This is a genomic window from Pseudomonas sp. Larv2_ips (assembly GCF_963879675.1).
Lineage (GTDB): Bacteria > Pseudomonadota > Gammaproteobacteria > Pseudomonadales > Pseudomonadaceae > Aquipseudomonas.
The window spans coordinates 240,921-355,147 of the sequence record NZ_CAWOAW010000014.1 but is presented as its reverse complement, the minus strand read 5'-3'; the positions used below and the strand labels follow the sequence as shown (position 1 = coordinate 355,147).

105 protein-coding genes (2 of these 105 cut by a window edge) are annotated in these 114,227 nt (G+C 60.7%); 37 read left to right on the top strand and 68 right to left on the bottom strand.

What is annotated here, in order from left to right; all coding sequences use genetic code 11:
- From AACV02_RS08005 to AACV02_RS07975, 7 genes are all read right to left on the bottom strand, one after another.
- Positions 1-303: the 5' portion of a peptidoglycan DD-metalloendopeptidase family protein gene (locus AACV02_RS08005; protein ID WP_119738773.1), read on the bottom strand. It extends 534 nt beyond the left edge of the window; the window shows 303 of its 837 coding nt (coding positions 1-303); its start codon is at positions 301-303; the stop codon falls past the left edge of the window.
- Positions 304-512: 209 nt separating this feature from the next.
- Positions 513-1,148, bottom strand: coding sequence for a protein-L-isoaspartate(D-aspartate) O-methyltransferase (locus AACV02_RS08000; RefSeq protein WP_169850588.1), 636 nt, complete (start codon positions 1,146-1,148; stop codon positions 513-515).
- 41 nt (positions 1,149-1,189) lie between these two features.
- Positions 1,190-1,939: a 5'/3'-nucleotidase SurE gene (gene surE, locus AACV02_RS07995; protein WP_119738771.1), complete on the bottom strand. Its 750-nt coding sequence runs from the start codon at positions 1,937-1,939 to the stop codon at positions 1,190-1,192.
- Positions 1,927-2,985, bottom strand: coding sequence for a tRNA pseudouridine(13) synthase TruD (gene truD, locus AACV02_RS07990; protein WP_106577150.1), 1,059 nt, complete (start codon positions 2,983-2,985; stop codon positions 1,927-1,929). Before truD ends, surE begins: the two co-directional genes overlap by 13 nt.
- Positions 2,982-3,455 carry a 2-C-methyl-D-erythritol 2,4-cyclodiphosphate synthase gene (gene ispF, locus AACV02_RS07985; RefSeq protein WP_012722614.1) on the bottom strand — a complete coding sequence of 158 codons (474 nt, stop codon included), beginning with the start codon at positions 3,453-3,455 and terminating at the stop codon, positions 2,982-2,984. Before ispF ends, truD begins: the two co-directional genes overlap by 4 nt.
- 54 nt (positions 3,456-3,509) lie before the next feature.
- Positions 3,510-4,355, bottom strand: coding sequence for an S-formylglutathione hydrolase (fghA, locus tag AACV02_RS07980; protein ID WP_106577152.1), 846 nt, complete (start codon positions 4,353-4,355; stop codon positions 3,510-3,512).
- A gap of 89 nt (positions 4,356-4,444) precedes the next feature.
- Positions 4,445-5,557 carry an S-(hydroxymethyl)glutathione dehydrogenase/class III alcohol dehydrogenase gene (locus AACV02_RS07975; protein ID WP_119738769.1) on the bottom strand — a complete coding sequence of 371 codons (1,113 nt, stop codon included), beginning with the start codon at positions 5,555-5,557 and terminating at the stop codon, positions 4,445-4,447.
- Positions 5,558-5,666: 109 nt separating this feature from the next.
- On the opposite strand from AACV02_RS07975, the gene AACV02_RS07970 reads away from it, so the two are divergent.
- On the top strand, positions 5,667-6,563 hold the full coding sequence (locus tag AACV02_RS07970; protein ID WP_119738767.1) for a LysR substrate-binding domain-containing protein: 897 nt from the start codon (positions 5,667-5,669) through the stop codon (positions 6,561-6,563).
- A 111-nt stretch (positions 6,564-6,674) separates the two neighbouring features.
- Here the strand turns inward: AACV02_RS07970 and ispD are convergent, their stop codons facing one another.
- The 23 genes from ispD to rpsB all read right to left on the bottom strand — a co-directional run bounded on the left by ispD (position 6,675) and on the right by rpsB (position 32,883).
- Positions 6,675-7,382: a 2-C-methyl-D-erythritol 4-phosphate cytidylyltransferase gene (ispD, locus tag AACV02_RS07965; RefSeq protein WP_106577155.1), complete on the bottom strand. Its 708-nt coding sequence runs from the start codon at positions 7,380-7,382 to the stop codon at positions 6,675-6,677.
- Positions 7,379-7,657: a cell division protein FtsB gene (gene ftsB / locus AACV02_RS07960; protein WP_017137157.1), complete on the bottom strand. Its 279-nt coding sequence runs from the start codon at positions 7,655-7,657 to the stop codon at positions 7,379-7,381. Before ftsB ends, ispD begins: the two co-directional genes overlap by 4 nt.
- Positions 7,658-7,828: 171 nt before the next feature.
- Positions 7,829-9,118, bottom strand: a complete 1,290-nt coding sequence (eno, locus tag AACV02_RS07955; protein WP_106577156.1) for a phosphopyruvate hydratase — start codon at positions 9,116-9,118, stop codon at positions 7,829-7,831.
- Between the two features lie 157 nt (positions 9,119-9,275).
- Positions 9,276-10,121, bottom strand: coding sequence for a 3-deoxy-8-phosphooctulonate synthase (kdsA, locus tag AACV02_RS07950; protein WP_010212442.1), 846 nt, complete (start codon positions 10,119-10,121; stop codon positions 9,276-9,278).
- A gap of 5 nt (positions 10,122-10,126) precedes the next feature.
- Positions 10,127-11,758, bottom strand: a complete 1,632-nt coding sequence (locus AACV02_RS07945) for a CTP synthase (protein WP_106577157.1) — start codon at positions 11,756-11,758, stop codon at positions 10,127-10,129.
- Positions 11,759-12,031: 273 nt separating this feature from the next.
- Positions 12,032-13,351, bottom strand: a complete 1,320-nt coding sequence (tilS, locus tag AACV02_RS07940) for a tRNA lysidine(34) synthetase TilS (protein WP_119738765.1) — start codon at positions 13,349-13,351, stop codon at positions 12,032-12,034.
- Positions 13,352-13,559: 208 nt separating this feature from the next.
- A complete protein-coding gene (locus AACV02_RS07935; protein WP_106577159.1) occupies positions 13,560-14,507 on the bottom strand; it encodes an acetyl-CoA carboxylase carboxyltransferase subunit alpha in 948 nt (315 codons plus the stop codon).
- 129 nt (positions 14,508-14,636) lie between these two features.
- A complete protein-coding gene (gene dnaE / locus AACV02_RS07930) occupies positions 14,637-18,158 on the bottom strand; it encodes a DNA polymerase III subunit alpha (protein ID WP_119738763.1) in 3,522 nt (1,173 codons plus the stop codon).
- A gap of 76 nt (positions 18,159-18,234) precedes the next feature.
- Entirely contained in the window at positions 18,235-18,867 is a 633-nt protein-coding gene (rnhB, locus tag AACV02_RS07925) for a ribonuclease HII (protein WP_119738761.1), read from the bottom strand.
- Complete coding sequence (gene lpxB / locus AACV02_RS07920; protein WP_106577162.1) at positions 18,864-20,003, bottom strand: lipid-A-disaccharide synthase; 1,140 nt, start codon at positions 20,001-20,003, stop codon at positions 18,864-18,866. The genes rnhB and lpxB overlap by 4 nt, the downstream gene beginning before the upstream one ends.
- 2 nt (positions 20,004-20,005) lie before the next feature.
- Entirely contained in the window at positions 20,006-20,782 is a 777-nt protein-coding gene (gene lpxA, locus AACV02_RS07915; RefSeq protein ID WP_106577163.1) for an acyl-ACP--UDP-N-acetylglucosamine O-acyltransferase, read from the bottom strand.
- Positions 20,779-21,219: a 3-hydroxyacyl-ACP dehydratase FabZ gene (gene fabZ / locus AACV02_RS07910; protein ID WP_016976866.1), complete on the bottom strand. Its 441-nt coding sequence runs from the start codon at positions 21,217-21,219 to the stop codon at positions 20,779-20,781. The genes lpxA and fabZ overlap by 4 nt, the downstream gene beginning before the upstream one ends.
- Before the next feature lie 111 nt (positions 21,220-21,330).
- Positions 21,331-22,386, bottom strand: a complete 1,056-nt coding sequence (gene lpxD, locus AACV02_RS07905) for a UDP-3-O-(3-hydroxymyristoyl)glucosamine N-acyltransferase (RefSeq protein ID WP_119738758.1) — start codon at positions 22,384-22,386, stop codon at positions 21,331-21,333.
- Between the two features lie 3 nt (positions 22,387-22,389).
- Positions 22,390-22,893, bottom strand: coding sequence for an OmpH family outer membrane protein (locus AACV02_RS07900; protein WP_003189173.1), 504 nt, complete (start codon positions 22,891-22,893; stop codon positions 22,390-22,392).
- A 45-nt stretch (positions 22,894-22,938) separates the two neighbouring features.
- Positions 22,939-25,329, bottom strand: coding sequence for an outer membrane protein assembly factor BamA (gene bamA / locus AACV02_RS07895; protein WP_119738756.1), 2,391 nt, complete (start codon positions 25,327-25,329; stop codon positions 22,939-22,941).
- 74 nt (positions 25,330-25,403) lie between these two features.
- Positions 25,404-26,756 (bottom strand): sigma E protease regulator RseP, encoded by a 1,353-nt coding sequence (gene rseP / locus AACV02_RS07890; protein WP_119738754.1) that lies wholly within the window; start codon positions 26,754-26,756, stop codon positions 25,404-25,406.
- A 53-nt stretch (positions 26,757-26,809) separates the two neighbouring features.
- Positions 26,810-28,000, bottom strand: a complete 1,191-nt coding sequence (gene ispC, locus AACV02_RS07885; protein ID WP_119738752.1) for a 1-deoxy-D-xylulose-5-phosphate reductoisomerase — start codon at positions 27,998-28,000, stop codon at positions 26,810-26,812.
- Entirely contained in the window at positions 27,997-28,806 is an 810-nt protein-coding gene (locus AACV02_RS07880; protein WP_119738750.1) for a phosphatidate cytidylyltransferase, read from the bottom strand. Before AACV02_RS07880 ends, ispC begins: the two co-directional genes overlap by 4 nt.
- On the bottom strand, positions 28,807-29,562 hold the full coding sequence (gene uppS / locus AACV02_RS07875) for a polyprenyl diphosphate synthase (RefSeq protein ID WP_119738748.1): 756 nt from the start codon (positions 29,560-29,562) through the stop codon (positions 28,807-28,809).
- Between the two features lie 17 nt (positions 29,563-29,579).
- A complete protein-coding gene (gene frr / locus AACV02_RS07870; protein ID WP_106577169.1) occupies positions 29,580-30,137 on the bottom strand; it encodes a ribosome recycling factor in 558 nt (185 codons plus the stop codon).
- Entirely contained in the window at positions 30,134-30,877 is a 744-nt protein-coding gene (pyrH, locus tag AACV02_RS07865; protein ID WP_003172271.1) for a UMP kinase, read from the bottom strand. Before pyrH ends, frr begins: the two co-directional genes overlap by 4 nt.
- Positions 30,878-31,090: 213 nt before the next feature.
- On the bottom strand, positions 31,091-31,954 hold the full coding sequence (gene tsf, locus AACV02_RS07860; protein ID WP_083359812.1) for a translation elongation factor Ts: 864 nt from the start codon (positions 31,952-31,954) through the stop codon (positions 31,091-31,093).
- 191 nt (positions 31,955-32,145) lie between these two features.
- Positions 32,146-32,883: a 30S ribosomal protein S2 gene (rpsB, locus tag AACV02_RS07855; protein ID WP_003219330.1), complete on the bottom strand. Its 738-nt coding sequence runs from the start codon at positions 32,881-32,883 to the stop codon at positions 32,146-32,148.
- Positions 32,884-33,268: 385 nt separating this feature from the next.
- Here rpsB and map point away from each other — a divergent pair, with 385 nt between their 5' ends.
- The 3 genes from map to dapC all read left to right on the top strand — a co-directional run bounded on the left by map (position 33,269) and on the right by dapC (position 38,196).
- Entirely contained in the window at positions 33,269-34,051 is a 783-nt protein-coding gene (gene map / locus AACV02_RS07850) for a type I methionyl aminopeptidase (RefSeq protein WP_106577170.1), read from the top strand.
- A gap of 65 nt (positions 34,052-34,116) precedes the next feature.
- Positions 34,117-36,819: a [protein-PII] uridylyltransferase gene (locus tag AACV02_RS07845; RefSeq protein ID WP_106577171.1), complete on the top strand. Its 2,703-nt coding sequence runs from the start codon at positions 34,117-34,119 to the stop codon at positions 36,817-36,819.
- Positions 36,820-36,996: 177 nt separating this feature from the next.
- Positions 36,997-38,196 (top strand): succinyldiaminopimelate transaminase, encoded by a 1,200-nt coding sequence (gene dapC / locus AACV02_RS07840; protein ID WP_119738745.1) that lies wholly within the window; start codon positions 36,997-36,999, stop codon positions 38,194-38,196.
- 10 nt (positions 38,197-38,206) lie between these two features.
- Here the strand turns inward: dapC and AACV02_RS07835 are convergent, their stop codons facing one another.
- Complete coding sequence (locus AACV02_RS07835; RefSeq protein ID WP_106577173.1) at positions 38,207-39,850, bottom strand: Na+/H+ antiporter; 1,644 nt, start codon at positions 39,848-39,850, stop codon at positions 38,207-38,209.
- Positions 39,851-40,143: 293 nt separating this feature from the next.
- On the opposite strand from AACV02_RS07835, the gene AACV02_RS07830 reads away from it, so the two are divergent.
- From AACV02_RS07830 to AACV02_RS07815, 4 genes are all read left to right on the top strand, one after another.
- Complete coding sequence (locus AACV02_RS07830) at positions 40,144-40,452, top strand: arsenate reductase (RefSeq protein ID WP_231982825.1); 309 nt, start codon at positions 40,144-40,146, stop codon at positions 40,450-40,452.
- Between the two features lie 31 nt (positions 40,453-40,483).
- Entirely contained in the window at positions 40,484-41,518 is a 1,035-nt protein-coding gene (gene dapD / locus AACV02_RS07825) for a 2,3,4,5-tetrahydropyridine-2,6-dicarboxylate N-succinyltransferase (protein ID WP_106577174.1), read from the top strand.
- A 67-nt stretch (positions 41,519-41,585) separates the two neighbouring features.
- The gene (locus AACV02_RS07820; protein WP_119738743.1) at positions 41,586-42,791 is read left to right on the top strand and encodes an aminotransferase class V-fold PLP-dependent enzyme; all 1,206 of its coding nucleotides are present in this window, start codon (positions 41,586-41,588) and stop codon (positions 42,789-42,791) included.
- On the top strand, positions 42,788-43,201 hold the full coding sequence (locus AACV02_RS07815; protein ID WP_119738741.1) for a SufE family protein: 414 nt from the start codon (positions 42,788-42,790) through the stop codon (positions 43,199-43,201). Before AACV02_RS07820 ends, AACV02_RS07815 begins: the two co-directional genes overlap by 4 nt.
- Positions 43,202-43,317: 116 nt before the next feature.
- On the opposite strand, the gene tcdA is transcribed toward AACV02_RS07815, so the two are convergent.
- The gene (gene tcdA, locus AACV02_RS07810; RefSeq protein WP_372239289.1) at positions 43,318-44,127 is read right to left on the bottom strand and encodes a tRNA cyclic N6-threonylcarbamoyladenosine(37) synthase TcdA; all 810 of its coding nucleotides are present in this window, start codon (positions 44,125-44,127) and stop codon (positions 43,318-43,320) included.
- A gap of 217 nt (positions 44,128-44,344) precedes the next feature.
- On the opposite strand from tcdA, the gene AACV02_RS07805 reads away from it, so the two are divergent.
- The 4 genes from AACV02_RS07805 to AACV02_RS07790 all read left to right on the top strand — a co-directional run bounded on the left by AACV02_RS07805 (position 44,345) and on the right by AACV02_RS07790 (position 49,581).
- Positions 44,345-46,936 (top strand): glycosyltransferase, encoded by a 2,592-nt coding sequence (locus AACV02_RS07805; protein ID WP_119738737.1) that lies wholly within the window; start codon positions 44,345-44,347, stop codon positions 46,934-46,936.
- Positions 46,937-47,188: 252 nt separating this feature from the next.
- Positions 47,189-48,340, top strand: a complete 1,152-nt coding sequence (gene dapE / locus AACV02_RS07800; protein ID WP_119738734.1) for a succinyl-diaminopimelate desuccinylase — start codon at positions 47,189-47,191, stop codon at positions 48,338-48,340.
- Positions 48,340-49,149, top strand: coding sequence for a putative RNA methyltransferase (locus tag AACV02_RS07795; protein ID WP_119738732.1), 810 nt, complete (start codon positions 48,340-48,342; stop codon positions 49,147-49,149). Before dapE ends, AACV02_RS07795 begins: the two co-directional genes overlap by 1 nt.
- Before the next feature lie 54 nt (positions 49,150-49,203).
- Positions 49,204-49,581: a hypothetical protein gene (locus AACV02_RS07790; RefSeq protein WP_106577181.1), complete on the top strand. Its 378-nt coding sequence runs from the start codon at positions 49,204-49,206 to the stop codon at positions 49,579-49,581.
- 143 nt (positions 49,582-49,724) lie between these two features.
- On the opposite strand, the gene AACV02_RS07785 is transcribed toward AACV02_RS07790, so the two are convergent.
- Positions 49,725-49,934, bottom strand: a complete 210-nt coding sequence (locus AACV02_RS07785) for a cold-shock protein (protein ID WP_032891681.1) — start codon at positions 49,932-49,934, stop codon at positions 49,725-49,727.
- Positions 49,935-50,115: 181 nt separating this feature from the next.
- Between AACV02_RS07785 and plsB the strand changes: the two genes are divergently transcribed.
- Genes plsB through AACV02_RS07770 form a run of 3 tightly spaced genes read left to right on the top strand, consistent with a single transcriptional unit; the run spans position 50,116 to position 53,801 of the window.
- Positions 50,116-52,635 carry a glycerol-3-phosphate 1-O-acyltransferase PlsB gene (gene plsB, locus AACV02_RS07780; protein ID WP_106577182.1) on the top strand — a complete coding sequence of 840 codons (2,520 nt, stop codon included), beginning with the start codon at positions 50,116-50,118 and terminating at the stop codon, positions 52,633-52,635.
- A gap of 51 nt (positions 52,636-52,686) precedes the next feature.
- On the top strand, positions 52,687-53,082 hold the full coding sequence (locus AACV02_RS07775) for a YbaY family lipoprotein (protein WP_106577183.1): 396 nt from the start codon (positions 52,687-52,689) through the stop codon (positions 53,080-53,082).
- Positions 53,083-53,111: 29 nt separating this feature from the next.
- Positions 53,112-53,801 (top strand): DUF4197 domain-containing protein, encoded by a 690-nt coding sequence (locus tag AACV02_RS07770; protein WP_119738730.1) that lies wholly within the window; start codon positions 53,112-53,114, stop codon positions 53,799-53,801.
- 65 nt (positions 53,802-53,866) lie between these two features.
- Here the strand turns inward: AACV02_RS07770 and AACV02_RS07765 are convergent, their stop codons facing one another.
- The 3 genes from AACV02_RS07765 to AACV02_RS07755 are packed head-to-tail and all read right to left on the bottom strand — an operon-like array spanning position 53,867 to position 58,641.
- Positions 53,867-54,463, bottom strand: a complete 597-nt coding sequence (locus AACV02_RS07765; RefSeq protein WP_119738728.1) for a LysE family translocator — start codon at positions 54,461-54,463, stop codon at positions 53,867-53,869.
- A gap of 2 nt (positions 54,464-54,465) precedes the next feature.
- Positions 54,466-57,531 carry an efflux RND transporter permease subunit gene (locus tag AACV02_RS07760; RefSeq protein WP_119738725.1) on the bottom strand — a complete coding sequence of 1,022 codons (3,066 nt, stop codon included), beginning with the start codon at positions 57,529-57,531 and terminating at the stop codon, positions 54,466-54,468.
- A gap of 6 nt (positions 57,532-57,537) precedes the next feature.
- The gene (locus AACV02_RS07755) at positions 57,538-58,641 is read right to left on the bottom strand and encodes an efflux RND transporter periplasmic adaptor subunit (RefSeq protein WP_119738723.1); all 1,104 of its coding nucleotides are present in this window, start codon (positions 58,639-58,641) and stop codon (positions 57,538-57,540) included.
- A 93-nt stretch (positions 58,642-58,734) separates the two neighbouring features.
- Between AACV02_RS07755 and AACV02_RS07750 the strand changes: the two genes are divergently transcribed.
- On the top strand, positions 58,735-59,370 hold the full coding sequence (locus AACV02_RS07750; RefSeq protein ID WP_106577188.1) for a TetR/AcrR family transcriptional regulator: 636 nt from the start codon (positions 58,735-58,737) through the stop codon (positions 59,368-59,370).
- A gap of 114 nt (positions 59,371-59,484) precedes the next feature.
- Here AACV02_RS07750 and AACV02_RS07745 read toward each other — a convergent pair whose 3' ends face one another.
- Positions 59,485-60,267 (bottom strand): class I SAM-dependent methyltransferase, encoded by a 783-nt coding sequence (locus tag AACV02_RS07745; RefSeq protein WP_119738720.1) that lies wholly within the window; start codon positions 60,265-60,267, stop codon positions 59,485-59,487.
- A gap of 96 nt (positions 60,268-60,363) precedes the next feature.
- On the opposite strand from AACV02_RS07745, the gene AACV02_RS07740 reads away from it, so the two are divergent.
- Positions 60,364-60,984 (top strand): energy transducer TonB, encoded by a 621-nt coding sequence (locus AACV02_RS07740; RefSeq protein WP_119738718.1) that lies wholly within the window; start codon positions 60,364-60,366, stop codon positions 60,982-60,984.
- Between the two features lie 3 nt (positions 60,985-60,987).
- Here AACV02_RS07740 and AACV02_RS07735 read toward each other — a convergent pair whose 3' ends face one another.
- From AACV02_RS07735 to ppc, 7 genes are all read right to left on the bottom strand, one after another.
- Positions 60,988-61,686 carry an extensin-like domain-containing protein gene (locus tag AACV02_RS07735; RefSeq protein ID WP_119738716.1) on the bottom strand — a complete coding sequence of 233 codons (699 nt, stop codon included), beginning with the start codon at positions 61,684-61,686 and terminating at the stop codon, positions 60,988-60,990.
- A gap of 3 nt (positions 61,687-61,689) precedes the next feature.
- A complete protein-coding gene (locus AACV02_RS07730) occupies positions 61,690-62,517 on the bottom strand; it encodes an isocitrate lyase/PEP mutase family protein (protein WP_119738714.1) in 828 nt (275 codons plus the stop codon).
- A gap of 27 nt (positions 62,518-62,544) precedes the next feature.
- The gene (locus AACV02_RS07725; RefSeq protein WP_119738712.1) at positions 62,545-63,405 is read right to left on the bottom strand and encodes a DUF72 domain-containing protein; all 861 of its coding nucleotides are present in this window, start codon (positions 63,403-63,405) and stop codon (positions 62,545-62,547) included.
- The gene (locus tag AACV02_RS07720; RefSeq protein WP_119738710.1) at positions 63,405-63,719 is read right to left on the bottom strand and encodes a hypothetical protein; all 315 of its coding nucleotides are present in this window, start codon (positions 63,717-63,719) and stop codon (positions 63,405-63,407) included. The genes AACV02_RS07725 and AACV02_RS07720 overlap by 1 nt, the downstream gene beginning before the upstream one ends.
- Positions 63,720-63,879: 160 nt before the next feature.
- Entirely contained in the window at positions 63,880-64,566 is a 687-nt protein-coding gene (gene tsaB, locus AACV02_RS07715) for a tRNA (adenosine(37)-N6)-threonylcarbamoyltransferase complex dimerization subunit type 1 TsaB (protein WP_119738708.1), read from the bottom strand.
- A 90-nt stretch (positions 64,567-64,656) separates the two neighbouring features.
- Complete coding sequence (adk, locus tag AACV02_RS07710) at positions 64,657-65,304, bottom strand: adenylate kinase (protein WP_106577196.1); 648 nt, start codon at positions 65,302-65,304, stop codon at positions 64,657-64,659.
- A gap of 280 nt (positions 65,305-65,584) precedes the next feature.
- Entirely contained in the window at positions 65,585-68,230 is a 2,646-nt protein-coding gene (ppc, locus tag AACV02_RS07705; RefSeq protein ID WP_119738706.1) for a phosphoenolpyruvate carboxylase, read from the bottom strand.
- A 184-nt stretch (positions 68,231-68,414) separates the two neighbouring features.
- Between ppc and AACV02_RS07700 the strand changes: the two genes are divergently transcribed.
- From AACV02_RS07700 to AACV02_RS07690, 3 genes are all read left to right on the top strand, one after another.
- Positions 68,415-68,759, top strand: coding sequence for a pilin assembly protein (locus AACV02_RS07700; protein WP_119738704.1), 345 nt, complete (start codon positions 68,415-68,417; stop codon positions 68,757-68,759).
- Between the two features lie 283 nt (positions 68,760-69,042).
- Positions 69,043-69,468, top strand: coding sequence for a DUF4398 domain-containing protein (locus AACV02_RS07695; protein ID WP_106577199.1), 426 nt, complete (start codon positions 69,043-69,045; stop codon positions 69,466-69,468).
- Between the two features lie 54 nt (positions 69,469-69,522).
- A complete protein-coding gene (locus AACV02_RS07690; RefSeq protein WP_106577200.1) occupies positions 69,523-70,308 on the top strand; it encodes an OmpA family protein in 786 nt (261 codons plus the stop codon).
- A 50-nt stretch (positions 70,309-70,358) separates the two neighbouring features.
- Here the strand turns inward: AACV02_RS07690 and AACV02_RS07685 are convergent, their stop codons facing one another.
- The 16 genes from AACV02_RS07685 to AACV02_RS07610 form a co-directional block, all read right to left on the bottom strand.
- Entirely contained in the window at positions 70,359-70,652 is a 294-nt protein-coding gene (locus AACV02_RS07685; RefSeq protein WP_106577201.1) for a hypothetical protein, read from the bottom strand.
- 125 nt (positions 70,653-70,777) lie between these two features.
- Positions 70,778-71,104, bottom strand: a complete 327-nt coding sequence (locus AACV02_RS07680) for a hypothetical protein (RefSeq protein WP_106577202.1) — start codon at positions 71,102-71,104, stop codon at positions 70,778-70,780.
- The gene (locus AACV02_RS07675; RefSeq protein ID WP_119738702.1) at positions 71,101-72,006 is read right to left on the bottom strand and encodes an alpha/beta hydrolase; all 906 of its coding nucleotides are present in this window, start codon (positions 72,004-72,006) and stop codon (positions 71,101-71,103) included. Before AACV02_RS07675 ends, AACV02_RS07680 begins: the two co-directional genes overlap by 4 nt.
- Before the next feature lie 111 nt (positions 72,007-72,117).
- Positions 72,118-73,395 (bottom strand): flavohemoglobin expression-modulating QEGLA motif protein, encoded by a 1,278-nt coding sequence (locus AACV02_RS07670; RefSeq protein WP_106577204.1) that lies wholly within the window; start codon positions 73,393-73,395, stop codon positions 72,118-72,120.
- Between the two features lie 21 nt (positions 73,396-73,416).
- Positions 73,417-73,977, bottom strand: a complete 561-nt coding sequence (locus AACV02_RS07665) for a hypothetical protein (RefSeq protein ID WP_119738700.1) — start codon at positions 73,975-73,977, stop codon at positions 73,417-73,419.
- A gap of 128 nt (positions 73,978-74,105) precedes the next feature.
- Complete coding sequence (locus AACV02_RS07660) at positions 74,106-74,822, bottom strand: TetR/AcrR family transcriptional regulator (protein ID WP_106577206.1); 717 nt, start codon at positions 74,820-74,822, stop codon at positions 74,106-74,108.
- 152 nt (positions 74,823-74,974) lie between these two features.
- A complete protein-coding gene (lysS, locus tag AACV02_RS07655) occupies positions 74,975-76,477 on the bottom strand; it encodes a lysine--tRNA ligase (RefSeq protein WP_119738697.1) in 1,503 nt (500 codons plus the stop codon).
- 95 nt (positions 76,478-76,572) lie between these two features.
- Positions 76,573-77,668, bottom strand: a protein-coding gene (prfB, locus tag AACV02_RS07650) for a peptide chain release factor 2 (RefSeq protein ID WP_096236834.1) whose coding sequence is annotated in 2 segments (ribosomal slippage) — positions 76,573-77,595 and positions 77,597-77,668 — 1,095 coding nt in all. Because the reading frame shifts where the segments join, the coding sequence is not laid out codon by codon here.
- 236 nt (positions 77,669-77,904) lie between these two features.
- Positions 77,905-78,906, bottom strand: a complete 1,002-nt coding sequence (locus tag AACV02_RS07645) for a response regulator (RefSeq protein WP_106577208.1) — start codon at positions 78,904-78,906, stop codon at positions 77,905-77,907.
- Between the two features lie 51 nt (positions 78,907-78,957).
- The gene (locus tag AACV02_RS07640; protein WP_106577209.1) at positions 78,958-79,968 is read right to left on the bottom strand and encodes a chemotaxis response regulator protein-glutamate methylesterase; all 1,011 of its coding nucleotides are present in this window, start codon (positions 79,966-79,968) and stop codon (positions 78,958-78,960) included.
- Positions 79,965-82,244, bottom strand: a complete 2,280-nt coding sequence (locus tag AACV02_RS07635; RefSeq protein WP_119738695.1) for a hybrid sensor histidine kinase/response regulator — start codon at positions 82,242-82,244, stop codon at positions 79,965-79,967. The genes AACV02_RS07640 and AACV02_RS07635 overlap by 4 nt, the downstream gene beginning before the upstream one ends.
- Complete coding sequence (locus tag AACV02_RS07630) at positions 82,241-82,942, bottom strand: chemotaxis protein CheW (RefSeq protein WP_106577211.1); 702 nt, start codon at positions 82,940-82,942, stop codon at positions 82,241-82,243. Before AACV02_RS07630 ends, AACV02_RS07635 begins: the two co-directional genes overlap by 4 nt.
- Positions 82,939-84,198: a CheR family methyltransferase gene (locus tag AACV02_RS07625; protein WP_119738693.1), complete on the bottom strand. Its 1,260-nt coding sequence runs from the start codon at positions 84,196-84,198 to the stop codon at positions 82,939-82,941. Before AACV02_RS07625 ends, AACV02_RS07630 begins: the two co-directional genes overlap by 4 nt.
- Positions 84,195-84,707: a chemotaxis protein CheW gene (locus AACV02_RS07620; RefSeq protein ID WP_106577213.1), complete on the bottom strand. Its 513-nt coding sequence runs from the start codon at positions 84,705-84,707 to the stop codon at positions 84,195-84,197. The genes AACV02_RS07625 and AACV02_RS07620 overlap by 4 nt, the downstream gene beginning before the upstream one ends.
- A complete protein-coding gene (locus AACV02_RS07615; RefSeq protein WP_119738691.1) occupies positions 84,707-86,329 on the bottom strand; it encodes a methyl-accepting chemotaxis protein in 1,623 nt (540 codons plus the stop codon). Before AACV02_RS07615 ends, AACV02_RS07620 begins: the two co-directional genes overlap by 1 nt.
- A 217-nt stretch (positions 86,330-86,546) precedes the next feature.
- Positions 86,547-87,254, bottom strand: a complete 708-nt coding sequence (locus AACV02_RS07610; RefSeq protein WP_119738689.1) for a tellurite resistance TerB family protein — start codon at positions 87,252-87,254, stop codon at positions 86,547-86,549.
- Positions 87,255-87,422: 168 nt separating this feature from the next.
- Here AACV02_RS07610 and AACV02_RS07605 point away from each other — a divergent pair, with 168 nt between their 5' ends.
- The 9 genes from AACV02_RS07605 (at position 87,423) to AACV02_RS07565 (ending at position 99,689) form a co-directional block, all read left to right on the top strand.
- Positions 87,423-88,334: a LysR family transcriptional regulator gene (locus AACV02_RS07605; RefSeq protein WP_003209548.1), complete on the top strand. Its 912-nt coding sequence runs from the start codon at positions 87,423-87,425 to the stop codon at positions 88,332-88,334.
- Positions 88,335-88,467: 133 nt separating this feature from the next.
- Positions 88,468-89,925 carry a gamma-aminobutyraldehyde dehydrogenase gene (locus AACV02_RS07600; protein ID WP_177413689.1) on the top strand — a complete coding sequence of 486 codons (1,458 nt, stop codon included), beginning with the start codon at positions 88,468-88,470 and terminating at the stop codon, positions 89,923-89,925.
- 72 nt (positions 89,926-89,997) lie between these two features.
- A complete protein-coding gene (gene ydcS / locus AACV02_RS07595; RefSeq protein WP_119738685.1) occupies positions 89,998-91,149 on the top strand; it encodes a putative ABC transporter substrate-binding protein YdcS in 1,152 nt (383 codons plus the stop codon).
- A gap of 199 nt (positions 91,150-91,348) precedes the next feature.
- A complete protein-coding gene (locus tag AACV02_RS07590; protein WP_119738682.1) occupies positions 91,349-92,383 on the top strand; it encodes an ABC transporter ATP-binding protein in 1,035 nt (344 codons plus the stop codon).
- Position 92,384: 1 nt separating this feature from the next.
- Entirely contained in the window at positions 92,385-93,314 is a 930-nt protein-coding gene (locus tag AACV02_RS07585; RefSeq protein ID WP_119738680.1) for an ABC transporter permease, read from the top strand.
- A complete protein-coding gene (locus AACV02_RS07580; protein WP_106577220.1) occupies positions 93,304-94,113 on the top strand; it encodes an ABC transporter permease in 810 nt (269 codons plus the stop codon). The genes AACV02_RS07585 and AACV02_RS07580 overlap by 11 nt, the downstream gene beginning before the upstream one ends.
- Before the next feature lie 166 nt (positions 94,114-94,279).
- Positions 94,280-95,704 carry a gamma-aminobutyraldehyde dehydrogenase gene (locus AACV02_RS07575; RefSeq protein WP_119738678.1) on the top strand — a complete coding sequence of 475 codons (1,425 nt, stop codon included), beginning with the start codon at positions 94,280-94,282 and terminating at the stop codon, positions 95,702-95,704.
- A 141-nt stretch (positions 95,705-95,845) separates the two neighbouring features.
- Positions 95,846-97,708: an NAD(P)-binding protein gene (locus AACV02_RS07570; RefSeq protein ID WP_119738676.1), complete on the top strand. Its 1,863-nt coding sequence runs from the start codon at positions 95,846-95,848 to the stop codon at positions 97,706-97,708.
- Between the two features lie 355 nt (positions 97,709-98,063).
- On the top strand, positions 98,064-99,689 hold the full coding sequence (locus AACV02_RS07565) for a glucan biosynthesis protein D (RefSeq protein ID WP_119738674.1): 1,626 nt from the start codon (positions 98,064-98,066) through the stop codon (positions 99,687-99,689).
- 50 nt (positions 99,690-99,739) lie between these two features.
- Here AACV02_RS07565 and AACV02_RS07560 read toward each other — a convergent pair whose 3' ends face one another.
- The 3 genes from AACV02_RS07560 to AACV02_RS07550 form a co-directional block, all read right to left on the bottom strand.
- The gene (locus AACV02_RS07560) at positions 99,740-99,925 is read right to left on the bottom strand and encodes a hypothetical protein (protein WP_106577224.1); all 186 of its coding nucleotides are present in this window, start codon (positions 99,923-99,925) and stop codon (positions 99,740-99,742) included.
- A gap of 302 nt (positions 99,926-100,227) precedes the next feature.
- Entirely contained in the window at positions 100,228-101,334 is a 1,107-nt protein-coding gene (locus AACV02_RS07555; RefSeq protein ID WP_106577225.1) for an NADH:flavin oxidoreductase/NADH oxidase, read from the bottom strand.
- A 126-nt stretch (positions 101,335-101,460) separates the two neighbouring features.
- Positions 101,461-103,362, bottom strand: coding sequence for a potassium transporter Kup (locus AACV02_RS07550; RefSeq protein ID WP_106577226.1), 1,902 nt, complete (start codon positions 103,360-103,362; stop codon positions 101,461-101,463).
- Positions 103,363-103,651: 289 nt separating this feature from the next.
- Here AACV02_RS07550 and rimO point away from each other — a divergent pair, with 289 nt between their 5' ends.
- The 5 genes from rimO (at position 103,652) to tsaA (ending at position 107,775) form a co-directional block, all read left to right on the top strand.
- Positions 103,652-104,992 carry a 30S ribosomal protein S12 methylthiotransferase RimO gene (gene rimO / locus AACV02_RS07545; protein WP_106577227.1) on the top strand — a complete coding sequence of 447 codons (1,341 nt, stop codon included), beginning with the start codon at positions 103,652-103,654 and terminating at the stop codon, positions 104,990-104,992.
- Positions 104,993-105,088: 96 nt separating this feature from the next.
- Complete coding sequence (locus AACV02_RS07540) at positions 105,089-105,556, top strand: GNAT family N-acetyltransferase (RefSeq protein WP_119738672.1); 468 nt, start codon at positions 105,089-105,091, stop codon at positions 105,554-105,556.
- 212 nt (positions 105,557-105,768) lie between these two features.
- A complete protein-coding gene (locus AACV02_RS07535) occupies positions 105,769-106,479 on the top strand; it encodes an rRNA pseudouridine synthase (RefSeq protein WP_106577229.1) in 711 nt (236 codons plus the stop codon).
- A gap of 69 nt (positions 106,480-106,548) precedes the next feature.
- Complete coding sequence (locus AACV02_RS07530; RefSeq protein WP_034118394.1) at positions 106,549-107,010, top strand: YehS family protein; 462 nt, start codon at positions 106,549-106,551, stop codon at positions 107,008-107,010.
- A gap of 69 nt (positions 107,011-107,079) precedes the next feature.
- A complete protein-coding gene (tsaA, locus tag AACV02_RS07525) occupies positions 107,080-107,775 on the top strand; it encodes a tRNA (N6-threonylcarbamoyladenosine(37)-N6)-methyltransferase TrmO (RefSeq protein ID WP_119738670.1) in 696 nt (231 codons plus the stop codon).
- A 131-nt stretch (positions 107,776-107,906) separates the two neighbouring features.
- Here tsaA and fpr read toward each other — a convergent pair whose 3' ends face one another.
- The gene (gene fpr, locus AACV02_RS07520; RefSeq protein WP_003189055.1) at positions 107,907-108,686 is read right to left on the bottom strand and encodes a ferredoxin-NADP reductase; all 780 of its coding nucleotides are present in this window, start codon (positions 108,684-108,686) and stop codon (positions 107,907-107,909) included.
- Positions 108,687-108,810: 124 nt separating this feature from the next.
- On the opposite strand from fpr, the gene AACV02_RS07515 reads away from it, so the two are divergent.
- Positions 108,811-109,737, top strand: coding sequence for a LysR family transcriptional regulator (locus AACV02_RS07515; RefSeq protein WP_057012105.1), 927 nt, complete (start codon positions 108,811-108,813; stop codon positions 109,735-109,737).
- A 4-nt stretch (positions 109,738-109,741) separates the two neighbouring features.
- Here the strand turns inward: AACV02_RS07515 and AACV02_RS07510 are convergent, their stop codons facing one another.
- The 3 genes from AACV02_RS07510 to AACV02_RS07500 all read right to left on the bottom strand — a co-directional run bounded on the left by AACV02_RS07510 (position 109,742) and on the right by AACV02_RS07500 (position 111,802).
- Positions 109,742-110,104, bottom strand: a complete 363-nt coding sequence (locus tag AACV02_RS07510; RefSeq protein ID WP_094949927.1) for a diacylglycerol kinase — start codon at positions 110,102-110,104, stop codon at positions 109,742-109,744.
- 75 nt (positions 110,105-110,179) lie between these two features.
- Positions 110,180-110,830: a response regulator transcription factor ErdR gene (gene erdR, locus AACV02_RS07505; protein WP_106577231.1), complete on the bottom strand. Its 651-nt coding sequence runs from the start codon at positions 110,828-110,830 to the stop codon at positions 110,180-110,182.
- A 252-nt stretch (positions 110,831-111,082) separates the two neighbouring features.
- The gene (locus AACV02_RS07500; protein WP_119738668.1) at positions 111,083-111,802 is read right to left on the bottom strand and encodes a tRNA-uridine aminocarboxypropyltransferase; all 720 of its coding nucleotides are present in this window, start codon (positions 111,800-111,802) and stop codon (positions 111,083-111,085) included.
- A gap of 198 nt (positions 111,803-112,000) precedes the next feature.
- Between AACV02_RS07500 and AACV02_RS07495 the strand changes: the two genes are divergently transcribed.
- Together AACV02_RS07495 and AACV02_RS07490 are read left to right on the top strand one after the other, a co-directional pair.
- On the top strand, positions 112,001-112,441 hold the full coding sequence (locus tag AACV02_RS07495; RefSeq protein WP_106577233.1) for a PA3611 family quorum-sensing-regulated virulence factor: 441 nt from the start codon (positions 112,001-112,003) through the stop codon (positions 112,439-112,441).
- A gap of 378 nt (positions 112,442-112,819) precedes the next feature.
- On the top strand, positions 112,820-113,932 hold the full coding sequence (locus tag AACV02_RS07490) for an LOG family protein (RefSeq protein WP_106577234.1): 1,113 nt from the start codon (positions 112,820-112,822) through the stop codon (positions 113,930-113,932).
- A gap of 198 nt (positions 113,933-114,130) precedes the next feature.
- On the opposite strand, the gene recX is transcribed toward AACV02_RS07490, so the two are convergent.
- Positions 114,131-114,227 carry the 3' end of a recombination regulator RecX gene (gene recX, locus AACV02_RS07485; protein ID WP_017137076.1) on the bottom strand. It continues 371 nt past the right edge of the window, so 97 of the gene's 468 nt are visible here — the last part of the coding sequence; the start codon falls outside the window, past its right edge; its stop codon occupies positions 114,131-114,133.

Here is a 114,227-nt window from a genome sequence, read left to right as displayed (position 1 = left end):
GAAACGAATGGTCTGACCTGGATGTATCGTGTATGGCACAGGAATATTGTTACGAGCTGCGAGCGCCTTGTAATCCCAACCGTAACGGAAGGCGATCGAGAACATCGTGTCCCCCTTTCGCACTACATACTGACCGGTGGTGACCGTCGGTTTTTGCGGCACTGCATTATTGCGGTCAACCACCCGCGCACCGCTGGATGGCGTGCTCGAACAGGCCGCCAATAAGGAACTCAAGACAAGGCCAAGCACCAGTCGCTGAAAGCTTGTTTTACTCATACGCTGCGCAGGACCTGTGAGACTCACCCGCCGCTCCCTTTGTGGTGGCTGAACATGAACGCCTGTATCAGGCTTGAAATATGACGCAAGTATAACTGGGCATTGGATTTTTACCGGCACACGACTGAAACGAAAAATTCATCATGTTTAAACCCGGTTTCCCGTCATGTTGACTCTATGAGCCCCGCTGTAAGACACATCCCCACCCACAGAATTCACTGTTTGCGAATAAATGATCAGGCCAGCGGGCCATTGAGCAAGGGTACAAAGCGCACGGCGCCCAGTACATGCCGGGAAAAGCCTTCGTCTTCCCGGATAATGAGCATCAATTGTTGCACTTCGCCGGAACCCACCGGGATAACCAATCGCCCGCCAGGTGCCAGTTGATCCAGCAAGGCCTGCGGTACATCGGTTGCAACGGCGGTAACGATGATGCCGTTATACGGCGCCAGCGCCGGCCAGCCTTCCCAGCCATCGCCCCAGCGAAACACCACGTTACGCAGGTTGAGCTCCACCAGGCGCTCCTTGGCGCGGTCCTGCAGGACCTTGATGCGCTCCACCGAGAACACCCGCTCCACCAGTTGCGACAGCACGGCGGTCTGGTAACCCGAACCGGTGCCGATCTCCAGCACTTTGTCCAACGGCCCCGCCGCCAGCAACAGCTCACTCATGCGCGCGACCATATAAGGCTGCGAAATGGTCTGGTTGTGGCCGATGGGCAACGCGGTGTCTTCATAGGCCCGATGCGCCAGGGCTTCGTCGACAAACAGGTGGCGTGGTGTGCGCCGGATGACTTCCAGCACCTGGGCGTTCGACAGCCCTTCTTCGTACAGGCGCTGGATCAAACGCTCGCGCGTACGCTGCGAGGTCATCCCGATGCCACGGCGCAGCAGGTCGTCTTGTTCACGCGCCATCAACGCAGCCCCTCAAGCCAGCCATCGAGACTACTGAAGGCATCACTGAAGGTGCGATCAAGCTGCAACGGGGTAATCGATACATAACCTTGCATCACCGCATGAAAGTCTGTGCCCGGGCCACCGTCCTCGGCGTCGCCGGCTGCCGCAATCCAATAACCTTCCTTGCCGCGCGGATCGACCACTTTCAGAGGCGCCGCCGCACGGGCGCGATGGCCCAGGCGCGTCAGTTGGATGCCGCGAATATGGTCGAGGGGCAAATTAGGGATGTTGACGTTGAGTACTGTGCGCGGCGGCAGGTCCAGTGACCCGTGGGCCTCCACCAGCTTGCGGGCGAAATACGCCGCCGTCGCCAGGTTGTCCAACTGCCGCGAGGCAAAGGAAAAGGCGAACGAGGTGCGGCCCAGGAAACGCCCTTCAAGCGCCGCCGCCACCGTACCCGAATACAACACGTCATCGCCCAGGTTGGCGCCCAGGTTGATGCCCGACACCACCAGGTCCGGCTCCTGCTCCAACAAGCTGTTGATCGCCAGGTGCACGCAGTCGGTGGGGGTACCGTTCACGCTGATAAAGCCATTGGCCAGAACCTGCGGGTGCAACGGACGGTCGAGCGTCAGCGAACTGCTGGCGCCGCTCTTGTCCTGGTCCGGGGCAACCACCACACACTCGGCGTAATCTTCCAGCGCAGCATAAAGCGCGGCAAGGCCGGGTGCGGTGGCACCGTCATCGTTTGATATCAGAATACGCATGGGCTGTCCGTCTGCCCCACCGGCACCAGATCAACAAGCTCGCGCACCAAGACAGTGGCGAAGCATCCGGCCGGCAGGACGAATTCCAGTTGCAGAATGTCCAGCGAGGGATAATGCCACGTCAACCCGCCAATGGGCAGTCGCAGAATGCGACGCTCCTGGCTCATGCCGGCATTGACCAGCCAATCGCGCAGGTCGGCTTCACCGTCGGCGATTGCCTGTTCCAGCGCGAAGGTCGCCCCCGACGCCGGCGAATTGCCTTCGCCCCACTGCGGCCCTGTCGGGTGCAGGTCCAGAATCGCCAGGCGCGGGTCGCTGCATTCAGCCTCCCCCGCCGGGAAAAAACTGCGGCTGTCAGTAAACGCCAACAAATCGCCGACCTGGGCGCGCTGCCAGGACCCGTCTGCCACACGTGCTGCCAGGACTTTATTGAAGAGAAAACTACGCGCGGTAGACAGCAGCCGCGAGCGCACATTGCGCTGCTCCGGCAGGGCCTTGCGGGCCGCCCATTCACGCGCGTCCGCCACGTTGCCGCCGTTGTGGCCGAAGCGCTGGGCACCGAAGTAATTGGGGATACCGTGCTGGGCAATCTGCTGCAAACGCGCGTCGATGGCGGCGGTGTCGCCAGCCAATTGGGTCAGGCGCAGGGTAAAGCCGTTGGCCGAATGCGCACCCCGCTGCAGCTTGCGTTTATGACGGACGATCTTGAGGATTTTGAGGGTGTCGTTCTGCGCACCGCTCATGTCCGGGTCGGCCTTGCCCGGCAGTTGCACGCTGAACCACTGGCGCGTCAACGCCTGGCGATCCTTGAGCCCGGCATAGCTGACGGTGCGCAGCGGCACGCCGGCGGCCTTGGCAATGCGCCGCGCGGCTTCTTCGGTATTCAAACCGCGCTTTTCGACCCACAGCCACAGGTGCTCGCCGTCGCCGGTCAGCGGAATATCCAGCACTTCGTCTACCTGGAAATCTTCAGCCGTCGCTTTTAATACGGCGCTGCCCAAAGCCTCGCCGTAGGCCCGCGGGCCCAACAGTTGCAAGTCATTCATGCGCGCAGCAACAAGGCAACGGAGTGCACCGCGATGCCCTCTTCCCGTCCGGTAAACCCGAGTTTTTCGGTGGTGGTGGCTTTCACGTTGACTTGATCCAATTCAATTTGCAGATCCGCGGCAATCAGTGCGCGCATCGATTCGATATGCGGGGCCATTTTCGGCGCCTGGGCGACGATGGTGTTGTCGACATTCCCGACCTTCCAGCCCTTGGCGTGGATCAGGCCGACCACATGGCGCAGCAAGACGCGGCTGTCCGCACCCTTGAAGGTTGGGTCGGTGTCTGGAAAGTGCTTGCCGATATCGCCCAACGCCGCTGCGCCGAGCAGGGCATCGCTCAAGGCGTGCAATACAACGTCGCCGTCGGAATGAGCGAGCAACCCATGGTGGTGTGCAATGCGCACGCCGCCCAAGGTGATGAAATCGCCTTCAGCGAAACGGTGCACATCGTAGCCGTGGCCAATACGCATAAAAAAACGCCCCGATTTAATTCAGGGCGTGATTCTACCTACTTTTGCCTCACATTAACCGAGCAAAGCACGCCCATGATGTCGCAAATGATCTTCGATGAAGCTGGCGATAAAGAAGTAGCTGTGGTCGTAGCCGGGTTGCAGGCGCAGTTCGAGCGGATGGTTGGCCGCCTTGGCCGCTTGCTGCAGGGCTTCGGGCTTGAGTTGCACGGCGAGGAAATCGTCGCGGTCGCCCTGATCCACCAGCAATGGCAGCTTTTGCGTGGCCTCGCTGATCAGCGCGCAGGCGTCCCATTCACGCCATTTAGAGCGTTCATCACCCAAATAACGCGAGAAGGCCTTCTGGCCCCATGGGCAATCCATCGGGTTGTTGATCGGCGAAAATGCCGACACTGATTGGTAGCGCCCAGGGTTGCGCAAGGCACACACCAACGCACCGTGGCCACCCATGGAGTGGCCGCTGATGCCGCGCTTTGCCGATGCAGGGAAATGCGCTTCAACCAACGCAGGCAATTCCTGCACCACGTAGTCATGCATCCGATAGTGCTTGGCCCAAGGTTCCTGCGTGGCATTCAGGTAGAAGCCGGCCCCCAGACCAAAATCCCAGGCGTTGTCAGGGTCGCCCGGCACACCGGGCCCACGCGGGCTGGTGTCCGGAGCAACAATGATCAACCCCAGCTCGGCGGCCACACGCTGAGCACCAGCCTTTTGCATGAAGTTTTCGTCGGTGCAGGTCAAGCCGGACAGCCAGTACACCACCGGCAGTTTGCCGCCCTGCTCCGCCTGTGGCGGCAGGTAGACAGCAAAAGTCATGTCGCACCCGAGCACGTGGGAGCTGTGTTTGTAGCGTTTATGCCAGCCGCCAAAACTCTTTTGGCAGGAGATGTTTTCCAGGGTCATGGGAATGCTCCCAGCGGCGAGCGGCAAACTTTAGGCTGCAGGCAGACATACACCTTTTTGCAGCCTAGAGCGTGCAACTTGCAGCTGCTTTAAAAGTGAATGACGGTACGAATGCTCTTGCCTTCATGCATCAGGTCAAACGCTTTGTTGATGTCTTCCAGGCCCATGGTGTGGGTGATAAAGGTGTCCAGCGGGATTTCGCCGGACTGGGCCATTTCCACGTAGCTTGGCAATTCGGAACGGCCACGCACGCCGCCAAATGCCGAACCGCGCCAGACGCGCCCGGTCACCAGCTGGAATGGGCGGGTGGCGATTTCCTGGCCAGCACCGGCTACACCAATGATCACCGACTCGCCCCAACCCTTGTGGCAGCACTCCAGGGCCGCGCGCATCAGTTGCACGTTGCCGATGCACTCGAAGGAAAAGTCCACGCCGCCATCGGTCAAGTCGACGATCACGTCCTGGATGGGGCGGTCGTAGTCTTTCGGGTTGATGCAGTCGGTGGCGCCCAATTGCTTGGCGATTTCAAACTTGGCCGGGTTGATGTCGATGGCAATGATGCGACCGGCCTTGGCTTTCACCGCGCCGATGATGGCCGACAGGCCAATGCCGCCGAGGCCGAAGATAGCCACGGTATCGCCCGGCTTGACCTTGGCAGTGTTGATCACCGCGCCGATGCCGGTGGTAACGCCGCAGCCGAGCAGGCAGACCTTTTCCAACGGCGCTTCTTTAGGGATTTTTGCCACGGAAATTTCCGGCAGCACGGTGTACTCGGAGAACGTCGAGGTGCCCATGTAGTGGAAAATCGGCTGGCCCTTGTAGGAGAAACGTGTGGTGCCATCCGGCATCAGGCCTTTGCCCTGCGTGGACCGAATGGCCTGGCACAGGTTGGTCTTGCCCGACAGGCAGAATTTGCACTTGCCGCATTCCGGCGTGTACAGCGGGATCACGTGGTCGCCGACGGCCACCGAAGTCACGCCCTCGCCGATTGCTTCAACCACCGCGCCACCTTCATGGCCGAGGATCGACGGAAAGATCCCTTCCGGGTCGGCGCCCGACAACGTGTACGCGTCGGTATGGCACACGCCGGACGCGACCACCCGCAGCAGCACCTCGCCGGCCTTGGGCATGGCGACATCGACTTCGACGATCTCTAGGGGCTTCTTCGCTTCGAAGGCTACAGCGGCGCGGGACTTGATCATCCGGGTTTCTCCAGGAAATTAAAAACTGAAGCGCTGAGTGTAAAACATGGCCCAGTGATTAATAATCCGAGCGAAAGCAAAACTTTATTGCTGTACAGGGATAATCAACATGCTGGAAAACCGCTGGGAAGGCATCGACGAGTTTGTTGCGGTGGCTGAGTGCAGCCAATTCACAGCGGCGGCCGAGCGACTTGGCGTGTCGTCATCGCACATCAGCCGGCAGGTGGCGCGCCTGGAAGAACGGCTGCAAACCCGGTTGCTCTATCGCAGCACGCGAAAGGTCACGCTGACCGAAGCCGGCCAGACCTTCCTGCAACACTGCCAACGCTTGCAGGACGGTCGCGAAGAAGCATTGCGCGCCGTCGGCGACCTCGCCAGCGAACCCAAGGGCATGTTGCGCATGACCTGCGCGGTGGCTTACGGCGAGCGTTTTATTGTGCCACTGGTCACACGATTCATGGGGCTCTACCCGCAATTGCGCGTGGATATCGAGTTGAGCAATCGCCAGCTGGACCTGGTGCATGAAGGCCTCGACCTGGCGATCCGCCTGGGCCGCCTGCAAGACTCGCGCATGGTCGCCAGTCGCCTGGCCCCGCGGCGCATGTACCTGTGCGCATCACCTTCCTACCTGGCGCGGTATGGTCGGCCACACAGTCTGTCGGAATTAAGTCGGCATAACTGCTTGATCGGCAGCTCGGATATTTGGCAACTGGCCCAGGATGGGCGCGAATTTTCCCAACGGCTGCAGGGAAACTGGCGCTGCAACAGTGGGCAGGCGGTGCTGGATGCGGCGTTGCAAGGGGTCGGGCTGTGCCAGTTGCCGGACTATTACGTGCTGGAGCATCTGCATACGGGCGCGCTGGTGTCGTTACTGGAGGCGCATCAGCCACCGAACACGGCTGTGTGGGCGTTGTATCCACAGCAGCGGCATTTATCGCCGAAGGTCAGAAAGCTGGTGGATTTCTTGAAGGAGGGGTTGGCCGAGCGGCCGGAGTACAGCGAGTAATTTGGGGCGCCTGCCTGGGTCTCATCGCGGGCTAGCCCGGCTCCCACTGGGAGTCGCATTTCAATCGTGGGAGCTGGCTTGCCTGCGATGAAGTCAACGCGGTTTAGCTGACTACCTGCGGTTCGCCCACCGCAGCCGCAACCACTCCAGGTCTTCGGGCCGGGTCACCTTGATATTGTCCGAACGCCCTTCAATCAGGCGCGGCGCCTGGCCGGACCATTCCATCGCCGAGGCTTCGTCGGTGATGACGGCATCAGCCACCAAGCTATCAGCCAACGCTCGATGCAATGCACCGAGGCGAAACATCTGCGGCGTGTAGGCTTGCCAGATCAGGCTGCGGTCGACGGTTTCAACCACACGTGCGTGCTTGTCGACGCGCTTGAGCGTGTCGCGAGCGGGCACGGCCAGCAGCCCGCCGACAGGATCATCCGACAGTTCCAACAACAGGTTATCGAGGTCATCACGGCTGAGGTTAGGCCGCGCGGCGTCATGCACCAGCACCCAATCATCATCGCTGGCACCCAGCGCATTGAGTTGCAGCAACGCATTGAGTACCGAACCCGAGCGCTCGTCACCGCCGTCCGCACGCACGATGCGTGGGTCATTGGCGCAAGGCAGGTTCGGCCAATAAGGATCATCGACAGCCAAACTGACTACCAGCCCCTTGAGCCCTGGATGGTCGAGAAAACAGCCGAGGCTGTGTTCGAGAATTGTGCGCCCGCCCAATTGCAAGTATTGCTTGGGGCGGTCCGCAGCCATACGGGCACCAACGCCCGCGGCAGGAATCACGGCCCAGAAGGCCGGTAAAACGCTACTCATTGGGCCAGCTGATAGAGGGTTTCGCCCTCTTTCACCATGCCCAGCTCATGACGAGCCCGTTCTTCAACGGTCTCCGTACCTTTTTTCAGCTCAAGCACTTCAGCATCGAGGACACGATTGCGCTCCAGCAGACGTTCGTTCTCGGCGTGCTGGTCGGCAATTTGCTGGGTCAACTCTTTCACCTGCGCAAAGCTGCCATTACCCACCCATAGGCGGTACTGCAGGCCAGCCAGCAACAAGAGCAAGACGAGGAACAACCAATTGGGACTGCGCATCGAAATCCGGGTATCCAGTAAAAAAAGACAGCCATGCAAAACTTTTGAAGCAACTGATAGCACGAAGCCTGGATGAACCAGGCTTGTGCTTGTTAGCCATGAGATTAGCGTCGAAATTCACGCTGTCGTGATTTTTCCGACGTAATCCGCAGACCTTTTACCATTTAACAATCAGCCGCGAAACTCGCTGCGACCGTTGTACTTGGCTTTACCTGCCAATTGCTCTTCGATACGCAGCAATTGGTTGTACTTGGAAACGCGGTCGGAACGGCACAGGGAACCGGTCTTGATCTGCCCAGCCGAGGTGCCCACGGCCAGGTCGGCAATGGTCGAGTCTTCGGTTTCGCCGGAGCGGTGGGAGATCACGGCGGTGTAGCCCGCAGCCTTGGCCATCTGGATGGCTTCCAGGGTTTCGGTCAGGGTGCCGATCTGGTTGAACTTGATCAGGATCGAGTTGGCAATCTTCTTGTCGATGCCTTCTTTCAGGATCTTGGTGTTGGTCACGAACAGGTCGTCGCCGACCAGTTGGATTTTTTCGCCGATCTTGTCGGTGAGGACTTTCCAACCAGCCCAGTCGGACTCGTCCAGGCCGTCTTCGATGGAGATGATCGGGTAGCGTTCGGTCAAGCCTTTGAGGTAGTCGGCAAAACCTTCGGAGGTGAACACGTGGCCTTCGCCGGACAGGTTGTATTTACCGTCCTCGTAGAACTCGCTGGCCGCGCAGTCCAGGGCCAGGGTCACGTCGGTGCCCAGCTTGTAGCCCGCATTGGCCACGGCTTCGGAGATCACTTTCAGTGCATCTTCGTTGGACGCCAGGTTCGGCGCGAAACCACCTTCGTCACCCACGGCAGTGCTCAGGCCACGGGCCTTCAGGACAGCTTTGAGGTGGTGGAAAATCTCGGTGCCCATGCGCAGGCCTTCGGAGAAGGTCTTGGCGCCAACCGGCTGCACCATGAATTCCTGGATGTCGACGTTGTTATCAGCGTGCTCGCCACCGTTGATGATGTTCATCATCGGCACCGGCATCGAGTAAACACCCGGGGTGCCGTTCAGGTTGGCGATGTGTGCGTACAGCGGCAAGTCTTGGTCCTGTGCGGCAGCCTTGGCAGCGGCCAGGGACACGGCGAGGATGGCGTTGGCGCCCAGGCTGCCTTTGTTTTCGGTGCCGTCGAGCTTGATCATCGCGTGGTCCAGGGCTTTCTGGTCCAGCGGGTCCTTGCCCAGCAACAGGTCACGGATCGGGCCGTTGATGTTGGCTACAGCCTTGAGTACACCCTTGCCCAGGTAACGGCTCTTGTCGCCATCACGCAGTTCCAGTGCTTCGCGGGAACCTGTGGAAGCACCGGACGGCGCGCAGGCGCTGCCGATGATGCCGTTATCGAGGAGCACGTCGGCTTCGACGGTAGGGTTGCCACGGGAGTCGAGAACTTCACGACCTTTGATGTCGACGATTTTTGCCATTGTTGTAAACACTCCAAAGTTGACGAAAACGACGCAGCTGAAGGAAATCTTTTGACCGACCGCAAGGGTGGAACAACGGGGCAGGCTTGCAGGCGACAAGGCTCAGGCCCGCAGGCCTGAGCGTAAAGCGAGGGAAAGTCTACCGGAGAAATGGCGCTTACGCGGTCTCTACCGTCGGAAAACTCTTGACCAGTTCGTCCAACTGCTTGAGCTGGGCCAGGAATGGCTCCAGCTTGTCCAGGCGCAGGGCGCATGGGCCGTCGCATTTGGCGTTGTCCGGGTCCGGATGGGCTTCCAGGAACAGGCCCGCCAGCGACTGGCTGATGCCCGCCTTGGCCAGGTCCAGCACCTGCGCACGGCGCCCACCGGCGGAATCGGCGCGACCACCAGGCATTTGCAGCGCGTGGGTCACGTCGAAGAACACCGGGTATTCGAACTGTTTCATGATGCCGAAACCGAGCATGTCTACCACGAGGTTGTTGTAGCCGAAGCTCGAACCACGCTCGCAGAGAATCAACTGGTCGTTACCCGCTTCCACGCACTTGTTCAGGATGTGTTTCATTTCCTGGGGCGCGAGAAACTGGGCTTTCTTGATATTGATCACAGCGCCGGTCTTGGCCATGGCGACCACGAGGTCGGTCTGGCGCGACAGGAAGGCCGGCAACTGGATGATGTCGCACACCTCGGCGACCACGGCCGCTTGTTCCGGCTCGTGGACGTCGGTGATGATCGGCACGCCGAAGGCTTGCTTGATGTCCTGGAAGATCCGCATGCCTTCTTCAAGGCCCGGGCCGCGATAGGAGGTCACGGACGAACGGTTGGCCTTGTCGAAGCTGGCCTTGAACACGTAAGGGATACCGAGTTTCTCGGTCACCTTCACGTACTCTTCACAGACCTGCATCGCCATGTCGCGGCTTTCCAGCACGTTCATGCCGCCGAACAGCACCATGGGCTTGTCGTTGGCAATCTCGATATCGCCTACGCGAATGATCTTCTGGGCCATCAGGTTCACGCCTTCTTCTGATGTTGCGTCAGTGCTGCTTTAACGAAACCGCTGAACAACGGGTGACCGTCGCGCGGGGTCGAGGTGAACTCAGGGTGGAACTGGCAGGCCACGAACCACGGATGATCCGGCGCCTCGACCACTTCAACCAACTTGCCATCGCCAGAGCGACCGGAGATTTTCAGGCCGGCTTCTTTGATCTGCGGCAGCAGGTTGTTGTTCACTTCGTAGCGGTGGCGGTGACGCTCGACGATCACGTCCTTGCCATAGCAATCGTGAACCAGCGAGCCCGGCTCCAGCAGGCAGTCTTGCGCGCCAAGGCGCATGGTGCCGCCCAGGTCGGAGCTTTCGGTACGGGTTTCAACGGCGCCGGTCGCATCTTCCCACTCGGTGATCAGGCCCACGACCGGGTGGCCGCTGGTGTGATCGAACTCGGTGGAGTTGGCGTCTTTCCAGCCCAGCACGTTACGGGCGAACTCGATAACGGCCACTTGCATGCCCAGGCAGATACCCAGGTACGGCACTTTGTTTTCACGAGCGTACTGAACCGCAGTGATTTTGCCTTCCACGCCACGCAGGCCGAAACCGCCCGGTACGAGAATCGCATCAACACCTTCGAGCAAGGCAGTGCCCTGGTTCTCGATGTCTTCGGAATCGATGTAGCGCAGGTTGACCTTGGTACGGTTGCTGATACCGGCGTGGCTCATCGCTTCGATCAGCGACTTGTAAGCGTCCAGCAGCTCCATGTACTTGCCGACCATGGCGATGGTGACTTCATGCTCAGGGTTGAGCTTGGCATCCACCACAGCTTCCCACTCGGACAGGTCCGCGCCGTTGCACTGCAGGCCGAAACGCTCGACCACAAAATCATCCAGGCCTTGGGAGTGCAGGATGCCCGGGATCTTGTAGATGGTGTCGGCGTCTTCCAGGGCAATCACCGCACGCTCTTCAACGTTGGTGAACTGCGCAATCTTGCGACGCGAGGAAATGTCGATCGGGTGATCGGAGCGGCATACCAGCACGTCCGGCTGCAGGCCGATGGAACGCAGTTCCTTGACCGAGTGCTGGGTAGGCTTGGTTTTGGTTTCGCCGGCGGTGGCGATGTACGGCACCAGCGTCAGGTGCATCAGCATCGCGCGCTTGGCGCCGACTTCGAAACGCAGCTGGCGGATGGCTTCGAGGAACGGCTGGGATTCGATGTCACCCACGGTGCCACCGATCTCGACCATCGCCACGTCGGCATCGCCTGCACCCTTGATGATGCGGCGCTTGATTTCGTCGGTGATGTGCGGGATCACCTGGATGGTTGCACCCAGGTAATCACCACGGCGCTCCTTGCGCAGCACATGCTCGTAGACACGGCCAGTGGTGAAGTTGTTGTTCTGGGTCATGGTCGTGCGGATGAACCGCTCGTAGTGGCCCAGGTCCAGGTCGGTCTCGGCGCCGTCGTGCGTGACGAACACTTCACCGTGCTGGAACGGGCTCATGGTGCCCGGGTCAACGTTGATGTACGGGTCCAGCTTGAGCATGGTGACCTTAAGTCCCCGCGCCTCCAGGATGGCCGCCAATGAAGCGGAGGCAATGCCTTTCCCCAATGAAGAAACAACACCGCCCGTGACGAATATGTAGCGCGTCATGAAAAACCCTAGAAGTCTGCGTTAAAGCGGTCCGAGCCGCCGGGGAAAGCGAAGGAAGGCCGAAGCCCCCGATCACCTGCATTAATCACAGTGCACCTTTCAAAAAAACCGCCGCGTTGTGACAGACCAGCAATGAAACACCGGTACGTTGATCGCTACACATTTTTTGGAATCGCCCAGCAAAGACTGCTTGGTAATCGGCAACTGCTGCGATTCAGTCGAATCCACAGAAGTTGTATCAAGAAGGGAGCGTAGTCTACCGGAAAGGCTCTATCAGCTCAAACCTTGATCGCAAGTCTGTGGCATCCAATCCAATTGTCCATCACCCGGCAGCCTGGCCCACAGCCCTGCAAGGCTTGGGACAGCCAGCAATTGCTCACCCTGATAGACCAGCGGCAATCTGCCACGGACAAAGCCCGGCAGCCCGCATTCATTAAGCAAGCGCTTCAAGTCGCGCCGGCCTCGAGCGGGCACTTCGATGATTTCGCCGCCCTGACGGTAACGCACCTCAAGCGGACCTCGGGGAGCCTCACCGATAAAGTTCAGCTGGCCATTGCCGGGTAACGCGAGTGGGTTTTGCGGATGCGGCCAACTGACCACGGCGTCGGAAAACTCCAACCATGTTGCGGGCAGCCACCAGATGCGCTCGCCGCAACGATGCAACTGGCCGTCGGCCAGGCGCCACAGCGGTTGTGCGTCAGCCTTGGCGTCGCGCAGGGCCTGCCAGCTGGCCCAGTGGTCGCTGTCGGGTAAACGGGTCAGAGGCGCCAGCCAGTGGCGCAAGGCATTACGTTGGCGGGCGTCAGAAAGTTCGCGCAGTGGAGCCATAACCAACGAGGGCAGAGGCAACCAGGAAAATGGCGAAGGCTGATCGGCAGCTTGCAAGTCCATCCTCGCCAACTCGTCGAGCAGGCCCTGGGCTTCACTCAGGTGTTCGGCGGTGCGCGCCAGGCTGGAAACGGCTTGAGGCCATCGCTGCGTCAATACGGGAAGCACACGATGGCGCAAGTAATTGCGCGAGAAACGTGGGTCGGCGTTCGAAGGGTCTTCGATCCACGTCAACTGTTGCTCGTGGGCGTAGGCTTCCAATTCAGCACGCGAGGCCTCCAGCAACGGCCGCACCACGTGACCCCTTGCCAATTGGCGGTGCACAGGCATAGCCGCCAGCCCGCGTACCCCTGCACCGCGCATCAGCCGAAACAACAGGGTTTCAGCCTGATCGTCGCGATGCTGCCCAGTGAGCAACACCTCCCCCGCGCCAGTGGCCTCGGTAAACGCCTGATAACGCGCGTCACGCGCCGCACGCTCAAGGCTGGCGCCCGGTTGCACTTGCACGCGCATTACCCGCAAGGGCACGCCCAAGGCGTCACACACCGCCTGGCAATGGCTCGGCCAGGCGTCAGCAGCAGCTTGCAAGCCATGGTGGACGTGGACAGCACTGAGCGGCGGGAGGGTTTCGGTGGTTGCCAGAGTGGCCAACAGGTGCAGCAGGACGGTGGAGTCCAGACCACCCGAGAATGCGATGTGCCAGGCCGGGGCATTGCGCCAGGGCGCCAGATTTTGCAGGAGGTTGGCGGGTAGAGCCGGCTTCATAACACAGTACCGCCATCAATCTGGAATGCGATAACCCAGCATACACAAAGCAAATGTGGGAGCGGGCTTGTGTGGGAGCCGGTCTCGCCCACGATGCAGGCAACTCGGGTTATCTGATACACCGAGTTGATGCCATCGCAGGCAAGCCAGCTCCCACACAAGCCCGCTCCCACAGTGTTACTGCATTGTCTGCAAGATCAGCGCTTGATCAGAGACCGTAGCTCATCAAACGCTCGTAACGACGGGCCAGCAACGCCTCATTATCGAACTTCTTGAGCATCGCCAGTTGCGAACCCAGCTCGGCGCGCAGGGTGGCAGCAGCGGCAGCCGGGTCACGGTGGGCGCCGCCCAATGGCTCGGCGATCACTTTGTCCACGATGCCCAGGCCTTTCAGGCGATCAGCGGTGATACCCATGGCTTCAGCAGCGTCCGGTGCCTTTTCGGCGGTTTTCCACAGAATCGAAGCGCAACCTTCCGGCGAAATTACCGCGTAGGTCGAATATTGCAGCATGTTCAGCTGGTCGCACACGCCAATGGCCAGCGCCCCGCCGGAACCACCCTCACCAATCACGGTGGCGATGATCGGGGTTTTCAGGCGCGCCATGACACGCAGGTTCCAGGCGATTGCTTCGCTCTGGTTACGCTCTTCGGCGTCGATGCCCGGGTAAGCGCCCGGCGTGTCAATGAAGGTCAGGATCGGCATCTTGAAGCGCTCGGCCATTTCCATCAGGCGGCACGCCTTGCGGTAGCCTTCGGGGCGCGGCATGCCGAAGTTGCGGCGGACTTTTTCACGCACTTCACGGCCTTTCTGGTGACCGATCACCATGACCGGCTGGTCGTCCAGGCGAGCGATACCGCCCACGATGGCCGCGTCGTCGGAGAAGTGGCGGTCGCCGTGCAGCTCGTCGAACTCGGTGAAGATGTGCTGAATGTAATCCAGGGTGTACGGACGGCGCGGGTGGCGTGCCAGGCGCGCGATCTGCCAGCTGGTCAGCTTGCCGAAGATGTCCTCGGTGAGCGTGCTGCTCTTGTCTTGCAGGCGAGCGATCTCATCGCCGATATTCAGCGAATTGTCATTGCCGACCAGGCGCAATTCTTCAATCTTGGCTTGCAGGTCAGCGATCGGCTGTTCGAAATCAAGAAAATTCGGGTTCATAAGCGTCCGTCTTGGGTCGACGGCCAAGGAGTGCCTGGCCAGCCGGTTGTCTATTCGCGCCCTACCTTAAGGGAGAGGCGCGTTTAGGTCGAGATTAAATGTTCAGTCGAGATCAGACATATCTGACCGTCAACGGTATTGGAGGAAGACGTTGTCTCGCCCGAACTGGTCACGCAAAGCTTGAATCAAGCCATCGGCGGGATCAATTCGCCACGTCTCACCAAACTGCAACATCGCCTTGGCGTCACTGCCGGTGTATTCCATGGTCACCGGACATGCGCCACGGTGGCGCTTGAGCAGGTCACCCAACCAGCGTAGCTGATCGCCTTTAAGGGCTTCGGTCTTGACCTTCAAGCGCAGGCTTTCGGCGAGGTTGGTGCGCGCATCTTCCATGCTCATCACCCGCTTGATCCGCAGGCGCAGGCCGCCGGAGAAGTCGTCGTTGCTGACCTCACCTTCAACGACCACCATGGCATCGGTTTGCAGCAACGACTGCGCGGAGTGGAAAGCGTCGGCAAACAGCGACGCTTCGATCCGGCCCGAGCGGTCGTCGAGGGTGATAAAGCCCATCTTGTCGCCCTTCTTATTTTTCATCACTCGCAGAGCGATGATCATGCCGGCGACTGTCTGGGTGTCGCGCGCCGGTTTCAGGTCGATGATGCGCTGACGAGCGAAACGGCGGATTTCGCCTTCGTATTCGTCAATCGGGTGACCGGTGAGGTACAGGCCCAGGGTGTCTTTTTCGCCCTTGAGCCGTTCCTTGAGGGTCAACTCCTTGGCCTTGCGGTGGTTGGCGTAAACGTCTGCGTCCTCTTCGACGAACAAGCCGCCAAACAGGTCGGCGTGGCCGCTGTCGTGGGTGCGGGCGGTCTGTTCGGCCGCCTTGATCGCTTCTTCCATGGCGGTCAGCAGCACCGCGCGGTTGCGGTCGATATTGGCCTGATAAGCCTTGGGCTCATCATGGAAATACGGGCCAAGGCGATCGAGCGCACCGCTGCGGATCAAGCCGTCGAGGGTGCGTTTGTTGATGCGCTTGAGGTCAACCCGCGCGCAGAAGTCGAACAAGTCCTTGAACGGCCCGTCCTGGCGCGCTTCAGTGATGGCTTCGACCGGGCCTTCGCCAACACCTTTGATCGCGCCCAGGCCATAGATGATGCGGCCTTCGTCGTTCACCGTGAACTTGAACTCGGAGGCGTTCACGTCCGGCGCGTCGAGGCGCAGCTTCATGGTGCGCACTTCCTCGATCAAGGTCACGACCTTGTCGGTGTTGTGCATATCCGCCGAAAGTACCGCGGCCATGAACGGCGCCGGGTAATGGGCTTTCAGCCAGGCAGTCTGGTACGACACCAGGCCGTAGGCGGCGGAGTGGGATTTGTTGAAGCCATAACCGGCGAACTTTTCCACCAGGTCGAAGATGTTACCGGCGAGGTCGGCGTCGATATTGTTGGTGGCACACCCCTCAATGAAACCGCCGCGCTGCTTGGCCATTTCTTCGGGCTTTTTCTTACCCATGGCGCGACGCAACATGTCCGCGCCGCCGAGGGTGTAACCGGCCATCACCTGGGCAATCTGCATCACCTGTTCTTGATACAGGATGATGCCGTAGGTTGGCGCCAGTACCGGCTTGAGGCCTTCGTACTGATAATCCGAATGCGGGTACGCCAGCTCGGCACGGCCGTGCTTACGGTTGATGAAGTCATCCACCATGCCCGACTGCAGCGGGCCGGGACGGAACAGTGCCACCAGTGCGATCAAGTCTTCCAGGCAGTCGGGCTTGAGCTTTTTGATCAGCTCTTTCATGCCGCGCGACTCAAGCTGGAACACCGCCGTGGTTTCGGCTTTTTGCAGCAAGGTGTAAGTCGGTTTGTCGTCCAGCGGGATAAAGGCGATATCCAGCGGCGCTTCGTTGACCTTGGCGCGGTCACGGTTGATCGTCTTCAGCGCCCAGTCGATGATCGTCAGGGTCCGCAGACCCAGGAAGTCGAACTTCACCAGGCCGGCGGCTTCAACGTCGTCCTTGTCGAACTGGGTTACCAGGCCGTCGCCTTCTTCATCGCAATAGATCGGCGAAAAGTCGGTCAACTTGGTCGGCGCGATCACCACACCACCGGCGTGTTTACCGACGTTACGCACCACACCTTCGAGCTTGCGCGCCATGTCCCAGATTTCGGCGGCCTCTTCATCGACCTTGATGAAGTCGCGCAGGATTTCTTCCTGCTCGTAGGCTTTTTCCAGGGTCATGCCGACTTCGAACGGGATCATCTTCGACAGGCGGTCCGCCAGGCCGTAGGACTTGCCCTGCACCCGCGCCACGTCACGGATTACAGCCTTGGCCGCCATCGAACCGAAGGTGATGATCTGGCTTACCGCATTGCGGCCGTATTTCTCGGCCACGTACTCGATCACGCGGTCGCGGCCATCCATGCAGAAGTCGACGTCGAAGTCGGGCATGGAGACCCGTTCCGGGTTCAGGAACCGTTCGAACAGCAGGTCATATTCCAGCGGGTCAAGGTCGGTAATCTTCTGAACGTAAGCCACCAGCGAACCGGCACCTGATCCACGGCCAGGACCTACCGGTACGCCGTTGTTCTTGGCCCACTGGATAAAGTCCATCACGATCAGGAAGTAACCGGGGAACCCCATCTGGATGATGATATCCAGCTCGAAATTCAGCCGGTCAACGTAGACCTGGCGCTTGGCCTCGTAGTCCTCGGTGGTGTCCTTGGGCAGCAGCACGCTGAGGCGCTCTTCGAGGCCATCGAAGGACACTTTGCGGAAATACTCATCGATGGTCATGCCATCAGGAATCGGGAAGTTGGGCAGGAAGTGCTTGCCCAGCTTCACTTCGATATTGCAGCGCTTGGCGATTTCGACGGAGTTTTCCAGGGCCTCGGGCAGGTCGCTGAACAGCTCGGCCATCTCCTCGGCGCTTTTGAGGTACTGCTCTTCGCTGTAGTTCTTGGAACGACGCGGGTCGTCCAGAGCCCGGCCTTCGCCGATGCACACGCGGGTTTCGTGGGCTTCGAAATCTTCCTTCTTGATAAAGCGCACATCGTTGGTCGCGACCAGCGGCGCGCCCAGCTTGTCGGCCAGGGCCACGGCGGCGTGCAGATGCTCTTCATCATTGGGGCGATTGGTGCGCTGAACTTCCAGGTAGAAACGGTCGGGGAAGACCTGCATCCACTCGCGCGCCAGTACTTCGGCTTCCTGCGGGTTGCCGCCGAGCAGCGCGATGCCGATCTCACCCTCTTTGGCGGCCGACAGCATGATCACGCCCTCGCTCGCCTCGGCCACCCACTCGCGTTCGATGATGATCGAACCGTTGCGCTGGCCGTCGATAAAGCCACGGGAAATCAATTCGGTAAGGTTGCGATAACCGACGCCGTTCATCGCCAACAGGCTGATGCGGCTCAGGGGGTTATCCGGGTCTTTGTTGGACAGCCACAGGTCGGCGCCGCAAATCGGCTTGATACCGGCGCCCATGGCGTTTTTGTAGAACTTGACCAGAGAACACATGTTGTTCTGATCGGTCACCGCTACCGCAGGCATGTTCATGCCCACCAGGGTTTTGACCAGCGGTTTGATCCGTACCAGGCCGTCGACCAGGGAGTATTCAGTGTGCAGGCGCAGGTGAACGAATGAAGCCGGCATAGTGATCCTGTTCTAATACGTGGAGACAACAAGGCCCGGATTGTACCGGGCCTTGAGCAAAACATCAGCCTCGCGACTAAACCTCGATGAGGCTCTCGCGCAGCTCGTAAGCCTGGCGGACCGGGGCGAACGAGCGGCGATGGATCGGCGTGGGGCCGAGGCGAACGAGGGCTTCCAGATGAACGGGCGTCGGATAGCCTTTATGGCCACCCATGCCGTAGCCGGGGTAGATCAACTCAAACGCGGCCATCTCACGGTCACGGCTGACTTTGGCCAGGATCGAGGCGGCAGCGATGGCCGGAACCTTGCTGTCACCCTTGACCACCGCTTCGGCAGGCATCGCCAGTTTCGGGCAACGGTTACCGTCGATCATCGCCATTTTGGGCGTGATATGCAGGCCTTCCACTGCGCGCTGCATGGCCAGCATGGTCGCGTGAAGGATGTTCAGCTCGTCGATTTCTTCGACTTCAGCCCGGGCGATATGCCAGCTCAGAGCTTTTTCACAGATCTCGTCGTAAAGCTTTTCGCGACGCGCTTCGGTGAGTTTTTTCGAGTCGTTGAGGCCCAGGATAGGGCGGTTCGGATCGAGAATCACCGCCGCCGTGACGACGGCGCCACACAGCGGGCCGCGCCCTACTTCGTCAACCCCGGCGACCAGCTCGTGCACTTGCGCGACCAGGCTGAAGTCCAGGCCCATTTGCGTCGTCATAGGGCTTCCTGTTTGTGGCCAATCAAGGTCAGCACGGCGTCTGCAGCCTGGTTCGACGCATCACGGCGCAAGGTCCGATGGATGTCGTCGAAACCGCGGGTCTGTTCTTCGCCGCCGTCGATCAAGGGTAGTAGCGTTTGCGCCAGAGCCTGGGGCGTTGCATCGTCCTGCAACAACTCCGGGACCAGCAGACGCTGGGCCAACAGGTTGGGCAAGGAGATGTAAGGACTTTTGACCATGCGCTTGAGAATCCAGAACGTCAGCGGCGCGAGGCGATAGGCCACGACCATCGGACGCTTGTACAACAACGCTTCCAGGGTGGCGGTGCCTGAGGCGATCAGTACCGCATCACATGCCGCCAGGGCCAGGTGCGACTGACCGTCCAGCAAGGTCACCGGCAGCGTGCGCCCTTCCAGCAGCGTTTCAATTTGTGCACGACGTTGCGGGCTGGCACATGGCAACACAAAACGAATGCCGGGCTTCAAGGCCTGCAGACGTTCGGCGGCGTCAAAAAACAGCGCCCCCAGGCGACCGACTTCACCGCCGCGACTGCCCGGCATCAACGCTACCAGCGGGCCGTCGGGCAGACCCAGCTCGGCACGCGCAGCCGCGCGATCAGCTTGCAACGGAATGGTATCGGCCAGGGTGTGCCCGACAAACCGCACCGGCACGCCCTTCTCTTCGTAGAACCTGGCTTCGAACGGCAGCAGTGTCAGCATCAAATCGCAGCCTTCACGAATCTTGAGCACGCGCTTCTGCCGCCACGCCCATACCGAAGGGCTGACGTAGTGCACGGTCTTGATCCCGGCCTGACGCAACTTGAGCTCGATATTGAGGGTGAAGTCCGGCGCATCGATTCCGATAAAGACGTCAGGCTTTTCTTCAATCAAGGTCTGAATCAGCAGCTTGCGGCGAGCCAGTAGCTCGCGCAGACGGCCCAGCACTTCCACCAGACCCATGACGGATAGACGCTCCATGGGAAAGTAGGACGTCAGCCCTTCGGCCTGCATGAGCGGGCCGCCCACACCGATAAATTCCACCGCGGGATGCTGGGCCTTGAGGGCCCGCATCAAGCCTGCGCCGAGAATATCGCCGGAAGCTTCTCCGGCCACCAACGCGATACGCAGATTAGCCATGATCAGCGGGTGATGCCGCGAGTCGATGCCTGGATAGAGTCACGGAACACCGCGACTTCCGGGTACAACGCTGCCGGCTCGGTCAGTTCGGTCAAGGCTTGGTCAACTGTCAGACCCTGACGGTAAACCACCTTATAGGCGCGGCGCAGGGCGTGAATCGCATCTTCACTGAACCCGCGACGGCGCATGCCTTCGAAGTTCATGCTGCGCGCTTCAGCCGGGTTGCCGAATACCGTGACGAAGGCCGGAACGTCCTTGCCGATCGCAGTGCCCATGCCGGAAAAGCTGTGGGCGCCAATATGGCAATACTGATGCACCAGGGTAAAGCCAGACAGAATCGCCCAGTCATCAACATGCACATGGCCCGCCAACGCAGTGTTGTTGACCAGAATGCAATGGTTGCCGATGACGCTGTCGTGGCCGATGTGGGCATAGGCCATGATCAGGTTGTGATCCCCCAGAGTGGTCTCGGCACGATCCTGCACGGTACCGCGGTGAATCGTCACGCCTTCACGGATGATGTTGTGATCACCGATTACCAGGCGTGTTTCCTCACCCTTGTACTTCATGTCCGGGGTGTCTTCGCCTACCGAGGAAAACTGGTAGATACGATTGTGTTTGCCAATGCGGGTCGGACCTTTAAGGATCACGTGTGGCCCGATGACAGTCCCCTCGCCGATTTCAACACCTGCGCCGACGATCGACCATGGGCCGACCTCAACGTCGGCGGCCAGAACGGCCGACGGATCGATGATTGCGCGAGGGTCAATCAAACTCATAGTTTGCGTTCCGCGCAGATGATCTCAGCAGAGCACACCGGCTTGCCGTCCACCGAAGCCTGGCATTCGAACTTCCAGATCTGGCGCTTGCAGCTGATGAACTTGGCTTCCAGGATCAACTGGTCACCCGGTGTGACCGGGTTGCGAAAACGCAGCTTGTCGGAGCCCACGAAATAATACAGCGTGCCATCGGCAGGCTTGAGGTCGAGCATTTTGAAACCAAGGATACCGGCAGCCTGGGCCATCGCTTCGATGATCAATACGCCCGGCATGATTGGATGCGCGGGGAAGTGGCCATTGAAGAACGGTTCGTTGATGCTGACATTCTTGTAGGCACGAATGCGCTTTTCCTCGATGTTGAGGTCCACTACACGGTCCACCAGCAGGAACGGGTAACGGTGAGGCAGGTATTCGCGAATCTCGTTGATGTCCATCATTTCGGGGGGAAGCCTGTAATAAAGATTGGGGGCGGGCGGACAAAACGCACGCCCCGCTAGCAAATCAAGGAGGCAGTCTAGCGGCTGTGCACACTTGATATGGAAATGGTATCAGCCTTCTGATGAAGCATTACCGCCAGGGGTCACGTCCCCAACACGCTTTTCCAGCTGTTTGAGGCGTCGAGCCATGTCGTCGATCTGCCGCAAACGTGCTGCACTCTTGCGCCATTCAGCCGCGGGCTGCATGGCGGTACCGGAAGAATAGGCACCAGGCTCGGTAATCGAGTGCGTCACCATGGTCATGCCGGTAATGTAGACGTTGTCGCAAATCTCGATGTGCCCCACCAACCCGACGCCACCAGCGAGCATGCAATGCTTGCCGATTTTGGTGCTGCCGGAAATCCCCACGCACGCGGCCATGGCGGTGTGATCGCCAATCTGTACGTTGTGGGCAATCTGGATCTGGTTGTCGAGCTTCACACCGTTACCGATGACGGTATCCGCCAAGGCGCCACGGTCCACTGCGGTATTGACGCCGATTTCCACGTCGTCGCCGATCAGCACACCGCCCACCTGGGCAATCTTGTGCCAGATGCCTTTGGATTCGGCAAAGCCGAAGCCTTCACCCCCGATCACGGCGCCCGACTGAATGACCACACGTTCACCGATACGCACGTCGTGGTACAGGGTGACACGCGGAGCCAGCCAGCCATCGGCACCGATCTCGCAGCGTGCGCCGATAAAGCAATGCGCACCCACTGTGACGCCGGCGGCAATGCGCGCGCCGCTCTCGATCACGGCAAACGCACCAATGCTTGCCGCAGGGTCAACCCAGGCATCATCAGCAATGACCGCAGACGGATGAATACCGCCAGCAGCCGTTGGCTTTGGATCGAACAGGTGCGAGGCCCGGGCATAAGCCAGGTAAGGATCGGCCACCACCAGCGCATCCCCGGCAAACCCTTCGGCATCAGCGGCCTTCAGCAACACGGCTGCGGCTTGGCTGTCGACCAGGTATTTACGGTATTTGGGACTTGAGAGGAAGCTCAACTGAGCTGGGCCAGCCCCCTGCAAGGTGGCTAGCCCAGTGATTTCTTTCTCCGGGGAGCCGCGCAAGGTGGCCCCCAGGAACTCGGCCAACTCGCCGAGTTTGATAGTCGCGGTCATGGCTTACTTCAGCTGGTTCATGCGCTCGATCACCTGGCGGGTGATGTCGTATTGAGGCTTGACGTCGATCACGGCGCCGCGTTCGAACACTAGGTCAAAGGCACCTTTCTTGATGACTTCTTCCACAGCGCTGTCGAGTTTCGGCTTGAGCTGCTTGAGCATTTCACGGTCGGCAACAGCTTTGGCTTCGTTCAGCTCCTTGGACTGGAACTGGTAGTCACGGGCCTTTTGCTTGAATTCAAGCTCCAGACGCTCGCGCTCGCCTTGCTGCATCTTGTCGCCACCGGCTACCAGACGATCCTGGATGCCTTTGGCACTGCTTTCCAGAGTTTTCAGCTTGGTCAGTTGCGGACCGAATTTTTTCTCGGCATCCACTGCGTAACGCTTGGCCGCGTCGGATTCCAGCAGAGCCATCTGATAGTTCAGGACGGCGATTTTCATTTCGGCGAAGGCCGGGGTGGTCACCAGCACGGTGGCCAGCAGAACCAATTGAGTCAACTTGCGCACGATGTACTCCTACAGAATCCGTTGTCGTTATCTTGGGTCAGACGCTTAGAACGTCTGGCCGAGGGAGAATTGGAAAATCTGGGTTTCAGCGTTATCCGGTTTCTTGATCGGCATGGCCAGAGCAAAGCTCAATGGGCCAAGCGCGGTCACCCATGTCACACCCACACCCACGGAGCTCGCCAGGTTGCTGAGGCTCACGTCGTTGCACTGGGTGTTCGACACAGAACCAGGTTTAGGGTTTTGAACTTGTTCGCACTTGGAGTCGAACACGTTACCCACATCCCAGAAGACCGAAGTACGCAGGGATCGCTGGTCCTTGACGAATGGCAGCGGGAACAGAATCTCCGCACCACCTTGAATCAGAACGTTACCACCGAATGGCAGGGGATCGTCGTCCGAGTCAAGCAGGGTACCCTGGTTACCGGTTTTGTCGAAGCCACGGCTCGGCGTACCGCGAGGGCCCAGGGTGCTGTCCTTGAAGCCACGCACCGAGTTGAAACCACCAGCATAGTAGTTCTCGTAGAACGGCAAGCCATTGGTCGAACCATAACCGTCGCCATAACCCAGCTCAGTGTGCAGACGCATGGTGTAGTTATCGCTCAACGGCTGGAACAACTGACCACGGTAGTCGAGCTTGAAGAACGACAGGTCGCTGCCCGGCGTAGTCACTTCTGCTGTGAGGCTCTGGGAGTGACCACGGGTCGCCAGCACGCCTTTGTTCAGGGTCGATTCCGACCAACCGGCCGAAGCCTTGAAGTTCAGGAACTGGTCACCCTCTTTACGCACGAAGTCGAAGATTTCGTCCACGGTGTACACACCGGTCTTGATCTTGTCTTGTTGCGCGGTCAGGCCGAAGGTCAGACGCGACGTCTCGCTGATCGGGTAACCGATGTTGACACCGGCGCCGAGGCTGTCGATCGCATAGCTTGCAACGTCAACGTCGAGGTCTTTGTAGTCCGTGGTGCGGTAGAAGGCGTTGTAGCCCAGGCTCACACCGTCAGCAGTCCAGTAGGGGTCGACATAACCGAAGTTATAGCGGCTCTGGTATTCGCTTCGGGTCAGGCCGATGGAAACCTTGTTACCGGTACCGAGGAAGTTGTTCTGAGTGATCGAGCCGCCGAGGATCAGACCGGCGCTCTGTGCGAAACCAACGCTGGCGGTGATCGAACCCGACGCTTGTTCTTCAACGGCGTAGTTCACATCAACCTGGTCATCAACGCCCGGTACGGCCGGGGTTTCGACGTTGACTTCTTTGAAGAAGCCCAGGCGCTCAAGACGAGTCTTGGACTGGTCGATCAGGTAAGTCGACGCCCAGCCACCTTCCATTTGACGCATCTCACGACGCAGCACTTCGTCCGCAGACTTGGTGTTGCCACGGAAGTTGATGCGGTTCACGTAGGCGCGCTTGCCCGGGTCAACGACGAAGGTGATGTCCACAGTGTGGTCATCATCGTGCGGAGTCGGTACGCCGTTGACGTTGGCGAAGGTATAGCCTTCGTTACCCAGACGACGGGTGATCAGCTCGGACGTGGTGGTCATCAGCTTGCGCGAGAACACCTGGTTTTTCTGTACCAGCAACAGCGCCTTGACCTGGTCTTCAGGTACTTTCAGGTCGCCGCTGAGTTTCACGTCACGAACGGTGTACTTCTCGCCTTCGTTGACGTTGACAGTAATGTAGACGTGCTTCTTGTCCGGGGTGATGGACACCTGGGTCGAAGCGATATCCATGTTGATGTAGCCACGGTCCAGGTAGTAGGAGCGCAGACGTTCCAGGTCACCCGACAGTTTTTCACGGGCGTACTTGTCATCGTTCTTGAAGAACGACAACCAGTTGGTGGTCTTGAGTTCGAACAGGTCGATCAGGTCGTCATCAGCAAACTTGGTGTTACCCACCACGTTGATGTGCTGAATTGCCGCCACGGTGCCTTCGTTGATCTTGACCTTGAGGCCAACACGGTTACGAGGCTGCGGGATCACTTCTGTTTCCACGGTCGCGGAGTAGCGGCCCTGGGCAACGTACTGACGTTGCAATTCGTTACGCACACCTTCAAGGGTGGCGCGCTGGAAGATCTCGCCCTCGGCAAGGCCGGATTGCTTGAGACCCTTCATCAAGTCCTCAGTGGAGATCGCCTTGTTACCTTCGATCTCGATACTGGCGACAGAAGGTCGCTCGACGACAGTGATGACCAGGACGTTGCCTTCGCGACCCAGTTGGATATCTTGAAAGAACCCGGTTTTGAACAGCGCACGAGTGGATTCCACCAGGCGACGATCATCCGCCTGTTCCCCGACGTTCAACGGCAAGGCACCAAAGACGCTACCCGCGGAAACCCGCTGGAGGCCGTTGACGCGAATATCGGAGATAGTGAAGGACTCGGCGTGAACTTCGGCGATCATCAATACGGTGAGAACCGCAGTTAGCAGCAGACGTTTCATGAAGTCCTTTCTTATTCCAACTGGCAATAAACAAACTGCCGCAAAATGCGGCAGATTCGCAATTCAGCGAAGCGTTACAGTCGTCCCAGATCGTTGACCAGAGCTAACAACATCACTCCGACCACCAAACTGATACCGATCTGTATCCCCCAACCCTGCACCCGATCCGACAAGGGGCGACCACGCACCCACTCGACCAGATAAAACAACAGATGCCCCCCATCCAATACTGGAATGGGCAGCAAATTCAGAACTCCAAGGCTAATACTCAGATAAGCCAGGAAATTCAGGAAATCCGCGACACCCGACTGGGCAGAAGCGCCCGCCACTTTAGCAATGGTTATCGGTCCACTCAAGTTTTTTACCGAGAGCTCGCCGAACAACATTTTCTTGAGCGATTCGAGCGTCAGCACACTCATGGTCCAAGTGCGTTTTGCACCCTCGCCAATTGCCGCCAAAGGCCCGAAGCTCACCTCGCGCACCATCGATGGCGGCCACTCGACACCTTTTACCCCCGCACCGAGGTAACCTCCGGCCGCCTTGGCTTCCCCGCGAACAGCCAGGGTCACAGGGACGTCGATTTGAGCACCATCGCGCTCAACTTTCAGCACAATTTTGGTATCAGGCCGTACACGCACCAGATCCACCACTTGCTGCCAGTCGCCCAGCGCCTGACCATCCAGCGCCAACAGGCGATCGCCGGTTTTCAGACCTGCGGCCTGCGCCGGGCCTTTCGGGTCCAGCTCGGCGAGCACCGGCGGCAGGGCCGGACGCCACGGACGAATGCCCAGAGACTTGATCGGATCAGGCTCTTCTGCGCCTTTGAGCCAATGGTCCAGGGACAATTCACGCGGCGTCTCGGCGGTGGAATCCTGCTCGCGCACCACCACATTAATAGTGCCGCTTTCGCCCATGCGGCGAACCAACTGCAAATTGACAGCGCCCCAGCCGGTGGTGGGCTCGCCATCAATGGAAACAATTTCCTGCCCAGCGATCAGCCCGGCCTTGGCCGCCATGCTGTCTGCTTCAACCGCGCCGATGACCGGGCGCACCTGCTGGCTGCCCATCATGGCCAGGACCCAGAAGAACACGATTGCCAAGAGGAAATTGGCGATCGGGCCGGCTGCGACAATGGCGATACGCTGACGAACGGTCTTACGGTTGAAGGATTGGTCCAGCTGATCTACAGGTACCTCGCCTTCACGCTCGTCGAGCATCTTGACGTAGCCGCCCAGCGGAATGGCCGCAATCACGAATTCAGTGCCCCGACGGTCGTGCCAACGCAACAGCGGCATGCCGAAACCGACGGAAAAGCGCAGCACCTTGACGCCGCAACGACGCGCGACCCAAAAGTGGCCGAATTCGTGAAAGGTTACCAGCACACCCAGAGCAACCAGGGTGCCGACAATCATGTAGAGCGCACTCATCTAATTTCTCCGCATTCCAATCCAGTGCCTGAAGACTCAAACCTGCCCACAGACTAACGCGCGTTGCGGTTCAACCACTGCTGGGCCAGGGCCCGGGCCTTTGTATCGGCCTCGAACACTGCACCCAAATCATCCACTGCCACAACGGGCTCAAGGCTCAAAACGTCCTCGATGATACTCGCGATCTGCGGAAAGCGAATACGCCCGTCAAGAAACGCCGCCACCGCCACCTCGTTGGCCGCATTGAGCACGGCCGGCGCACTGTTGCCCGCCTCTGCCGCTTGCCGGGCCAGACGCAGGCACGGGAAGCGCTGCTCGTCGGGCGCTTCGAAGTCCAGGCGCGCAATGGCAAACAGGTCCAACGGCGCAACGCCGGAATCAATCCGCTCCGGCCAGGCCAGCGCATTGGCAATCGGCGTACGCATATCGGGGTTGCCCAGCTGGGCCAGAACCGAACCATCGACATAGTCGACCAGGGAATGAATCACACTTTGCGGGTGAATCACCACCTCGACCTGATCAGGCCGCGCATCGAACAACCAGCACGCCTCGATCAACTCAAGGCCTTTGTTCATCATGCTCGCCGAATCCACGGAGATTTTTCGCCCCATCGACCAGTTTGGGTGTGCACACGCCTGATCAGGCGAGACATGCTCAAGATCAGCCAGCGGAGTTTGTCGGAAAGGGCCACCGGAAGCCGTCAGGAGAATCCGCCGCACACCAACCTGGCTCAGGCCTCGGGCAAAATCACCGGGCATGCACTGGAAAATCGCATTGTGTTCACTGTCCAGAGGCAGCAGCACGGCGCCACTCTTGCGCACAGCCTGCATAAAGAGCGTGCCCGACATCACCAGCGCCTCTTTATTGGCCAGCAGGATCTTTTTGCCGGCATCGACCGCGGCCAGTGTCGGGCGCAACCCTGCCGCGCCAACAATGGCGGCCACCACAGTGTCGACTTCGGCATCAGCCGAGACCTGGCACAAGCCCTCCTCGCCCACCAATACGTGGGTCGCAAGGCCTGCAGACCTCAACTGGTCCTGCAAGCCGCGCGCTACCGACACCTCTGGCACAACGGCGAATCTAGGCGTATGACGCACGCACAAGGCCAGCAACTCATTCAAGCGAGAGAAGCCGGTCAGCGCAAATACCTGATAACGATCTGGATGGCGAGCGATCACATCCAGCGTACTGAGCCCGACCGAGCCGGTCGCGCCCAGCACGGTCACCTGTTGCAGGCGGCTCACGAAGCCGCCATCCACAACAGCACGGCGAAGATGGGAATGGCAGCGGTAAGGCTGTCGATTCGATCCAGCACGCCGCCATGACCCGGCAGCAGGTTGCTGCTGTCCTTGATTCCGGCCTGGCGCTTGAACATGCTTTCGGTGAGATCACCCACCACGGAGATGAACACCACAACGGCAGTGCCCAGCAAAGCCAGGAGGATTTCCTTGACCGACCAGTCGCGCACCACGCCGACAACCAGCGTAATCACCAACGTCAATGCCAAGCCACCGTAAACACCTTCCCAGCTCTTGCCCGGGCTGACGGCTGGCGCCAACTTGCGCTTGCCGAACGCCCGGCCGGAGAAGTAGGCACCAATGTCAGCCCCCCACACCAGCACCATCACCGCCATGATCAGCCAGTTGCCCATCGGCGAATTCTTGATTTCCACCAGCCCTTGCCAGGCCGGCAGCAAAATCAGAAGACCAATCACCAACTTGCTGGCCACGCTGGACCATTGGCCGCTGGTGCGCGGGTAGGTCAGCACCAGGAAGGTCGCGAGCGCCCACCACAGCACCGCTGCCCCCAACACCCAAGGCACGATAATGCTCGAAAGCGTGTGCATGAGAAACAGCAACAGCGCCACCACAGCGGCGTAAACCACGCGCGGCAACTGCTCGTTGAAGCCAGCCAGGCGTGCCCATTCCCAAGCACCCAGGGTAACGACCAGGCCGATAAACAGCGCAAAGCCGGAACCGTCGAGCAGAAAAAAACCACACAAGGCAATCGGCAGCAGGATCAGTGCTGTGATGATTCGTTGTTTAAGCATTTAAACCCGGGCTCCAGCTTCGATCTGCTCGCTCGTTTTACCGAAGCGACGCTGACGGGAAGCGAAATCGGCCAGCGCATTGCGCATGGCATCGTGTTTGAAGTCCGGCCAGAACAGGTCGGAGAAGTACAGCTCGGTGTAGGCCAGCTGCCACAGCAGGAAATTGCTGATGCGGTGCTCACCACCGGTACGGATGCACAAGTCCGGCAACGGCAGATCACCGGTTACCAGGCAGGTTTGCAACAATTGGGGCGTAATGTCGTCGGGCCGCAGATGCCCGGCCTGCACTTCGCGGGCAAGCCGCTGTGCAGCCTGGGCAATATCCCACTGACCACCGTAGTTGGCCGCAATCTGCAGCACAAAACGGTTGGAGCCGGCGGTGATAGCCTCAGCTTCGCGCATGGCCGCTTGCAGTTCCGGATGGAACCGCGAGCGATCACCAATGATGCGCAGGCTGATGTTGTTGTCGTTGAGGCGCTTGGCCTCACGACGCAACGCCTTGAAGAACAGGTCCATCAAGGCGCTGACTTCTTCGGCGGGCCGTTGCCAGTTCTCGCTGGAGAAGGCAAACAGAGTCAACACCTCGACCTTGGCCTCGGCACACACTTCAATAACAGCGCGCACCGCATCGACACCCGCCTTATGCCCGGCGACACCCGGCATAAAGCGTTTTTTCGCCCAGCGATTATTCCCATCCATGATGATCGCGACATGGCGCGGCACCACGGAGGGCACAGTCTGCTTGGTCTTTTCCATGAAGGCGTCCTGACCCCTTATACGGCCATCAGGTCCTTTTCTTTCTCTTCCGTGGCCTTGGTGATCTGGGCCTCGGCGTCTTTGGTCAGTTTGTCGATATCAGCAACGGCGCGACGCTCTTCGTCCTCGCTGATTTCTTTGTCCTTGACCAGTTTCTTGAGGTCGCCCAACGCATCACGACGAATGTTGCGCACGGCAACACGCGCATCTTCAGCAGCGCTGCGCGCCTGCTTGGTGAAGCCCTTGCGGGTTTCTTCAGTCAGGGCAGGCATGGAGATCAGCAACAACTCGCCCAGGTTGGTCGGGTTGAGGTTCAGGCCGGCGCTCTGGATGGCTTTGTCGACGGCTGCGAGCATGTTGCGCTCGAAGGCCACGACTTGCAGGGTGCGCGAGTCTTTTACAGTGATGTTGGCGACCTGGGTAATGGAGGTGTCAGTGCCGTAGTACGGCACCATCACGCTGCCCAGGATGCTTGGGTGTGCCTTACCGGTACGAATCTGGCCAAAAGCATGGGCCAGAGACTCCAGGGATTTGTGCATACGCTCTTGAGCGTCTTTCTTGATTTCGTTGATCATTGTTGGCCTTCCTCGATCAGAGTCCCTTCCGCGCCGCCGTGTACGATGTTCAGCAGGGCGCCGGGCTTGTTCATGTTAAATACGCGCAGTGGCATCTTGTGGTCACGGCACAGGCAAATAGCCGTCAGGTCCATCACGCCCAGCTTGCGATCCAGTACTTCATCGTAGGTCAGATGATCGAACTTCTCGGCATGCGGGTCCTTGAATGGGTCTGCGGTGTAGACACCATCCACCTTGGTGGCCTTGAGCACTACGTCGGCATCGATTTCGATGGCGCGCAGGCAGGCAGCCGAATCCGTGGTGAAGAACGGGTTGCCGGTACCGGCAGCAAAGATCACTACTTCTTTGGCGTTCAGGTGACGCATGGCTTTGCGACGATCATAGTGATCGGTCACGCCAACCATGGAAATAGCCGACATCACGATCGCCGAGATATTGGCACGCTCCAGGGCGTCACGCATTGCCAGGGCGTTCATCACAGTGGCCAGCATGCCCATGTGGTCGCCAGTCACCCGGTCCATGCCGGCCGCACTCAGCGCCGCACCACGGAACAGGTTACCACCGCCAATCACCAGGCCGACCTGAACACCGATACCGACCAATTGGCCGACTTCCAGCGCCATGCGGTCGAGCACCTTGGGATCGATCCCGAACTCTTCCGAGCCCATCAGGGCCTCGCCGCTAAGCTTGAGTAGAATGCGTTTATAGCGAGCCTGATAACCACTGCCCTGCTGAGCCATTGCGAATCTCTCCTGCGGCGTATTTTTTTAAAAATTCGTGGCGAGCCGTTTACGGCTTGCGTTCACTCTAGCTGGACGCTGTCTCAGCGCCATCGGAACACGGCTTTGTAAGCCAGTTCCGAGAGGAAACCAAATAAAAATTGGCCTTCCCATTTGAAAAGAGGCTGCGCGCGTGAGCGGGCAGCCTCTTTCGGGCGACAGTTGAAAACCGTCTTATTGCTTGGCGGCAGCCAGCTGGGCAGCAACTTCTTCAGCGAAGTTGTCGACCGGCTTCTCGATGCCTTCGCCTACTTTGTAGTAAGTGAAGGAAACGATTTCAGCACCGGCTTTCTTGGCCAGTTCGCCAACCTTGATTTCAGGGTTCTTGACGAACGCCTGCTCAACCAGGCTCGCTTCAGCCAGGAACTTGCTGATACGGCCTTTGATCATGTTTTCAACGATGTTTTCTGGCTTGCCGGCGATCTTGTCAGCGTTCAGGCTCAGGAACACAGCTTTTTCGCGCTCGATTGCGTCAGCAGACACTTCCGATGGCAGCAGGAACTCTGGGTTGCTGGCCGCTACGTGCATAGCGATGTCTTTGGCCAGCTCAACGTCGCCGCCTTTAAGGGCAACCACAACGCCGATTTTGTTACCGTGCAGGTAACCGCCAACCACATCACCTTCGATACGCGCCAGACGACGGATGTTGACGTTTTCGCCAACCTTGCCGACCAGTACCAGGCGAGCAGCTTCTTGAGCTTCGATCAACGGCTCAACAGTGGTCAGTTTGTCGGCGAACGCTTTTTCAACGCTAGCAGCAACAAATGCCTTGAAGTCGTCTTGCAGAGCCAGGAAGTCGGTCTGCGAGTTCACTTCCAGCAGAACAGCGGACTTACCGTCTTCTTTCAGAGCGATAGCGCCTTCAGCAGCTACGTTGCCTGCTTTCTTGGCAGCCTTGATGGCGCCGGAAGCACGCATGTCATCAATGGCTTTTTCGATGTCGCCGCCGGCCTTGGTCAAGGCCTTTTTGCAATCCATCATGCCTTCGCCGGTGCGCTCACGCAGTTCTTTAACCAACGCTGCAGTAATCTCTGCCATTTCAAAATCCTCTTGGATAGGTTTTCAACCATTCCACCCGATCAAACGGGCGATCAATTCTTCCCGAATCACCCTTGTAGGCCGCTGCACGTTACAGAAGGTGTAGCTGCGCTGCCGACAAATGGTTTTCGAGGTGGCAAAAAGGGGGCCAAGCCCCCTTTTTGCTTACTGAGTCAACGCCAGGGCGTCAGTTACTCAGCGGCAGCTACCGGAGCTTCTTCAACGAACTGCTCGGTACCACCAGCAACGTGGTTGCGACCACGGATTACAGCGTCAGCCATCGAACCCATGTACAGCTGGATAGCGCGGATTGCGTCATCGTTGCCTGGGATGATGTAGTCAACGCCTTCCGGGCTGCTGTTGGTATCGACTACGCCGATAACAGGGATGCCCAGCTTGTTGGCTTCGGTGATCGCGATGCGCTCGTGATCAACGTCGATAACGAACAGTGCGTCAGGCAGACCGCCCATGTCCTTGATACCACCCAGGGAACGATCGAGCTTTTCCAGGTCGCGAGTGCGCATCAGCGCCTCTTTCTTGGTCAGCTTGGCGAAAGTACCGTCTTCGGCTTGCACTTCAAGGTCACGCAGACGCTTGATGGAAGCACGGATGGTTTTGAAGTTGGTCAGCATGCCGCCCAACCAGCGGTGATCGACGTACGGCGAACCGCAACGTGCTGCTTCTTCAGCAACGATCTTGCCAGCGGAACGCTTGGTGCCGACGAACAGAATCTTGTTTTTGCCCTGGGCCAGACGCTCTACGAAAGTCAGCGCTTCGTTGAACATTGGCAGGGTTTTTTCAAGGTTGATAATGTGGATCTTGTTACGCGCGCCGAAAATGTATTTACCCATTTTCGGGTTCCAGTAACGGGTCTGGTGACCGAAGTGCACACCGGCCTTCAGCATATCGCGCATGTTGACTTGGGACATGATAGTTCCTTAATAAGTCGGGTTTGGCCTCCACGTATCCCAATGACCAACCAGCGGCATTCGCCTCCGGCACCCAGGTCATCGTGTCGACACGTGTGTGGATTTAAGCTTTGCGGGGTATCCCCGGAAAGCGGCGCATTTTATACCACACGAAGGACAAAAACGAAACCCGCAATCACATTTGCCGTGATCGGCTTTTGCGTAAGCCTTTGAATAGAGCCAACATGCCCCTACCTTATAGAGAGAAGCGATCGTCAGACGCTCATGGTTTGCCGCCCGCGTCTGGTAGAATCGCGTTTTTTGGGGCTTGTGCGAATTCTGCAACCTTTTGTCGCACGCCCGTAAACCGTATTGATTTCAGCGCGTCGCGCTAGAGAGAGCCTGTATGACCGTTACCTTGAAAACCGCCGAAGACATCGCAGGCATGCGCGTTGCTGGCAAACTGGCTGCCGACGTGCTGGAAATGATTGCCGAGCACGTCAAGCCCGGCGTAACCACCGAAGCCCTGGACCGCATCTGCCACGACTATATTGTCAACGTGCAAAAAGCCATCCCTGCGCCGCTGAACTACAAGGGCTTCCCCAAGTCCATCTGCACCTCGATCAACCACGTGGTCTGCCATGGCATTCCAGGCGACAAGCCGTTGAAAGACGGCGACACCCTGAACATCGACGTGACCGTGATCAAAGACGGCTACCACGGCGACACCAGCCGCATGTTCCACGTCGGCACCGTGCCGGTCTGGGCCGAGCGCCTGTCGCAGGTCACCCAGGAATGCATGTACAAGGCCATCGAAATCGTCAAACCCGGCTGCCGCCTGGGCGATATCGGTGAAGTGATCCAGAAGCACGCTGAAAAGAACGGCTTCTCGGTGGTCCGCGAATTCTGTGGCCATGGCATCGGCAAAGTATTCCACGAAGAACCGCAGATCCTGCATTACGGTCGCGCCGGCACCGGCATGGAACTCAAGGCGGGCATGACCTTCACCATCGAGCCGATGATCAACCAGGGCAAGGCCGACACCAAGGTGCTGGGCGACGGCTGGACCGCCATCACCAAGGACCGCAAGCTCTCGGCACAGTGGGAACACACCCTGCTGGTCACCGAAACCGGCTACGAGATCTTCACCTTGCGCGCAGACGACACGATTCCACGCGTTTCGGCGTAAAGGTTGCTTTGGTTTTCCCCCAACGGTGTTGTGACTGACTGATAGATAGAAAGGAAAGCCGATCGATGCCCCAGGTGGATCCCGAACTCTTCGACCGTGGCCAGTTCCAGGCTGAACTGGCCTTGAAGGCAAGCCCCATCTTCGCCTTCAAGAAGGCTATTCGCCAGGCCCGCGAAGTGCTGGATGCGCGCTTTCGCAGTGGCCGGGACATTCGTCGACTGATCGAGGACCGCGCCTGGTTCGTCGACAACATCCTGCAAAAGGCCTGGGAACAGTTCAACTGGAGTGAAGACGCCGATATCGCCCTGGTGGCCGTCGGCGGCTACGGTCGCGGTGAGCTGCACCCCTACTCCGACATCGACCTGCTGATCCTGCTGGACAGCGCCGATCATGAGATCTTTCGCGATTCCATCGAGCGCTTTCTGACGCTGTTGTGGGACATCGGCCTGGAAGTCGGCCAGAGCGTTCGTTCTGTAGACGAATGCGCCGAAGAGGCGCGCGCCGACCTCACCGTCATTACCAACTTGATGGAAAGCCGCACCATTGCCGGCCCCGAGCGCCTGCGCAAGCGCATGCTGGAAGTCACCAGCACCGCGCATATGTGGCCGAGCAAGGAGTTCTTCCTGGCCAAGCGTGCCGAGCAGAAGGCCCGGCACCACAAGTACAACGACACCGAATACAACCTGGAACCCAACGTCAAAGGCTCACCGGGCGGACTGCGCGATATCCAGACCATTTTGTGGGTCGCGCGTCGCCAATACGGCACCCTGAACCTGCGCGCCCTGGCCGGCGAAGGCTTTCTGGTCGAGAGCGAAAACGCCCTACTGGCCTCGTCCCAGGAGTTCCTGTGGAAAGTGCGCTATGCCCTGCACATGCTCGCCGGCCGCTCCGAAGACCGCCTGCTGTTCGACCACCAGCGCTCCATCGCCACCCTCCTGGGGTTCGAGGGCGAGGACGCGAAGACCAGCATCGAAAGCTTCATGCAGCAGTACTACCGGGTGGTCATGAGCATCGCCCAGCTCAGCGACCTGATCATCCAGCACTTCGAAGAAGTGATCCTGGCGCCTGAAGACGAAGCACCGCCGCAGCCGATCAACTCGCGCTTCCAACTGCACGACGGCTACATCGAGGCGCGCAACGACAACGTGTTCCGCCGCACCCCGTTCGCCATGCTGGAAATCTTCGTGCTGATGGCCCAGCAGCCGGAAATCAAAGGCGTGCGCGCCGACACCATCCGCCTGCTACGCGAAAACCGTCATCTGATCGATGATGACTTTCGCAATGACATCCGCAACACCAGCCTGTTTATCGAGCTGTTCAAGTGCAAAATCGGCATCCACCGCAACCTGCGGCGCATGAACCGGTACGGCATCCTTGGGCGTTACCTGCCGGAGTTCGGCTTTATCGTCGGGCAGATGCAGCACGACCTGTTCCACATCTACACCGTAGACGCCCACACCCTGAACCTGATCAAGCACCTGCGTAAGTTGCAGTACACCCAGGTGTCAGAGAAATTCCCGCTGGCCAGCAAGCTCATGGCCAAGCTGCCCAAGCCGGAACTGATCTACCTGGCCGGCCTGTACCACGACATCGGCAAGGGCCGGCATGGCGACCACTCGGAGATCGGCGCAGTCGATGCCGAGGCGTTCTGCCAGCGCCATCAACTGCCGCTGTGGGACAGCCGCCTGATCGTCTGGCTGGTACAGAACCACCTGGTGATGTCGACCACCGCCCAGCGCAAGGATTTGTCCGACCCACAGGTGATCCACGACTTCGCCGGCATCGTCGGTGATGAAACCCGTCTCGACTATCTCTATGTGCTGACCGTCTCCGACATCAATGCCACCAACCCGACATTGTGGAACTCCTGGCGTGCCAGCCTGCTGCGCCAGCTCTACACCGAGACCAAGCGCGCGCTGCGCCGCGGCCTGGAAAACCCGGTAGACCGCGAAGAGCAGATCCGCCGCACCCAAAGCGCGGCCCTGGATATCCTGGTGCGCGGCGGCAATGACCCGGACGACGTCGAACAGCTGTGGTCGCAACTGGGTGACGATTACTTCCTGCGCCACACCGCCGGCGACGTGGCCTGGCACAGTGACGCGATCCTGCAGCAGCCCGCCGATGGTGGCCCGCTGGTACTGATCAAAGAAACCACCCAGCGCGAATTCGAAGGCGGCACGCAGATCTTCATCTATGCGCCCGACCAGCACGACTTCTTCGCCGTGACCGTGGCGGCCATGGACCAGTTGAACCTGAACATTCATGACGCGCGGGTCATCACCTCGAGCAGCCAGTTCACCCTCGACACCTACATCGTGCTCGACACCGACGGCGACTCCATCGGCGATAACCCGGTGCGCGTGAAAAAGATCCGCGAAGGCCTGACCGAAGCACTGCGTAACCCGGACGATTACCCGACGATCATCCAGCGTCGGGTACCGCGTCAGCTCAAGCACTTCGCCTTTGCGCCTCAGGTGACCATTTCCAACGACGCCCAGCGCCCGGTGACCGTGCTGGAACTCAGCGCGCCGGATCGCCCCGGCTTGCTGGCGCGCATCGGCGGGATTTTCCTGGAGTTCGACCTGTCGTTGCAGAACGCCAAGATTGCGACCCTCGGCGAGCGCGTGGAGGACGTGTTCTTCATTACCGACGCCGACAACCAGCCGCTGTCCGACCCTGAACTGTGCAGACGCTTGCAGGCTGCGATCGTGCAGCAATTGAGCGTGACCCAGGAACCCGGTGTCGAGCTGACACGCCTGACTATTTGAACACCTGTTATCACTGTGTGGGCGCACTGGTGTGGGAACGGGCTTGCTCGCGAATTCAGTGTGTCAGGTACACATGGATTGACTGATGCACCGCATTCGCGAGCAAGCCCGCTCCCACATTTGAATGGCTTTGCCCGGCAGAACGCACGCTTACAACCGAATTGAATGAGACTTGCGATGAACAACGCCCTGAACCAGCTGCAGCCCTACCCGTTCGAGAAACTGCGCGCCCTGCTCGGCAGCGTCACGCCGAACCCGGACAAACGCCCGATTGCGCTGTCCATCGGTGAGCCCAAGCACACATCGCCGGAATTCGTTGCCAAGGCGCTGGCTGACAACCTCGACCAGATGGCCGTGTACCCGACGACGCTGGGCATTCCGGCATTGCGCGAGGCCATCGGCGCCTGGTGCGAACGCCGCTTCAACGTGCCCAAGGGTTGGCTGGACCCGGCGCGCAATATCCTGCCGGTCAACGGCACCCGTGAAGCGCTGTTTGCCTTCACCCAGACCGTGGTCAACCGCGCTGACGACGCATTGGTAGTGAGCCCGAACCCGTTCTACCAGATCTACGAAGGCGCCGCGTTCCTGGCCGGCGCTAAGCCGCATTACTTGCCGTGCCTGGACGCCAACGGTTTCAACCCGGATTTTGACGCCGTGTCGCCGGACATCTGGAAACGCTGCCAGATCCTGTTCCTGTGCTCGCCGGGCAACCCCACCGGAGCCCTGATTCCGGTCGACATCCTGAAAAAGCTCATCGCCCTGGCCGACGAGTACGACTTCGTCATCGCCGCCGACGAGTGCTACAGCGAGTTGTACTTCGACGAACACACCCCGCCGCCCGGCCTGCTCAGTGCCTGCGTCGAGCTCGGCCGTCAGGACTTCAAACGCTGCGTGGTCTTTCACAGCCTGTCCAAGCGCTCCAACCTGCCGGGCCTGCGCTCGGGCTTTGTGGCCGGCGATGCCGACATCCTCAAGGCCTTCCTGCTGTACCGCACCTACCATGGCTGCGCGATGCCGGTGCAAACCCAACGGGCGAGCATCGCGGCCTGGCAGGATGAAGCCCACGTGCTGGCCAACCGTGACCTGTACCGCGAGAAGTTTGACGCCGTGCTGGCCATTCTCAAGCCGGTGCTGGACGTACAAAGCCCGGACGGCGGGTTTTACCTGTGGCCGAACGTGAATGGCGACGACGCTGCGTTCTGCCGTGACCTGTTCGTGGAAGAACACGTGACCGTGGTGCCAGGTTCGTACCTGTCCCGGGACGTGGACGGCGTCAACCCAGGCGCAGGGCGCGTGCGCATGGCGCTGGTTGCACCGTTGGCGGAGTGTGTTGAAGCGGCGGAGCGCATTCGCGACTTCATTCAGCGCCGCCGCTGACACTCATGGGTCATTTCACATGACCCAGGTTCGCCTCGCTCATGTCCAGATCCGCCAGCACTTCGCGCAAAACGTCATCACCAATCTGGTGATGACGGCTCAAGCTGTACAACTCCAATCGCTGCGCTCGCAGGGCCTTGAGGCGTAATTTACGCTCCAGCTGGTCCATCTGCAGCGCCAGCGCCTGGGCGTCGGCGGAGTCATTGAACACTTCCAACTGATGGCGATATTCCGACATCAGCCGCGCCTTGAGCTCAGCCGCCAGTGCGGCCTGAGCGGCGTCCGAGGTTTCGGTTTCGGCGGGTTCTTCCGCTTCAAGGGCATGGATCGCCGCCACGGCGGTCTTTTTCCACGCCTCGCGCACTTCGTTATGACGCTTTTCATCGGGACTTTGCTCGATGCCGCGCAACAGCAACGGCAGCGCGATGCAAGCGGCGATCAGCGATAGCAGAATCACCCCGGCAGCGATGAAAATCAGCAGGTCGCGCTCGGGGAAGGCCGCGCCCGGTGCCAGCAGCAGGGGCACCGACATCACACCGGCCAGGGTCACCGCACCGCGTACGCCGCCAACCGTCAATAGCCAGCAGGAGCGCGCGGTCGGCACCATGGTCAGTTCGCTTTTGCCCCGCAGGCGTCGCAGTAAACCCGACAGGCGCCAGATGCTCTGCACCCAGATAAAGCGCAACACCACCAGCACCACAAAGATTGCAATCACGTCCAGGCAGCGATACAGCAGGGTGGGCCACAACGTTGTCTCGTGGCTGACCACCGCCTTGATGATGTCCGGCAGTTGCAGGCCCAACAGCAGGAAGATCAGGCCATTGAAGGCAAACTCCAGCAGCGACCAGACACTGCGGTTAAGCAAGCGCGTGCTGGTCTGGCGCGGCAACAGGTCGAGCCAGCTTTGCATCATGCCCGCCGCCACCGCCGAGAGAATGCCCGATGCGCCCAGGCGCTCCGCCAATACATAGGCCGCAAACGGCAACAGCAACATGAACACCACATGCGTGGCCGGGTCATCCCAACCGCGCGCGATCATCCAGGCGCGCAAGCGGCCCACCAGCCAGCTCAGCGCCACGCCAACCGCCAATCCACCCACGGCGACCAGCACAAAAGTCAGGCTGGCATCCGCCAGGGAGAACACGCCGGTCAGCGCCGCCGCCAGGGCAAACTTGAAGGTCACCAGACCCGAGGCATCATTCATCAACGCTTCGCCCTGAAGCATGTGCATCAGCGGCTTGGGCAGACGATTCTGGGCAATGGCCGACACCGCCACGGCATCCGTCGGCGATAAAACCGCCGCCAGGGCGAAGGCCACCGGCAATGGGATCGTAGGCAATATCCAATGAATGAAATACCCGGCGCCCACCACGGTGAACAGCACCAGCCCCACCGCCAACGTCAGAATCGGGCCACGCAATCGCCAGAACTCGCGCTTGGGCATGCGCCAGCCATCAGAGAACAACAGCGGTGGCAGGAACAGAAACAGAAACAACTCAGGGTCCAGCGCCACATGCAGCCCGAGGGTGGGCCAGGCCAGCAAGGCGCCGGCGGCGATCTGCACCAGGGGCAACGGCAGAGGAATGATGCGCCCGACCAGGCGCGAAACGCTGACCAGCATCAGCAGGATAAGAACGGTGTAGGCGGTTTGCATAAAGCGGGTTTCCCGGACAATCGACTTGCAACGACACCCATCAGGCAACAACCGGCCGTTGAAGTGCCATATTACTCGGCTATGTTAACCAGCCATGTTACGCGGCCATGGCGCGCCGTGGCTTCTGCACAAAAGTCGCACTGCGCCATCAGCAAGCATGACGAGCGGCACCCAAACCTGCTGGTCATGGCATAATCCGTGACCTTTCGTTTCTACTTGGTCCAAAGGGGGGCAATTCCTTGACCGCTTCAAGCAAAACGTTGCACCTTTTCGGCATCAAAGCCTGCGACACCATGAAAAAAGCGCGCACCTGGCTCGATGAGCACGCTGTGAGCTATGAGTTTCACGACTACAAAACGGCCGGTATCGACCGCGAACACTTGACCCAATGGTGCAACGAGCACGGTTGGCAGGTGGTTTTGAACCGTGCGGGCACCACCTTTCGCAAACTCGAAGACGAACGCAAAGCCGATCTCGATCAGTCGAAAGCCATTGAATTGATGCTCGCACAACCCTCGATGATCAAGCGCCCGGTGCTCGATCTCGGTGACAGAACCCTGATTGGCTTCAAGCCAGATAGTTATTCGGCGGCCCTCAAGTAGGCCAGCCTTCCATTTTTGTAGAGGTAACAGCATGTCCAATTCCCTGTTCAGCCTGGGCTTCGGCGTCGGCACTCAGAACCGCCAAGGTGCTTGGCTGGAAGTGTTTTACGCACAACCGTTGCTCAATCCATCGGCCGAGATCGTCGCAGCCATTGCGCCGATCCTGGGCTACACCGAAGGCAACCAGGCCATCACCTTCACCGTCTCCCAGGCGTTGCAACTGGCTGACGCGCTCAAAGGCGTCGACGCTGCTCAAGCCGCCCTGCTGAGCCGTCTGGCTGAAAGCCACACTCCGCTGGTCGCGACCCTGCTGGCCGAAGACGCTGCACTGACCTCCACGCCTGAGGCTTACCTCAAGCTGCACCTGCTGTCGCACCGCCTGGTCAAGCCGCACGGCCTGAGCCTGGCCGGCGTGTTCCCGCAACTGCCGAACGTGGCATGGACCAGCCAGGGCGCCATCGACATCAGCGAGCTGGCCGAACGCCAACTGGAAGCACGCCTGCGTGGCGACCTGCTGGAAGTGTTCTCGGTGGACAAATTCCCGAAAATGACCGACTACGTGGTCCCGGCCGGCGTGCGTATCGCTGATGCCGCGCGTATCCGCCTGGGCGCCTATGTGGGCGAAGGCACCACCGTGATGCACGAAGGTTTCGTCAACTTCAACGCCGGCACCGAAGGCCCGGGCATGATCGAAGGCCGCGTCTCCGCTGGCGTGTTCGTCGGCAAGGGTTCGGACCTGGGCGGCGGTTGCTCCACCATGGGCACCCTGTCGGGCGGCGGCAACATCGTGATCAAGGTTGGCGAAGGCTGCCTGATCGGCGCCAACGCTGGTATCGGCATCCCGTTGGGCGACCGCAATACCGTGGAGTCGGGCCTGTACGTCACCGCCGGCACCAAAGTCGCGCTGCTGGACGAGCAGAACCAACTGGTCAAAGTGGTCAAGGCGCGCGAGCTGGCCGGCCAACCGGACCTGCTGTTCCGCCGTAACTCCGAGACCGGTGCCGTGGAGTGCAAAACCCACAAATCGGCCATCGAACTGAACGAAGCGCTGCACGCTCACAACTAAGCAGCCACTCGATGCCACTAGCGGGTCGCGCCTCCGGGTCGGCCCGCTTATACGAGTCTTGAACACCATGCTTGTGCCCTCTCCCTGGCGCGCCGACTTTCCGGCCATCGCCACCCTGCAACGGCAAGACCAGACCTACCTGGACAACGCCGCCACCACGCAAAAACCCCAGGCCCTGTTGGATGCCATCAGCCATTACTATGCCAATGGCGCAGCCAATGTGCACCGAGCCCAACATTTGCCGGGCGCCCATGCGACCCAGGCGTTTGAAGACAGTCGCAGCAAGGTCGCGCAGTGGCTTAACGCAGGTGACAGCGGGCAAATCATCTTTACCCACGGCGCAACCTCTGCGCTGAACCTCCTGGCCTATGGCCTTGAGCACTTATTCAATGCGGGCGATGAAATTGTTATCAGCGCCCTCGAACACCACGCCAACCTGCTGCCCTGGCAGCAACTGGCCAAACGTCGCGCGCTCACGCTGGTGGTGTTGCCACTGGGTGACGACGGCGTGATTGACCTGCACGCTGCCGCCGAATTGATCGGCCCGCGCACGCGCGTGCTGGCGGTGAGCCAGCTTTCCAATGTACTTGGCACCTGGCAGCCCTTGGACGCCTTGCTGGCGATGGCGCGGGCACACGGCGCGCTGACCGTGGTCGATGGTGCCCAGGGCATCGTGCATGGCCGCCATGACGTGCAGGCGCTGGGGTGCGACTTCTACGTGTTTTCCAGCCACAAACTGTATGGCCCGGACGGCGTCGGCGTGCTGTTTGGCCGCCACGAAGCCCTGCATCACTTGCGCCACTGGCAGTTCGGCGGCGAGATGGTGCAACAGGCGGACTACCACAGCGCCAGTTTCCGCCCTGCCCCGCTGGGTTTTGAAGCGGGTACGCCACCGATCGCCAGCGTGATCGGCCTGGGTGCCAGCCTGGATTACCTGAGCTCGCTGGACCCGCACGCCGTGGTCGCCCATGAAGCGGCGCTGCACGACTACCTGCTGCGCGGCCTCAAGGCACGCAATGGCATCCGCGTATTGGGATCGCCCCAAGCAGCCTTGGCCAGCTTTGTGGTGGAAGGCATACACAACGCCGACCTCGCCCACCTGCTGACCGAACAGGGCATCGCCGTGCGCGCCGGCCACCATTGCGCGATGCCGTTGCTCAAGGCAATGCACTTGTCGGGCGCGATCCGCGTGTCCCTGGCGCTGTACAACGACTCCGATGACCTGGAGCGCTTCTTTGAAGCGCTCGACCAGGCGCTGGATATGTTGCGATGAGCTTGCCGGCCGAAGCCGCCGCAGCCCTGCACGCCTTTCAGGCGGTCGGCAGTTGGGAGCAGCGCGCGCGGATGCTGATGCAATGGGGCGAGCGCCTGCCAGCCTTGGCGGATGAGGACAAAGTCGACGCCAACCTGGTGCAGGGCTGCGAAAGCCTGGTGTGGTTGGTGGGGCGCATTGAGAATGGTCATTGGCAGTTCGCCGCCAGCAGCGATGCGCGCATGATTCGTGGGTTGGTGGCGTTGCTGCTGGCGCGGGTCAATGGCTTATCTGCGGCGCAGTTGCAGGCCGTTGACCTGCCCGACTGGTTTGCCCAGCTTGGCCTGTCACGGCAGTTGTCGCCGTCGCGCAGTAACGGCCTCAACTCAGTCCTGCTGCGCATGCGTGACCTGAGCCTTACACAAAACTGAATGTGGGAGCGGGCTTGCTCGCGAAGGCGGTGGTTCAGTCATTGATGGATTGACTGACACTCTGCCTTCGCGAGCAAGCCCGCTCCCACATTTCGGTCTATGTTCGGCTGTAGGATCTAGCTGGCTTTAACCCGCTCCGAAGGCCTGCGCACCCCCGCCACAATTTTGTCCACCGCCTTGGTGGCCGCGACCATGCCAAAGGTCGCCGTCACCATCATCACCGCGCCAAACCCGCCCGCGCAGTCCAGCTTCACCCCATCACCAACAAAACTTTTTTGCAGACAAATGCTGCCGTCCGGCTTGGGATAGCGCAGCTGCTCGGTAGAAAACACGCACGGCACGCTGTAATGGCGGGTCACGGTGCGGGAGAAACCGTAATCGCGGCGCAACGTGGAGCGCACCTTCGAGGCCAGTGGGTCATTAAAGGTGCGGTTCAGGTCGCACACCTGGATCAGCGTCGGGTCGATCTGCCCGCCGGCGCCGCCGGTGGTGATGATCTGGATCTTGCGGCGCTTGCACCAGGCAATCAGCGCTGCCTTGGCGTTGACGGCGTCGATGCAGTCGATCACGCAATCGATAGTCGGCGTGATGTACTCGGCCATGGTGTCGCGGGTCACGAAGTCCGCCACCGCATGCACGGTGCAATCGGGGTTGATAGCGCGCAGGCGCTCGGCCATGACTTCGACCTTGGGCTTGCCCACGGTGCTGTCCAGCGCGTGCAACTGGCGGTTGCTGTTGCTGACGCAGACGTCGTCCAGGTCAAACAGCGAAATCTCGCCCACCCCGCAACGGGCCATGGCTTCCGCCGCCCACGAGCCTACGCCGCCGACGCCGACGATCGCCACATGGGCCGCTTTCAAGCGTTCCAGGCCTTCAATGCCATACAAGCGGGCGACGCCTGCAAACCGCGGATCTTCTGTGCTCATGACCATTACCCCAAAAACCGGCGCGCATTATGGACTACGCAGCGACAAGTTCGAAGCTTCCAGCTACAAGTAAAGAACTTAGGTGAACATTCGCGGACTAACGTCCGGCTTTTCTCTGTCTGCTGTACGCTCGGGGAAAGGCCAGTGTAGGATGCGCGCCGTTCGGCGTAAGCCGACACCTCTTTTCGTTCCACACCCTTTGGAACCCGAAATAGCCATGTCATCGCGTAAATTTGGACTCAACCTGGTGGTGGTGCTGGCAATTGCCGCGCTGTTCACCGGTTTCTGGGCGCTGATCAACCGCCCGGTCACCACACCCAACTGGCCTGAACAGATCTCCGGGTTCTCCTACTCGCCGTTCCAGCAAGGCCAGTTCCCGCAGAAAGACCAGTACCCAAGCGACGAAGAAATGCGTCGTGACCTCGAGATCATGAGCAAGCTGACGGACAACATCCGTACCTACTCGGTCGACGGCACCCTGGGCGACATCCCCAAGCTGGCAGAAGAGTTCGGCCTGCGCGTGACGCTGGGCATCTGGATCAGCCCGGACCTTGCGCGTAACGAACGCGAGATCCAGCGGGCCATCGAACTGGCCAACAGCTCACGCAGCGTCGTGCGCGTGGTGGTCGGTAACGAAGCGTTGTTCCGTGAAGAAATCACCCCGGAGGCGCTGATTGCGCTGCTCGACCGCGTGCGCGCCGCCGTGAAAGTGCCGGTGACGACGTCCGAGCAATGGCACATTTGGGAAAAGAACCCGCAACTGGCCAAGCACGTCGACCTGATCGCCGCGCACATCCTGCCGTTCTGGGAATTTATTCCGATGGACAAGGCCGGCCAATACGTACTCGACCGCGCCCGGGATCTGAAGAAACTGTTCCCGAAAAAGCCGCTGCTGCTGTCGGAGGTTGGCTGGCCGAGTAACGGCCGTATGCGCGGGGGTAACGAAACCTCCCCGGCTGACCAGGCGATTTACCTGCGTACGCTGGTCAACAAGCTTAACCGCCAGGGCTACAACTACTTCGTGATCGAGGCGTTCGATCAGCCGTGGAAAGTCAGCGATGAAGGCTCGGCCGGCGCCTATTGGGGCGTGTACAACGCCGCGCGCCAGCAGAAATTCAACTTTGAAGGCCCGGTGGTCGCGATCCCGCAATGGCGCGTGCTGGCCATCGGCTCGGTGGTGCTTGCGCTGCTGTCGCTGACCTTGCTGATGATCGACGGCTCGGCCCTGCGCCAGCGTGGCCGTACGTTCCTGACCTTTATCGCGTTCCTGTGCGGCTCGGTCCTGGTGTGGATCGGCTACGACTACAGCCAGCAATACAGCACCTGGTTCAGCGTGACCGTGGGGATCTTGTTGGCACTGGGCGCCCTCGGGGTGTTTATCGTGTTGCTGACCGAGGCCCACGAACTGGCGGAAGCGGTGTGGACCCACAAGCGCCGGCGTGAATTCCTGCCGGTGGAAGGCGATTCGGACTACCGCCCGAAAGTGTCGATCCATGTGCCGTGCTACAACGAGCCGCCGGAGATGGTCAAACAGACCCTCGACGCCCTCGCCGCCCTCGATTACCCGGACTATGAAGTCCTGATCATCGACAACAACACCAAGGACCCGGCTGTATGGGAACCGGTGCGCGACTACTGCGAAACCCTCGGGCCGCGCTTCAAGTTCTTCCACGTCTCGCCCCTGGCCGGTTTCAAGGGCGGCGCGCTGAACTACCTGATCCCGCACACCGCCAAGGACGCCGAAGTGATTGCGGTGATCGACTCGGACTACTGCGTGTCGCCGAACTGGCTCAAGCACATGGTGCCGCACTTCGCCGACCCGAAAATCGCCGTGGTGCAGTCGCCGCAGGATTACCGCGACCAGAACGAAAGCACCTTCAAGAAGCTTTGCTACGCGGAATACAAAGGCTTCTTCCATATCGGCATGGTCACCCGTAACGACCGCGACGCGATCATCCAGCACGGCACCATGACCATGACCCGTCGCTCGGTGCTCGAAGAACTCGGCTGGGCTGACTGGTGCATCTGCGAAGACGCCGAACTGGGCCTGCGCGTATTCGAGAAAGGCCTGTCGGCGGCGTATTACCACGACAGCTACGGCAAAGGCTTGATGCCCGATACCTTTATCGACTTCAAGAAGCAGCGTTTCCGCTGGGCCTACGGCGCGATCCAGATCATCAAGCGCCACACCGCCAGCCTGCTGCGCGGCAAGGGCACCGAGCTGACCCGTGGCCAGCGCTACCACTTCCTTGCAGGCTGGTTGCCGTGGGTAGCGGACGGCATGAACATCTTCTTCACCGTTGGCGCCTTGTTGTGGTCGGCGGCGATGATCATCGTGCCAACGCGGGTTGATCCGCCACTGCTGATTTTCGCGATTCCGCCATTGGCGCTGTTCGTGTTCAAAGTGGGCAAGATCATTTTCCTCTACCGCCGTGCGGTGGGTGTGAACTTGAAAGATGCGTTCTGCGCGGCGCTGGCCGGTCTGGCGTTGTCGCACACCATCGCCAAGGCGGTGTTGTACGGCTTCTTCACCACCAGTATTCCGTTCTTTCGTACCCCGAAAAACGCGGATAACCACGGCTTCTGGGTGGCAATTTCCGAAGCCCGCGAAGAAATGTTCATCATGTTGCTGTTGTGGGGCGCGGCGCTGGGGATCTACCTGGTGCAGGGCCTGCCGAGCAATGACATACGCTTCTGGGTGGTGATGCTGCTGGTACAGTCGCTGCCGTATGTGGCGGCGCTGATCATGGCGTTCCTCTCGTCGCTGCCAAAACCTGCGCCGAAGGTTGAGCCGGCAACGGCTGAGTAAAAACTTGCGCAATGCACTAAACGGCGGCCCTTGGCCGCCGTTTTGCTATAAGATAACGGCCGTTTTGTGAGACTTGGCCACGCCCTGCTTTCTGTGGGAGCTGGCTTGCCTGCTATGCACACGCCGCGGTCTGTCAGGTACACCGCGGCGAAGCTATCGCAGGCAAGCCAGCTCCCACATTAGATTTGCGCCGATTCAGGTTGTGTATTCCACATTCGTCCTGCGCCCATAACACGCTTTCGGAGTTCCCCCATGACGGCCCATGCCGACCTTTCGCCGACCCTTCAACTCGCTATCGACCTGATCCGTCGCCCCTCCGTGACGCCGATCGACGCCGATTGCCAGAAGCTGATGATGCAGCGCCTGGGCGACGCCGGCTTTGCGCTGGAGCCGATGCGTATCGAAGATGTGGACAACTTCTGGGCCACCCACGGCAAGCACGACGGCCCGGTGCTGTGCTTTGCCGGCCACACCGACGTGGTACCGACCGGCCCGGTGGGCGCCTGGCAGAACGACCCGTTCGACGCGCTGATCGACGAAAACGGCATGCTCTGCGGCCGTGGCGCGGCAGACATGAAAGGCAGCCTGGCCGCCATGCTGGTGGCCTCCGAGCGTTTTGTCAGCGACTACCCCGACCACAGAGGCTCGGTCGCCTTCCTGATCACCAGCGATGAAGAAGGCCCGGCGCACCACGGCACCAAAGCCGTGATCGAACGCCTGGCAGCACGCAAGGAACGCCTGGACTGGTGCATCGTCGGCGAACCGTCGAGCACCACGCTGGTGGGCGATGTGGTCAAGAACGGTCGTCGTGGCTCCCTCGGCGCCACCCTGACCGTGCGCGGCGTGCAAGGCCACGTGGCGTACCCGCACCTGGCGAAGAACCCGATCCACCTCGCCGCACCGGCCTTGGCCGAATTGGCCGCCGAGCACTGGGACGACGGCAACGCCTTCTTCCCGCCGACCAGCTTCCAGATTTCCAACCTCAACTCCGGCACCGGCGCCACCAACGTGATCCCCGGTGACCTGACGGCGGTGTTCAACTTCCGCTTCTCCACCGAGTCCACCGTCGAGGGCCTGCAACAGCGCGTTGCGGCGATTCTCGACAAGCATGGCCTGGACTGGCACGTGGAGTGGGCGCTGTCGGGCCTGCCGTTCCTCACCGAGCCCGGCGCGTTGCTGGATGCGGTGTCGGCCAGCATCAAGGCGATCACCGGTCGCGAAACCAAAGCCTCCACCAGCGGCGGCACCTCCGATGGGCGTTTCATTGCCACCCTCGGCACTCAGGTCGTTGAACTGGGCCCGGTCAACGCGACAATTCATCAGGTCAACGAGCGCATTCTGGCCAGCGACCTCGATGTGCTGACCGAAATCTATTACCAGACCCTGATCAAGTTGCTCGCCTGATGCTCGCCTGCCCCATTTGCAGCGCACCGCTCAACGCGGTGGACAATGGCGTGGCGTGCCCGGTCGGGCACCGTTTCGACCGCGCGCGCCAGGGTTACCTGAACCTGTTGCCGGTGCAGCACAAAAACAGCCGCGACCCGGGCGATAACCTCGCCATGGTCGAGGCACGCCGCGACTTCCTTAACGCCGGGCATTACGCGCCGGTGGCCAAGCGCCTGGCTGAACTGGCCGCGGAACGTGCGCCGCAGCGTTGGGTGGACATAGGCTGTGGCGAGGGTTACTACACCGCGCAAATCGCCGAGGCCCTGCCCCATGCTGACGGCTACGCGCTGGACATTTCCAAGGAAGCGGTCAAACGTGCGTGCAAGCGCAACCCGGCGCTGACCTGGTTGATTGCCAGCATGGCGCGCGTGCCGCTGGCCTCGGGCAGTTGCCAATTTCTCGCCAGCGTTTTCAGCCCATTGGATTGGCAGGAGGCCAAGCGTCTGCTCAGCCCTGGCGGCGGTCTGATGAAAGTCGGCCCGACGGCCGGCCACCTGATGGAACTGCGCGAACGTCTGTACGACGAAGTGCGCGAGTACACCGACGACAAACATCTGGCCCTGGTGCCGGATGGCATGAGCCTGGCGCACAGCGAAACCCTGGAATTCACCTTGAGCCTGGCCGAGCCCAACGACCGCGCCAACCTGCTGGCGATGACGCCGCACGGCTGGCGCGCGAGTGCCGAGCGCCGCGCCGAGGTGATCGAGGCCGCCGAGCCGCTGCAGGTCACGGTGTCGATGCGCTACGATTATTTCGTGCTTCAATAACCGACTTTTAAGCATCCGCGAATGGATTTTCGAATCCCGCAACGAGGAACATCCATGCGCCAACCTGATATCGAGATTTACCTGAAGGACGCCGACGTCGACCACAAAGCCATCGCCGCCTGGCTGGGCGCCGCGCTGGGCCCGTGCACCGACTGGGTTCAGAAGGGCCAGACCTACAAGTGCAAGGCCGGCAATGTGCCGGTCACCTGGCTGCCAAAAGCGGTAGGCAAATGGAACAGCCTGTACCTGGAAAGTGACCAGACCCCGTGGGAAGACGACATCGCCTGCGCCCGCGCTGCGTTTGCTGCGCTGAACGTCGAAGTGCGTTGCGCACCGGGTACGTGGGTTGAGGAAGAAGGTGAGGAAAGTGCCGACACCTGGATTCGTATCAGCGCAGACGGTGAAGAGCAGATCACCTGGAAAACGGCCTGAACCTGAAGTGTGAACCCAATCAAAATGTGGGAGCGGGCTTGCTCGCGAAAGCAGTGGGTCAGTCGCCTTTATTGTGACTGACACACCGCCTTCGCGAGCAAGCCCGCTCCCACAGGGGTTCAGCTGTGTAGCAAAAACTCAGGTTACAACCCCACCACATCCTCCGCCTGCAACCCCTTCTCGCCGGTCACCACGGCGTATTCCACCTGCTGGCCCTCGGCCAGTGAGCGGTGGCCGTCACCGCGAATGGCGCGGTAGTGCACAAACACATCCTTGCCGTCCTCGCGTTGAATAAAGCCATAGCCCTTTGCATCGTTGAACCACTTCACATTGCCGGTTTCGCGCGTTGCCATCAGTTTTGCTCCCACATGCTTTTTATTGTTGAGTCAGTCGCATTGAACTGCCGAGTATAAGACAGGCTCAAAAACGTTCAACTCAAGTTTACATCGCTGCTTTTTTGCCGATTTTCGGCGAATACGGCACACTACCCGCCCGAGCGCCTGCTCGGTTTTTTCCACTTGAAGCAGCACGCCTATGACCCGCTCTCCGTTCCGCCGTCTGGTGTTTGGCACCTTGCGCCGACTGTTGTACCTCTGGGTTCGCTCGGAGACGATCAACCAGTCGTCCCTAACCCTTAACCTCGACCGCAGCCGGCCGGTGTTTTACGTCCTGCAATCGCCCTCCCTCACCGAATTGGCCGTGGTCGATACCGAATGCACCAAGGCCGGCTTGCCGCGCCCGGTGCTGCCGGTCTCGGTAGGCCCGCAGATCGAACCCGCCGCGTTCTTCTACCTCACGCCCGAACCGGATTGGCTCGGCCGTCAGGACAAGCGCGGCGCACCGCCGACCCTGACCCGGCTGGTCAACACCCTGACCGAACACGCCGAAGAGAATGCACAAATCATTCCGGTCAGCGTGTTCTGGGGCCAGTCGCCCGAGAGCGAGTCCAGCCCGTGGAAATTGCTGTTTGCCGACAGCTGGGCCGTCACCGGGCGCCTGCGCCGTTTGCTGAGCATCCTGATCCTGGGTCGCAAGACCCGCGTGCAATTCTCCGCGCCTATCAACCTGCGTGAATTGATCGAGCACAATAAAGGTCACGAACGCACCGTGCGCATGGCCCAGCGCATCCTGCGGGTGCACTTCCGTAACCTGAAGACCGCCGTGATCGGCCCCGACCTGTCGCACAGGCGCAACCTGGTCAAAGGCCTGGTGAACATGCCGTTGGTGCGCCAAGCCATCAGCGAAGAGGCCGAACGCGAGAAAATCTCCCCGGAAAAAGCCAAGGCCCAAGCCTTGCGCTACGGCAACGAGATCGCTTCGGACTACACCTACACCGCGATTCGCTTCCTGGAAGTGGTGCTCAGCTGGTTCTGGAACAAGATCTACGACGGCATCAAGGTCAACAACATCGAAGGTGTGCAAAAGGTTGCCCAGGGTTACGAGGTGATCTACGTACCGTGTCACCGCAGCCATATCGACTACTTGCTGCTGTCCTACCTGCTGTTCAAAAACGGCCTGACACCACCGCACATCGCCGCCGGTATCAACCTGAACATGCCGGTGATCGGCAGCCTGCTGCGCCGTGGCGGTGCGTTTTTCATGCGCCGCACCTTCAAGGGCAACCCGCTGTACACCTCGGTGTTCAACGAATACCTGCACACCCTGTTCACCAAGGGCTTTCCGGTGGAGTACTTCGTCGAAGGCGGACGCTCGCGCACCGGGCGCATGCTGCAACCGAAGACCGGGATGCTGGCGATTACCCTGCGCAGCTTTTTGCGCTCCTCACGCATGCCGATCGTCTTCGTGCCGGTGTACATCGGCTATGAACGCGTGCTGGAAGGCCGCACCTACCTCGGCGAGCTGCGCGGCGCGAGCAAGAAAAAAGAGTCGATCTTCGATATTTTCAAGGTGGTCGGCGCGCTCAAGCAGCGCTTTGGCCAAGTCGCGGTCAACTTTGGCGAGCCGATCAAGCTGGCCGAGTTCCTCGACGCCGAGCAACCCGACTGGCGCGCCCAGGAGCTGGGCCCGAACTACAAGCCGGCGTGGCTCAACGAAACCACCAACCGCCTTGGCGAGCAGGTGGCCCGCCATTTGAACGAAGCCGCCGCGGTCAACCCGGTGAACCTGGTGGCCTTGGCGTTGCTTTCCACCACCCGCCTGGCCCTGGATGAACAGGCCATGGCGCGCCAGTTGGACCTGTACCTGGCGCTGCTGCGCCGCGTGCCCTACTCACCGCACACCACCTTGCCGGAGGGTGATGGCCTGGCGCTGATCAAGCACGTCAAGGACATGGACCTGCTGTCGGAGCAAAGCGACGCCCTGGGTAAGATTTTGTACCTGGACGAGCAAAATGCCGTCCTGATGACCTACTACCGCAACAACGTGCTGCACATCTTCGCCCTGCCGGCGTTGCTGGCGAGTTTCTTCCAGAGCAGCTCGCGCATGAGCCGCGAACAAATCCTGCGCTACACCCGTGCGCTGTACCCGTACCTGCAATCGGAGCTGTTTATCCGCTGGTCGCTGGATGAGCTGGACGCGGTGGTCGACCACTGGCTGGAGGCGTTTGTCGAACAAGGCCTGCTGCGCTTCGAGAATGAGGTGTACCTGCGCCCGGCACCGAGCTCGCGGCATTTTGTGCTGCTGACGCTGCTGTCCAAGAGCATCGCCCAGACCCTGCAACGCTTCTACATGGCGATCTCGCTGCTGCTCAACAGCGGCCAGAACACCATCAGCGCCGAAGAGCTGGAAGACCTGTGCACGATCATGGCTCAGCGCCTGTCGATCCTGCATGGCCTCAATGCCCCGGAGTTCTTCGACAAGAGCCTTTTCCGACATTTTATCCAGACGTTGCTCGAGCAAGATGTGCTGCGTCGCGATGAGGCCGGCAAGTTGAGTTATCACGACCTGCTCGGTGAGTTGGCCGAAGGTGCAGCCAAACGCGTGCTGCCCGCCGATATTCGTTTGTCGATCCGCCAAGTGGCGTTGCACCGCGTCGATGGCGCAGCCGAAACGCCGACCGAACCCGAGCCGGTAAACGCTGAAGAAAGCCGCTAGAGTGAACGAGGCGCCGGGCGGTTTCCGGCGCCGTTGAAAAGGAGCTGTACCATGAAAAAGATCATCCTCCTGGGCCTGACCGCCCTGCTCGGAGCCTGCCAATCCATGACCCCCAAGGCCAGCCTCGACGGCGAAGTGTTCTACCTGCAACGCATCGCGCTGCCGCCCGCCGCCACCTTGAGCGTCAGCCTGCAGGACGTGTCCTTGATGGACGCTCCGGCCGTGACCCTCGCCGAACAGAAAGGCCCGGTCAAAGGCCAGGTGCCGCTGCCGTTTCACCTGAGCTACGACCCGGCCCAGATCAAGCCGGGGCACACGTACTCGGTCAGCGCTCGCATCGAGCTGGATGGCAAGCTACTGTTTATCACCACCGAGCGGCACGCCGTGCAACTCAACGGCCAAGACCCACAGCCCCTGCGTCTGCGGGTTGATGCGGTCGCACACTGAATATTCCCAGCTTAAAAAAGGAAGCGTCCATGCTCCGTAATTCTCTTCGCCTCACTGCCCTGTGCGCCGGCCTGCTGCTTGGCGCCAACGCCATGGCGGTGTCACTTGGCAGCCTGTCCCAGGGCGACGCCAGCGGCGGCCTCAAGGATGCACTGACCCAAGGCGCACAGATCGCCGTGAAACAACTGGGCGCACCCGGTGGCTTCAGCAACAACCCGCAAGTGAAAATCGGCCTGCCCGGCAAACTCGGCAAAGTCGCCGACAAGCTGAAAATGTTCGGCATGGGTGATCAGGTCACGCAGCTCGAAACCAGCATGAACAAAGCGGCAGAAACCGCCGTGACCCAGGCTCAGCCGATCCTGGTCAATGCGGTGAAGAACATGAGCGTGACCGACGCCAAGGGCATCCTCACCGGTGGCCAGGACTCGGCCACTCAATACCTGAACAAAAGCAGCCGCGAAGAGATTCGTGCCAAGTTCCTGCCGATCGTCAAGGCCGCCACCGACAAGGTCGGCGTCGCCCAGCAATACAACGCCCTGGCCGGCAAGGCCGCAGCATTCGGCGCGGTTGATGCCAAAAGTGCCAACGTCGAAAGCTACGTGACCGAACAGGCGCTGGACGGCCTGTTCAAGATGATCGCGCAGCAGGAAGAAACCATCCGCAAGAACCCCGCTGCGGCTGCCACCAGCCTGGCGAAGAAGGTATTCGGCGCGCTGTAACCGCTCGCAGTAAACCTTCGACACCTGCGCCAAGGCCGCTGTTCACGGGCCTTGGCGCCGTTGTTTCAGCCCTGGATAACCGCCTGCGCCAACCGCCCAAGCATGAGCGTGGCAAAACAACAAATCGCCACGGATGCCGCGCGGTTGATCTTCAGTGGCGTGAGCCACGTCTTCTGAACCCCTTCAAAGCGGCTGCCCAGCACGATCCAGGCAGACCCCACCGGCACCACCACCAATGCCAGCGTGGCCATGAACCCGGCATAGCCTTGCAACGATGCAAATGCGCTGATCGGGGCGATGAACGAAACGATCAACAGGCCTTTGGGATTCATCACAGTGAGCCAGAAAAAATACAGGCCAGAGAAGCGGTCACGGATCGAATCGATGGCGCTGTGTTTGCGTTGCCACAGCTTGAATGAGACATACAGCAGGTAGCAGCCCGCCGCCAGTTGCGTGGTTTTCAACGCCCACGGCGAATGCGCCGCCAGATACAGCCACGCCACGCCCCACACCGAGACCTGCAACAGGTACGCCAGGCACTCGACCAGCGCCAGCGTCCACGACGCCCGGTACCCGAACAACACCCCGGCACGAAACAACAGGGTGTTGGTCGGGCCAGGGGCAAGCAGCAACAACATTAAGGCTGAAACAGTGGCCAGCATAATTACGCGACGTCCTTCCTCACTCGGAACCACGCAGCATACAGGGCCGGCAGGAACAACAGGGTCAACGCCGTCGCCACAATCAACCCGCCCATGATCGCCACGGCCATTGGCCCGAAGAACACGCTGCGTGACAGTGGAATCATGGCCAACACCGCCGCGAGCGCCGTCAGCACAATCGGGCGGAAGCGTCGCACGGTCGCTTCAATGATCGCTTGCCAGGGTGTCAGGCCAGCCTTGATGTCTTGCTCGATCTGATCAACCAGGATCACCGAGTTGCGCATGATCATGCCCGACAAGGCGATGGTCCCGAGCATGGCGACAAACCCGAACGGCTGGCGGAACACCAGCAGAAACAAGGTCACGCCGATAAGGCCCAGCGGTGCCGTCAGAAACACCATCGCAGTGCGTGAGAAGCTGCGCAGTTGCAGCATCAGCAAGGTCAGGACCACCACGATAAACAGCGGTACCCCGGCCTTGACCGAATTCTGGCCACGCGCGGAGTCTTCAACCGTGCCGCCAACCTCCAGCAAGTAACCTTCCGGCAGTTCGGCGCGCACACCTTCAAGGGTCGGCAGGATCTGCTGGACCAGGGTCGCCGGTTGTTCCTTGCCATAGATGTCGGCGCGCACAGTCACCGTCGGCAGGCGGTTACGGTGCCAGATAATGCCCTCTTCGAAGCCATATTCGAGGGTGGCTATCTGCGACAGCGCAACGCTTTTGCCGTTGTCGGTCGGCACGGCCAGGCTTGGCAACAACGCCAACTCGGTGCGCTCGTGCACGGTGCCGCGCAGGAGGATTTCGATCAACTCGTTGTCCTCGCGGTACTGACTGACGCTTGCACCGGTCAGCGAACTCTGCAGGAATTTCGACACGTTGGCGGTGCTCACACCAAGGGCGCGGGCGCGGTCCTGATCGATATTGAGGTAGACGATTTTGCTCGGCTCTTCCCAGTCCAGGTGCACATTGACCACGTGGGTATTTTCACGAACCTTGGCCGCTACTTTGCGGGCCAGGGCACGGACCTCTTCGATGTGTTCGCCAGTCACGCGAAACTGCACCGGGTAACCCACCGGCGGACCGTTCTCCAGGCGTGTGACCCGCGAACGCAGTTCGGGGAATTGCTCGTCGAGGGTTTCGATCAGCCAGGTGCGCAGGCTTTCACGCTCTTCGATGGTCTTTGCCAGCACCACAAATTGCGCGAAGCTCGCGGCCGGCAATTGCTGGTCCAGCGGCAGGTAGAAGCGTGGCGAACCGGTGCCGACATAGGCCACATAGTTGTCGATGCCAGCGTGTTCCTTGAGCAGCGCCTCCAGGCGTTTGACCTGCTCGGCGGTGTTGCTCAGGGAAGCCCCTTCAGCCAGCTTGAGATCGACCATCAGCTCCAGGCGGCCAGAGGCCGGGAAGAACTGTTGCGGCACAAAGCGGAACAGCGCGACCGAGCCGATAAACAACAGCAACGTCAGCACAATCACGGTTTTACGCCGACGCACACACCATTCAACCAAACGTCGTACACGCTGATAGAACGGTGTGCCGTAGGGATCAGGCCCATCGGTGCCGTGCTTGGCAGCATGAATTTTCGCCAGGTCCGGCAGGAGTTTTTCCCCCAGGTACGGCACAAACACCACGGCGGCCACCCATGAGGCCAGCAGTGCGATGGTCACGACCTGGAAAATCGAGCGGGTGTATTCACCGGTGCTCGATTGCGCGGTGGCAATCGGCAGAAAGCCTGCAGCGGTGATCAACGTACCGGTGAGCATCGGGAACGCAGTGCTGGTCCAGGCAAAGCTCGCGGCCTTGAGCCGGTCGTAGCCCTGCTCCATTTTGATCGCCATCATTTCCACGGCGATGATCGCGTCGTCGACCAGCAGGCCCAGGGCCAGGACCAATGCGCCGAGGGAAATCTTGTGCAAGCCGATGCCCAGGTAATACATGGTGGCAAAGGTCATCGCCAACACCAGCGGAATCGCCAGGGCCACCACCATGCCGGTGCGCACACCGAGGGAGAAGAAGCTCACCAGCAACACGATCGCCAGTGCTTCGGCGAGTACCTGGACGAATTCGCCGACGCTGGTTTTCACCGCGGCCGGTTGGTCCGACACCTTGCGCAGCTCCATGCCTGCCGGAAGGTTCTTCTGCAGGCGTGCGAATTCACCTTCGAGGGCCTTGCCCAATACCAGAATGTCGCCGCCGTCACGCATGGCCACGGCCAGCCCGATGGCGTCCGCGCCCATGTAGCGCATGCGCGGTGCCGGTGGGTCATTGAAACCCCGGTGGATATCGGCCCCGTCGCCAATGCGAAAGGTGCGGTCACCGACGCGAATCGGGAAATTGCGGATCTCCTCCACCGTCTTGAAGTTGCCGGACACACGCAACTGCACACGCTCGGTCGGGGTTTCGAAGAAGCCGGCGGTAGAGACGGCGTTCTGCTCCTGCAACGCCTGCTGCACGGCGGCCAATGGCAGGCCGAGGGTGGCGAGCTTGAGGTTGGATAATTCAATCCAGATTTTTTCGTCCTGCAGGCCGAGCAGCTCGACCTTGCCTACATCCGGCACACGTTGCAGTTGAATCTGGATGCGGTCGGCGTAGTCCTTGAGCACGGCGTAGTCGAAACCGTCACCGGTCAACGCGTAGATATTGCCGAAGGTGGTGCCGAATTCATCGTTGAAAAACGGCCCCTGAATATCCGGCGGCAAGGTCTGGCGAATGTCGCTGATCTTTTTGCGCACCTGGTACCACAAGTCCGGAATCTGCGCCGAGTGCATCGCGTCGCGCGCTATAAAAGTGACTTGGGATTCACCGGGGCGCGAGAAAGAAACGATGCGCTCATAGTCGCCGGTCTCCATGAGCTTTTTCTCGATACGCTCGGTGACTTGGCGCGAGACTTCCTGGGCCGTGGCTCCAGGCCAGTTGGTCTTGATCACCATGGCCTTGAAGGTAAACGGCGGGTCCTCGCTTTGCCCCAGCTTGGTGTAGGACAGCGTACCGACGACCGCCAGCAGGATCATCAGGAACAGTACGATCTGGCGATTACGCAACGCCCATTCGGAAAGATTGAAACCCATCGGGGACTACTCCTTGTTGGCCGCCAGATTCACCACGCGGTTGGAGCGATCCACCGGGCGCACCTGCTGGCCCTCATGGAGCACATGCACGCCGGCCGCAATCACCCAGTCGGTGGGGGCCAGGCCTTCCAGTACCGGCACGGTTTTTTCCCCAAAGGCGCCGATCCGCACCGGCGTGCGCTTGACCGTGTTGTCTGGTTGCACCAACCAGACGTAGGACGCGCCATTCTCTGCACTCAGCGCTGACAGCGGCACCGCCAGCGCAATTACGCCGTCGGCCTGTATGAATACGCGGGCACTCTGGCCCAGTTCGGCCGGGACTTTGCCGCCAGTGAAGGCAACGCGGGCGGCAAAGGTGCGCGATTTTGGATCGGCAGCGGGCGACAGTTCACGGATACGCCCGGCAAAACGTTGGTCGGGCTGGCTCCACAATTCAACCGACACCGGCTGGCCGATCTTGAACCGGCCGAAACCTTGCTCCGGCAGGCTGATCAGCACTTCGCGCTCGCCATCGGTGGCCAGCGTGAAGACGGTTTGGCCGGCAGACACCACTTGGCCAACCTCCACGGCGCGCTTGGCGACCACACCGTCCTGAGGGGCGCGCAGCACGGCGTAACCGGCCTGATTGCTGGACACGTCGAACTCGGCCTTGATCTGCTTGAGGCGTGCTTCACCGGATCGGTAGAGGTTTTCGGAATTGTCGTACTGAGAACGGCTGACCATCTGACGGTCCATCAAGGTCTTGTAGCGATCTCGCTCGGCGCGCACCAGGCTCAGGTTGGCTTCGGCGGCGGCCACTTGGGCGCGCGTGGCTTCCAGTTGCAGGCGTACGTCCTGCGGATCGAGTTCGGCCAGCGGTTGGTTGGCCTTGACCCGCTCGCCCTCCTCCACCAGGCGCTTACTGACTTTGCCGCCAATGCGAAAGGCCAGGTCCGGCTCATAACGGGCACGTACCTCGCCTGGAAAGCTGTCCATCGCCTGCGCCGAGGGCTGCGGTTGCACCACCATGGCTGGACGGGGGGTGGTTTGGGCCGCTTCTTCATGGCCGCAGGCGGCCAACAGGAAGATCAGGCTGACAGGCAACGCAAGGGGCAGGAAAGTGCTGCGCATGCTGAAGGACCTTTCGCAAATGGAGCTTGGAATAATTATACTGGCCGGTATGTTATTAATACCAAACTCACCAGTCCAGTATTAAAGGTGAAAATGTCCGACAATCCTGTAAACACCAATAGCCCCGGGCGTCCCAAGGACATGGCAAAACGCCAGGCAATCCTCGACGCGGCGAAAAATCTGTTCTTGAGCAATGGCTACGCCAGCACCAGCATGGATGCCGTGGCAATGGAGGCCGGCGTGTCGAAACTGACGGTCTACAGCCACTTCACCGACAAAGAGACGCTGTTCACCGCCGCCGTCGTGGCCAAATGCGAAGAGCAGCTGCCGGTGATGTATTTCGAGCTGCCCGCCGGCATGCCGGTGGACACCGTGCTGCTGAACATCGCACGGGGCTTTCATCGGCTGATCAACAGCGAGGAGTCGGTGAACCTGCATCGCCTGATGATGACCACCGGCAATCAGGACGTGAAACTGTCACAGATCTTCTTTGAAGCCGGGCCCATGCGCATGCTGCAGGGCATGGAGCGCCTGCTCAGCCGCATCCACCAGAGCGGCGCCCTGAGCATCGACAAACCGTTTACGGCGGCCGAGCACTTCTTTTGCCTGCTCAAGGGCACGGCGAATTTCTGCTTGCTGTATGGCTGCGGCGGGCAACTGAGCGAAGAAGCCGCCGAGGCGCATGTGCAGGAGGTAGTGGGGTTGTTTATGCGGGCTTATCGGCCCTGAGCCTTGCAGCACGTTGAAAGACCTCTTCGCGAGCAAGCCCGCTCCCACCTTGGAATGCATGCCAAATGTGGGAGCGGGCTGGCTCGCGAAGAGGCCCGGCAAACCAATGAAAATTTAGGGCTTGAGCGCTTTCTTGGGATAAATGTCATACCGGCTCGACTTGCCATCCAGCGCATGGCTAGGCTTTGGCCCTTCAATGCACGGCGCCTTGCGGGGACGCTTGACCACCACGCGGTGACTGGCCAATGCCAACGCCGCGGCGAGTAAAGCCGGCGCATCCGGATCATCGCCCACCAACGGCCGGAACAGGCGCATTTCCTTCTTTACCAGCGCGGTTTTCTCACGGTGAGGGAACATCGGGTCCAAGTAGATCACCTGCGGCGGCTCACCTTCCCAATTGCGCATCACGTCGATGGAGTTGCCCTTGAGCAACTTCATGCGCGCCATAATCGGCGCCACTTCAAAGTCATCCGCGCCACGGGCCAGGCCGTCTTCGAGCAAGGCGCCGATCAGCGGCTGGCGCTCGATCAGGCTCATCTCGCAACCCAGGCTGGCCAGCACGAACGCGTCCTTGCCCAGCCCCGCCGTGGCATCCAGCACGCGTGGGCGCACGCCTTGAGCGATGCCCACAGCCTTGGCGATCATCTGCCCGCTGCCACCGCCGTAGAGACGCCGGTGCGCCGCGCCACCTTCGACAAAATCCACGCGCACCGGCCCCGGCGCATCAGGCCCGAGCTGTTGCAGTTGCAAGCCGTGCTCGCCCACTTGCAGGGCAAAATCCGCCTCCTCCAGCTGCACAGGCAGGCCGAGCTGCGACGCCCACTGCTCGGCACGCGCCTGAAAACCTTCGGCCAAAGCCTCGACCCGAATGCGGCTGGCCGCTGGTTGTTCGCTCATCAATCGCTACGCTCAAAAATATTAAGGATCGGCAAACAGCGGCCGATAAAAACAATAGTCAGGTATTTTGCCAGAGCTGAGCGTCGACCGAGAAAAATGTCAGACATTCTTCCCCTAACCATCGGTGTACTGCCGACCCACAACCACTACGGCCTGCGCAATACTCAAGCGCTGGCCGGGGTGAGTCATGTGTGGCAGGACTTCTTCGCCCGGGCGCTGGCCGAGCAGCTCGGCGACACGCCGGACGCGCGCGCCGCCAAGGCATCGGCTCCCAGAGACCCGGCGGTGGAACCCAGCGAAGGCGCCGACCTGCTGTCGCAGATCCTCACCCAGCGTGAATGCGAGGTGAAAGACACCGAGATCGCCCCGCCAGAACCGCTGTTCCTGCCGATCGCCGAATTCGAAACCGAGTTGCTGCCGCCACCCGCTACGCCGTTCCCGGCGCAAGAAATCGTTGCCCAACAGCGCCAGCAGAACTTCGAAAGTGGTTGGGTACGCCCGCTCGTGCTGAGTGCCGGCCAGCCGCTGCCTGAGCCTGGCCCGGCGCCGGCACCCCAGCCGCTGCACCTGCCCATCGCCGAGTTCGAACTAGACTTGCTGCCGCCGCCCGCCGCGCCTTATCCAATGGAAGAGCTGGTGGCGCAACAGAAAGCGCTCGACTTTGACTCCCACTGGGCACGCCCACTGATCCTCAACAACCTGCGCCTGGCCGCCTGACGCTCAGCGACACACTCCCCACCGCCCCATGTCCAGATGGAAATGGTTGCGATGAGCAGCGTTGTAGTCCGGGCTCAACACAACATTGAAATCATCGCAGGCGCCATCGCGCACCTGGCGCAAAAACCGCGCGCTGTCGCCCGTCCCCGGCCAATCCTTGAGCACATTGATGCTGCGCCCATCTGCCAGGCGAAAGCCGGCGATATCCAGTGCATTGGCCGAGGCGTGCTGACTGAGCCGCCCCTCTGCGCGGTTATACAGGTTGCGACAGGCGAAGCTGCCCAAGTGATCGACCCGCGTCACCGCCTGGCCAAACACCGCCTGCGCCGCAGGTTGCAGGCTGTGGCGTTCGAACAGGGCAAAGGCCACCGCCAGTGGGCAACTGGCCAGAAAGCTGCTGCTCAGGGCCACGTCAGCGCCTTGTACGCGCAAGACATTGCGCAACGGGCACGCGGCATCAGCCGGGCTGTCAGCCTGATGGCTGACGCGCAAGCCCGAGGTTTTCAGCACCTGATCGCACAGCGCTGGATCATCCTGCAGGCGGCCGAGCTTGAAGCGCGTGAGCAGGTTCGGCTTGGCACGCACGTCCAGCGGCGCCCAGGGGTTCCACTCGGCAGGCAACGGCACCCAGCCACGCCACACGCCCGCTGCAAACACACCCGCCAGCAACAGCAGCGCACCGCACACGTTGAGAAAACGCATGGCTCAGCCCTTGAAGAATTGGTTGGCCTGGCTGAATGGCATCTTGCGCTCGGTGAAGGTAAAGGTGCCCAACTGGTAGACCTCCTGCGCGGCGCGGTAGAACTCGCCATACGCCGCCAGCGCCATGGCCGAGCCGACACTGATGCGGCGCACGCCCATCTCGCTCAACTGCGCAACGCTGAGGTTCAAGCCACCGGACATCAACACATTCACCGGTTTGGGCGCGACCGCCCTGACCACCGCCAACACGTCTTCGGCACTGCGCAGCGCCGGCGCATAGAGCACGTCGGCGCCCGCCTCGGCGTAGGCCTGTAAGCGGCGAATGGTGTCAGGCAAATCCAGGCGACCATGCAGGAGGTTTTCTGCGCGGGCCGTCAGGGTGAACGCAAACGGCAGGCTACGGGCAGCCGCAACCGCCGCTTCGACGCGCTCAACAGACAAATCAAAAGGATAGATCGGGTCGACGGCAATGCCTGTGGCGTCTTCGATGGAGCCACCGACGATGCCCGTGGCGGCCGCGCGCAGGATGGTCTGGGCGCAGCCTTCGGGGGTATGGCTGAAACCGTTTTCCAGATCGGCCGCCACCGGCAGTGCCGTCGCCCGAACGATGGCTGACGCATTGCCCAGCGTGTCCTCCAGCGACAACGCACCTTCCGCATCCGGCCGCCCCAGGCTGAATGCGTAACCCGCGCTGGTGGTGGCCAGGGCTTCAAAACCCAGGCTGGCGAGCATGATGGCCGAGCCGGCATCCCACGGGTTGGGCATCACGAACGCGCGGTCACGCTCGTGCAAGGCTTTGAAGGTTTCGGCGCGAAGGGTTTGGGCATCCATGTCTGACTCCTGGCGGAAAAAGGAGCCTTAGAGTAACCCCAGTTGCTCCGCTGCGGGTTCTCGATGCAAGGTCGGCAGCGGCGGCAGGCCCGGCAAACGCACCATCAGCTGTTGATGAAAACGCAGCGCCAGTTGCGCGGCGAGGCGGTTATCCGAGGTGTGCAGAAACACATACGGCGTGCGCCCTTCCTCGATCCAAGTGGCGACTTTTTCCACCCACGGCACCAGGAACGGGTCGTTGGCTTCCAGCTCCGGATGACCAATGAAGCGTACTTGGGGAAACAGCGTCAGCGCCGCCGGGCGCGGCGGCACCTTGGGTTTCTTCGACTGGGCGTGCAGCACGGCGGCTGAGGTAGAGGTGCAACTGAACAAAGCACGCGGGTCGAGGCAGATCCGCTCGACGCCACGGTCACGCAGCAGACGGTTGAGGCTGCGCTCGTCATCGCCCTTGGCGAAGAACGCCTGATGGCGCACTTCCACCGCCAGCGGGCGTTCCAGTCCATCAATAAAGCCGGCCAGTTCACCGAGGCGATGTGGCGAAAAGCTCGCCGGCAGTTGCAACCACAGCGGCGCAACACGCTCACCCAATGGGCTCATCAAGCCGACAAAACTTTGCGCTGCCGGCAACTGTTCAAGCAGGTCGCCACTGTGGCTGATGTCGCCGGGGAATTTGGCGGTGAAGCGAAAATCCGCGGGCATGACTTCAGCCCAGCGCTGCACGGTGGCGGCCGAGGGTCGGGCATAAAACGTGGTGTTGCCTTCAACGGCGTTGAAGACTTGGGTATACAGCGAAAGGTAATCGCTGGCGCGGGCGTCGGCTGGGTACAGGTACTCGCGCCAGGCGTTTTCACTCCAGGACGGGCAACCGATAAAGTAAGGCAGACGCATCAGATATGGATGTCGAGACCCAGCACTTCCATATCCCATTCGACAAAGCCGGCAGTGGTCAGGTAGCTGGCCAGGGCGGTAGCAACACTTTTGCTCATGGAGCGAGGGAAGACCATGTCTTGCTGACGCGCGGGAAGACCGATGATACGCGCGCCGGCTGAACCTTGGGCGCTGGAATGAGAACTGGCATGCGACTCGGATTGGACCTCGATGAAGTCCGGCGAATCCTCGACGGAATCGTCTACCGTCACGTTCGCCTTGCGCGGCTTACGTTTGAGGGGGTAGGACTGTGAGGAGAAGCCGTCTATACGCATACATGCAGACTCGGTATCAATGATGGCAATTTAGCGGCACTTTCCGTGGTGCGCAAATGCTCTGGTGATAACTAGAACACATAATTTGTAAAAGGTTTAAAAACGCGGGCAAATTCTGACGATTGGCGAAATTTGCCCCACATCTCCATCATTTTTGACGTCAAATAATCCCGCGTTCAGCCTTGGTCTGCGCGACCTTATCGCGCAGGTAGACCGGCGCCGCCTGATCAGCTGGAATCGCTTCGCCACGCTCGAAAGCGAAGCGTGCCAGCGTCAGCAAGTCCTGGGCATGAGGCAACATCCCAGCGTCCTGGCCCGCCAGTTTCACGCCAATGCGCTCGCCATAACCCCAGCCAGTGCCGGCACCGAACCATTCACCGCTGGCATCGGCCGGCAACACAGAGGACTGCGGCGATTGCACTGCTTCCACGCCCACCAGGCGCATTTCACCAGTGTGCTCGCGGTAGCAGCCCCAATAGACTTCGTCCATGCGCGCGTCGATGGCCGCGGCGACTTGCGACGCGCCGTGTTCACGCAAGGCGCGCTGGGCCAGCACTGCCAGGTTGGAGACCGGCAATACCGGACGCTCCAACGCAAAGGCCAGGCCCTGGACCACGCCGATGGCAATCCGCACACCGGTGAACGCACCCGGGCCACGGCCAAAGGCAATGGCGTCGACGGCAGAGAGCGTGGTGCCCGCGTCCTCAAGCAGCTGCTTGATCATCGGCAACAGCTTCTGCGCATGCAGGCGCGGGATCACCTCGTAGTGGCTCGTTACCTTGCCATCGTGCAGCAAGGCAACGGAGCAAGCTTCAGTCGCGGTGTCCAGGGCCAGCAGGGTGCTCATGGGTGTAGGTGTCCAAGTCGAAAAAAAGTGCGCCAGTATAAACAACAACGGCCCGCAAGCGGGCCGTTGTCAGTGAAGCCGATCGATGGATCAGCTCAACGCTTGCAGCACCTTGGCGGTGATGGCTTCTACGGAGCCGACGCCAGGGATATGGCTGTACTTCGGCTTGCCGTGGGCGGCAGACAACTTCTGGTAGAAATCCACCAGCGGCTTGGTCTGCGAATGGTAGACCGACAGGCGATGACGCACGGTTTCTTCAGTGTCGTCTTTACGCTGCACCAGGTCGTCGCCGGTGACATCGTCCTTGCCAGCCACTTTAGGCGGGTTGTAGACGATGTGGTAAACGCGGCCCGAGGCCTCGTGAACACGACGACCAGCGATGCGCTGGACGATTTCTTCGTCTTCAACTGCGATTTCAACCACGGCATCCAGCTCTACGCCGGCTTTCACCAAGGCTTCGGCCTGGGGAATGGTGCGTGGGAAACCGTCGAACAGGAAGCCGTTCTTGCAGTCTTCCTGGCTGATGCGTTCCTTGACCAGGTTGATGATCAGGTCATCGGAAACCAGGCCGCCGCTGTCCATCACGCTTTTTGCGATCAGGCCCAACTCGGTGCCGGCCTTGACGGCCGCGCGCAGCATGTCGCCGGTGGAGATTTGTGGAATGCCGAATTTTTCAGTGATGAACTTTGCCTGAGTACCTTTACCGGCCCCGGGAGCTCCCAGCAGAATGACGCGCATCGATGTGCTCCTCAATTTTTTATAGAGATGACGCTCGGATTCGCCGCGTGGGGCCAATCTCGTAAAAATATGGGTCTAGGCCGATGAAACGGCCAAAGGCTGATCAAGATACACAGCGGGCTCTATCCATACAAGCCGCCGAAAGTCGCAGGAACCCACGCCCGGCATGCGTCACAGGTCGGGTGTGCCTGAGTGCAACCTTGCCCCGCAAACGCCGACCGCCCTTTTCGGGGCGGTCGTCATGGTTTATCTGCAAGCCGTTGAGAACACGCAGAAAACCTTAACCGGTGTTGCGCAAACCGGCGGCAATACCGGCCACAGACACCAGCAGCGCCTGTTCCAGAGGGCTGTCCTGTGCGGCCTCCTGCTCACGCGAGCGCGCCAGCAACTCGGCCTGCAACAAGTGCAACGGGTCGAGGTAGGTGTTGCGCAGACGGATGAACTCAAGTGTGTCCGGGCTATGGGCCAGCAGTTGCGACTGGCCAGTCAGGCCAAGCACCACGCTGCACGCCTGCGACAATAGGTCGCGTAAGTGCGCACCCAGCGGCAGCAGGTCCGGTTGCACCAGACGCTCGTCATACAGGCGGGCAATATCGGCATCGGCTTTGGCCAGCACCATTTCCAGCATGTCGATGCGCGTGCGGAAGAACGGCCATTGCTCGCGCATCTGCCCCAGCAGCTCGCCTTCACCACGCTCCAGGGCCTTGCTCAGTGCTGCTTCCCAGCCGAGCCACGCAGGCAGCATCAGGCGGGTTTGGGTCCAGCCGAAGATCCATGGAATGGCCCGCAGGCTTTCGATCCCGCCCGCGCGTCGCTTGGCCGGGCGACTGCCGAGCGGCAAGCGGCCGAGCTCCTGCTCTGGCGTGGACTGGCGAAAGTACTCGACGAACTGCGGATTTTCCCGCACCACGGCGCGGTAGGCGCTGACACCGTCTGCTGCCAATTCATCCATCAAATGGCGCCAGGCAGGCTCCGGTGGTGGCGGTGGCAACAGCGTGGCTTCCAATACGGCGGCCAGGTAGAGGTTGAGGTTCTGCTCAGCGATGTCCGGCAAGCCGAACTTGAAGCGGATCATTTCGCCTTGCTCGGTGGTACGGAAACGCCCCGCCACCGAGCCCGGCGGCTGCGACAGGATCGCCGCATGCGCCGGGCCGCCGCCACGGCCGACGGTGCCGCCGCGACCGTGGAACAACAGCAACTCCACCTGTTGTTCGCGGCAGATATCCACCAAACGTTCCTGTGCCCGGTACTGTGCCCAGGCGGCGGCAGTGGTGCCGGCATCCTTGGCGGAGTCCGAGTAGCCAATCATGACTTCCTGCGGGCCTTGCAACCGCGCGCGATAGCCCGGCAATTGCAGCAGGGTTTCCATCACCGGCCCGGCGTTATCCAGGTCGGCCAGGGTTTCGAACAGCGGCACCACTCGCATCGGCCGCTGCACGCCCGACTCTTTAAGCAGCAGCTGCACCGCCAGCACATCGGAGGCGGCGCCTGCCATCGAGATGACATACGAGCCCAGCGACGCAGCCGGCGCGGCGGCGATTTCCTTGCAGGTGTTCAACACCTCGGCCGTGTCCGCCGACGGTTTGAAGTAGCCCGGCAGCAGCGGTCGGCGATTGGTCAGCTCCTGGGTCAGGAAACTGATGCGCGCCTCTTCGTCCCAGTCTTCATAACGACCCAGGCCCAGGTAATCGGTGATTTCGGTCATGGCCGACGAATGCCGGCTGGAATCCTGGCGCACGTCCAGGCGTACCAAAAACAGGCCAAAGGTCACCGCACGGCGCAGGCAGTCGAGCAACGGGCCATCGGCGATCACGCCCATGCCGCACTCGTGCAGCGACTGATAACACAACTCCAGCGGGTCCAGCAGGTCACGGTTGTTCTGCAACACTTCGGCCGGCGCCGGGGTGTTGGCGGTCAGCGAGGTGTGCGCCCATTGGCGCGTGGCGCGCAGACGTTCGCGCAGTTGCTTGAGCAAGGCGCGATAAGGCTCGACGCTGTCGCCCACCTTGGCCTGCAGCGCCGGGCTGGCCTGTTGCATCGACAGCTCGGACGCCAGGTGATCAATGTCGCGCAGGTACAGGTCCGCCGCCATCCAGCGCGCCAGCAACAGCACTTCACGGGTCACCGGCGCGGTGACATTCGGGTTGCCGTCACGGTCGCCGCCCATCCACGAAGCAAAGCGAATCGGCGCCGCCTCCAGCGGCAGGTGCAGGCCGGTGGCGGCGTGCAAGGCATGGTCGGCTTTGCGCAAGTAGTTGGGGATGGCGTGCCACAGCGAATGCTCGATCACCGCAAAGCCCCATTTTGCTTCGTCCACCGGGGTGGGCCGTACGCGACGGATTTCTTCGGTGTGCCAGGCTTCGGCGATCAGTCGTTGCAGGCGTTCACGGATCTGTTCGCGCTCGGCACTGGTGAGGTCGCGGTGGTCCTGCAGCGCCAGTTGCGCGGCAATCGCATCGTATTTCTGAATGAGGGTGCGCCGCGCCACTTCGGTCGGGTGGGCAGTGAGGACCAGTTCAATCTCCAGCCGCGCCAACTGGCGGGCCAGCGACTCGTTGCTGTGACCTTCGCTTTGCAGGCGGGCCAGCAGCTCGGGCAACACACGGGATTCGAACGGTGCCGGTTGCGACTCATCGCGCCGGTGGATCAGTTGGTATTGCTCGGCAATGTTGGCCAGGTTGAGGAACTGGTTGAAGGCCCGCGCCACGGGCAGCAGTTCGTTTTCCTGCAATTGGTTCAAGCTGGCGCTCAATTCCTCGCCGGCGGCTTGTTCGGCGACGGCTCCACGGCGGTCGGCCTTGGCGCCTTTGCGGATCTGCTCGATCTTGTCGAGAAAGTCGTCGCCGTACTGCTCTCGAATGGTGTTGCCCAACAGCTCACCCAGCAGGTGAACATCCTCACGCAAGCGTGCATCGATATCACTCATCAGCCAATCTCCAGCCAGAAATCCGGGACGCGCAGGTGTTCCAGAGTGCCGCCCGCGTCGGTTTCTGACAAGACACTTTAAACCTTGTGCGTTGCAGCTAGTCTCAACAGTGAGTCGCCGCGTTATCCGCGCTGGCGGCCGGACACTCATCACCGCCTGCTACTGCGGGCTCATTGAGGTTGCCATGAAGATTCGAGAACTGGCCCAGCATTGGGAAGAGAACGCCACGGGTCGCTTGACCAAGACCGAATACGCGATTCATCTGGATGTGGAGTCTGCTGCACGGCTGGCCGCCATTGCCGAGATGTACCCCAAGCGCCACACCGAAGAACTGCTCGGCGAGCTGATCGGCGCCGCCCTTGAAGAGCTGGAAGCGAGCTTCCCCTACGTCAAGGGCCAGCACGTGATTGCCACCGACGAAGAGGGTGACCCTCTGTACGAAGACGTTGGCCCGACGCCACGCTTTCTCACGTTGTCCCGGCGCTATCTGCATGATTTGTCAGACACTGCTGAAGAAAAAAAGCACTGATACACGCCCGCCAAACCTTATTTAACCCAAGTATTCCGGGCCTTTCACGGGCTCGGAGTACCTCTGTGCGTTGCAAAAGTTCCAACTTTTAAACGCTGACCATTCAGTCAGATATTTTTTTAGGCAATTCGCCATCTTCTCTGAACTTTTGAAAAAAGCCTCCGGTCACAGCCAGTAAGCCATCACTTGGAACGGCCGTTTGAAAGCGTGTTTCGAGCTTAACCGCCGAGACCCGAACCGCTGACCAGTGCCATGGATTTTGATGTTTTTCAGGAGTTACCCAATGGAGTTGAAGACGATGAAGACCAGCACTGCCAAAACCTCGTTTAACCACCTGCGCGGGCTTAAATTGGCCGCGCTGGCAATCGGCACCAGCTTCCTTCTGGCGGGCTGCGCCGGCAACCCACCGACTGAGCAATATGCCGTGACCCAATCTGCGGTCAACAGCGCTGTGAGCGCCGGCGGCACCGAGTACGCAGCCGTGGAAATGAAGTCGGCTCAGGACAAGCTCAAAGAAGCCGAAATCGCCATGCATGACAAGAACTACGACAAGGCTCGTCAGCTGGCCGAACAAGCCGAGTGGGACGCTCGCGTTGCAGAGCGCAAAGCCCAGGCCGCCAAAGCCCAACAGGCTGTGAAGGACTCCCAGAAGGCTGTTCAGGAGCTGCGTCAGGAAGGCATGCGCCCAGCTGTTATCCAACAGCAATAAGCCAACGCCCTGATTGCATTGCACCCGAAATCGAATTGAAAGGACGACACGACTATGCGTAAACAATTGATGATCCCTGCCCTGCTGGCGATGAGCGTTGCCCTGGCGGCCTGCTCCACCCCGCCGAACGCGAACCTGGAAAACGCACGGACCAACTTCTCGGCCCTGCAGACCAACCCACAAGCCACCAAGCTTGCGGCGCTGGAAACCAAGGACGCCAGCGACTGGCTGGACAAGGCTGACAAGGCCTACCGCGACAAGGAAGACGAGAAGAAGGTCGACCAACTGGCCTACCTGACCAACCAGCGCGTTGAAGTGGCCAAAGACACCATCGTGCTGCGTGAATCCGAAGCCAAGCTGAAAAACGCTGGTGACGAACGTGCTCGCGCCCTGCTGCAAGCCCGTGATGCCCAGATCAAGCAACTGCAAGACAGCTTGAACGCCAAGCAAACTGATCGCGGCACCCTGGTGACCTTCGGTGACGTGCTGTTCGCCACCAACAAGTCCGACCTCAAGTCCAGCGGCCTGGTCAACATCACCAAGCTGGCGCAGTTCCTGCGCGACAACCCGGACCGTAAAGTGATCGTCGAAGGCTACACCGACAGCACCGGCTCCGACTCGTACAACCAGAGCCTGTCCGAGCGTCGTGCCGCTTCCGTGCAGCGCGCACTGGCTCAACAAGGCGTGGATATCTCGCGCATCGTTACCCAGGGTTACGGCAAGGAATACCCGGTTGCCGACAACGGCAGCGCCTCGGGCCGTGCCATGAACCGTCGCGTTGAAGTGACCATCTCCAACGATAACCAACCGGTCAAGCCACGTTCGTCCGTCGCTAATTGATCGATTGAAGCAGTAAAAAAAACCCACCTTTCGGTGGGTTTTTTTATGCCTCAGACTTCGATTTTACGGCTGCTGTCATCGGCGGGCATCATGGCCTCCATGCCTTGTCGGCCCGCCATCAGTTTCTCCAGCTCCTGCGGACCTTTCTGGTCCTCGGCGCCACTGCCCTGAGCCCCACCCGCGGCCTTCGACAGCATGTCCATGAGCATCTTCATCGGGTCTTGTTTCTCTTGCTTCTGGGCGTCCTGCCCGCCCTGGGCGCCGTCTTCACCGCCCTGCCCCAGCTTTGCTGCGCCCTGGGCCATTTCCAACATCTTACTGATCGCGCCAATTCCACCAACCATGATCACTCTCCCGGATTCGATATACGCAAATTAACTATCAGCAACACTGACACGTCATTCAGTGGCTTCTTACGCGATACGGTTCCAGATATTTCCGTGATCATGTGGCGGGGATGAAGCGCAGGTCACTCCTGCAGTTGCGGCGTCTCCTGGCCCATGCAGCGCACGGCCTGCTTCTTGTTGTTCACCAGCACGCCGCTCAAGCCTTTTTGTTCGGTATCAAACATCACCAACACACCGTCGACGCACTGCGCCACTTGCGCAGCCGGCGTGAGGGAGATTTTGTAATCCTCGCCCGGCACCGTCTTGAGCAGGGTGAAGTCGCTGAGCAGCAACGCATCTTCCGGCTTGGCGAAGTGCAGGTAGCCGTAGTACCACAGGCAACCGACGGTGCCGATGATGGTGCCGACGCCGGTGAGGATCAGCGGGATCATGTTGCGTTCTTCGCTCATTGCGGGCTCTCTGACCTATCAACGTTAGGGTTCGGGTAATTGGGGATTTCCCCCAGGCGGCGCAGGCCGTTGAAGTGCTGCGGGTCGTCCAGATAACGCAGCATCACGGTTTGCCAGGTCTTGTCGGCAAATGTCTGCACATGGCCGCCACGCGTCAACTGCAACACCCTGGGCGGCGGCGCGGCCTGATACAGGCGAATGCCATTGGCCATCGGCACGATCGGATCATCCAGGCTATGGAACAGCAGCTTGGGCACGCCGGTCAGTTGCGGCATGGCGTTGATCGCACTGTCAGCGTCGGGCACCAGCCACGACAGGGGCACTTGAAACGGCCATGTTATCCAGGACGTACTCAGGGCGAATTGTCCTACGTCACGATAACTGGCGGGCACACCGTCCAATACCAGCGCCTTGAGCTGCGGCTGGCGCTGCGGGTGCGCCGCCAGGTAATGCACGGCGAGTGCGCCACCCAGGCTTTGGCCCAACACAATCAACGGCCGTCCCTGGGTTTCAGGCGCCTTGTCGATCCAGTTGAACGCCGCATCAATGTCCTGGTAGATCGCCGGCAACGACGGCTTGCCTTCCGACAAACCATACCCGCGATAGTCCAGCAGCAGCACTTGATAGCCCTGCTCCGGCAGCCACCAACTGCCCCCCAGGTGCCACGCCAGGTTGCCGCCGTTGCCGTGCAAGTGCAGCACCGTGCCTTTGACTGGCACGCCGGATTTGGCTGGCAGCCACCAGGCGTGAAGTTTTACCCCGTCGGCGGTGGTCAGGGTGACATCGCGGTACTGCAGATGGGCTTTTTCCGGCGTGAACGGCAGACCGGGCTCGGGGTAGAACAGCAGCGAGCTGCAGCCGTTCAATGTGAGTAGCAGGCAAAGAATGCCGAGGATTCTCATCCGTTGAAGCCTCGCAAGTGGGTTGGAATCAATCTTGAGATCAATAGGGATCAAAGGTGGAAGCTGGCTTGCCTGCTCCCACCTTTTGATCCGGTTTTTTCAGGACTTCGCCTACAGGATATTCGAGTAATCGGCCTCGATCCGGTCCAGGCTCAAATGATTGAGGAAGTTGGAGAAGCACATCCACGCCGCCAGCGCGTTCATGTCGCGAAACTGCTCGGGCAGGTACTTGGGCGGCACCACCAGGCCTTCATCGACCAACTGGCGCAGGGTGCGCATGTCTTCCAGCGTGGTCTTGCCGCAGAACAGCAGCGGCACTTGTTCCAGCTTGCCTTTGCGCACGGCCAGCTGGATGTAGTTGTAGACCATGATAAAGCCCTTGAGGTAGGACAAATCCTTGGTAAACGGCAGACCGGTCGGCGTCGAGCCGCGGAAAACCCGGCTGGCATTGCCGTAGCTTTCGGCCATCTCAAAGCCTTGCTCACGGAAGAATTCGAACACCTGCAGGAAGTCGGCGCCCTCCTCCACCATATGGATGGCACGGGTGCGGTTGGTCAACTTGCGCAAGCGGCTCGGGTAAGAGGCGAAGGTGATGATCTCCATTAGAATCGCCAGGCCTTCCTGGGTCACGGTGGACGACGGCGGGCCCTTGGACAGGAAGGTGCAGATCGGCTGGTTCTGGCCGTTGAGCGTGGTGCCGACGTGCACCAGGCCTTCATGCACTTCCAGGGCGCGCACGTCGCGGTCGTTGAACATCGCATCGGCGCGGATCTTGATGTAGTCGGCGCCAGCCGCCGCGTCCGCGACAATCCCGTCGGACTCAAACACGCGGATGGTTTCCTCCGCTTCGCCAAACACCTTGTTCAGGCGGGTTTGCAGCAACGCCACTGCATCCTTGGCGGTGAGGGTCTTGGCTTCGTCCTTGAGGTCGCCACGGCCGTCGATGTTGTTCAGGTAGTCAGACAGCATCAAGCCCAGGTCCGCCAGGGTCGGGTCGCCGGCGTGGAACGCATCGGAGGCGGCGCCATACAGCTCCTGGGAGATCAGGCCGAAATCCTCGGTGCCGCGCGCCTCGAGCATGCGCACCACCATGCGGTATTCACGGCACATGCGCCGCATGATCTGCCCCACCGGGCTGAACTGGCCGAGGCGGCGGGTGATGTCGCGCTCGATGTTCTGGAACTCCAGCTTGACTGCGCTGGAATCGAACGACAGTGGCCGGTTCAGGTAGTAATCGCGGTCCACGGCCGGCATCGCCTTGCCCTTGGCCTTGAGGAAACCCTGGCGAATGTTCTCGTCCCACTTCACGGCGTCGAGGACGCGAATCGGTGTTTGCGCCAGCACAATGCGATCAGACAAGGTGCGTATCGTCTGCTGGTAATCGTCCACCCGGTGCTTCCTCTTTAAACGTTATTTGCCCGCGCGCTGGTAGCGCACGGCTTCAACGAACACATCGGCATTGGCCGGGTCATCCAGGTAGGCAAACACCTGGTCCATGGAGCTGTCCACCAGCACGCCGGCGCCTTCGACCGTGTCGACGGTGCTGCCGTGCAACACGTTTTGGCCGATGGCTTGGTGGATCTGCTCAAGGTCGAGGTTGTAGACCACCAACTCAGGCTTTTTGTCGCCCTCACGTTCAAAGTCAAAGCCGGCGAGGATGAAATGCCCACCCAGTTTGCCCGGCAAGGGCGCCGACAAATACCAGCGGTTGCCATGGCGCGCCACGGTAAACAGGTACTCATCGCGCTGGGCCGGCTTGGCTTTAGGGTAGCTCACGGCTTTGTAGCGGTGCTCACCAACACGAGTGATCTGCAGGTTAAGCGGCTCGCCCCAGGCATTTTTGCTCGACCAATGGCCGAGCAAGGCAGCCGGCGCGGCTTCACGGGCTGGCAGCGGGTCCTTGAAGGTCACCAGGCAACCGCTGAGCAACAGGAATGACAAAGCGATTAGCGCGACATGCCAGGCTTTCATTGCGTACTCCATCAAGTGTGGGCGCTGGCTTGCCTGCGATACAGGCGCCTCGGTGCATCAGGTCATCCAAGGCGATGCTGTCGCAGGCAAGCCGGCGCCCACATAAAGCGGATAGCGCACAGGGTGTGCTAGACCGAGGCCAACACCAAATGCATGTAACGCTTGAGGATTTCAAGCATCTCGTCAGCGGTGAGAGGCTCTGGCCCGCCAAGCAGGCCCTGATATTCCATCCGACCGATTATCGCCGTCAACACTTTGGCATCCTGTTGCGGCTCGCGGGAACCCAATACCTGGAAAAACTGCCCGGTGCCCTGCAACAGAATCTGCTGATGAGACCGCACCAGTTGCGCCAGCCGCGGGTTGAGCAAGGCTTCCTGGCGAAAGGCCTGCTCGGCCATCAGGTGTTCGCGGCGATTGGTCAGTTGGCGCATCACGTAGTCGGCGGTGAGCCGCGCAATGTCATCGGCCAACTGCGAGCGCGACTGCGGGCTGCCATCGCCATAGGCGACCATCTCGCGCAGCAGGCCTTCGTTGCGCACCCACAGCTTGCCCATGAAAGCGGCGCTGCGTTCCACGTATTGGGCGAAGGTATCGGTGAGCAGGTCATCGATGTCCTTGAAATAGTAGGTGGTGGCCGACAACGGCACACCGGCCTCTGCCGCCACGGCGCGATGGCGTACGCCTCGTACACCATCGCGCACAACGATGCGCATGGCCGCATCGAGAATATCCTGCCTGCGCTGCTCGCTGCCCCGCCGGCTGGCCTTGCGGCCCTGATACTGAACGCTTTCAGCCACGGCAGCAGCAATGCCGGCGGCACCTTCTTGAGCCATTACGCGGTTCACGACAGATCTTCCTTTAAAAGGTGACGCGCTGCGTCACGGGCTGCATTCCCACGCAGAGCATGGGAACGATCACCTGGCGCCGTTCTCTTGACGGCTGAATGTGCCACACAAAAAAGCCGCCTTATAAAAGGCGGCTTCGGATTTCGCTACGGTTACGCTTGTGGCCGCATGTGCGGGAACAAGATCACATCGCGGATCGACGGCGAGTTGGTCAACAACATCACCAACCGGTCGATGCCGATACCTTCACCGGCGGTTGGCGGCATGCCGTATTCCAGGGCGCGGACGAAGTCGGCGTCGTAGTGCATCGCCTCGTCGTCGCCAGCGTCCTTGTCGGCCACCTGGGCCATGAAGCGCTCGGCCTGGTCTTCCGCGTCGTTAAGCTCGGAGTAGGCGTTGGCGATTTCGCGCCCGCCAATGAACAGCTCGAAACGGTCGGTGACGTTCGGGTTGTCGTCGTTGCGACGGGCCAGCGGCGACACTTCGAACGGGTACTGGGTAATGAAGTGCGGCTGTTCCAGCTTGTGCTCCACCAGTTCTTCGAAAATCATCACCTGCAGTTTGCCCAGGCCTTCAAAACCCAGCACCTTGGCGCCGGCTTTCTTGGCGATGGCGCGGGCCTTGTCGATGTCGGTCAGGTCGTCAGCGGTCAACTCAGGGTTGTACTTGAGGATCGAATCGAACACCGACAGGCGCACGAATGGCTCACCGAAGTGGAACACCTTGTCGCCGTACGGCACGTCGGTGCTGCCCAGAACCAGCTGCGCCAACTCGCGGAACAACTCTTCGGTCAGGTCCATGTTGTCTTCGTAGTCGGCGTACGCCTGGTAGAACTCCAACATGGTGAATTCAGGGTTGTGACGGGTCGAGACACCTTCGTTACGGAAGTTGCGGTTGATCTCGAAGACTTTTTCGAAGCCGCCAACAACAAGCCGCTTGAGGTACAGCTCAGGCGCAATGCGCAGGAACATTTCCATGTCCAGCGCGTTGTGGTGGGTTTCGAACGGTTTGGCTGCGGCACCACCGGGGATGGTTTGCAACATCGGCGTTTCCACTTCCAGGAAGTCGCGCTTCATCAGGAAGCTGCGGATGTGCGCAATCACCTGCGAACGCACGCGGAAAGTCTGGCGCACGTCTTCGTTGACGATAAGGTCAACGTAGCGCTGGCGGTAGCGCTGTTCGGTGTCGGTCAGGCCGTGGTGCTTGTCCGGCAGCGGGCGCAGGGATTTGGTCAGCAGGCGTACGCTGGTCATTTCAACGTACAGGTCGCCCTTGCCGGAACGGGCCAGGGTGCCTTCGGCTGCAATGATGTCGCCCATGTCCCAGGTTTTCACCGAGGCCAGGGTTTCTTCCGGCAGGGTTTTACGGTTGACGTAGACCTGGATGCGCCCGGTCATGTCCTGGATCACCATGAACGAGCCACGGTTGAGCATGATGCGACCTGCCACCTTGACCGGGATTGCAGCCTCTGCCAGCTCTTCCTTGGTCTTGTCCGCGTATTGCTTCTGCAAGGCATCGCAGTAGTTGTCGCGGCGGAAGTCGTTCGGGAAGGCATTGCCCTTGGCGCGCTCGGCAGCAAGCTTTTCCTTGCGCAGGGCGATCAGGGAGTTTTCTTCCTGTTGCAGGGCTTGCGGGTCGAGTTGTTGGTCGCTCATGTCTTTTGAAATTCCATCACAGGTACGTTTTCCCCAACCTTCGGCTGGGGATCGCCGGGCAAGGACTGGGCGTCCCGCCGGCTCCTACAGTCTTTTTACAGGCCCGATTTCAGGCTGGCTTCCAGGTATTCGTCAATGTCGCCGTCGAGCACCTTGTCGCAGTCACTGCGTTCGATGTTAGTGCGCAGATCCTTGATCCGCGAAGCATCGAGCACATACGAACGGATCTGGTGACCCCAGCCGATATCCGACTTGGTGTCTTCCAGCGCCTGGGAAGCGGCGTTGCGCTTCTGCATTTCCTGCTCGTACAACTTGGCCCGCAGCATTTTCATGGCGGTGTCCTTGTTCGCGTGCTGGGAACGTTCGTTCTGGCAGCTGACCACGGTATTGGTCGGTACGTGGGTAATACGTACGGCCGAGTCGGTGGTGTTTACGTGCTGACCACCGGCACCGGAGGAGCGATAGGTGTCGATCCGCAGGTCGGCCGGGTTGATCTCGATTTCGACCTTATCGTCGATCTCTGGCGAGACAAACACCGCAGAGAACGAGGTGTGACGACGGTTGCCGGAGTCGAACGGGCTCTTGCGCACCAGGCGGTGCACGCCGATTTCGGTGCGCAGCCAGCCAAAGGCGTATTCACCCTTGATGTGCACGGTCGCACCTTTGATGCCAGCAACTTCACCGGCCGACAGCTCCATGATGGTCGCGTCGAAACCGCGTTTGTCAGCCCAGCGCAGGTACATGCGCAACAGGATGTTGGCCCAGTCCTGGGCTTCGGTGCCGCCGGAACCGGCCTGGATGTCCAGGTAGGCGTTGTTCGGGTCCATTTCGTGGCTGAACATGCGGCGGAATTCAAGCTTGGCGAGGTTTTCCTCGAGACGGGCCAGCTCGGCGACGACATCGCCCACTGCGCCTTCGTCGTTTTCTTCGACGGCCATGTCCAGCAGGTCGCGGCAATCGCCCAGACCGGTGTTCAGTTCGTCGAGCGTGTCGACGATCTGTGCCAGCGCAGCGCGCTCGCGGCCCAGTTCCTGGGCGTATTCAGGTTTGTTCCAGACAGCCGGATCTTCAAGCTCGCGATTGACTTCGGTCAGACGCTCATGCTTTTGATCGTAGTCAAAGATACCCCCGAATAGTTTCGGAGCGCTCGGACAGGTCCTTGATGGTGTTAAGGATCGGGTTGATTTCCATGGCGGGCAGCACTCGTTGGCGAACTTTTGAAAGCCGACGAGTATAACGACAAACCAGCGGAAACGGCAGCCCGCTTGGCGAAAAGGCCGGATTTGTACACAATCCAAGCCCCATGAAGTTCCAAATATGGAAGGGAGCTTGCCCCCGATGGCAGCCTGTCACTCAATGATGTTGTGACTGACCCGCCGCTATCAGGGGCAAGCCCCCTCTCAAATTGAATGGGGCACGACCTCAGGTCACTCGATACCCACCTGATTGCGCCCATTATGCTTGGCCGTATACAGGCCTTTATCCGCCGCCATGATCAGCTGCCGGCAATCCGTGCCCTGCACCGGCGTCAGGGTCGACAGGCCGATGCTGATGGTCAGGCTCGCGCCTTCGGCCGGAGCAATGTGCGGGATTTTCAGCGCCGCCACGGCCATGCGCAGCTTTTCTGCCACCAGACGTGCGCCGCCCGGCGAGGTGTTCGGCAACACCAGCGCAAACTCCTCACCGCCATAACGTGCCGGCAGATCGGAAGGACGACTGCTGGCTTCGCGGATCGTCGCAGCGACTTTGCGCAACGCTTCGTCACCTTCGACATGGCCAAAGCTGTCGTTGTAGGTCTTGAAGAAATCCACATCGATCATCAACAACGACAACTGAGTCTGGTCACGCATGGCGCGACGCCATTCCAGCTCAAGGTACTCATCGAAGTGCCGGCGATTGGACAGCCCGGTAAGGCCGTCGGAGTTCATCAAGCGTTGCAGCACCAGGTTGGTGTCCAGCAACTGCTGCTGGCTCACCCGCAGCGCCCGATACGCCGCATCCCGCTGCAGCAGCGTCATGTACGAGCGCGAGTGATAGCGAATGCGCGCCACCAGTTCGATGTTGTCCGGCAGCTTGACCAAATAGTCGTTGGCCCCGGCCGAGAAGGCCGCGCTCTTGATCAGCGGATCTTCCTTGGTCGACAGCACGATGATCGGGATATTCGCGGTGGCCGGGTGGTTGCGGTATTCACGCACCAGCGTCAGGCCGTCGAGACCGGGCATGACCAGATCCTGCAGGATCACCGTGGGCTTGATGCGAATCGCCTGGGCAATCGCCTGATGCGGGTCGGCGCAAAAGTGGAAGTCGATGTTTTCCTCATGGGCCAGGCCACGCCGCACCGCTTCGCCGATCATGGCCTGGTCGTCGACCAGCAACACCATGGCGGCATTTTCGTCGGTCTTGATGTCGTCGATCTGTAAATCATTCATGTGCAGTCACCTGAATTACTTTCCTGCAAGCCGGCACCGCGGAGGGTTTGATCATTTTGCAAAGACCTCCAGCAATCGGGGCGCAATTCTGTCCAGTGGGCGAATTTCAACAGCGGCATCAATGGCCGCCGCCGCTTTGGGCATGCCATACACCGCCGAACTCTGTTGATCCTGGGCGATGGTCAAATATCCTTGTTCACGCAGCAATTTGAGCCCCTGGGCGCCGTCGCGCCCCATGCCGGTCAGCAACACGCCGACGGCGTCGCCGTTCCAATGGCTGGCGACGCTTTCAAAAAACACGTCGATGGAAGGCCGGTAAATCTCGTTAACCGGCTCTGCGGTATAGGCTAGCGTGCCGTTTTTCAACAGGCGAATGTGGTGGTTGGTGCCGGCCAGCAGGACCACGCCGCTTTGTGGCGGCTCGCCCTCACGCGCCAGGCGCACCGGCAGGCCGGACGCGCTGCTCAGCCACTCGGCCATGCCGGCGGCAAACACCTGGTCCACATGCTGCACCAGCACGATGGCCGCAGAAAAGTCGCGTGGCAAACCCTTGAGCAGGATTTCCAGGGCAGCCGGCCCGCCTGCCGACGAACCAATCGCCACCAGGCTTTGACGTTTGCCGGTGCCGCGCTGGGGCGCCGTTTCGGTGCGCACCCGGCTCCCGCGCTGGCCGACCAGCCAGCCAATATTGAGGATTTTGCGCAGCAACGGCGCCGCCGCATCCTTGGCGTTGCCAACGCCCAGCGCCGGCGTATCCACCACATCCAGGGCGCCATGGCCCATGGCTTCGAACACGCGGCTGACATTGGCCTGGCGGTCTACGGTGACGATCACGATCGGGCACGGGGTCTCGGCCATAATCCGCCGAGTGGCCTCCACGCCATCCATCACCGGCATGATCAGGTCCATCAGGATCAGGTCCGGGATCACCTCGGCGCAGTGCTGCACGGCTTCCAGCCCGTTGCTGGCGACCCACACCACCTGGTGCGCGGGTTCGAAACTCAAGGCGCGGCGCAAGGCCTCTACTGCCATGGGCATGTCATTGACGATCGCAATCCTCATGCCCGGGCGCCTCCGATCAGTTCCATCACGGCGTCCAGCAAGGCATCGTCATGGAAACTGGCTTTAGCTAGATAATAGTCGGCGCCGGCATCCAGTCCACGACGCCGGTCTTCTTCGCGATCCTTGTACGACACCACCATCACCGGCAACGATTGCAGGCGACTGTCACGGCGCAAGAGTGTGACCAATTCAATACCGTCCATGCGAGGCATATCAATGTCAGTGATGAGCAGGTCGAAGTCTTCGGAACGCAACGCGTTCCAGCCATCCATGCCATCGACCGCGACAGCCACTTCATAACCGCGATTAAGTAACAATTTGCGTTGCAGTTCACGCACGGTGAGCGAGTCGTCCACCACCAGCACGCGTTTACGCGGCGCCTCGGTAGCCTGCTGGCTACGCCGGGCGATGCGTTCCAGCCGGCCGGTATTAAGCAACTTGTCCACCGAACGCAGCATGTCTTCAACGTCAACGATCAACACCACCGAGCCGTCGTCCAGCAAGGCACCGGCTGAAATATCCTGAACCTTGCCGAGGCGATCATCCAGCGGCAACACTACCAGCGTGCGCTCGCCGATAAAGCGCTCCACCGCGATGCCATACACCGCATCGCGCTCGCGGATCACCACGACTTTGAGCGTCTCCTCGTTGCTCTGCCCCGGCGGGCGCTGCAGCAACTGGCTGGCGGCGACCAGGCCGACGTGGCGGCCCTCGTGCCAGAAATGCTGGCGGCCTTCCAGTTGCACGATGTCATCGGGGGCCAGGTCGCACATGCGTTCGATGTGCGCCAGCGGGAACGCATAGGCTTCCTCGCCGACTTCCACCACCAGGCTGCGCACCACCGACAGGGTCAGCGGCACCTCAAGGTGGAAGCGGCTGCCGCGCCCCGCCGTCTGCTCCAGCACCACCGCGCCGCGCAGTTGGCGCACCATATGCTGCACCGCATCCAGGCCGACGCCGCGCCCGGACACTTCGGTGACCTTGTCACGCAGGCTGAACCCGGGCAGGAACAGAAACGTCAGCAGTTCTTCTTCACTCAGGCGCTGAGCGGTTTCCAGTGGCGACAGGTGCCGGTCGACGATGGTGCCGCGCAGGCGCTCAAGGTCGACGCCGTTGCCGTCGTCGCTCAACTCCAGCACCAGCAAACCTGCCTGGTGCGAGGCGCGCAGGCGGATCAGGCCCTCGGCCGGTTTACCGGCCAGCATGCGCTGCTCGGGCATTTCGATACCGTGATCGACGGCATTGCGTAACAGGTGCGTGAGCGGTGCTTCGAGCTTTTCCAGCACGTCGCGGTCAACCTGGGTTTTTTCGCCTTCGATTTCCAGGCGCACTTGCTTGCCAAGGCTGCGGCCCAGGTCGCGGACCATACGCACCTGCCCGGCCAGTACATCGGCAAACGGGCGCATGCGGCAGGCCAGTGCGGTGTCGTAAAGCACCTGGGCACGCTGCCCGGCCTGCCAGCCGAACTCGTCCAGCTCGGCGGTTTTTTCCGCCAGCAAGGCTTGGGCTTCGCTCAACAGGCGCCGGGTGTCGGCCAGCGCTTCCTGGGCTTCGAGGGTCAAATCCAGGGCCTTGAGCTGGCCGTCCAACGTGTCCAGGGCGCGGGCGCTGTTGCTTTGAATGCGTTTGAGGCGCTGCATGCTCGCCAGATAGGGCTTGAGCCGCTGGGTTTCCACCAGGGATTTACTCGACAGGTCGAGCAGGCTGTTCAAGCGCTCGGCGGTGACCCGCAGCACACGCTCGCCGCCTTCGGTCATGCGTTTGTTCTGGCGTGGCGGCTCGCTGGTTACGGGCGGCGCAGGCTCGGGTTCCAGCGGCAGTTCTTCGACAATCGGCGCCGGTGCAGATTGCGCAGGCGGCGGTGGCGCGATGCTGGCGGTCGGCTGCGACGGATCGAGCAAGCGCTCCATCAACGCCACGTAAGCCTCGATGTCCGCCGGGCCAACGTCGTTGCCGGGCGTGGCGATGCGCATCAGCAGGTCGGTGCCTTGCAGCAGCGCGTCGATATGTTCGGGTTGCAAGTACAGGCGGCTTTCCTGGGCGCTGACCAGGCAATCCTCCATGACGTGGGCCACGCTGACCCCAGCGTCCACGCCGACAATCCGCGCCGCGCCCTTGAGCGAATGCGCGGCGCGCATGCACGCCTCCAGCTGGTCGGCCTGGGTCGGGTTGCGCTCAAGCGCCAGCAGACCGGCGCTCAGTACCTGGGTTTGCGCATCGGCTTCCAGGCTGAACAGCTCCAGCAGCGAGGCATCGCGCATCTGGTCGGGGGTCATGTGAGGCTCCGGGTCACGGCGGACAACAATTGCGCCTCGTCCAGCCAACGCAGGCTGCGGCCTTTCCACTGCAACACGCCCTGGGTGAAGCGCGCACTGGCCTGGGTGCCAGAGGCCGATGCGGCCTTCAAGGTGCGCTCATCGATGGCGTGGATGCCGTCGACTTCATCGACCGGCACCACGACCGGGCCGTCCTGCGCGGCGATGATCAACATGCGCGGCATGATGCGCCCGCCGCTGGCACCGTTGCTGGTCGCATCCAACCCCAGCAGCTCCACCAACGACAGGCACGCCACCAAGGCGCCACGCACATTGGCCACGCCGAGCAGCGCCCGGGAACGCTGGTGCGGCAGCGAATGAATCGGTTGCAGCGGCGCCACTTCGACCAGGCACCGGGTGGCGATGCCCAGCCATTCCTCGCCAAGACGGAACATCAACAGGGAACGGGTAACAATGTCTTCGTCGAGTTCGGCCACGGCATAGGCGCGCTCATCGCCCTGCTGCAAGGCATAACGGTCGAGCAAACGGGTGGCGGCGGCGGAATACACCGAGCAGTTGCGGCAGTGAATATGCTCCGCCAGCAGCGGGCAGGACTTGTCGCCATGGATGCCGATGCGGTTCCAGCAGTCGTCAATGGCTTGGGTGTCGGCCAGGGTCAGGTCCAGGCCCGCGGTGTTGAGCGCGTCGGTGCTACTCATCGTTTGGACTCACTGTCAGCTCGCTCGCTACGCGCGGCCCGCGCCTGCAAACGGCGCGCCCCCGCACTGTCGCCCTGAGACTCGAGCAACGCCGCCAGGTGCATCAAGGCCTGCGGGTGCTGCGGCTCCAGGTACAACGCTTTTCGATAATGGCCCTGGGCTTCCAGGGCGCTGCCGGCCACATCGCTGAGCAACCCCAGCCAATAAAACACCTGGGCGGCCGGCGGATGGTTACTCAAATACTGCTCGCAGGCGGCGCGGGCTTCGGCGCTTTTGCCTTCATTGGCCAGCGTGGCGATACGGCTGAGCAAGTCGCCGGCATCCGTGTGCGGCGCCTTGACCGGCAGCCCCTGCGCGCTGACCGTGCTGAACGGCCGTGGCTTGACCGGAATCGGTGCGGCACTGCGTTGTGGAACCGGCGCAGGCACGGGCACAAACACCGGCTCAGGCTTGACCGGCTCGACGTGCCGACTGAAGGCAAAAGATTGCGGTACGCCAATCGAGCGCATGCCATGGCGGCCCAACAGGCTGCCTTCGGCCGGGCCGATAAACAGCACGCCGTCCAGGTGGGTCAGGCCCTTGAGCACATCAAAGACTTGCTTTTGGGTCGGCTGGTCAAAGTAGATCAGCAAGTTGCGGCAAAACACGAAGTCGTAGCTCGGCTCATTGGCCAGCAGGCCCGGATCGAGCAGGTTGCCGACTTGCAGGCGCACTTGTTCGCGCACCCGGTCGGCGATGTGGAAGCCGTCGGCCTCTTCGGTGAAATGGCGCTCGCGAAAGTCGATATCGCTGCCGCGAAACGAATTCTTGCCATACACGCCACGCTTGGCGCGCTCCACCGACAGCGGGCTGACATCCAGGCCCAACACCTTGAACTGATGCGGCGCCAGGCCCGCGTCGAGCAGGGCCATGGCAATCGAATACGGCTCCTCGCCGGTGGAACACGGCAAGCTCAGAATACGCAGCGCGCGCATCTGCTTGATCTCGGCCAGACGTGCCTTGGCCAGCCGCGCCAGGGTGGCAAACGACTCGGGGTAACGGAAAAACCAGGTCTCGGGCACGATCACGGCTTCGATCAGCGCCTGCTGCTCATCATGCGAGCTCTGCAGATGCCTCCAGTAAGCCTCTGGCGTCTGCGCCTGCACAGCCTGGCTGCGCTGGCGCACCGCGCGCTCGATGATTGCCTCGCCCACTGACGCGACGTCCAGGCCGATGCGTTCCTTCAAGAAGGCAAAGAAGCGCGGGTCGTTGCTCATAGACTCAGCTCGGCAGAAAACAGCAAGGTGCGCACGGGCTCGGTGAGCAGTTCGTTGACACCAATCCATTGCATCAAGCCCAAGGCGTCCTCACGCACCAGCCCCAGGTAGGGTGCCTCGCGATTGTCCAGGCCATAGGGCTTGAACTCCCCGAGGCCGCAGCGCAGGGTGTCGGTGGCCTGTTCCAGGATCAGCCCCAGCCAGCGCGCTTCAATCCACGGTTGCGGCTGGTAGTTGACCAGCACCAACCGCGTACTGGTGCGGGCTTGGGCCGGCGTACCGAAGGTCAGCGCACACAGGTCGATCACCGGCACCAGCGCGCCACGGTGGGCAAAAATCCCCGCCACCCAGACCGGCGCATGCGCGATAGGTTTGAGCGGCAGGCGCGGCAGCACCTCGGCCACTTCCGTGGCTTTGAGGGCATAACGTTCGCCGCCGATGTGAAACACCAGAAACAACGCCTTTTTCGCTGCCGGGACGGCGCCGCGTTTAGCCGCGAGGTCGCTCATCAGACTTTGAAACGCGACACGCCGCTGCGCAGACCGACCGCAACCTGGCTCAATTCATCAATGGCAAAGCTGGCCTGGCGCAGGGATTCGACGGTCTGGCTGCTGGCATCGCCCAATTGCACCAGCGCGTGGTTGATCTGCTCGGCACCGGTGGCCTGCGCCTGCATGCCCTCGTTGACCATCAACACGCGTGGCGCCAACGCCTGCACCTGATGAATGATCTGCGACAGTTGCTCGCCCACTTGCTGCACCTCGAACATGCCGCGGCGCACTTCCTCGGAGAACTTGTCCATGCCCATCACACCGGCGGATACCGCCGACTGAATCTCGCGCACCATCTGCTCGATGTCGTAGGTGGCCACGGCGGTCTGGTCGGCCAGGCGCCGCACTTCGGTGGCGACCACGGCGAAACCGCGGCCATATTCACCGGCCTTCTCGGCCTCGATGGCGGCGTTGAGCGACAACAGGTTGGTCTGGTCGGCGACCTTGACGATGGTCACCACCACTTGGTTGATGTTGCCGGCTTTCTCATTGAGGATCGCCAATTTGGCATTGACCAGGTCGGCGGCGCCCATCACCGAGTGCATGGTTTCTTCCATGCGCGCCAGGCCCTGCTGGCCGGAACCGGCGGCGACCGAGGCCTGGTCGGCGGCGGTGGACACTTCGGTCATGGTACGCACCAGGTCTTTGGACGTGGCGGCGATCTCCCGCGACGTTGCGCCGATCTCGGTGGTCGTTGCCGCGGTTTCGGTGGCGGTAGCCTGTTGCTGCTTGGAGGTGGCGGCAATCTCGGTGACCGAGGTGGTCACCTGCACCGATGAGCGCTGGGCCTGGGACACCAGGGCCGTCAGCTCGGTCATCATGTCGTTGAAGCCGGTTTCGACGGCGCCGAATTCGTCTTTGCGCTCCAGGTTCAGGCGCTTGCTCAAATCGCCATCGCGCATGGTGCCGAGGATCGAGACGATGCGCTGCATCGGCGCCATGATCGCGCGCATCAGCAGCAAACCACACAGGCCGGCGGCGAGGATGGCCAGGGCCAGCGACACGAACATGCTGACCTTGGCTGCGGATACCGCCTCATCGATGGCGGTGGTTGCACGGTCGGCGACGGTTTTGTTTTCGGTGATGATGTCGTTGAGCTTCATGCGCCCTGCCGTCCAGGCGGGCGTCAGGTTGGCGTTGAATTCCTTGCGTGCAGCAACCAGGTCATTGCGCTGCAGGGCGTCGAGCACTGTGGCCAGGCTCTTGTTATAGGCCTGGTGCAAGGCTTCGAATTTGTCGAACTCGGCCTGGTCATCGCGACCGTTGATGGTTTGCTGGTAGTTGGCCATCTGTGCCTGGATGCGCCCTTCAAATGACTTGAAGTCAGCCCTGTCGGCGTCGGTCATGCCCTTGTCGTCACGCAGACCGAGCAATTCCAGGGTTTGCAGGTAGCTGTCGACCCAGGCACTGCGGATCATCGAGCTGAGATAAACCCCCGGCACCGCGTCATCGCGGACAGCCGTCTCGCTGACCTCAATCTTCAGCAACCGTGAATAAGAGACCACAACCATCAACAGCATGATCGCGATAATGACCGCAAAGCTCGCCAAAATCCGTTGGCGCAAGGTCCAGTTCTTCACAGTAATTCCTCGAAGGGCCATTCAAATGGAGGGGAGTATAGCTGAGCCTTTGCCCTCATTTATCAATGGGTTTTGATGGAGCGTGCACAGAATGCGAATAAATGTGGGAAGGGGCTTGCCCCCGATGACAGTCGCTCAGTTGAAATATCTGCAACTGATGGACCGCCATCGGGCGCAAGCCCCCTCTCACCTTTTTTGATGTGTGAACAGCCTGGGTTTATGGGGTGAGCCGCACCTGTTTTTCCAGCTCGGCCTTTAAGCCGGGTTCCAGTTTCAGCTGGCGCGCCAATTCATCCAGATAGGCCTTTTCCATAAAATTCTCTTCGTCTACCAGCATCACACTGGCGATGTACATCTCGGCGGCCATTTCCGGGGTGCTTGCCGCGCGCGCCACATCGGCCGGGTCCAGGGGTTTGTTCAACTCCGCGTGCAGCCAGCTTTGCAGCTCACGGTCGTCGTCCAGCTTGGTGAACTCGCCTTCGATCAGTGCGCGCTCACGCTCATCCACATGCCCGTCGGCCTTGGCCGCTGCAACCAGCGCTTTAAGAATGCCCTGGCTGTGCTGCTCGACCTGGGCCGGAGGCAGGCGGTCGATGGTCTGCGGCTCACCCTGGGGCGCATTGGCCTGTTGCGCCTGCCAATTACCGTAGGCCTTATAGGCAATCACGCCCAAGGCCGCCAAGCCGCCATAGGTCAGGGCCTTGCCGCCGAAATTGCGCGCTTTCTTGTTACCCAGCAGCAAGCCCATGGCCCCCGCCGCCAGGGCCCCGCCACCTGCGCCACCGAGCAGGCTGCCCAGGCCACCACTGCCGAGCAGCCCGCCGAGAGCGCCCTTGTCGTCGGACTTGGGCTGGCCGCCGGCTTTCTTCTGCAACATGTCCTGGCCAGATTTGAGCAACTGATCGAGCAATCCACGGGTATTCATTCGCAGCCTCCAGGCACTTGGGTTTGTAGGAGTAATAGGTCGCCAGCGTAAAACTAAGTGCCAAAAAGCCGTGATCTAGAGTGCTTCCAGATGTAACGCCACTGCCCTTCGATTAAAACGATATACACTCGGGCAAATCTATAAAAATACCCCACTGGTAATTCCAGCATGATGACCTTGCGTCAAATCCGGCACTTCATCGCCGTGGCCGAGACCGGCTCGATCTCTGCCGCCGCGCAAACGGCGTTTATTTCCCAGTCGACCCTGACCCTGGCGATCCAGCAACTGGAACAGGAAATCGGCGTCAACCTGTTCAACCGCCACGCCAAGGGCATGACCCTGACCCATCAGGGCCATCAGTTTCTGCGCCAGGCGCACCTGATCCTCGCCACCGTCGACAACGCCAAGCGCAGCCTGCAACAGAGCACCGACCAAGTGGCCGGCCAGTTGATCATCGGCGTGACCAGCCTGGTGGCCGGCTATTACCTCGCCGACTTGCTCACGCGCTTTCAACGCGCTTACCCGAATGTGGAAATCCGCGTGATGGAGGATGAACGTCCGTACATCGAGCACCTGCTGGTCAGCGGCGAAATCGATGTCGGCGTGTTGATCCTCTCCAACCTTGAAGACCGCCACGCCCTGCAGACTGAAGTGCTCACCCATTCGCCCCACCGTTTATGGCTGCCGGCCCAGCACCCGCTGCTGGAACACGACAGCATCAACCTCGCCGATGTGGCGCGCGAACCGCTGATTCAGCTGAACGTCGATGAAATGGGCCACAACGCCCAACGGATGTGGACCGGCGCCGGCCTGCAACCGCGCGTGACCTTGCGCACCGCCTCCACTGAGGCCGTGCGAAGCCTCGTGGCCGCCGGCCTCGGCGTGTCGATCCAGCCGGACATGACGTACCGCCCCTGGTCGCTTGAGGGCGACATTATTGAAGCGCGGCCGATTGCCGACCTTAGCCAGACCCTCGACGTGGGCCTGGCCTGGCGCCGCGGCACCGCGCGGCCGGCGCTGGTTGATCCATTCCTGACGGTGGCCCGCGAACAGCCACATCCGCGCAAGCCATCTATTTAATCGAATGCTGCTTTCAGTATTTAGTATTTGTTGACCTCGCGCCTGACCTCTAGTCTCTGCCTATCCCATAAGAGAAGGTCAGGCGCCTTGTAAGAGAACGCCCATGGCCACACAAGAAAAGAGATCGCGAAAAATGTCCGGCGCGCCCACCCCGCTGCTCACTGCGTTGCTGATCGACGGCGAACTGGTCCAGGGCCAGGGGCTTGGCGAGCCGATCATCAACCCGGCCAGCGGTGAAGTCCTCACCCAGATTGCCGAAGCCAGCAGCGAGCAAGTCGAAAGCGCCATCCTCGCCGCTCATCGCGCCTTTGCCGGTTGGTCGCGGACCACGCCGCAGCAACGCTCGAACATCCTGCTGGGGATTGCCGACGCCATTGAAAAACAAGCCGACTACCTCGCCCGCCTGGAATCGCTGAACTGCGGCAAGCCGTTGCACCTGGCGCGCCAGGATGATTTGAGCGCCACCGTGGATGTATTCCGCTTTTTCGCCGGTGCCGTGCGTTGCCAGACCGGCCAACTCAGCGGCGAATACCTGCCCGGCTACACCAGCATGGTGCGCCGCGACCCGATTGGCGTCGTCGCCTCGATTGCGCCGTGGAACTACCCGCTGATGATGGCCGCCTGGAAAATCGCCCCGGCACTGGCCGCCGGTAACACGCTGGTGTTCAAACCGTCAGAACATACGCCGCTGTCGATCCTGGCCCTGGCCCCCGTCCTCAAGGACCTGCTGCCGCGCGGGGTGATCAACATCCTGTGTGGCGGCGGTGAAGGCGTTGGCAGTCACTTGGTCAGCCATCCCAAAGTGCGCATGGTTTCGCTGACCGGCGATATCGTCACCGGGCAGAAGATTCTGCAGGCCGCCTCCAAAACCCTCAAACGCACGCACCTGGAACTGGGCGGCAAGGCGCCGGTGATCGTGTGCAACGACGCCGACCTGCAGGCCGTGGTCGAGGGCGTGCGCGCCTACGGTTACTACAATGCCGGCCAGGATTGCACCGCTGCCTGCCGCATCTACGCCCAGGCCGGCATTCACGACAAATTGGTCGCCGACCTCGGCGCTGCCGTCAGCAGCCTGCGCTTTGCCGGCAAGCGCGATGCCGACAACGAACTCGGCCCGCTGATCAGCACGCGCCAGCGCGACCGCGTCGCCAGTTTTGTCGAGCGCGCCCTTGGCCAGCCGCATATCGAGCGCGTCACCGGTGCGGCCGTGCACTCAGGCGCCGGCTTCTATTACCAGCCAACCCTGCTGGCCGGTTGCAAACAGACCGATGAAATCGTGCAGCGCGAAGTGTTTGGCCCGGTGGTTACCGTGACCCGCTTCGACGAACTGGAACAGGCGGTGGATTGGGCCAACGACTCCGAATACGGCCTGGCCTCTTCCGTCTGGACCCAGAACCTGGACAAGGCCATGCAAGTGGCGTCGCGCCTGCAATACGGCTGCACCTGGATCAACAGTCATTTCATGCTGGTCAGCGAAATGCCCCACGGCGGTTTGAAGCGCTCGGGGTATGGCAAAGACTTGTCCAGCGATTCGCTGCAGGACTACAGCGTGGTGCGCCACATCATGGCTCGCCACGGCCAGCACCTTTAAAACAACAACGACGCTCACGCATTACCTGCTGCACAAACTGCCCCGACCATAATTAAAGAAGAGGGAACCCCCATGTCTGCGCACAAGACCGCACTGCTCAGTGCCCTGACCACCGCGCTGCTGGCCAGCGCCAGCCTGCAGGCCGCCGAACCGCTCAAGGCGGTGGGCGCCGGTGAAGGCCAGTTGGATATCGTCGCCTGGCCCGGCTACATCGAACGTGGCGAAAGCGACAAGGCCTACGACTGGGTCACCGGTTTCGAGAAGGAAACCGGCTGCAAGGTCAATGTGAAAACCGCCGCCACCTCCGACGAAATGGTCAGCCTGATGGCCAAGGGCGGTTATGACCTGGTCACCGCTTCCGGCGACGCGTCGCTGCGCTTGATCGGCGGCAAACGCGTGCAGCCGATCAATACGGCGCTGATCCCGAACTGGAAAAACATCGACCCGCGTCTCAAGGATGCCCCGTGGTACGTGGTCGGCCAGCAAACGTACGGCACGCCGTACCAGTGGGGCCCGAACGTGTTGATGTACAACACCAACGTGTTCAAGACCGCGCCCACCAGTTGGAATGTGGTGTTCCAGGCGCAGGACCTGCCGGACGGCAAGCCGAACAAGGGCCGCGTGCAAGCCTATGACGGCCCGATCTACATTGCCGACGCGGCGCTGTACCTCAAGAGCACCAAGCCGGAACTGGGCATCCAGAACCCGTACGAGCTGACCGAAACCCAGTACAAGGCCGTGCTCGAATTGCTGCGCGCCCAGCAACCGTTGATCCACCGCTACTGGCACGACACCACCGTGCAGATGAGCGACTTCAAAAACGAAGGCGTGGTGGCCTCCAGCGCCTGGCCGTATCAGGTCAACGGCCTGGTCAACGAGAAGCAGCCGATTGCCTCGACCATCCCCAAAGAAGGCGCCACCGGCTGGGCGGACACCACCATGCTGCATGCCGAGGCCAAGCACCCGAACTGCGCCTACAAGTGGATGGATTGGTCGCTGCAGCCCAAAGTCCAGGGCGATGTTGCTGCCTGGTTCGGCTCGCTGCCGGCGGTGCCTGCGGCCTGTAAGGAAAGTGAACTGCTGGGCGCCGAAGGGTGCAAGACCAACGGCTTCGACCAGTTCGACAAGATCGCCTTCTGGAAAACCCCGCAGGCTGAAGGCGGCAAGTTCGTGCCGTACAGCCGCTGGACCCAGGATTACATCGCGATCATGGGCGGCAGGTAAGACCCTGCAGACGGCATAGATCCCCTGTGGAAGAGGGCTTGCCCCCGATCGCGATGTGTCAGCCAACCTATCGGTCACTGACCAACTGCCATCGGGGGCAAGCCCCCTCCCACATTGACCGCATTCACAGATGTTTTGATTTTTCAGAAGTCCAGGCCGGGCCGCTGCGACGACCCGCGCCTTTTTGGAGCACCGCACCATGACGCTTGCAGTCCAATTCACCCACGTTTCCCGTCAGTTCGGCGAAGTGAAAGCCGTTGACCGGGTTTGCATCGATATCCAGGACGGCGAGTTCTTTTCCATGCTCGGCCCTTCCGGCTCCGGCAAGACCACGTGCCTGCGCCTGATTGCCGGGTTCGAGCAGCCGAGCGCAGGCTCGATCCGTATTCATGGCGAGGAAGCCGCCGGCTTGCCGCCGTATCAGCGCGACGTGAACACCGTGTTCCAGGATTACGCGCTGTTCCCACACATGAATGTGCGCGACAACGTGGCCTACGGCCTCAAGGTCAAAGGCATCGGCAAGACCGAACGCCTCAACCGCGCCGAAGAAGCCTTGGGCATGGTCGCCCTCGGCGGCTATGGCGAGCGCAAGCCGGTGCAGCTCTCCGGTGGCCAGCGCCAACGGGTGGCCCTGGCCCGCGCGCTGGTCAACCGCCCCCGCGTGTTGCTGCTCGACGAACCGCTGGGCGCCCTCGACTTGAAGCTGCGCGAACAAATGCAAAGCGAGCTGAAAAAGCTGCAGCGCCAGCTCGGCATCACCTTCATCTTCGTCACCCATGACCAGACCGAAGCGCTGTCGATGTCTGACCGCGTGGCCGTGTTCAACAAGGGCCGCATTGAACAGGTCGATACCCCGTGCAACCTGTACATGAAACCAGCGACCACTTTCGTCGCCGAGTTTGTCGGCACCTCCAACGTGATTCGCGATGAACTGGCCCAGCGCCTCAGCGGCAGTGCGCAGCCATTCTCGATTCGCCCGGAACACGTGCGTTTTGCCGAAGGCCCGCTGGGCGTCGGCGACGTCGAAATCAGCGGTGTGCTGCACGACATTCAGTACCAGGGCAGCGCCACCCGCTATGAGTTGAAACTGGAAAACGGCCAGGCCCTCAACATCAGCCAGGCCAACACCCAATGGCTGGACATCAGCAGCGGCCATCAGGTCGGCCAGTCGATCACCGCGCGCTGGGCGCGGGAAGCCATGACCCCGCTGACCGATACCGCAGGCGAGGTGTGACATGAGCCTGGCCCTTTCCCAACCGCCGATGCGCAGGTTTTCGAACCTGCTGTATAAAAAGCCCAACCTGTACCTGGCGATGCTGTTGATACCGCCGCTGATCTGGTTCGGCGCGATCTACCTGGGCTCGCTGCTGACCCTGCTGTGGCAAGGTTTCTACACGTTTGACGACTTCACCATGGCGGTCACGCCAGACCTGACCCTGGCCAACTTCGCCGCGCTGTTCCAGCCGTCGAACTTCGACATCATCGTGCGCACCTTGAGCATGGCGATTGTGGTGTCGATCGCCAGTGCCGTGGTGGCCTTCCCCATCGCCTACTACATGGCGCGCTACACCACCGGCAAGACCAAGGCGTTTTTCTACATCGCGGTGATGATGCCGATGTGGGCCAGCTACATCGTCAAGGCGTATGCCTGGACCTTGCTGCTGGCCAAGGGCGGCGTGGCGCAGTGGTTCGTGCAGCATTTGGGCTTGGAGCCCCTGTTGCAGTTCGTGCTGGGCATTCCCGGCGTGGGCGGCAGCACCTTGAGCACCTCGCACCTGGGGCGATTCATGGTGTTCGTCTATATCTGGCTGCCGTTCATGATTCTGCCGATCCAGGCTTCGCTGGAGCGTTTGCCGCCGTCGCTGCTGCAAGCCTCGGCCGATTTGGGCGCCAAGCCGCGCCAGACCTTCATGCAGGTGATTTTGCCGCTGTCGGTGCCGGGCATTGCTGCCGGCTCGATCTTCACGTTTTCGCTGACCCTGGGCGACTTCATCGTGCCGCAACTGGTGGGCCCGCCGGGGTACTTCGTCGGCGGCATGGTCTACGCGCAGCAAGGCGCCATCGGCAACATGCCCATGGCCGCTGCATTCACCCTGGTGCCGATCGTGCTGATCGCGGTTTACCTGTCCATCGTCAAACGTCTGGGGGCCTTCGATGCACTCTGAAAAAGCCTCACTGGGTTTAAAAATCGCGGCCTGGGGCGGGTTGGTTTTCCTGCATTTCCCGATCCTGATCATCTTCCTCTACGCCTTCAACACCGAAGAAGCCGCGTTCAGCTTTCCACCCCAGGGCTTTACCCTGAAGTGGTTCAGCGTGGCCTTCGCCCGGCCGGACGTACTGGAAGCGATCAAGCTGTCGCTGCAGATCGCCGCCATCGCCACCCTGATCGCCATGGTGCTTGGCACATTGGCTTCGGCCGCGTTGTATCGCCGTGAGTTCTTCGGCAAGCAAGGCGTGTCGCTGATGCTGATCCTGCCGATTGCGCTGCCGGGGATCATCACCGGTATCGCGCTGCTGGCGACGTTCAAGACGCTGGGGATCGAGCCGGGAATGTTCACCATCATCGTCGGCCACGCGACCTTCTGTGTGGTGATTGTCTACAACAACGTCATCGCGCGCTTGCGCCGTACGTCCCACAGCCTGATCGAAGCGTCGATGGACCTGGGCGCCGACGGCTGGCAGACCTTCCGCTACATCATCATGCCCAACCTGGGCTCGGCGCTGCTGGCCGGCGGCATGCTCGCGTTTGCGCTGTCGTTCGACGAAATCATCGTCACCACCTTCACCGCCGGCCACGAGCGCACCTTGCCGCTGTGGCTGCTCAACCAGCTGAGTCGCCCTCGCGATGTGCCGGTGACCAACGTGGTGGCGATGCTGGTGATGCTGGTCACGATGTTCCCGATTCTCGGTGCCTATTACCTGACACGCGGCGGTGAAAGCGTGGCCGGGAGTGGCGGTAAATAACGGTGCCATTGAAGGAACACGGTTCAAATGTGGGGGGCCTGCCCCCGATGGCAGTGGGTCAGTTGTAGAGGGTATGACTGGAAGATTGCTATCGGGGGCAAGCCCCCTCCCACATTTAGAACCAGTTTATTCAAGGAAATAACGATAGTTGGTGGAGAGCTGAACCATGCAAACCAAATTACTGATCAATGGCCATCTGCTCGAAGGCGAGGGCCCGGCCCAAGCGGTATTCAACCCGGCACTCGGCCGCGTGCTGGTGGAAATCAAAGAAGCCAGCGAAGCCCAGGTCGACGCCGCCGTGCGCGCGGCCGATGCAGCCTTCGAAGGCTGGTCGCAAACCGCGCCGAAAGATCGCTCGCTGTTGCTGCTCAAACTCGCGGACGCAATCGAGGCCCATGGCGAAGAACTGGCCAAGCTTGAATCGGACAACTGCGGCAAACCCTACAGCGCCGCGCTGAACGACGAGATCCCGGCAGTTGCCGACGTGTTCCGTTTCTTCGCCGGCGCCAGCCGGTGCATGAGCGGTTCGGCCGGCGGTGAATACCTGCCGGGCCACACCTCGATGATCCGCCGCGACCCGGTGGGCGTGATCGCGTCCATCGCGCCGTGGAATTACCCGCTGATGATGGTCGCCTGGAAAATCGCCCCCGCACTCGCCGCCGGTAATACCGTGGTGCTCAAGCCGTCGGAACAAACCCCGCTGACAGCGCTGCGCCTGGTCGAACTGGCGTCGGAAATCTTCCCGGCCGGTGTACTCAACCTGGTGTTTGGCCGTGGGCCGACCGTGGGCAGCCCGCTGGTCAATCACCCAAAAGTGCGCATGGTCTCGCTGACCGGCTCCATCGCCACCGGTGCGAACATCATCTCCAGCACCGCCGACAGCGTGAAACGCATGCACATGGAGCTGGGCGGCAAGGCGCCGGTGATCATCTTCAACGACGCGGACATCGACGCGGCCGTCGAAGGCATTCGCACCTTCGGCTTCTATAACGCTGGCCAGGACTGCACCGCCGCCTGCCGCATCTATGCCCAGGCAGACATCTACGAGGCGTTTGTCGAGAAGCTCGGCGCGGCAGTCGCCAGCATCAAGTACGGCTTGCAGGATGACCCGGCCACCGAGCTGGGCCCACTGATCACCGCACAACACCGCGACCGCGTGGCCGGGTTTGTTGAACGCGCCGTGGCTCAGTCGCACATCCGCCTGGTCACGGGTGGCAAGGCGGTGGAAGGCAATGGGTTCTTCTTTGAGCCTACGGTGTTGGCGGATGCGCAACAGGACGATGAAATCGTGCGCCGCGAGGTATTTGGCCCGGTGGTGTCGGTGACCAGGTTCACCGATGAAGCGCAGGTATTGGGTTGGGCCAATGATTCGGACTACGGGCTGGCGTCGTCCGTATGGACTGCCGATGTAGGCCGTGCCCATCGCCTGGCCGCACGCCTGCAGTATGGCTGCACCTGGGTGAACACCCACTTCATGCTCGTCAGCGAAATGCCGCACGGCGGTCAGAAACTGTCGGGGTATGGCAAGGACATGTCCATGTACGGGTTGGAGGACTACACCACCGTCCGGCATGTGATGTTCAAGCACTGACACCCTGCCCTGTGGAAGCGGGCTTGCCCCGCGAATGCGGTCCATCAGGCACACCTGTGTGGAGTGACACACCGTATTCGCGAGCAAGCCCGTTCCCGCAAGGGATCTTCTTATAACAATAAAAATTCGCAGGTTCTTCCCATGGACATCACCCGCCGCGACTTCCTCAACGGCGTCGCTATTACCCTTGCCGCCAGCATGACCCCGCTGCAATTGCTCCAGGCCGCGCCCGATGGCCGTTACTACCCACCCGCCCTCACCGGCTTGCGCGGCAGCCATGTCGGCTCGTTCGAGGTGGCACACCAGATGGGCTGGGAAAAGAAGGTGTTCGCCACCGAGCAACTGCCGATCACCGAGGACTATGACCTGGTGGTGGTCGGCGGCGGCCTGAGTGGCTTGTCGGCCGCCTGGTTCTATCGCGAGAAGCACCCGAAGGCGAAAATCCTGATCCTGGAGAACCACGACGACTTCGGCGGCCACGCCAAGCGCAATGAATTCCAGGCCGGTGGCCGCATGATCATCGGCTACGGCGGCAGTGAGGCCTTCCAGTCGCCGAAACACCTCTACAGTCAACACGTGAATGGCTTGCTGAAAAAGCTCGGGGTGAATATCCAGCGTTTCGAAACCGCCTTCGACCGCCAGTTCTACCCTGGCCTGGGGCTGTCGCGCGGGGTGTTTTTCGACAAGGAAAACTTCGGCGAAGACAAGCTGGTGACCGGCGACCCGACGCCGATGGTGGCCGACGACATCGCCCCGGACCAATTGAACGCGCGCGCCATCAGTGACTTCATCAATGACTTTCCCTTGCCGCCGGCAGACCGTCAGGCATTGATCGAGCTGCACACGGCGCCCAAGGATTACCTGGCGGGTAAATCCGCAGAGGAAAAAGCCGCCTACCTTGCCGCCACCAGCTACCGCGATTTTCTGCTCAAGAACGTCGGGTTGTCGGAAGGCGCGGTGAAGTACTTCCAAAGCCGCACCAATGACTTCATGGCGTTGAGCATTGATGCGGTGGCGTCGGCCGATGCTTACAGCGTAGGTTTCCCAGGCTTCGGCGGGATGAACCTGGCGCCGATCAGCGAAGAAGCGGCGGCGGAAATGGAAGAGCCCTACATCTACCACTTCCCGGATGGCAACGCGTCGGTGGCACGCCTGCTGGTGCGCAGCCTGATCCCGGGCGTGGCGCCGGGGCACACCATGGACGATATCGTGTTGGCGGCGTTCGACTACGCCAAGCTCGACCAGCCCAAGGCCGCGGTACGGCTGCGACTCAATAGCACGGCGGTGAGTGTGCGCAACGTCGGCGATGGCGTGCACATCGGCTACAGCCGTGGCGGCCAACTCGCACAGGTGCGCGGTAAACGCTGCATCCTGGCCTGCTACAACATGATGATTCCGTACCTGCTCAAAGACCTGCCGGCAGCGCAGGCGCATGCGCTGAGCCAAAACGTGAAATACCCGCTGGTGTACACCAAAGTGGTGATCCGTAATTGGCAGTCGTTCCAGAAACTGGGCGTGCATGAGATTTATGCAGCGACCCAGCCTTACAGCCGCATCAAACTGGACTACCCGGTGAGCATGGGTGGCTACGATCACCCGCACGACCCGACACAGCCGATTGGCTTGCACATGGTGTACGTACCGACCAGCCCCAACAGCGGCATGAACGCCCGCGACCAGGCGCGCGCCGGGCGAGGCAAGCTGTACGGGCAGACGTTCGAGCAGTTGGAAGCGCAATTGCGGGATCAGTTGCAACGCATGCTCGGCCCGGGTGGGTTCAACCACGAGACCGACATTCTGGCGATCACTGTCAACCGCTGGTCACACGGTTATGCGACGTTCTCCAACAGCTTGTTTGATGACGCCAATGACAGTGAGGCGTGGATGAAGCTGGCGAAAAAGCCGGTGGGGCGTGTGAGCATCGCCAACTCGGATGCGGCGTGGAGCGCGTATGCGCATGCGGCGATTGATGAGGCGTATCGGGCGGTGGGTGAAGTAGCCTGAAATAAGGCCTATAGGCCAATACAGGTTCCATTGTGGGAGCGGGCGTGCTCGCGAATGCGCTGTGTCAGTCTCGGGATTTAATGACTGATTCAAACCTTTCGCGAGCAAGCCCGCTCCCACATTGGCTCTTCATCATTTTTGAGTGAGGTGTTGGACCGAGCCCCGGAAATAACTTGTTTCACATGCAAGGCCATCACGCCGCCATCAATCAATTTTCCTACGTCACCGAACCGCTTAAGCTATCCGGCGTCTGTTTATAGTCCGTTGCGTTTGGCCGAAGGCATGTCCGAACCGTTATTTCTGATCCAGCACGTGCCAGGAACGGCGCGGGATTTGCTCACGACAGGTTGTCTCTATGCATCGCAGGAATTTGCTTAAAGCGTCCATGGCCATTGCGGCTTACACCGGTTTGTCGGCCAGTGGCCTGCTGGCCGCGCAGGCCTGGGCCGGTAACCGTGCCGCCGATGGCAAGGCCGTGGCGTTTGACTTTGAAACACTCAAAGCCCAGGCCAAACAGCTCGCCGGCACCGCGTATAAAGACACCAGACAGGTGCTGCCGCCGACCCTGGCAAACATGACGCCGCAGAATTTCAATGCCATCGGCTACGACGGCAACCATTCGCTGTGGAAGGAATTGAACGGCCAGCTCGACGTGCAGTTTTTCCACGTCGGCATGGGTTTCAAGACGCCGGTGCGCATGCACAGCGTCGACCCCAAGACCCGTGAAGCCCGCGAGGTGCATTTCCGCCCGTCGTTGTTCAACTATGAAAAAACCACGGTGGACACCAAGCAACTGACCGGCGACTTGGGTTTCGCAGGCTTCAAGCTGTTCAAGGCGCCGGAGCTGGATCGCCATGACGTGCTGTCGTTCCTTGGCGCCAGCTACTTCCGTGCGGTGGATTCCACCGGCCAGTACGGCCTTTCCGCACGTGGCCTGGCGATTGATACCTACGCGAAAAAACGCGAAGAATTCCCCGACTTTACGCAGTTCTGGTTCGAAACCCCGGCCAAGGACGCCACGCATTTTGTGGTCTATGCCCTGCTCGACTCGCCGAGCGCCACCGGTGCCTACCGCTTCGACATCGATTGCCAGGCCAATCAGGTAGTGATGGCCATCGACGCGAACATCAATGCGCGCACCGCCATCGAACAACTGGGCATCGCGGCGATGACCAGCATGTTCAGTTGCGGCACCGTTGAGCGCCGTATGTGCGACACCATCCACCCGCAGATCCACGATTCTGACCGCCTGGCGATGTGGCGCGGCAATGGCGAGTGGATCTGCCGCCCGCTGAACAACCCGGCCACACTGCAATTCAACGCGTTCGCCGACACCGACCCGAAAGGCTTCGGCCTGGTGCAGACCGACCATGAGTTCGCCAGCTACCAGGACACCGTCGACTGGTACAGCAAGCGCCCAAGCCTGTGGGTTGAACCGACGACCGCATGGGGCGAAGGCTCCATCGACCTGTTGGAAATCCCCACCACCGGCGAAACCCTGGACAACATCGTGGCCTTCTGGACCCCTAAAAAGCCCGTGGCCGCCGGCGATTCACTCAACTATGGCTACAAGCTGTACTGGAGCGCATTGCCACCGGTGAGCACGCCGCTGGCGCAAGTCGATGCCACCCGTTCAGGCATGGGCGGCTTCACCGAAGGTTGGGCACCGGGCGAGCACTACCCCGAAGTGTGGGCGCGCCGCTTTGCCGTGGACTTCAAGGGCGGCGGCGTGGACCGGCTGCCGGCCGGCACCGGCATCGAGCCCGTGGTGACTTGCTCGCACGGTGAAGTGAAAGACTTCAGCGTGCTGGTGCTCGACAACATCAAGGGCTATCGCATTCTGTTCGATTGGTACCCGACCAGCGACAGCGTCGAGCCGGTGGAATTGCGGCTGTTTATCCGCACCCAGGACCGCACCTTGAGTGAAACCTGGTTGTACCAGTACTTCCCGCCTGCACCGGACAAGCGCAAGTACACCTGACCCACAACGTGGGGGCTGGCTAGCCAGCGCCCACACGGTTTAAGGGTTGTCTAAAACCGCGACACACTCTTCATCGCCCCTATCAGATACCGCATCGCGACCTGATCGTTTTCGGTCAGGGCGCGATATTGCGCCAGCAATTCGGCTTCATCCGAACTCAACCTGCGGCCACGCAAGAACATCCTGCGGGTCAGAAAAGACGCCACCACACCCGCTACACCATAGGACTTGGCCATGGACTGTTTCTCCTGATATCGATCTAAGACTCCTGTCGCCCATCACCCACCTTCCCTGAGGCGCAATGCCTTCGCGGACACACCGACTGACTCCCTGGGCCAGAAATCAGACTTACCTTAAGCGTAGAAACAATCTCGTCACGTGTGGGATTTTTTTAGAGTATTAACTTAAATAATTCGCTTAGGTAACAAAGACCTACAGCCCTTTCGCACGCAGCAACCGCCAGCGCTGGAAGTTGTAAGAAACGCGCGCAAGAAAAAACCCACCGGGTCAGGGTGGGTTTCGGTGAACCAGGCGCTGATCAGTCGCGCAGATCAGACTCATGAATCGGCTGATCACGATGGGTCGCCCGTTGGTACTGCGCCGGCCACGTCGCCTGGCGCCCGCCCAAGTCATCGTCGGCATGCAGCGGCCAGTACGGGTCACGCAACAGCTCGCGGGCCAGGAAGATGATATCGGCCTGACACGTGCGCAGAATGTGCTCGGCCTGGGCCGGCTCGGTAATCATGCCGACCGTGCCGGTGGCGATGCCCGACTCTTTGCGCACCCGCTCGGCAAAGCGCGTCTGGTAGCCGGGGCCAGTGGGGATCTCGGCGTTGGCGGCGGTGCCGCCGGACGACACGTCGATCAGGTCTACGCCCAGGTCTTTGAGGCGGCGCGCCAGTTCCACGGTTTCATCCGGGTTCCAACCGTCTTCCACCCAGTCGGTGGCCGACACGCGAACAAACAGCGGCAATTCCTGTGGCCAGACCTCACGCACAGCCTGGGTTACTTCCAGCACCAGCCGTATGCGGTTTTCAAACGAGCCACCGTAGTGGTCCTGGCGCTGATTGCTGATGGGCGACAGGAATTGATGCAGCAGGTAACCGTGGGCCGCATGGATTTCCACCACCTCGAAACCCGCCGTAAGCGCGCGTTTGGCAGCGGCGACAAAATCGGCGATCACTTGCTGGATTTGCGCGTCATCCAATGGTTTGGGCTGGGTGTGGTTGGGATCAAAGGCAATCGGCGAAGGCCCAACCGGCACCCAGCCGCCCTCTTCCGGCTTGACGCTGCCGTGCTTGCCGATCCACGGCCGGTGCGTGCTGGCCTTGCGCCCAGCGTGCGCCAGTTGAATGCCTGCCACTGCGCCTTGGGCAGCAATGAAACGCGTGATGCGTTGCAACGGTTCGATTTGTGCGTCGTTCCACAGGCCCAGGTCCTGGGCAGTGATGCGGCCATCGGCGGTCACGGCGGTGGCTTCGGTGAAAATCAGCCCGGCGCCGCCCACGGCGCGGCTGCCAAGGTGCACCAAGTGCCAGTCATTGGCCAGGCCATCGTCGGATGAGTACTGGCACATCGGCGAGACGGCAATCCGGTTGAGCAGGGTCAATTGGCGGAGGGTGTAGGGTTCGAGCAGCTGACTCATGGCGCACCTCTTCTGGGTTCTGTGGGCACTATTCAAACAGTGCCTAGAGCCTAGTCGACAACGGTGGCTTGCATAGGGTTCAGATGGAAAACGGGAGCCGATTGCCGGCTCCCGTGCAGCAGCGGCTTACATTTCGACCTGGGTGCCCAGCTCGATCACCCGGTTGACCGGGAGTTTGAAGAAGCGCAGGTTGCCGTTGGCGTTCTTCAACATGAAGGCAAACAGGCTTTCACGCCAACGGGCCATGCCCTTGATGCGCGAGGCAATCACCGTTTCGCGGCTGAGGAAGTAGGTGGTGCGCATCGGGCTGAAATCCAGGTCGTCCAGATGGCACAGCTTGAGTGCTTCGGGCACGTCCGGCTCATCGGTAAACCCGAAGTGCAGGATCACCCGGAAGAACCCCTCCCCATAGGCGTCCACCTCAAAGCGCCGCGAGGCCGGCACACGCGGAATGTCTTCGTAGACCACCGTCAGCATCACCACTTGCTCATGCAGCACCTGGTTATGCAGCAGGTTGTGCAACAGCGCGTGGGGCACGGCGTCCGGGCGCGCGGTGAGGAACACCGCGGTGCCCTGCACGCGATGCGGCGGCTGCACGCGAATACTGCTGATGAAGATCGGCAACGGCAGGCCGCCCTCGTCGAGGCGGTCCATCAGCAGTTCCTTGCCGCGTTTCCACGTGGTCATCAGGATAAACAGCACAATCCCCGCCAATACCGGGAAGGCACCGCCCTGCACGATCTTCGGCACGTTGGCGGCGAAGAACAGGCCATCGACCAACAGGAAGCCGATCAACACCGGAATCGCCAGCACGGGCGGCCATTTCCACAGCAGCAGCATTACCGCCGACACCAGGATGCTGGTGATCAGCATGGTGCCCGTCACTGCCACGCCGTACGCCGAGGCCAAGGCGTTCGAAGATTCGAAGCCCAGCACCAGCAGGATCACGCCGACCATCAGCGACCAGTTCACCGCGCCGATATAGATCTGGCCCTGCTCGGCACTGGAGGTGTGCTGGATATGCATGCGCGGGATGTAACCCAACTGGATGGCCTGGCGGGTCAGCGAGAACGCGCCGGAAATCACCGCCTGGGAGGCAATTACCGTGGCCAGGGTCGACAGTGCCACGAGCGGGATCAACGCCCAGTCCGGGGCCAGCAGGTAGAACGGGTTGCGCGCAGCTTCCGGGTTTTCCAGCAGCAAGGCGCCCTGGCCGAAGTAGTTGAGCACCAGCGCCGGCAGCACCAGCGCGAACCATGCGCGCGCAATCGGCTTGCGGCCGAAGTGGCCCATGTCGGCGTACAGCGCTTCGGCACCGGTCAACGCCAGCACCACCGCGCCGAGAATCGCCACGCCCATGCCGGGGTGGACGACAAAGAAGCGCACGCCCCACACCGGGTTCAGTGCATTAAGAACTTCCGGATGTTGCGCAATGCCATGGATGCCGAGCCCGGCCAGTACCAGGAACCACACCACCATCACCGGCCCGAACAGTTTGCCGATGCGGTCGGTGCCGTGTTTCTGGATCAGGAACAGGCCCACCAGCACCACCAAAGACAGCGGCACCACCCAACGCTCCAGGCCATCAAAAGCCAGTTCCAGGCCCTCGACCGCCGACAACACCGAGATCGCCGGGGTGATCATGCTGTCGCCGTAAAACAGCGCCGCGCCGATCAGACCAAGGATCACCAGCACCGAACGCAATTTGGGGTACGGCGACGCCGCACGCCGCGCCAGCGCCGTCAGGGCCATGATGCCGCCCTCGCCCTGGTTGTCCGCGCGCAGGATAAACAGCACGTACTTGATCGAGACGACCCACACCAGCGACCAGAAAATCAGCGCCAGAATGCCGAAGACCCCGTCATGGTTGACTTGAACTCCGTAACCACCAGTAAACACTTCTTTAAGGGTATAGAGCGGGCTGGTACCGATATCGCCGTAAACCACCCCGACTGCCGCCACCAGCATGCCAATCGGCTTTGCATTGGAATGCTCGGCACCTGCCGCCTGACTATTTGCCTGACCCATCAACCACTCCTGCCCTTTGACCCAAGGTCTTTTATAAACAACGCGTCTAAGCTGACCGTAGCATGCGCTGTTTTACTTCTCGTAACAGACGTTTTATTGACCCAAGGGTTTTACCCATGTGCAACGGCGCGAAGCATAGCGCAGCACTCGTCGCATTTCCCCGTATAAAGCTGGTCAAGTGCGTTGCCCGTCGCTAGAATTGCGCACTTTTTGATCAGAGGCGCACCAAGCGCCCGTCTACCGCCGTGTCGTGCCCGACTGGCGGCGCCATTCAATACCGAGGTTAGACATGTCCACCACCATCGCAAAAGCCAACCCCAAGGTCGGCTTTGTATCCCTGGGTTGCCCGAAGGCTCTGGTCGACTCCGAGCGCATCCTTACGCAACTGCGCATGGAAGGCTATGACGTCGTGTCCACGTACCAGGACGCTGACGTGGTGGTGGTCAACACCTGCGGCTTCATCGACTCGGCCAAGGCTGAGTCGCTGGAAGTGATTGGCGAAGCCATCAAGGAAAACGGCAAGGTCATCGTCACCGGCTGCATGGGCGTGGAAGAAGGCGCTATCCGCAACGTGCACCCAAGCGTGCTGGCCGTGACCGGCCCGCAGCAGTACGAGCAGGTGGTCAACGCCGTGCACGACGTAGTGCCGCCGCGTCAGGACCACAACCCGCTGATCGACCTGGTGCCGCCGCAAGGCATCAAGCTGACCCCGCGCCACTACGCGTATTTGAAGATTTCCGAAGGCTGCAACCACAGCTGCAGCTTCTGCATCATCCCGTCGATGCGCGGCAAGCTGGTCAGCCGCCCGGTGGGTGATGTGCTGGACGAGGCCCAGCGCCTGGTCAAATCCGGCGTCAAAGAGCTGTTGGTGATTTCCCAGGACACCAGCGCCTACGGCGTCGACGTGAAATACCGCACCGGCTTCTGGAACGGCGCGCCGGTGAAAACCCGCATGACCGAACTCTGCGAAGCCTTGAGCAGCCTCGGCGTATGGGTGCGCCTGCACTACGTTTACCCGTACCCGCACGTGGACGAGCTGATCCCGTTGATGGCTGCGGGCAAGATCCTGCCGTACCTGGACATCCCGTTCCAGCACGCCAGCCCGAAAATCCTCAAGGCCATGAAACGCCCGGCCTTTGAAGACAAGACCCTGGCGCGCATCAAGAACTGGCGCGAGATCTGCCCGGAATTGATCATCCGCTCCACCTTCATCGTCGGCTTCCCCGGCGAAACCGAAGAAGACTTCCAGTACCTGCTGGACTGGCTGACCGAAGCGCAGCTGGACCGCGTCGGTTGCTTCCAGTACTCGCCGGTGGAAGGCGCTCCGGCCAATTTGCTCGACGCAGCCATCGTGCCGGATGAGGTCAAGCAAGACCGTTGGGAGCGCTTCATGGCGCACCAGCAGGCTATCAGCTCGGCACGCCTGCAACTGCGCATCGGCCGGGAGATCGAAGTGCTGATCGACGAAGTCGACGAGCAAGGCGCCGTAGGCCGTTGCTTCTTCGATGCCCCGGAAATCGACGGTAACGTGTTTATCGACGATGCCAGCGGTTTGAAGCCGGGCGACAAGGTCTGGTGCACCGTGACCGACGCCGACGAATACGACCTGTGGGCCGTCAAGCGCGACTAAAAAAAACCTTAAAAGCCCCGCCTCTGAACAAGATGCGGGGCTTTTTTAGGTCTATCGTTTGCCCATTGGCGTAGAAACAGGCAAGAGGCAGCGGGCATGCGTCAGCTTTCGGCAATTCATACACCCAAACTCAGCGACTTCGTGCACCTGGCGCAGCTCTGGGAAGATTCGGTGCGGGCGACCCACGACTTTTTGCCGGACAGCTACATCGTGTTGCTCAAGGAGCTGGTGCTGACGCGCTACCTCGACTCGGTGATGCTGATCTGCACCAAGGACGCGCGCCAACGCATCACCGGGTTCGCCGGGGTGGCGTCAGGCAAGGTCGAGATGCTGTTTATCGACCCGCAGCACCGTGGACAGGGACTTGGCCGACAACTGCTGCGTTACGCGATCGAGCACATGAACGCCGACACACTGGACGTCAACGAACAGAACCCCCAGGCCCTGGGCTTTTACTTCAAGCAGGGCTTTGAGGTGATCGGCCGCGCAGAGCATGACGGCCTGGGCCAGCCATATCCGTTGCTGCACATGCGTTTACGCCAGCAGCAACTGCGCAGAGGCTGACGCAACACAGAATAAAATGTGGGAGCGGGCTTGCCTGCGAAAGCGGCGGCCCCATCAGCACACCCTGGGCTGATACACCGCCTTCGCGAGCAAGCCCGCTCCCACAGTGTGAACCGTGTATTGACCAATAAAGCCCCTGCGCTGAAATGGAGCCGGGATTAACCCGCGCCAGGCAGGTACAATAGCCGCCCCCTTTTGCTACGGCCCTTGTCATGACTGACCCCATACGCCTCTCCAAACGCCTTATCGAACTGGTCGGTTGCTCCCGTCGGGAGGCTGAGCTGTTTATCGAAGGCGGCTGGGTCTCGGTGGACGGCGAAGTGATCGACGAACCGCAGTTCAAGATCACCACGCAGAAGGTCGAGCTGGACCCAGAGGCCAAAGCCACTGCACCGGAGCCGGTGACCATTCTGCTGCACGCGCCGGTCGGCGTGGACGCGGAAACGGCGATGGCCTCGATCAGCGCCGAAACCCTGTCCGAAGAGCATCGCTTCAGCAAACGCCCGCTCAAGGGCCACTTCCTGCGTCTGACCGCCAGTGCCGACCTGCAAGCCAAGGCCAGCGGCCTGCTGGTGTTCACCCAGGACTGGAAGATTCTGCGCAAGTTGACCGCCGATGCCGCCAAGATCGAGCAGGAATACGTGGTAGAGGTTGAAGGCGACATGGTCGCCCACGGCCTCAATCGCCTGAACCACGGCCTGACTTACAAGGGCAAAGAGCTGCCCCCCGTGAAAGCCAGCTGGCAAAACGAAAACCGCCTGCGCTTTGCGATGAAAAACCCGCAACCGGGTGTGATCGCCCTGTTCTGCGAAGCCGTTGGCTTGAAAGTCATCGCCATCCGCCGCATCCGCATTGGCGGCGTGTCCATCGGCAAAGTGCCGGTCGGCCAATGGCGTTACCTGTCCGGCAAAGAGAAGTTCTAAGCCGCTGCCCCCTTTCTCGACGCCGCCTGACCGGGCGGTGTCCTCAGTTGAATACCAGGATTGCCCACCATGATTCACAACGACGTACTGCGCAGCGTGCGCTACATGCTCGACATCAGCGACAACAAGATGGTCGAGATCATCAAGCTCGGCGGCATGGACGTGACCAAGGAAGACCTGCTGACCTACCTCAAAAAAGATGAGGAAGAAGGTTTTGTGTTCTGCCCCGACGACGTCATGGCGCACTTCCTTGACGGCCTGGTGATTTTCAAGCGCGGCAAGGACGAAAGCCGTCCGCCGCAGCCGATCGAAACTCCAGTGACCAACAACATCATCCTGAAGAAGCTGCGCGTGGCCTTCGAATTGAAGGAAGACGATATGCACGCGATCCTCAAGGCCGCCGAGTTCCCGGTGTCCAAGCCAGAGCTGAGCGCGCTGTTCCGCAAGTTCGGCCACACCAACTACCGCCCGTGTGGCGACCAGTTGCTGCGTAACTTCCTCAAGGGCCTGACGCTGCGCGTCAGAGCTTAAGGGCAGCGACGAGCCTCAAGCTGCACGTTAACGCTTGCGGCTTGCAGCTTGTAACTTGAGGCTTCAGAAATGACCTACCACGTTTCGCCCGTCGGTTTCGTGCGCTCCTGCTTCAAGGAGAAATTCGCCATCCCGCGCCAGCCGCAATTGGCGCCGGCCGCCCGTGGCGTGCTGGAGCTGGTGGCGCCGTTCGACAGCGGCGACGCGGTACAGGGCCTGGAGCAGGTCAGCCATGTGTGGCTGATGTTTCTTTTTCATCGGGCCCTGGAAGACACGCCGCGCCTCAAAGTGCGGCCGCCACGCCTGGGCGGCAACACGTCCATGGGCGTGTTCGCCACCCGTGCAACGCACCGCCCGAACGGCATTGGCCAGTCGGTGGTGAAGCTGGACAAGGTCGAGCCCGGCCGGCTGTGGATTTCCGGGATTGATCTGCTTGATGGCACGCCCGTGTTGGATATCAAGCCGTATGTGCCGTATGCCGACATTATCGAGGGCGCCACCAACAGCATCGCCAGCAGCGCACCGCCGCTGATTCCCGTGCAGTGGCTGAAGACTGCCCTGTTCCAGGCACAAGGCCATGCTGAGCGCCTTGACGAGCCCTTGGTGGCGTTGATCGAGCAGTGTTTGGCGCAGGATCCACGGCCGGCGTATCAGACGCCTGGGCCGGAGCGCGAGTATGGAGCGCAGTTCTGGGATGTGGATGTGCGCTGGCACTATCCCGAGGCGGGCCTTATCTGTGTACTGGAAGTGGTTCCAGCTGAATAAACCGGAAACAAAATGTGGGAGGGGGCTTGCCCCCGATAGCGCTGGTACATTCAACATCTCTGTTGACTGACTTGGCGCCATCGGGGGCAAGCCCCCTCCCACATTTAGATCTTCTTTGTTGCCCTGACTGTTTACTTCTCGACGAACGCACGCTCGATCAGATAATCACCCGGCTCACGCATACGCGGCGAAACCTTCAGGCCGAAGCTGTTCAGCACTTCGCTGGTTTCATCCAACATGCTTGGGCTGCCGCACAGCATGGCGCGGTCGTCTTCAGGGTTGATCGGTGGCAGGCCGATGTCGCTGAACAGCTTGCCGCTGCGCATCAGGTCGGTCAGGCGGCCTTCGTTTTCGAATGGCTCGCGGGTCACGGTCGGGTAGTAGATCAACTTGTCACGCAGGGCCTCGCCGAAGAATTCGTTCTGCGGCAGGTGCTCGGTGATGAATTCGCGGTAGGCGACTTCGTTGACGTAACGCACGCCGTGGCACAGGATCACTTTTTCGAAACGCTCGTAGGTTTCCGGGTCCTGGATCACGCTCATAAACGGCGCAAGGCCAGTACCGGTGCTGAGCAGGTACAGGTGTTTGCCCGGCTTCAAATCGTCAAGCACCAGGGTGCCTGTCGGTTTTTTGCTGATGATGATCTCGTCGCCTTCCTTCAAGTGCTGCAACTGGGAAGTCAGCGGGCCATCGGGCACCTTGATGCTGAAGAACTCCAGATGCTCTTCCCAGTTCGGGCTGGCAATGGAGTAAGCGCGCATGAGCGGGCGGCCATTTGGCTGTTGCAGGCCGATCATCACGAACTGACCGTTCTCAAAGCGCAGGCCCGGATCGCGGGTGCACTTGAAGCTGAACAGAGTGTCGTTCCAGTGATGAACACTGAGGACACGCTCGTGGTTCATGTTGCTCATGTACGGGGGACTCCTGGAAATGGGTCTGCGCCAAGATTGAGATGCGCAATTGCACAGCATTCTAATGGCGGCGACAATATCTGTTAACTGGATTATTAAGATAAGGGTTATCGGTTATATCGATATGCGATTTACTCTCCGTCAACTGCAAGTCTTCGTCGCCGTCGCCCAGCAGGAAAGCGTCTCACGCGCTGCTGGCCTTCTGGCCTTATCTCAATCCGCCGCCAGCACCTCGATCACCGAGCTGGAGCGTCAATCCAGCTGCCAATTATTCGACCGCGCCGGCAAACGCCTGAGCCTGAACGCCCTCGGCCATCAGCTGTTGCCCCAGGCAGTGGCGCTGCTGGACCAAGCCAAGGAGATCGAGGACCTGCTCAACGGCAAGTCCGGCTTCGGCTCCCTGGCGGTCGGCGCCACCCTGACCATCGGCAATTACCTGGCGACGCTGTTGATCGGCAGCTTCATGCAGCAGCACCCCGAGAGTCAGGTGAAGCTGCATGTGCAGAACACTGCGCATATCGTGCATCAGGTAGCGCACTACGAAATTGACCTGGGTCTAATCGAAGGCGACTGCAGCCACCCGGACATCGAAGTGCAAACCTGGGTGGAAGATGAGCTAGTGGTGTTTTGCGCACCGCAGCATCACTTGGCCAAACGCGGCGTGGCGAGCATGGAAGAGTTGACCCATGAAGCGTGGATCCTGCGCGAACAAGGCTCCGGCACGCGCCTGACCTTTGACCAGGCCATGCGTCACCACCGCAGCGCGCTGAATATCCGCCTGGAGCTGGAGCACACCGAGGCGATCAAACGTGCAGTGGAATCGGGCTTGGGGATTGGCTGCATTTCCCGGCTGGCGCTGCGCGATGCGTTCCGCCGCGGCAGCCTGGTGCCGGTGGAAACCCCGGACCTGGACCTGGCCCGGCAGTTTTACTTCATCTGGCATAAACAGAAGTACCAGACCTCGGCAATGCGCGAGTTTCTGGAACTGTGCCGCGCCTTCACCGCCGGGGTTCAGCGCAGCGACGAAATCGTACTGCCAAGCATCGCCTGATGCCTTAGATCAGAATCACGGCCCACACCAGGGTGATCATGGTCAGCGCCACGAATTGCGCGGCGCTGCCCATGTCCTTGGCGTTTTTCGACAGCGGGTGCAGGTCGAGGGAAATCCGGTCGATGGCCGCTTCCACCGCGGAGTTGAGCAACTCGACGATCAGGGCCAGCAGGCACACCGCGATGAGCAAGGCTCGCTCGACCCGGCTGACGTGCAGGAAAAAGCTCAGCGGAATCAGGATCACGTTGAGCAACACCAACTGACGGAATGCCGCCTCGCCAGTGAAGGCCGCACGCAAGCCATCCAGGGAATAGCCCCCTGCGTTGAAGATACGTTTGATACCGGTTTGACCCTTGAAAGGCGACATAGATGTAGGCAACTGAACCAAAGAAGTGGGGAAACTAGATCACGCAAAGTCAAAAAAGCGTGAATCGGCAATGTCTTAGTGCTGCGAAATTGACTCAAGTTGTTGCAAGAGCAGCGCCGCCTGAGTGCGCGTGCGCACGCCCAGCTTGCGGAAAATCGCCGTCACGTGGGCCTTGATGGTCGCTTCGGACACGCTCAATTCGTAAGCAATCTGCTTGTTCAGCAGACCTTCGCAGACCATGGTCAACACCCGAAATTGCTGGGGCGTCAGGCTGGCGAGGCCATCACGGGCAGCCTTGGCTTCGTCGGACACGTTGATTTCTTCAAACGCTTGCGGCGGCCAGGACACATCGCCGTCAAGCACGGTGCGCACGGCTTTCTGGATCGCTTCCATTGAACTGGACTTGGGAATGAAACCGCTGGCGCCAAACTCCTTGGAGCGCACCACCACGTCAGCTTCTTCCTGGGCCGAGACCATCACCACCGGGATCTGCGGGTATTGCCCGCGTAACAGCACAAGCCCGGAAAAACCGTAGGCACCGGGCATGTTCAGGTCGAGCAGCACCAGGTCCCAGTCGGATTTTTCGGTGAGTCGTGCTTCCAGCTCGGCAATGCTGGCCACTTCAACCAACCGCACGTCCGGGCCAAGCCCCAGGGTTACCGCCTGATGCAGCGCACTGCGAAACAGCGGGTGGTCATCGGCTATCAGGATTTCGTATGTGGCCATTGATTAAATGATCCTGTTTTTTATGGCAGCCCTGACGGGTTCAGGGTTCGCCAGTACACAAGGCAACGGCCAGGCAGCCATCGCCACGGGGCAGGCTCAGCGTCAAAAACACCTGCAACGACGCTGAAAATTCACGGTTACGCCCCAATCGGCGCCCAGCATGCCCAGCGTAGCCTGGGGGGTCAAGCACTACGCCCGTGGGCATTTTAGCGAGTTGCAGGTTTGCAGTGCCATCATGCAAACGTCGTCTGGTCATACTGCCGTGACGTGGGGCGAGAGGCGCGCATGAACGCTGTCCGCCGGGTCCAGCGGCAACAGGAACTTGGCCGCCAGGTAATGGGTGCTGAATACGTCGAGGTAAGCATCCAGCACTTCACTGGCCGCTTGATCGCTTGCCAGCTCCAGGCAGAGCGCGGCGACTTCGGCAGTGCAAAAATGATCATCCCGCTTGGAGCGACGCAGCTTGTAGCGCGACAGCTGTTCAGGCGCCAGGCTCAACACGGGCAAGTGTTCCAGGTAGGGGCTCTTGCGGAACATCTTGCGCGCTTCGCTCCAGGTGCCGTCCAGCAGGATGAACAACGGGCGCTTGCCCTCCTCCACGTTCACCTCACTGACCACCCGCTCTGGCGCGACGAATTCGCCGGGAAACACGATATAGGGTTGCCACTGCGGGTCGGCCAGCAAGGTCAGCAACGCGGGATCGACCTCGGTGCGCGACCAGGCAAACGCGGTGGTGTCGACAATCACATCAGCAATCAGCCAGCCGGTGTTGCTCGGCTTCACCGGTTCAACATCGTGCATCAGCAGGCACATCGCCGAGCGCGCTTCTACCTGCGGCCGCCAGGCACACAGGCAATATTCGGGAATCACCCGGCAGCCGGGGCAACGCTCGGCGCGCGAACCACGGTTGAGGAACGGGCGCACGGCCCGCGCCAGCCGTTGGGTACGCAAACGGGAAACGGCATGGCTCATCGGGCGTAACCCGTAGAAGGGAAAATCGACACTGGGGGAACTCGAGACAGGCTTAAGTGGCGGCAGTTTAGCAGAGCCGCCGGCACTTCTGAGCGATACGCCTGGCTGTAGTGGCAGGCGCTCACCTATAATTGCGCGCCACTGAACGCACAGCGCAGTGGCTGGTCTATGCACCAGTAACCGAATCAGGAGATTTTCATGCTGCGTTCCATGCTGCGTCTTGTTGCCCCATCCGTCGCCCTTGCGCTGGTATTGCCCATGGGCGCCCACGCGGCCTCGCTGCTGGAGGCCCAAATGAACAGGAAGCTGCAAAGCGTCGCGGCCGAAAGCAACAAGGACCTGCCCCGGGAAATCGATGAAAAAACCCTGGAAGTGGCCTATACCGTTGAAGGCATGCAGCTGATCGATCACCTCAGCGTGCAACCTGACCGGGCCGAACAGATGCGCGCCAACCCCAAGGCCGTGTATTTCCAGCTGGGTCAAAGCGTGTGCCTGAACAAGGGTTACCGCGAGTTAATGGCCAAAGGCGCTGTGATGCGCTATGACATCTCCGAGAACAAGACCAACCGCCCGGTGGCGTCGGTCAAGTTTGTCGAGGCCGATTGCCCGGCACCTGCTGCAGCGAAGAAGAAAAAGTAACGATTGCTCCACCGTCGCGCGCTGCTGTCCTGTGGCGCGCACATCCCTCGCTGTCTTTGCTTGCCAACAACTAAACTGCTTGATGTGCGGCCAATAACCGGTTGCCAGCCAAGGGTTTTTCGGCTCATGATCAAGTCATCCCGACAGCCTGCTCCGCGCATTTTCCACGCCGTTCTGTAACATTTTCAGGGCAAAAGAGGGTTGCCCTCCTGCGACTTGCAGTGCAAAGGTTTCCAAATCACAAGGAACATACAGAGCCCGCTTTGCCGCTCGGTGCACACCGTGCAATGCCCCTGGCGTGCAGCGACACATGCAGTGTCGTGGCCGCGGACGAATACCTCGCCGAGGGCCCAGGTTCTGTGAAGAAGGAGAAGTTGAATGCCTTACGAATCGAATGACCGCCTGCTCCGTCATTTTGAAGAACACGGGACCGACCTCACTCAGCAGGTCGACGCTCAACTCCAGCTGGTCGCGCCCAGCAGCCCGAACATTCCCCTTTATCGCGACATGATCCTCACCGTTCTGCGCATGGCCCAGGACGATCGCAACCGTTGGAACGCCAAAATCACCTTGCAGGCGATCCGCGAGCTGGACAATGCCTTCCGCGTGCTCGAACAGTTCAAGGACCGCCGCAAGGTGACCGTGTTCGGCTCGGCGCGCACACCGGTTGAAAGCCCTTTGTACGCCTTAGCCCGGGAAGTCGGCGCCCAGCTGGCGCAATCGGACCTGATGGTGATCACCGGCGGTGGCGGCGGCATCATGGCGGCAGCTCACGAAGGCGCCGGCCTGGAGCACAGCCTGGGGTTCAACATTACCCTGCCGTTTGAGCAGCACGCCAACCCGACCATCGATGGCACCGAGAACCTGCTGTCCTTCCACTTCTTCTTCACCCGCAAGCTGTTTTTCGTCAAGGAAGCCGATGCGCTGGTGTTGTGCCCTGGCGGGTTCGGCACCCTGGATGAAGCGCTTGAAGTGCTCACCCTGATCCAGACCGGCAAAAGTCCACTGGTGCCAGTGGTACTGCTGGATGCTCCAGGCGGCGGCTTTTGGCAAGGCGCTCTGGACTTTATCCGCAGCCAACTGGAAGCCAATCGCTATATCCTGCCCACCGACCTCAAGCTGGTCCGACTGGTACACAGTGCTGAAGCAGCAGTGGACGAAATTAACCAGTTCTATGCCAACTTCCACTCCACGCGCTGGTTGAAACGTGAGTTTGTGGTGCGCATGAACCATCCGCTCAGTGAACGGGCGCTGGCCCATTTGCAAAGCGAGTTTGCCAGCCTGCGGCTGAGTGGTGAATTCCAGCAGCTTGCCTATACCGGCGAGGAACACGATGAGCCGAGGTTCAGCCATTTAACGCGCTTGGTGTTCAACTTCAATGGCCGCGATCAAGGCCGACTACGAGAGTTGGTGGATTACATCAACTTGCCGGAAAACTGGGCACAGGCTCAGGGGAAAGCGCAGCAGCGGGTAACGCCCGAGCCAGCATGATTTTTTGGAGGCAAAAAAAAAAGGCCCACTATTTTCATAGTGGGCCTTTTTAATTTACCGAGTTCGATGAGGTACAGCAGATTCGATGTGGGAGCTGGCTTGCCTGCAATAGCATCATCGCGATCCTACTGGGAAACCGAAGTGTCCGCGTCGCAGTCAAGCCAGCGCCTACATTCTGAATTTCAGCAGCTCGAAAGCTCAGTCTTCCATGTCTCGGCCGCTTAGCAGGCGGCTGATCATGTCCATCGAAAACCCGCGATAACTCAGGAAGCGACCTTGCTTCGCACGCTCCCTG

What these genes read in the sequence shown, in the direction of transcription:
- truD (WP_106577150.1), bottom strand. Translation starts at nt 2,985, where the DNA reads ATGAATGACTTGCAACTGTTGGGCCCGCGGGCCTACGGCGAGGCTTTG.
- AACV02_RS07755 (WP_119738723.1), bottom strand. Translation starts at nt 58,641, where the DNA reads ATGCGCAGCACTTTCCTGCCCCTTGCGTTGCCTGTCAGCCTGATCTTC.
- AACV02_RS07580 (WP_106577220.1), top strand. Translation starts at nt 93,304, where the DNA reads ATGCACTCTGAAAAAGCCTCACTGGGTTTAAAAATCGCGGCCTGGGGC.
- AACV02_RS07975 (WP_119738769.1), bottom strand. Translation starts at nt 5,557, where the DNA reads ATGATCAAGTCCCGCGCCGCTGTAGCCTTCGAAGCGAAGAAGCCCCTA.
- lpxD (WP_119738758.1), bottom strand. Translation starts at nt 22,386, where the DNA reads ATGACCGCGACTATCAAACTCGGCGAGTTGGCCGAGTTCCTGGGGGCC.
- AACV02_RS07835 (WP_106577173.1), bottom strand. Translation starts at nt 39,850, where the DNA reads ATGCAAACCGCCTACACCGTTCTTATCCTGCTGATGCTGGTCAGCGTT.
- AACV02_RS07590 (WP_119738682.1), top strand. Translation starts at nt 91,349, where the DNA reads ATGACGCTTGCAGTCCAATTCACCCACGTTTCCCGTCAGTTCGGCGAA.
- AACV02_RS07490 (WP_106577234.1), top strand. Translation starts at nt 112,820, where the DNA reads ATGCCTTACGAATCGAATGACCGCCTGCTCCGTCATTTTGAAGAACAC.
- AACV02_RS07805 (WP_119738737.1), top strand. Translation starts at nt 44,345, where the DNA reads ATGTCATCGCGTAAATTTGGACTCAACCTGGTGGTGGTGCTGGCAATT.
- AACV02_RS07795 (WP_119738732.1), top strand. Translation starts at nt 48,340, where the DNA reads ATGCTCGCCTGCCCCATTTGCAGCGCACCGCTCAACGCGGTGGACAAT.
- AACV02_RS07555 (WP_106577225.1), bottom strand. Translation starts at nt 101,334, where the DNA reads ATGAGTCAGCTGCTCGAACCCTACACCCTCCGCCAATTGACCCTGCTC.
- AACV02_RS07790 (WP_106577181.1), top strand. Translation starts at nt 49,204, where the DNA reads ATGCGCCAACCTGATATCGAGATTTACCTGAAGGACGCCGACGTCGAC.
- AACV02_RS07605 (WP_003209548.1), top strand. Translation starts at nt 87,423, where the DNA reads ATGATGACCTTGCGTCAAATCCGGCACTTCATCGCCGTGGCCGAGACC.
- AACV02_RS07665 (WP_119738700.1), bottom strand. Translation starts at nt 73,977, where the DNA reads ATGAAAGCCTGGCATGTCGCGCTAATCGCTTTGTCATTCCTGTTGCTC.
- AACV02_RS07880 (WP_119738750.1), bottom strand. Translation starts at nt 28,806, where the DNA reads ATGCTTAAACAACGAATCATCACAGCACTGATCCTGCTGCCGATTGCC.
- dapD (WP_106577174.1), top strand. Translation starts at nt 40,484, where the DNA reads ATGTCCAATTCCCTGTTCAGCCTGGGCTTCGGCGTCGGCACTCAGAAC.
- AACV02_RS07690 (WP_106577200.1), top strand. Translation starts at nt 69,523, where the DNA reads ATGCGTAAACAATTGATGATCCCTGCCCTGCTGGCGATGAGCGTTGCC.
- AACV02_RS07570 (WP_119738676.1), top strand. Translation starts at nt 95,846, where the DNA reads ATGGACATCACCCGCCGCGACTTCCTCAACGGCGTCGCTATTACCCTT.
- AACV02_RS07720 (WP_119738710.1), bottom strand. Translation starts at nt 63,719, where the DNA reads ATGCGTATAGACGGCTTCTCCTCACAGTCCTACCCCCTCAAACGTAAG.
- AACV02_RS07820 (WP_119738743.1), top strand. Translation starts at nt 41,586, where the DNA reads ATGCTTGTGCCCTCTCCCTGGCGCGCCGACTTTCCGGCCATCGCCACC.
- AACV02_RS07635 (WP_119738695.1), bottom strand. Translation starts at nt 82,244, where the DNA reads ATGACCCCCGACCAGATGCGCGATGCCTCGCTGCTGGAGCTGTTCAGC.
- pyrH (WP_003172271.1), bottom strand. Translation starts at nt 30,877, where the DNA reads ATGGCTCAGCAGGGCAGTGGTTATCAGGCTCGCTATAAACGCATTCTA.
- AACV02_RS07735 (WP_119738716.1), bottom strand. Translation starts at nt 61,686, where the DNA reads ATGCGTTTTCTCAACGTGTGCGGTGCGCTGCTGTTGCTGGCGGGTGTG.
- fpr (WP_003189055.1), bottom strand. Translation starts at nt 108,686, where the DNA reads ATGAGCAACATGAACCACGAGCGTGTCCTCAGTGTTCATCACTGGAAC.
- AACV02_RS07765 (WP_119738728.1), bottom strand. Translation starts at nt 54,463, where the DNA reads ATGCTGGCCACTGTTTCAGCCTTAATGTTGTTGCTGCTTGCCCCTGGC.
- AACV02_RS07495 (WP_106577233.1), top strand. Translation starts at nt 112,001, where the DNA reads ATGCTGCGTTCCATGCTGCGTCTTGTTGCCCCATCCGTCGCCCTTGCG.
- AACV02_RS07500 (WP_119738668.1), bottom strand. Translation starts at nt 111,802, where the DNA reads ATGAGCCATGCCGTTTCCCGTTTGCGTACCCAACGGCTGGCGCGGGCC.
- tilS (WP_119738765.1), bottom strand. Translation starts at nt 13,351, where the DNA reads ATGAAGCCGGCTCTACCCGCCAACCTCCTGCAAAATCTGGCGCCCTGG.
- dnaE (WP_119738763.1), bottom strand. Translation starts at nt 18,158, where the DNA reads ATGCCGGCTTCATTCGTTCACCTGCGCCTGCACACTGAATACTCCCTG.
- fabZ (WP_016976866.1), bottom strand. Translation starts at nt 21,219, where the DNA reads ATGATGGACATCAACGAGATTCGCGAATACCTGCCTCACCGTTACCCG.
- adk (WP_106577196.1), bottom strand. Translation starts at nt 65,304, where the DNA reads ATGCGCGTCATTCTGCTGGGAGCTCCCGGGGCCGGTAAAGGTACTCAG.
- AACV02_RS07640 (WP_106577209.1), bottom strand. Translation starts at nt 79,968, where the DNA reads ATGAGGATTGCGATCGTCAATGACATGCCCATGGCAGTAGAGGCCTTG.
- AACV02_RS07630 (WP_106577211.1), bottom strand. Translation starts at nt 82,942, where the DNA reads ATGAGTAGCACCGACGCGCTCAACACCGCGGGCCTGGACCTGACCCTG.
- AACV02_RS07625 (WP_119738693.1), bottom strand. Translation starts at nt 84,198, where the DNA reads ATGAGCAACGACCCGCGCTTCTTTGCCTTCTTGAAGGAACGCATCGGC.
- AACV02_RS07750 (WP_106577188.1), top strand. Translation starts at nt 58,735, where the DNA reads ATGTCCGACAATCCTGTAAACACCAATAGCCCCGGGCGTCCCAAGGAC.
- ispD (WP_106577155.1), bottom strand. Translation starts at nt 7,382, where the DNA reads ATGAGTAGCGTTTTACCGGCCTTCTGGGCCGTGATTCCTGCCGCGGGC.
- AACV02_RS07610 (WP_119738689.1), bottom strand. Translation starts at nt 87,254, where the DNA reads ATGAATACCCGTGGATTGCTCGATCAGTTGCTCAAATCTGGCCAGGAC.
- fghA (WP_106577152.1), bottom strand. Translation starts at nt 4,355, where the DNA reads ATGACCCTGGAAAACATCTCCTGCCAAAAGAGTTTTGGCGGCTGGCAT.
- AACV02_RS07815 (WP_119738741.1), top strand. Translation starts at nt 42,788, where the DNA reads ATGAGCTTGCCGGCCGAAGCCGCCGCAGCCCTGCACGCCTTTCAGGCG.
- ppc (WP_119738706.1), bottom strand. Translation starts at nt 68,230, where the DNA reads ATGAGTGATATCGATGCACGCTTGCGTGAGGATGTTCACCTGCTGGGT.
- tsf (WP_083359812.1), bottom strand. Translation starts at nt 31,954, where the DNA reads ATGGCAGAGATTACTGCAGCGTTGGTTAAAGAACTGCGTGAGCGCACC.
- map (WP_106577170.1), top strand. Translation starts at nt 33,269, where the DNA reads ATGACCGTTACCTTGAAAACCGCCGAAGACATCGCAGGCATGCGCGTT.
- tsaA (WP_119738670.1), top strand. Translation starts at nt 107,080, where the DNA reads ATGACCTACCACGTTTCGCCCGTCGGTTTCGTGCGCTCCTGCTTCAAG.
- rseP (WP_119738754.1), bottom strand. Translation starts at nt 26,756, where the DNA reads ATGAGTGCGCTCTACATGATTGTCGGCACCCTGGTTGCTCTGGGTGTG.
- AACV02_RS07725 (WP_119738712.1), bottom strand. Translation starts at nt 63,405, where the DNA reads ATGCGTCTGCCTTACTTTATCGGTTGCCCGTCCTGGAGTGAAAACGCC.
- lysS (WP_119738697.1), bottom strand. Translation starts at nt 76,477, where the DNA reads ATGAGCGACCAACAACTCGACCCGCAAGCCCTGCAACAGGAAGAAAAC.
- AACV02_RS07530 (WP_034118394.1), top strand. Translation starts at nt 106,549, where the DNA reads ATGATTCACAACGACGTACTGCGCAGCGTGCGCTACATGCTCGACATC.
- dapE (WP_119738734.1), top strand. Translation starts at nt 47,189, where the DNA reads ATGACGGCCCATGCCGACCTTTCGCCGACCCTTCAACTCGCTATCGAC.
- AACV02_RS07645 (WP_106577208.1), bottom strand. Translation starts at nt 78,906, where the DNA reads ATGAATGATTTACAGATCGACGACATCAAGACCGACGAAAATGCCGCC.
- rpsB (WP_003219330.1), bottom strand. Translation starts at nt 32,883, where the DNA reads ATGTCCCAAGTCAACATGCGCGATATGCTGAAGGCCGGTGTGCACTTC.
- AACV02_RS07560 (WP_106577224.1), bottom strand. Translation starts at nt 99,925, where the DNA reads ATGGCCAAGTCCTATGGTGTAGCGGGTGTGGTGGCGTCTTTTCTGACC.
- frr (WP_106577169.1), bottom strand. Translation starts at nt 30,137, where the DNA reads ATGATCAACGAAATCAAGAAAGACGCTCAAGAGCGTATGCACAAATCC.
- AACV02_RS07565 (WP_119738674.1), top strand. Translation starts at nt 98,064, where the DNA reads ATGCATCGCAGGAATTTGCTTAAAGCGTCCATGGCCATTGCGGCTTAC.
- AACV02_RS07535 (WP_106577229.1), top strand. Translation starts at nt 105,769, where the DNA reads ATGACTGACCCCATACGCCTCTCCAAACGCCTTATCGAACTGGTCGGT.
- AACV02_RS07675 (WP_119738702.1), bottom strand. Translation starts at nt 72,006, where the DNA reads ATGAGAATCCTCGGCATTCTTTGCCTGCTACTCACATTGAACGGCTGC.
- dapC (WP_119738745.1), top strand. Translation starts at nt 36,997, where the DNA reads ATGAACAACGCCCTGAACCAGCTGCAGCCCTACCCGTTCGAGAAACTG.
- AACV02_RS07740 (WP_119738718.1), top strand. Translation starts at nt 60,364, where the DNA reads ATGTCAGACATTCTTCCCCTAACCATCGGTGTACTGCCGACCCACAAC.
- rnhB (WP_119738761.1), bottom strand. Translation starts at nt 18,867, where the DNA reads ATGACGACGCAAATGGGCCTGGACTTCAGCCTGGTCGCGCAAGTGCAC.
- AACV02_RS07575 (WP_119738678.1), top strand. Translation starts at nt 94,280, where the DNA reads ATGCAAACCAAATTACTGATCAATGGCCATCTGCTCGAAGGCGAGGGC.
- AACV02_RS07680 (WP_106577202.1), bottom strand. Translation starts at nt 71,104, where the DNA reads ATGAGCGAAGAACGCAACATGATCCCGCTGATCCTCACCGGCGTCGGC.
- AACV02_RS07695 (WP_106577199.1), top strand. Translation starts at nt 69,043, where the DNA reads ATGGAGTTGAAGACGATGAAGACCAGCACTGCCAAAACCTCGTTTAAC.
- AACV02_RS07620 (WP_106577213.1), bottom strand. Translation starts at nt 84,707, where the DNA reads ATGAGCGACCTCGCGGCTAAACGCGGCGCCGTCCCGGCAGCGAAAAAG.
- lpxB (WP_106577162.1), bottom strand. Translation starts at nt 20,003, where the DNA reads ATGGCTAATCTGCGTATCGCGTTGGTGGCCGGAGAAGCTTCCGGCGAT.
- AACV02_RS07540 (WP_119738672.1), top strand. Translation starts at nt 105,089, where the DNA reads ATGCGTCAGCTTTCGGCAATTCATACACCCAAACTCAGCGACTTCGTG.
- AACV02_RS08000 (WP_169850588.1), bottom strand. Translation starts at nt 1,148, where the DNA reads ATGACCTCGCAGCGTACGCGCGAGCGTTTGATCCAGCGCCTGTACGAA.
- AACV02_RS07770 (WP_119738730.1), top strand. Translation starts at nt 53,112, where the DNA reads ATGCTCCGTAATTCTCTTCGCCTCACTGCCCTGTGCGCCGGCCTGCTG.
- AACV02_RS07685 (WP_106577201.1), bottom strand. Translation starts at nt 70,652, where the DNA reads ATGGTTGGTGGAATTGGCGCGATCAGTAAGATGTTGGAAATGGCCCAG.
- AACV02_RS07785 (WP_032891681.1), bottom strand. Translation starts at nt 49,934, where the DNA reads ATGGCAACGCGCGAAACCGGCAATGTGAAGTGGTTCAACGATGCAAAG.
- ydcS (WP_119738685.1), top strand. Translation starts at nt 89,998, where the DNA reads ATGTCTGCGCACAAGACCGCACTGCTCAGTGCCCTGACCACCGCGCTG.
- bamA (WP_119738756.1), bottom strand. Translation starts at nt 25,329, where the DNA reads ATGAAACGTCTGCTGCTAACTGCGGTTCTCACCGTATTGATGATCGCC.
- AACV02_RS07600 (WP_177413689.1), top strand. Translation starts at nt 88,468, where the DNA reads ATGTCCGGCGCGCCCACCCCGCTGCTCACTGCGTTGCTGATCGACGGC.
- AACV02_RS07775 (WP_106577183.1), top strand. Translation starts at nt 52,687, where the DNA reads ATGAAAAAGATCATCCTCCTGGGCCTGACCGCCCTGCTCGGAGCCTGC.
- AACV02_RS07845 (WP_106577171.1), top strand. Translation starts at nt 34,117, where the DNA reads ATGCCCCAGGTGGATCCCGAACTCTTCGACCGTGGCCAGTTCCAGGCT.
- AACV02_RS07730 (WP_119738714.1), bottom strand. Translation starts at nt 62,517, where the DNA reads ATGGATGCCCAAACCCTTCGCGCCGAAACCTTCAAAGCCTTGCACGAG.
- AACV02_RS07700 (WP_119738704.1), top strand. Translation starts at nt 68,415, where the DNA reads ATGAAGATTCGAGAACTGGCCCAGCATTGGGAAGAGAACGCCACGGGT.
- ftsB (WP_017137157.1), bottom strand. Translation starts at nt 7,657, where the DNA reads ATGCGCAGTCCCAATTGGTTGTTCCTCGTCTTGCTCTTGTTGCTGGCT.
- surE (WP_119738771.1), bottom strand. Translation starts at nt 1,939, where the DNA reads ATGCGTATTCTGATATCAAACGATGACGGTGCCACCGCACCCGGCCTT.
- plsB (WP_106577182.1), top strand. Translation starts at nt 50,116, where the DNA reads ATGACCCGCTCTCCGTTCCGCCGTCTGGTGTTTGGCACCTTGCGCCGA.
- AACV02_RS07935 (WP_106577159.1), bottom strand. Translation starts at nt 14,507, where the DNA reads ATGAACCCGAATTTTCTTGATTTCGAACAGCCGATCGCTGACCTGCAA.
- kdsA (WP_010212442.1), bottom strand. Translation starts at nt 10,121, where the DNA reads ATGGCCCAGAAGATCATTCGCGTAGGCGATATCGAGATTGCCAACGAC.
- AACV02_RS07970 (WP_119738767.1), top strand. Translation starts at nt 5,667, where the DNA reads ATGCTGGAAAACCGCTGGGAAGGCATCGACGAGTTTGTTGCGGTGGCT.
- AACV02_RS07585 (WP_119738680.1), top strand. Translation starts at nt 92,385, where the DNA reads ATGAGCCTGGCCCTTTCCCAACCGCCGATGCGCAGGTTTTCGAACCTG.
- AACV02_RS07745 (WP_119738720.1), bottom strand. Translation starts at nt 60,267, where the DNA reads ATGAGCGAACAACCAGCGGCCAGCCGCATTCGGGTCGAGGCTTTGGCC.
- erdR (WP_106577231.1), bottom strand. Translation starts at nt 110,830, where the DNA reads ATGGCCACATACGAAATCCTGATAGCCGATGACCACCCGCTGTTTCGC.
- eno (WP_106577156.1), bottom strand. Translation starts at nt 9,118, where the DNA reads ATGGCAAAAATCGTCGACATCAAAGGTCGTGAAGTTCTCGACTCCCGT.
- uppS (WP_119738748.1), bottom strand. Translation starts at nt 29,562, where the DNA reads ATGGAAAAGACCAAGCAGACTGTGCCCTCCGTGGTGCCGCGCCATGTC.
- tcdA (WP_372239289.1), bottom strand. Translation starts at nt 44,127, where the DNA reads ATGAGCACAGAAGATCCGCGGTTTGCAGGCGTCGCCCGCTTGTATGGC.
- AACV02_RS07550 (WP_106577226.1), bottom strand. Translation starts at nt 103,362, where the DNA reads ATGGGTCAGGCAAATAGTCAGGCGGCAGGTGCCGAGCATTCCAATGCA.
- AACV02_RS07515 (WP_057012105.1), top strand. Translation starts at nt 108,811, where the DNA reads ATGCGATTTACTCTCCGTCAACTGCAAGTCTTCGTCGCCGTCGCCCAG.
- AACV02_RS07510 (WP_094949927.1), bottom strand. Translation starts at nt 110,104, where the DNA reads ATGTCGCCTTTCAAGGGTCAAACCGGTATCAAACGTATCTTCAACGCA.
- AACV02_RS07945 (WP_106577157.1), bottom strand. Translation starts at nt 11,758, where the DNA reads ATGACGCGCTACATATTCGTCACGGGCGGTGTTGTTTCTTCATTGGGG.
- rimO (WP_106577227.1), top strand. Translation starts at nt 103,652, where the DNA reads ATGTCCACCACCATCGCAAAAGCCAACCCCAAGGTCGGCTTTGTATCC.
- AACV02_RS07760 (WP_119738725.1), bottom strand. Translation starts at nt 57,531, where the DNA reads ATGGGTTTCAATCTTTCCGAATGGGCGTTGCGTAATCGCCAGATCGTA.
- lpxA (WP_106577163.1), bottom strand. Translation starts at nt 20,782, where the DNA reads ATGAGTTTGATTGACCCTCGCGCAATCATCGATCCGTCGGCCGTTCTG.
- AACV02_RS07830 (WP_231982825.1), top strand. Translation starts at nt 40,144, where the DNA reads ATGAAAAAAGCGCGCACCTGGCTCGATGAGCACGCTGTGAGCTATGAG.
- tsaB (WP_119738708.1), bottom strand. Translation starts at nt 64,566, where the DNA reads ATGAGCACCCTGCTGGCCCTGGACACCGCGACTGAAGCTTGCTCCGTT.
- ispF (WP_012722614.1), bottom strand. Translation starts at nt 3,455, where the DNA reads ATGCGTATTGGCCACGGCTACGATGTGCACCGTTTCGCTGAAGGCGAT.